We start from the raw sequence: 115,343 nt of genomic DNA, 5'->3' as shown, positions 1-115,343 counted from the left end.
CCGCTCGCTTTGCATAACAGGCCGATACGGCGTTTAACACCGCAAGACCGGCACCGTTCACTACTAGCCGGATCGCCATCTCCCCCAGCGAGACTGTCCATATTTTTTTGGGCGAAACGGCATGTTTCCTCAGTCGCTGAGTAATCCGACTACGGCTTTGCTCATTGGGCTCACCACAAATCAGCGTTTCATTGGCGAAATCTTCAATGTCGATAAGCGCTTTAGCTTCCAGCGGATGCCCTGGCGGAATAAGGCACATGCCAGGTAGAGAGTACTGAAAGCTCTGGTAGCGCGGATCGATTCGAGGATCGGTGGTAATGCCAAAATCGAAGCGCTGGGCCACCACTTCCTCCGCTATCTGGCTGGATCGGTAGGAGTAGAGACTAATTTCAAGGTCAGGGAACTTCTCGGCAAGCAGCGTAGCGGCATCTGGCACCAGACTCACCGCAAAAGCAGGCATGCTGACCACTCTTAACTGGCCTGCCACTCTCTCTTTCAGTCGTTCGGCAAACTGTCGCAAATGGTGTAAACCAATATAAACCCGCTCCACCTCGTCATAAAACAGCGTGCCACGCCGGGTCGGGAGCAGGCGATTATTGTGGCGTTCGAATAGATCAAACCCAAGCCGCGCCTCCAACTGTTTTATCAAACGGCTAATCGCCGGTTGTGAAATCAGCATCTTACTGGCGGCTTCCGTAGCGCTACTGGTTTTCATAATCCACATGAAGGCTTCTATCTGGCTGTCCGTAAATCCTCGATAAGCCATAACATTTCGTCATCCTTCAATAAGCAAAAATCAATATATCTGACTAAAAAAGCCAGTATACAGTTAAAGGTAGCTAAAAGACTTCGTCCCAAAACTCAAAGCATAATATTTAGCTATAGCTTAAGTGCTATCGTTTCAATAAACCTAAAGGGCTACCTATGATCGATGAAATTGCGGGTAACAACGCACAGTTCACTGCTTGGCGACAGGATATTCATCAGCACCCGGAGCTGGGCTTTGAGGAGCAGCGCACCGCTAAGTTAGTGGCGGACAAGCTCACAGAGTGGGGATTTGACGAGGTTCATACCGGCATCGCTAAAACCGGGGTCGTCGGCGTACTGCGCGGCAAAACGCTCGCCGCTCGTACCATCGGGCTGCGCGCCGATATGGATGCCCTCGCCATGACGGAAAACAATCAGTTCGCTCATGCGTCTCTTAACCAGGGAAAAATGCACGGCTGCGGCCACGACGGTCACACCACCATGCTGTTAGCCGCCGCATGGTATCTGGCTAAACATCGCGACTTTTCCGGCACCGTACACTTTATTTTCCAGCCCGCTGAAGAGGGCTTAGCCGGCGCTAAGGCAATGATGGATGATGGTTTGTTTGAGCGCTTCCCCTGTGATCGCGTTTACGGCATCCACAATATGCCGGGAATTCCTCAAGGCGAATTCTGGTTTCGCGAAGGCCCCCTGCTGGCCAGCTCAGACCGTTTCACCATTGACGTTCACGGCAAAGGCGGCCATGCGGCAATGCCGCAGCACGCCGTTGACCCGATGCTGATCGTGAGCGCGATTATCAGCGGCGCGCAGACTATCGTTAGCCGCAATACTGCCCCGCTCGATTCCGCCGTGCTGTCCTTTACCGACCTGCATGCTGGCTCGGGTACGTTCAACGTCATTCCCGATACTGCCAGCATGCGGGGCTGCATTCGCTCCTTTAACGACGCTGTACGTGAGCATGCAATTCAACGACTGGAACAACTGGTTGCCAGTACTGCCCATGCCTACGGCGCCACCGCAACGCTCACCATTCACCCCGGTAGCTACCCGGCCACGGTCAACGACCCGCAAGCCACCCAACTCGCCACCGATGTTGCCCGCGCAGTCGTTGGCGATGCAAAGGTCAACCCTGATTGCTTACCGATTTCTGGCAGCGAAGACTTCTCCTTCATGCTGCAAGCCGTTCCGGGTTGCTATGTGTTTCTGGGCAATGGTGTTGAAGGCGAAACCGGTGGCGTAAGTGTTCACAACCCCAGCTATGACTTTAACGACAACATTATCCCGGTGGGCGCTTCTTATTTTGTTCAGCTAATAAAGCGTGAACTCCCCTCTCGCTAAGCATTTCAAGAAAGCGCAGTTCAAGAAAGCACACTTCAAGAAACAGCACTTCCAGATATAAAGCGGAGAACAACATGGAAGCGAACAAACTCTCAACGTCCGGTGGCAACACCGGATTAATGCACCGGATTGCGCGAATAGCCGATGTCCTGCCCCACCCTTTTATTATGTTTTTTATACTTTTTGTCGCCACGCTAGGCCTGTCGGTTGTGATGAGCGTGTGGGTCGAGCCTGTGCGCCACCCTGCCACCGACGAGCTCGTTCAGGTTCGTTCGTTGCTTAGCTGGGATGGGCTAAGATTTATGGTGACCGGGGCAGTCACTAACTTCACTAGTTTCCGCCCGCTAGGGCTGGTACTGGTGATGGTATTAGCGCTGGGGCTGATCCAGAAAACTGGCCTCGCCGATGCCACCATCCGACGCATGTTGAGTAATGTGGCGCCGCGCTTTATTACCCCGGCGGTGGTCATCACTTCGATCATCGGCAATCTGGTTTCGGATGCGGCGGTTTTCCTGATTCCCCCTTTGGCCGCCATCATGTTTAAAACTGTTGGCCGGAACCCGATTGCCGGCATTATGGTGGCCTTTATCGCCGTTTTTGCCGGTTTTAGCGCCAATTTCTTTATTGCGGGCACGGATCTGCTGCTATCCGGCATCTCGACGGAAGTCGTTCAGAGCGTTCGCCCCGGCTACGAAGTCAGCGTGGTGTCCAACTGGTTCTTTATGTGTGCCTCGGTGCCGTTAATTACCCTGATTATCACCGTCATGAACGACAAGTATATCGAGCCCATGCTGGCGCGCTTTCAGGATCAGAGTGATGATGAAAACAAAAGCCACGGCGTACAGTTAACCGACACAGAACGGCGTGCGCTACGCTACACCGGCATAGCGGCACTGGCCTATATCGCGGTTATCCTGCTGCTGATTCTGCCAGCGGGTTCCGGTTTACGCAGCGCTGAAGGGGGTCTGTTACCTTCGCCCTTTATGAGTGGTTTGGTGCCCATCATCGTGCTGTTCTTTAGCCTGTGCGGCATTGTGTACGGCGTTTCGGTAGGTCAGATCAAACAATCCAGCGATGTGCCGCGCTTAATGGAAGCGGCGATGCGCGATATGTGTGGGTTTATTGTCATCGTCTTTATGGTGGCGCAGTTTATTGCCATCTTTAACTGGTCAAACTTGGCGATTGTCAGCGCAGTGAATGGCGCTGACCTACTGCTGCAAATTAATATGCCTACGGCGCTGGCTTTAGTGTGCTTCATTTTACTGGCCGCCGTCGTGAACCTATTTCTTTACAGTGGCTCTGCGCAGTGGGCGCTGATGGCGCCGATTTTTCTACCCATGCTGATGCTGTTGGGCCTTGAGCCAGAAGCCATCCAAGCGGCGTACAGGGTAGCCGACTCATCGACGAACGTGATTTCACCCATCAACCCCTATCTACCGTTAGTGCTGGCGGTCATTCACCTTTACAACAAGTCGTTTACTCTTGGCCATCTACTGACCATCGCCATGCCCTACTCCCTCGCCGTGTTAACCGGCTGGAGCAGCCTGTTCTTTATTTGGTACTGGCTGGGGTTACCGTTCGGGCTTTAATCGACCTTTATTGCCCCAGCATCGCCTCCGCCCACTCACGCACTTCTGGATAGGCGCGCTGCTCAAAAACCGCGAAGCCGTTCAGGCTGCGGGCTTTGAGCGGGGTAAACACCGGCATGGTCAAGCCACACAGAAAGTGCGCCAGCCGCTGGGCATTGGGCTGCTGACCGAATTGTTCGCTGTGCCGCTCAATCAGCGGTGTGGCGTAGCGCTGAAAATCGGCCGCCGTTAGCGGTGGCTCGGGGGGCGCATCCGGTAGTTTTACCGGGTGACCATAGCACACCGAACAATGCCCGCAACGTCCCTGCTCAGTATTGGATGGTGTAGCAAAGGTGCTATCACCAAAGGTACTATCACCAAAGTGCATGGCCAACCGACGAGTCAGACAGCTCTCCGACTCAAACAGTGACAACATAGCCTGCAGCCGCTCAATCTCGATTCGCTCTCGATTCAGGCAATCCTCAAACAACTGGCTCGCCAGCACCTCAATGGTAAAGTTCGGCTGGCAGATCTCGTAGACGTCGGTCATCCGCTTGCCTTCCAGGGTCAGCCAACCCTTATCTTGAAAATACTCAAGGGCGGTAATGACGCGAGCACGGGAAGCGTCAATCTGCTGCGCCTGCCCCGCCTGATGTAGGCGGTCAAAATCCACCGTTCCCCAGGTGCGGGCGATAGGAATATTATCGACTAAAAGCCGAACAAAGGCTGCCCGCTCGCCTTCAAAGCGGCTAACTAATTCACTAGGCTCAATGTGATAGCGCAGCCGGTACTCGGCTAGAAATGCGAATCGCGGGGCGATAATGCCGTGCATTTCCAACCTCACCAGCAGCGTTTTCAGCGGCAGCGGGCGGGTATTGGTATCCCGGGAAAGCTTATTGAGCAGCACCTCCCACTGGCGATCCGGCGCTTGGCCTGCCGCAGCGATCTCTTCCAGCAGGCGATAGATGCCAGCATATTCAGGGGTATCGCCGTAAACGAAGTTTTCCAGCACCCGCAAGCCATCCCGCCCGGCCAGGGTCAGGCAGGTAGAAGGCAGGCCGTCGCGTCCCGCCCGGCCAATCTCCTGGCTATAGTTCTCGATGGATTTAGGCAGGTCATAATGCACCACGTTGCGAATATCGCCCTTATCGATGCCCATGCCAAAGGCGATAGTGGCCACGATGCAGGGCGACTCGCCGCTCATAAATTGCCGCTGAATCTCATCCCGTCGCTGGGAATCTAGCCCTGCATGGTAGGCCTGGGCAGCGATCCCCTGGGCCGCCAGCGCCTTAGCGACTCGCTCGGCAGTTTGTTGCAGGGTGACGTAAATAATCGTCGGCGCTTCGCTACCCGGCTGCATCTGCGGTTTTAGCCAGTTGATCAGCTGCTGCTGGCGACCTTCCATGGCCGGAGATACCAGCAGTTCAAGATTGGAACGGTAAAAGCCGGTAGTAATCACGTTCTCCGGCGCAATGGCAAACTTCTCACCCATATCGGCTATCACCGCTGGGGTCGCCGTGGCGGTGAGCAGCAGCACCTGAGGTATAGCAAAATCGCGCTGGTAGTCCGGCAGTTTGAGGTAGTCAGGGCGGAAGTTATGCCCCCACTCAGAGAGGCAGTGGGCTTCATCGACCACTAAAAGCGATATTTGAACCTGGCGTAGAAAGTGACGAAAGCGCTCATTCTTGAGCCGCTCCACCGAGATCATAAGGATTTTCAGCTTGCCGCTTTTAGCGCGCTCCATCACCTCCCGGGTAGCGTCACGATCTTGGGTGGAATCAATGCTTGCCGCTGCCACGCCGTGGCGGGCCAGAAACGCCAGTTGATCCTGCATCAGCGCCAGCAGCGGCGATACCACCAGGGTTAAGTGCGGCAAATGCAGCGCCGGGAGTTGATAGCAAAGCGACTTCCCCGCGCCGGTGGCAAAAATCGCCGCCGTGGAGTGCCCTTCCAGCACTCTTGACACCACCGCCTGTTGGCCGCCGCGAAAGTCGTCAAAACCGAATACTTCTTTCAGCGTCTGCTGGGGTGATGAGGGGGGCATGAGCACTCCTTGATAACGAAATTCCGCCTTAAAACGCCTTCTCCAGCGCAAAGCGCGGCTGGGTGTGGCCCTCTTTCGTCACTGTTTCCGTAAACATCTCAAGCGGGCGCACCCAGAGGCCGTAGTCACCGTAAAGGGCACGATACACCACCAGCGGCTCTTCGTTTTCGCTGTGCTGGGCGGTGCCAAGCACTTCGTAGAGGCTGCCTTTATAGTGGCGATAAATACCGGGAACGGGGGCGGTCATTGGCTCTCCTCTTGAGTGGCGTTTGTGGCACTTGGCTGGTTGGCTTTTTTGGCAAGGCGTTCGAGCACTTTTGACGCGGCGACAAAACCAAAGGTGCCGGTTAAAAAAGTCGCAGCACCAAAACCGGAAGCGCAGTCCAAGCGCGTGGCATCACCACTGCCAGGCTTTTGCAGGCACACTTCACCGTCGGCGCCGGGATACACCAACTGCTCGTCGGAGTAGACGCACTCTACCGAGAAGCGCCGTTTGGGGTTGCGTGAAAAACCGTAATCCCGACGCAGCCGCGAGCGCACTTTGGATAGCAGAGGGTCGTGCTCGGTACGGGTGAGATCCGCGACCTGAACACGCGTGGGATCGGTTTGCCCACCAGCCGCACCGGTCACCGTGATGGGAATTTTGCGTCGCTTGCACCAGGCGATCAGGGCGGCCTTGGCAATCACGCTGTCGATGGCATCTACCACGTGATCGGCGTCATCGGGAATCCGCTCGGCCAGGTTGGTGGGTGTCACGAAGGCAGTATCCGCCACAATCTCAATTTCCGGGGCAATCAAGCGGCAGCGCTCGGCCAGCACATCAACCTTGGGCTGACCGATAGTACCATCTAGCGCGTGGAGCTGGCGGTTGACGTTGGAAACGCAGACGTCGTCCAGGTCGATCAACGTCAGCTTGCCAATGCCCGAGCGTGCCAGCGCCTCTACCGTCCAACTGCCTACCCCGCCGACACCCACCACCACCACGTGGGCATGACGAAATGCCTCGGCTGCACGCTGGCCATAAAGACGGCGAATGCCGCCAAAGCGAAAATCATAATCTGCAGAAGGAGGTTTCACGTTAGCCGTAGGCACAGGCGAGGCGGACGGCATGCTCGATGGAGTAGCTGAGGACATCACAAACTCACTCATAACGCTTGAAGGGCGGAAGGCGTGGTGTGGGGCGGCGTGCGCACGCTATCCATCGGTAAATGCCCCGCCCAGCCAAGCTGGTTAAACAGCGCGATCATGGTGTCATCCAAGGCACAGCTCAATTGTACACGCTTGTCTAACAGCGGATGGTCAAAGGCCAAATAGGTCGCGGCGAGCAGTAAGCGCGGAGCCTTCATCTGCTCGGCAAAAAAGCGGTTGTGGACACTTTTACCGTGCTTGGCATCGCCAATAATCGGGTAGCCACGCCGGGAAAGATGGCGGCGAATTTGATGGCGGCGACCGGTCATCGGCCGCGCCTCTACCAGGGAGTAGCGCGCCACCGGGTAGCGGTCGACCTGCACGGGCAGCTCGACGCTATCCAGGCGGCGAATATCGGTCATCGCGGGCATAGCGGGCATTTCCGCCTTGGGGCGCGTACCGTCTTCTTCCCTTAGCGGGTAATCCAAACGTTCATTTTCCGGTGCTTTACCGCGCACCACTGCCAGGTAGCGCTTTTCCACCTGGCGCTCGCTAAACGCATCGCTGAGCAGGCCAGCCACTGCCGACGAGAGAGCAAATACCATTATCCCAGAGGTCGGCCGATCCAGCCGGTGAACGGGGTAAACCCGCTTGCCAAGCTGGTCGCGTAAGCGTTGAAGCAGAAATTCGGTTTCACCACGCGCCAACGCCGAGCGATGCACCAAAAGCCCTGACGGCTTATGTACCGCGACGAGATACTCATCCTGATAGAGGATGTTGAGTGGCGTCATAACGCTCCCCGGTTAAAGCTAACAATCTAAACAGGGCGCCATTGTCGCGGCTTGGCCGTGAGATGTCATCCGCGCAATACGCTATTCACGCCAGCGCTTACTAAGAAGGCAGGTGATCAGCAGTTAATTGTTGGTGGAGTAGGAAAGAGCGGCAGTTGCCCAGGCGGGATATGCTCTTTTAGAAACGCTAAAAATGCCTGCGTCGCCGTCGGCAATGTTCGCTTGGCAAGGGTCTGGACTTCGATAAAGCGGGAGTCCATGCCCTGGTCACGAATAGGAATGGCGACCACACGCTGTTGATGGATGCGATAACGAACGGATATTTCGCCAGCAAGCGCTACCCCTCCGCCAAGCATGGCAAAATTGATTAAAGCCTCGGTGTAATCGCTGCTAAAAATTGATTCAAACGCCAGGTTTTGACGGCTACAGCAGATATCAAACAGCTGGCGCAGGGTCGTGTCTGGCGAGGGTAACGCCAGCGGATAGTGCTGAAGCTGCGCCAGCGAAATATGTTTTTTAACGGCAAGCTCATGGTGTGGAGAAACCAGCGCCATAATCGGCGCGGGCTGCCTAAGGGCAACGGTAATATCTGCTTCGGGTTTGAGGCTAAAGGTAATGCCGATATCCGCATCGCCTTCCCTCACATGCCGGGTCGCCTGGGCGGGTGGCCCCACCATTAGGTGGAAATGAATACCGCTGTAACGCTTGCGAAAAGCCGCAATTGCCGCGGGTAAAAAATCGACCGCAAACCCTTCTGAACTGGCGAGACGCACCTTGCCCCGCTGCAACCCCCGCAGCGCCAGGATTTCACTGCCAATTCGGTCTGCCTCAAGCTGCATATGGCGGGCGTGCACTGCCAGCAGTTCCCCAGCGGCGCTGGGCACCATGCCCCGCGCTCGGCGTTCAAACAATAGCGTATCCAGCTCGCTTTCCAGCCGGGCAATCTGACGGCTGATGGCGGAGGGCGCCACATTTAGCTTCCCAGAGGCTTCACTAATAGAGCCACAGCGAACCACCTCGAGAAAGTAACGTAACGCTGTTTCTTGTAATACGCGTGGATTCATAGTGGCTCCCCTCACCAAAACATTGCCAAAACGGCAATGATAAATTCTAAACATTGCACTGGTAGCATGGCTAATTAATAGCTTAGTTTTAATTCAAGGTGACGGCTCATCTAAAAAACAACAAGCCTCGCTGGTACGCCAAACGCTCATAACCTTCCCTTATTAAAAAACGAGGTATGGCATGCAAACATCGAGAACTCTTTATTGCGTTACGTCACTTGCTTTACTCAGCATCGCGACACCCGCATTAGCTGGCAAGGCCAACGATACTCTGGTCTATGCCTCTGACAGCGAACCTGAAAACGTTAGCCCCTACCATAACAACCTGCGTGAAGGGGTTATTCTCGCCCATTTGGCCTGGGACACGCTGATTTACCGCAACCCGCAAACCAACGAGTACGAGCCGCGCTTGGCCACCGAATGGGAATGGGCCGATGATAAAACCCTGGATCTTGTGCTGCGCGAAGGCGTGACCTTTCACAACGGCGAAGCCTTCAACGCTGACGATGTGGCATTCACCTTCAACTACGCGGTATCCCCCGAATCGCGAGTGGTGACACGCCAAAATGTTGACTGGATTGAAAGCGTTGAGAAGCTTGATGAGTACGAAGTGCGCATTCACCTCAAAGAGCCTTTCCCGGCAGCCCTTGAGTACCTTTCCGGCCCAATGCCAATTTACCCCGATGAGTATTTCCAGGAAGTGGGTATCGAGGGTTTTAGTCGTGAGCCCGTAGGTACCGGCCCTTACCGGATTACCAACGTCCGCCCCGGGGATGGGGTTAGCCTGACACGCTTTGATGACTACTTTGCCGACAGTCCTATTGGTCAGCCGGAGATCGCTAATATCGAGTTCAAGGCCATTGCCGATGCGGACTCACGTATGGCGCAATTAATGTCCGGTCAAGTCGATTGGATCTGGCGCGTGCCGTCGGATCAAGCTGAGTCGTTAAGCGGTATGTCTCAGCTTAGCGTGCTTGGCGGCGAAACCATGCGGGTGGGTTATATCGGGCTGGATGCCGCAACACGGGAAGATTCACCGCTAAATGACCTTCGCGTACGCCAAGCCATCAATCATGCGATGAACAGAGAAGGCCTGGCTAACGATTTGGTGCGTGGCGGCAGCCAGCCTCTGTATGCCCCCTGCTTTCCCACCCAGTTCGGCTGTGAAACGCAGAACGTCATCGAGTATGAGTACGACCCTGACAAAGCCCGCGAACTACTCGCCGAGGCCGGTTACGCCGATGGCTTCGACATTGACCTTCACGCCTACCGTGAACGTGACTACGCCGAAGCGATGATTGGCGACCTGCGTGCAGTGGGCATCAATGCCAACCTGCGCTTTATGACCTCCCCCGCGTTGCTGGAGCTTCAGCGCAACGGTCAAACCGATATGTCGTTCAAAGCCTGGGGCTCCTTCTCTATTAACGATGTCTCGGCTTTCGTCAGCGTTTATTTCACAGGCGGCATTGACGATCTCTGGCAGGACACCCAGGTGCAGGAGTGGCTGCAAGTCGCCGATACTTCGGTAGATCCTGATGTGCGCTTAGAGCACTACCAAAAAGCGTTCGCCCGCATTTCCGAGCAAGCGTACTGGGCACCGTTGTTTTCCTACTCCACCTACTACGCCCACACCGCTGATCTCGACTTCACTGCCTACCCTGATGAACTCCCCCGCTTCTACGAAGCGAGCTGGAAGTAACGGCGCCTGATCGACTTGACGGCAGCCGTGGCAATCTCGCCACGGCTCGCTTTCCGCAGCGAGGGAGTAATGCTTTATGTGGGCATTTGTTTTCAAACGCACGCTGATAGCCCTTAGCGTCGCGTTCACCATTTCGGTGCTCTGCTTTAGTCTGCTGCAGCTCTCAGGGGACTTGGCGCTTTCCATAGGCGGCCCCGAGGCCACCGCTGAACAGGTTGAGCAAATCCGCGTGGAGTACGGCCTGGATCGACCGGTGCTTGAGCAATTTACCACATGGCTATGGGGGGCAGTTCAGCTCGACTTTGGACGCTCTTACTACTACCAGAGCGAGGTCATGGATCTAGTCGTTGAACGACTACCGGTGACAATGACCCTGGGGATTTTCGCCTTGGCGATTGCCCTGGGCGTGTCTATTCCCCTCGGCGTGGTAGCTGCACTCAAGCGTGGCAGTTGGATAGACCGTATGGCCATGGCGATTGCGGTTACCGGCCAGGCAATGCCGAACTTCTGGTTTGGCTTAACGTTAATCATCGTATTTGCCGTCAACCTGCAATGGTTTCCGGCCGCGGGCAGCGATAGCTGGCAAGGCTTCATACTGCCCGCTATTGCGCTTGGCTATTACGCCACCCCCGCCATGATGCGGCTCACCCGTAGCGGCATGCTGGAAGTACTAGAAGCGGACTACATTCGCACCGCACGGGCCAAAGGGCTGCGCACCGGGTCGGTAATCTTCAAACATGCGTTACGCAATGCGGTGATTCCTGTGGTGGCGCTGGCCGCCGTGGAACTGGGTTTTATGCTCGGCGGCTCGGTGGTCATAGAGACTGTCTTTTCGCTACGCGGGCTGGGGCAACTGGCCTGGAACGCTATTTCCCGCAATGACTACCCAGTGGTTCAAGCCATTGTGTTGATCATTGCGCTGTTTTATATCGTGCTGACGCTACTTGCCGACATTCTCAACGCAGTACTCGACCCACGCCTACGCGCGCGCTAACGGAGAACACCATGGCACAAACCCTTTCCCCACCGGCGGCGGCCGCGCAACGCCCAGCGGATACTTGGTCTTCGCGGCTGGTTCGCAGCACGCTCAATAACCGCAACTTAACTATCGGGTTATTGATCATTACTTCACTCGGGAGTATTGCGCTTCTGGCGCCGTGGTTAGCTCCCCATGACCCCTATTTACAGGACACCGCCAATCGCATGGTGCCGCCGATTTGGCATGAAACCGGGAGCTGGACACACCCATTAGGCACCGACCGCCTCGGCCGCGACTACCTGAGCCGCCTAATTTATGGCTCCCGGATTTCACTCTTTATCGGGCTGGTGGTGGCGCTCATTTCAGGGCTAATTGGCACTACGCTAGGCGTGTTGGCAGGCTACTTTGGCGGTCGCGTCGATGCTGTGGTGAGCTACTTGCTCACCACCCGTCTTGCCATGCCTGTGGTGTTGGTAGCACTGGCCATGGCGTCGCTGATGGGTGGGTCGATGCTCTCGGTAACACTATTGCTAGGGCTGCTGCTGTGGGATCGTTTTGCCGTCGTTGCCCGCTCGGCTACTCAGCAATTGCGCGATGCTGAGTATGTGCAAGCCGCTCAGGCGCTAGGTTGCCCGTTACCTTACATTCTACTGCGTGAGGTGCTCCCCAATATTGCGGGCGCACTGATCGTGGTGGCTACTCTCGAAGTCGCCAACGCCATTTTGCTCGAAGCAACGCTGTCGTTTCTGGGCATGGGCGTACAGCCACCATCTCCCTCCTGGGGGCTGATGATCGCCGAAGGCAAAACCTATATGTTCTTTCAGCCCTGGGTGATTACGATCCCCGGCGGTGCGCTGTTTATGCTAGTGCTGGCGATTAACTTGCTGGGTGATGGACTGCGCGATCTCAGCGCACCGGGAGGCCGCAATGAGTAATCTATCAACCGCTGAGCATTCCGCGGCAACAAGCTCGCCTCTACTGACGGTTAAACAGCTGCGCGTCGACTTGCCCGTGGCAAAGGGCACCCTTCACGCGGTACGGGGTATCGACTTTCACGTTGAGCGTGGAGAAATGCTCTGTCTTGTAGGTGAATCAGGCTGTGGTAAATCCATGACCTCGCTGGCATTAATGGGCCTACTGCCGCGCAAGGCGCAGGTAAACGCCGACTGCCTCAACTTTGACGGCGTTGATCTCCTTACGGTGCCTGAACGCGGGCGCAGCAATCTTCGCGGTGCACGCATGGCGATGATTTTTCAAGAGCCCATGACCGCCCTCAACCCCGCCTACACCCTGGGCAATCAGCTCTGCGAAGCCCTGCGCCGCCACCAGCGGGTATCGCGTCAAGCGGCCCACGATCGCGCCCTCTATTTGCTTAAACGAGTCGGCATTAGCGCTGCAGAAGAGCGAATGCGCCAATATCCCCACCAGCTTTCGGGCGGGTTGCGCCAGCGGGTGATGATCGCCATGGCACTAATGTGTGAGCCCGATTTGATCATCGCCGATGAACCCACCACTGCATTAGATGTGACGATTCAGGCGCAAATCCTGCATCTGCTACGCGACTTACAGCAGGAGTTTGGCACGGCGATCATTTTCATCACCCACGACTTGGGTGTCGTTGCGCGTATCGCCGACCGGGTCGCCGTGATGTATGCCGGCGAAGTGATTGAAACCGCCTCTGCACAGGCCCTCTTTAAAGCCCCCAGCCATCCCTATACCCAAGGTTTGTTGCGCTGCATACCGACGCCCGGCAAGACACTGCCAGGCAGTCGTTTGCAGGCGATCCCAGGCATAGTGCCCAGCTTGGTAGGCAAAATCGAGGGCTGCGCCTTTTGCAATCGCTGCGATCAAGCGGATGAGCGGTGCCGAACCACGCCCCCCTTACAGGCAGTGGCAGGCGAGCACTTTTCACGCTGCCACTTTGCCCATCAGCTAGCCAGCCCAGCGCCACTAAACGATCAGGAGGTAACGTCATGACAAACACCACCTCTCCTGCAAACAGTATGGATCCTCTTGCCCTCGAACTCTGCGCGCTGTCTAAAACGTTCAAACTGGGCGGTGGCATGCTACATAAGCCTCAAACCCTAAAAGCAGTCAATGAGGTATCGCTACGCGTTCCGCGCGGCCAGGTGATGGGGCTGGTGGGCGAATCAGGCTGTGGCAAGAGCACCTTGGCCAAGATGCTGCTGGGGCTGACACCCCCTAGTTCAGGCGATGTGCTGATCAATGGCAAAGCGATTGTTAACGCTAACCAAAAGGCACTGGCCCGGCATATACAGCCGATATTCCAAGACCCTTATTCGTCGCTTAACCCACGCCAGCGGATTGCTCAGATCGTTGGTTTACCGCTACGTATTCACGCGCTAGGCACGCCCCGTGAACAGGCAGCGAAGGTCGATCAGATGCTTGACCTGGTCGGCCTACCCAAACGCGCCGCCCAGCAATACCCTGGGCAAATGTCAGGGGGGCAGCGCCAGCGGGTGGCGATTGCCAGAGCGCTAATTATGCGCCCTGATCTGGTGATTTGTGACGAACCCACTTCCGCGCTGGATGTATCGATCCAGGCGCAGATCCTCAATCTACTGCTCGACCTTAAAGATGAGTTTGGCCTTACCTACCTGTTTATTAGCCACGACCTCGCCGTGGTCGAACATCTCGCGGACCGGCTCGCGGTCATGTATCTAGGCCAGATTGTCGAAGAGGGTACCCGTGAGCAAATCTTCACCTCACCACGCCACCCATATACCCAAGCGCTACTCGCTTCCGCGTTGACCCCGGAGCCAGGTCTAGGCGTGCCCGACATAGGCCTGGGGGCAGGCCAGCCCGACCCCACTCAGCCACCTTCAGGCTGCGCTTTTCACCCCCGCTGCCCAATCGCTCAACCGCAATGCTCAGAGCAGACACCCAAGCTGAGCGCTATTACGCATGCTTCCGGTCAAGCTTTTGGCAAGGGCAGCCAGGCGCGTGTCGCCTGCCACCTTGCCTAAACATATTTAATCAATATTTAACGTTAAAAGGAGTGCCTATGACGCGCCAACACGCCTTAGATCATGCCAAAGCTTACTTTGACAGCGGCGATTTTTATGACCAGCTTGCCCCGCGCATTGCCATCCGCAGCGAAAGCCAGGAATCGAATAGACAGGAAGAGCTTCACCGCTACCTTACTGAACAGATCATTCCGGATATTGAGCAGCTCGGTTTTAGCTGGGACATTGTTGATAACCCGGCTGAAGGGTTTGGGCCGTTTCTGCTTGCTGAACGCCTTGAGCCAGAAGCCTCGTTCAGCGTATTAACTTACGGTCATGGCGATGTCATCCGCGGCTATGACGACCAATGGGCTGAAGGGCTTTCGCCCTGGAAAATCACCCAGCAAGGGGATCGCTGGTACGGACGTGGCACGGCGGATAACAAAGGCCAGCACACCATCAATTTAGCCGCGCTGGGCTGCGTGCTGAAAGCAAGCAATGGGCGCCTGGGCTATAACGTTAAGCTGGTGCTGGAAATGGGCGAGGAGACGGGCTCCCCTGGCTTAAAAGAGATCTGCCACCGCTACCGTGACCGCCTCGCCGCCGATGTGTTTATTGGCTCAGATGGGCCGCGTTTGAATGCCGACGCTCCCACGCTGTTTTTAGGTTCACGGGGTTCCTTCAATTTCGACCTTAAACTCCAGGCCCGTGAAGGCGCTCACCACTCGGGCAACTGGGGTGGCGTATTAAAAAACCCTGCGGTGCGTCTGGCCAATGCACTCGCCACACTGGTGGATGCCAACGGCGTTATTCAAATCCAAGGCCTACGGCCTGATCCAATACCCGAAGCCGTGCGTAAAGCGCTCGCCGCATTGGAAGTCGGCGTCGGCGACAATGCCCCCACTATCGACACTGACTGGGGTGAGCCAGGACTATCGCCCGCTGAACGACTGTTTGGCTGGAACACCTTAGAAGTGCTCGCCATGAAGGCGGGCAACCCGGATGCCCCGGCCAATGCTATTCCGCCAACGGCCTATGCCCACTGCCAACTGCGTTATGTGGTGGGCAGCGACCAGGACAATTTTCTCGTCCATTTACGCCATCACCTGGATCAACACGGCTATCACGATATTGAGGTAAGCGCTGCGCGCATGTCGCAAATGGCGGCGACACGACTCGATCCTGAAGACCCCTGGGTGGGCTGGGCGTTGGCCTCTATGCAACGCTCCACCCATAAAACGCCGACGCTGCTACCCAACTTAGGCGGCTCGTTACCCAACGATGTGTTTGCCGAAACCCTGGGCTTACCCACGCTATGGGTTCCACACTCCTACCCCTCCTGCTCCCAGCACGCGCCTGACGAACACCTATTGGGGAGCATCGCTTCAGAGGCACTGATCTTAATGGCGGGGCTATTCTGGGATTTGAGTGACCAAGGATCAGACATCATGAGAGAGAAAGCCTTATGCAAGACGAACTAACCCAACAGGTTTGCGCGTGGCTGGAAGGCCAGCAGCAGGCGATGCAAGATTGCCTTGAGGCGCTGGTCAATATCGATTCCAACAGCTACGACAAAGCAGGCACGGATGCGGTTGCCGATCAGATTACTCAATGGCTTGAACAAGATGGCATCACCATCATACGCCACCAGCGCCCTGAGTCAGGCGATATTTTAGAAGCACAACTGGGAGGAACTGGCCAAGGCCATGTGCTCTTAATGGGCCATCGCGATACGGTTTTTCCTACCGGCACCGTGGCTAGCCGAGGTTATACCCAGCAAGACAACGTCGGCTTTGGCCCTGGCGTTGCCGATATGAAAAGCGGCCTGGTCATGAACTGCTTTGTACTGCGCGCATTAAGCCGCCTGCCCAACTGCCCATTGCCCGTTCGCGCCCTGTTTACCGCTGATGAGGAGATTGGCTCGCCAGATGGGCGGGCGTTCATCGAAGCCACCGCCCAGGGGGCACGTGCCGTCTTGAACGTCGAGCCAGGGCGGGTCAGCGGCAATGTGGTCACTGGTCGCAAAGGAGGTGCTGGTTTTTTGATCAACGTCACCGGCAAAGCCGCCCACTCCGGCGTGAGCCATGCCGATGGCGCCAGCGCCATCGAAACACTCGCCCGCAAGATCATCAAGCTGCATGCGTTGACCGATTACGAGGCAGGTATCACCACCAATGTGGGCACCATCACCGGTGGTGTATCACGCAATACCGTCGCGCCTTTCGCGTCGGCACAGTTGGACACTCGTTTTGTTACCACCGCCCAGCGTGATCAGCTGTATAAAGCCATTGAGGCGATTATCGCGGAATCCGACGTTCCCGACACTCTTGCGACCATAGAACAAACCTCTGAATTTTATCCTCTCGAAGCACGTATGAGCAGCGCGCTGTTTGAGCTTTATCAGGTTCAGGCTAAGGCGATCGGGTTTGCTGTTGACGGCGAATTCACTGGCGGCTGTTCTGATGCGGGCTGGACGGCCAGCCTGGGCATTCCCACTCTGTGCGGTCTTGGCCCTGTCGGCGCAAAAATGCACACTGACGAAGAGTACTGTTTGCTGGACACACTGGTGCCGCGCACTCAGGCACTCGCTTCTACGTTATTGAATTTGCACGATGTATCCTTTGCTTCGGCACGTTAAATTGGCAATGTAACTGCTAGCCAACTACCTTGAGTAAGCAACGCTGCTACAGCGTTTCCATGGATTCGGAAGGAGATCAACATGCGCTATTCAACTATACGTTTCTCAACACCGCTTACCGCTATTGCCGCCTCGCTGCTGCTCGCCACCTCAGCGGCACAAGCCAATGAAACTCTTGATGTCGAGATGCATAAAGTCAGCACCGAGGGTAATGAAGAGTCAATCGGTACCGTATCCCTTGAACATACGGATCACGGCTTACTGCTGACACCTTCATTGACGGGCCTTGAGCCTGGGGTCTACGGTTTTCATGTTCACCAGAATGCCAGCTGTGATCCCGCCGAGAATGACAGTGGCGAGATGACTGCAGCACTGTCGGCTGGCGGACACTATGACCCTGAAGAAACCGGCACTCACCAAGGCCCCTATGGAGAAGGTCATTTAGGCGATCTACCGGTGCTAACCGTTAATGAAGATGGCGAAGCCAATCTCCCCGTCTTGGCGCCGCGCTTGAGCATGGAAGATATGCCTGGCCGCAGCTTGATGATTCACGAAGGCGGCGACACCTACAAAGATGAACCCCACCTGGGCGGCGGCGGCACCCGAATGGCTTGCGGCGTCGTAGAGTCTTAAGCTTTACCGTTGTTGTTAATCGACAAAATGGGCAGCCTCTCGGCTGTCCTTTTTTTTGCTTACGGCCCACTAAAGTCTAGCTGTGATTTTATAGTGGTTATCTGTACATTCAGCTCTGCTAAAGAAGTGCCTGCTTGCATGCTCTCCGACATGCTCGCCCATCCCCCTCACTGCTCTAGGTACCTTAGATGATCACCTTTATCGTATCGATCCTGCTGCTGATAGCGGGCTACTTTACCTATGGGAAATTCGTTGAGCGTGTGTTTGTAACTGACCGCAAGCGTCAGACGCCCGCTTTCAGCATGCGCGACAACATCGACTATGTGCCGATGAACACTACGCGCAATTCACTCATTCAGTTATTAAACATTGCCGGTGTCGGCCCTATTTTTGGCCCGATTCTCGGCGCGCTGTATGGGCCAGTGGCGTTTGTGTGGATTGTGATTGGCTGTATCTTTGCCGGTGCTGTTCACGATTACCTGACCGGCATGATCTCGATCCGCAACCACGGCGCTCACCTGCCGCAACTGGCCGGCAAGTTCCTGGGTAAAGCGATGAAGCATGTGGTCAATGGTTTCGCGATTCTGCTGCTGCTTTTAGTCGGTACGGTATTCGTCACCTCGCCTGCGGCGCTGCTGGCCAATATGACCTCGCTGTCGTTAACGCTGATCATCGTCGCTATCTTTATTTATTACTTGATCGCCACCCTGCTGCCGATTGATAAGGTCATTGGCCGTATCTACCCCTATTTTGGCGCCCTGCTGCTGTTCAGCGCGGCGGGTATCGGTATCGGCTTGATCATCACGGGCGCTCCGATCCCTGAGCTCTCGTTTCAGAACATGCACCCTGACGCCGCACCGATTTTCCCGCTGCTGTTTTTAACCATCTCCTGCGGCGCGCTTTCAGGTTTTCACGCCACCCAAACGCCGATTATTTCGCGCACCACCCAAAACGAAACCAATGGTCGCAAAATTTTCTACGGCATGATGATCACCGAAGGCATTATCGCAATGATATGGGCGGCCGCCGCCATGAGCCTGTTCTATGGCGACCAGTCGCTTTCCGATGTGCTGGCAGCCGGTGGCCCTGCTGCGGTGGTAAGCGAAGTTTCTACCACCATGCTCGGCGCTATAGGCGGCACCCTGGCCGTGCTCGGCGTTATTGTGCTGCCGATCACCTCGGGCGATACCGCCTTTCGCAGCGCACGGATGATCATCGCCGACTACATCAAGATCGATCAAAAGCCGATTATGAAGCGCGTCATGGTCGCTCTACCGCTGTTTGTGGTGTCTTACGCGCTAACCCATATGGACTTCACACTGCTATGGCGCTACTTCTCCTGGGCGAACCAGACCACCGCCGTGATCGCGCTGTGGGTAGGCACCATGTACTTGGTGCTGTCGCGTAAGCCTCACTGGATCACCTCGATCCCAGCCACCTTCATGACCATGGCCACGTTTACCTACTTAGCCTACGCGCCGATCGGTTTTGGTCTACCGCTGCAGCTAAGCTATGTGGTCGCGGCGCTAGGTACGCTCCTTTGCATCGCGCTGTTTATGAAGCGTGTCCGTCGTCTAAGCCGGGCAACTTTTGCCGTTGATGAGCCGGCGGTACCGAGCCAGTTTGTGGACAGCGGTGAGGCGATTGCCGCTAAATAGTTAGGCGCTCCATAACGTTACCGCCACACTTTCTTCACAGGACGCTCTTCACAAGACACTCTCCACACAAGAGTCACGCCACAAAAAAGGGCACACATCAGCCACATAACCGTGTTTGATGCGTGCCCTCGCTTTTTCTCCTATCTCTTTTATCCTACCTTTTCTCCCCTACTCCTCATGTTTATCGCTTCCATGCTGCTGCGGTATAGACGAATACAGGCAGGGACTACTCTAGCGGTATCGACCAGAAGTAGGTCTCGCCGGAACTATCGTCCACACCGTCGTTGTCGCTGACCAGCCAGGCGTTGCCATTATCGTTGATCGCCATTCCTTCAATCTTGTCCACCACAAAGCCGTTGTAGCTGGCCAGGTCGGGAATCAGGTCGCGCACTAGCTGTTTCTCGACCACCGGCAGCTCACCGCCCAGCGGGGCGGGTTCCAGGCCGTCCAGGGCAACGCGGGTCACTTGCTTAACCTTCGCCTCGGCGCCGATCTGGTTGTCGCGCTCGATCAAATAAAGCCAATCGCCATGGGCGGTGATTTCGGAGAGGCCAATCCAACCCTGTTCCACGTTATCCAGCGGGTAATGAACAGCGGCCCACTCGCCACTGTCGATATCAAAACGCAGCAGCTTGACCATGCCCTCGGGGTCATCCTGCCAAGGGCGCTGCACCGCCAGCCACAGTTGATCATCAATGCGCGTGACGCCTTCTAATCCCCACTTCAATGCCTGTTGAGCGAGCGCCTCGGGCAGTGCAATTCCTTGGATAATCTCGCCGTCGGAACCCACATGATAAAGGGTGTTGGCAAGGCCTTTGTCGTTACCTTCGGAAGCGACCCAGAAGCCACCTTCACCATCGGTGGTAATGCCTTCCATATCCAGCCCTAGCGCAGGCTCACCGTTGCGGGTCACGTCCAGTGCTGCCGTAATCCGCGCCGGGGAGGCTGAGGGGTCGATGGTAAAGATGCGCGGCTGGGCGCTGTAGAAGCTGTCGTTGACCGCGTAGAGCATGTCATCAGCGGCGACCAAACCGGAAAGTGCGCCCCAGCCGATCAGTTCATCAGCGCCCGCCGAGGTCAGGGTGGGATAGACCGCTGGCGCATCCTGGTATTGATAAATCATGACATGGGCGCGGGGGCCGCCGTCTTCGCCCAGATCTCCTTCATTGGCGGTGGCTAACAGGCCACGGCTGGGAATCGCCACGGCGCCTTCGGGAGACAGGCCCGAGGGCAGTAGCTGGGTGAGCTGCGGTTCGGCCAGGTTGCTAACGTCATAAACGCCCACCAGCGAGCCGCGCTCGGAAAGCAGGAAGACATAGGGCGTACCTTCGAACACCGCAAACTCCATCCCCTCCGGCTCGCTGCCTTTGGCATCCGAACGCTTATCGGGGTAGTGACCCGCTTCAATCACCGCGCGCTCGAATGAAGTACCTGACTCGTATACCACCTCGCCACGCTTGTTGAAGATCGTCCAGCCGCGCGCGCCGCCATCCATATCGCCTTCGTTGGCAATAGCGAAGTGGTCGTTGTCGATCCACTGCAGCGCATCCGGCTCGCGCAGACGCTCGGCTTGCTGCTCGTTGAAGATCAGTGCACCGTCATCGCTGGCGTCAATGCCGTCCAGGTCGACAGTCCCGGCGCTGAAATCCGCCACCACCTTACCGGCGTAGTCGAGCACCACCAGGTGGTTGTTCTCCTGCACGGTCACGACGGTCTCACCCAGGGTGTTGATATCGACAAACTCCGGCTCGGGATCCTCGGGGGCGATCTCGGCGAGCCCGGTTACGTCGGCGTAGAGCAGGCTGTCACAGTTAACCAGCCCTTCCGCATTGATCTTCACCAGTGCCACGGAACCGCCGGGCATCTGCGGTACACGTCCATCGCCCGCCTCTTCGTCGCGTTCGTTCTCAATGGCGACAGCGACAAAGCGCCCATCGGGGGCCGCAGCGGAAGCTACACTATCGGGCTGTCCGTCCAGCGGGCAGGAGGCGAGTATCTCGCCACTGGCTAAATCGACCGTGCGCAGCTCCCCGGAAGGTTCGCTGTAGGAAACCGATGTATTCACTCCGACATAGGCCATATTGCCGAGCACCGATACGGCCGTAGGCTCGCCGTCCATAACGATATTACCCAGCGGTTGCGGATTAGCCGGGTCGCTGATATCGATGCGCCCAATCACGCCCAGCGGGCTATCGGTATACACCAGCGTCATGCCATCACCGGAAGCAGCAATGACTTCAGGCGCGGTCTCGCGTGTACGATCCTCGCCCTCGGCCATGTTATCGGGAACCGCGAAACTGGCGATGCGGTTGAAATGTTGATCTGCCGCGCCTGCCGCTTGCGTGGCGGCCAGCACAGCAGCCAGCGCCAACAGGGTTGGTCTGCGTTTGAGTATCATGATGGAGTTAATCCCTTGCCTAAGCTTAAGAAACGACTGATTAAGTTATTAAACTTGCTATGTCCGATTAACCATCCAACATCATAACGATGTCAGGCTTATGACACTCACTGGCTAAGTTAGCGCCGTTGGCTATCGGCACACCTCAGCGCGAAATCCAAGTTGCCGCAAAAATGTTAGATGGGTAAGTAGTGAAGGAACGCATAGGGGAAAAGGGAAGCAGGAAAATCGATAGGTTAAAGGAGACCTTAGAACGAAAGCAGCCAGTCAGTTAGCCCTGACTGGCTGCTTTTTAGCTAGTTTTGGTTGCTAGCTTACTTCTATACATACGCGACATACGCGCGATAGCGTTTTACTCGTCGCCTGCCATCTGCATTTGGCGTTGCATGTAATTCTGAATACCCACCTTGTCGATCAAACCAAGTTCCGTTTCGATGTGATCGATATGGTCTTCTTCGTCGGCGAGCAGATCGCGGAGCATGTCGCGGGTAACGTAATCTTTAACGCTTTCACAATAGGTGATGGCTTCGATGTAGTCGTTGCGGCCATCGTGCTCAATTTTTAGATCGCTTTCGAGCATTTCTTTGACGTTTTCGCCAATGTGCAGCTTGCCCAGGTCTTGCAGGTTGGGAATACCTTCCAGGAATAGGATACGCTCGATGATCTTGTCAGCGTGCTGCATCTCTTCGATGGACTCATCGTATTCCCACTTGGCGAGTGCTTTTAGGCCCCAGTCTTTGTACATCTTGGCATGCAAAAAGTACTGATTGATCGCAACCAGTTCGTTGCCGAGCGCCTTATTGAGATGCTCAATAACTTTCGTATCACCTTTCATGACGTCACCTTTTCTACTGTAATGCTGATGTTTAATCTAGTTTAGACAATACGATCAAGCAGTTACGTTTGGAGAAGAGTATAGGCGCAAATAGCTATACCCCCAGCGTTTCTGAGAGTATAGATAAGATGATTAAAAGTTCAAGCAAATCAGTTATTTGCTAAAGATAACCCTAACAATAGTGATTCGCGTCACACGGCGTAGGCAAGGCCCATATCGGCTTCTTGACGTGCTTCCTGAACGGCATCGCGGGTAATTGATTTAGCGTAGCACGCGCACTTACCGCACTGCGTTGCGCAGCCGGTTGCCTCGCGTACTTCTCGCCAGCTGCGCGCTCCGTCGCTAACGTGCTGGCGAATCTGATGATCGGTTACTCCCTTGCACACGCAAACGTACATGGCGACACCTCATAAAAATCATGAGATGAATGTAAATGATTCGCATACATCTTATCAAGTAGAAATGACTGCTTTTTGCTATCCATTCGTCTTAATAAGCAAGAGCAGCAAAATAACGTACTGGCGTAAAAGCACTTTTTGCCCCATACCAGCTGAAATTATTTTTTCGGCAAAACCACCGTTTGCGTGTTGGAAGCAATATCCGGCCAGCTACGCCGCTGTTTATCGAACAGCACCCATAAGTAGCCCAAACCAAACGCCAGCAGCGAGAGCCACGCCACCGCGCAGCGGATGAGGCATTGCTTCAAGTTCAGTGAATACCCGTCTACCGTTTGCACCCGTAATCGCCATGCCTGCATACCCAAGGTCATACCACCGCGCGACCAGGAGAAAACAAAAAACAGCGTGACAAAAAACACCAGCAAGAGCTGCAAACTCAAAACATCGCTGGCCGTAGTGCCAATCTCTTCGGGCTGTTGACCCAGCACATAGCGGAAAAACAGCATATGCACGACGGTCACCGCAATCCAAATCGCGGTGACCAAAAAGCCGTCATACAGCATGGCGCCCAGTCGTCGGCCAAGACCGGCTGGCCATACGCTGTCCAACTGAGTAAAGCGTCGTGTTTGCATAGTTCTCTTCGTGGTTGCTGGCTGTTTCTGGACGATACGAGGCTGTGATGGCTACTATTGCGGCATTAACCATTGCGACGTAGAAAGTAGATCCCGACCCCAGCGCAGGCCAGAGTCGGCACCAGTACGGCCCAGACGGGTGAAAAGCCAAATATCGTCGAGGCGGGCGCCAGTAGATCCTGAACGTACTTAAAGCTCAGCCCAGTGACAACGCCATAAAACACCCGAGTACCAGCGGCCACGGTGCGCAGCGGGCCAAATACAAAGGAGGCGGCAATCAGCACCAGCGACCCCATGGTGAGCGGCATCAGCATCTTCTGCCAAAAATACAGCAGTGCCTGATCATTCTGCAGGTTCTGCTCTTCAAGGAACTGGGCATAGGCCCAAAGCTCGCTGGGCGCCTGACTCTCAATATCGCGCAGCAGCCTCTCTAGCTGGGTGGGGGTGAAAGAGGTGTCCCAACCCATGCTTGCCATCTGCTCAGACTCGGTGTGATCGTCAAAAATACGCGTGGTAGCGACGTTTTCCAAACGCCAGGCATCGTTTTCCCAGTGTGCGCGCTGAGCGTAAGTGGCTTCGACCAGTTGGCGGTCATCAAAGCGATAGCGGGTTAAATCGAGCACGACGTTATCCGCGCGAATTGCCCCAAAACGGTAGACGCTGTCACCCTCTATCTGCCAGCCGCTGCGACTGGTCAACACAGCGCCTTCACCCTGGAGTTTTTCCAGCCGCCACGCCTCGGCATACTGCTCGGTGCGTGGGCTAACGTATTCGGCAACTAACAGCACCACGACCACGACCACCAGCACGGGTTTCATCACCCCCCATACAATGCGCGCCAGAGAACGCCCAGCGGCGCGCATAACGGTAAGCTCATTGCTGGAAGCCATGCTGCCTAAGCCAATCAGCGCGCCAATTAATACGGCTACCGGGGCGTACTGATAGAATCGCCAAGGCGTGCGCATTAGCAGGTAAAGCAGCGCATCGAAGGCGGTATAGCCCGCCTGCACATCGCCTAAATCATCGATATAAGCGATGGTAATATCCAACCCCAGCAGCACGAACTGAACGACGATAATGGCCGCCAGCACGTTGCGGGCGATATAACGATCAAGACGGTCAAGCACCATTATCGCATCCCCTTGCGTTGCGAGCGCCATAGCAATAATAGGCCCAGCCCTAAAAACAGCCCATGGACTGGCCACACGCCCAGCGTGGTGGACCAAGTGCCACTGCCAATCGCATCGACAACCGCGAGCAGCAGACTAAGATAGGCGACGTATAAAAATACCGCGGGCAGCAGTTTGCCAAAGCGCCCCTGGCGGGGATTAACCCGGGAAAGCGGCTGCGCCATCAAGGCCAGCACAAACACCATAAGCGGGAGCCCTGCCCGCCACTGCCACTGGGCTTGGGCACGGGGGCTTGGATTACTCCATAGCGCAGGCGTAGTGGCGTACTCCAGTGAATCCAGTTCCTGCCGGTCGCGATTCAGCCCTAGTCGCAATGTATAACGCTCAAACGTTAGCCGCTCGGCGCTCTTATCGCCCGGCGTCACCCCGTAGCGCTCACCGTCATCCAACACCAGAAAACGGCTACCCGTTTCGAGGCGGGTTTCCTGATAGCCCGATGCCGCCCGGGTAACGTAGTCGTGAGTACCTTCGTCGCCTTGTTGGTTCTGCTCGTGCACCAGCACATCCTGCATTTCCGTTCCGTCGCTTGAGAAGCTGCCGATGTAAGCGGTACGGCCACCGCCGAACTCTTGAAAGCGCCCCGGCGCCAACACGGAAACATCCAGGCGACTGCGCTGTTCTTCCAGCGCGGTCTCGGTTTGCAGCGCCCCAAAAGGCGTTAGCCACAGGCTGCAGACACCGACCAGTACCGCGACGACGCTGGCGGGCAGCAAAGTCACTTTCAACAATCGCGTGGGACTCATCCCACAGGCGACCATCACGGTGATTTCGCTGTTCATATAGAGCTGCCCGTAGGCGAGCAGGATGCCTAGAAAAAACGACAGCGGTAGAATCAGTTCCATAAAGCCAGGCAGGTGAAACATCATCAGGCTACCTAGCATGGTGACGGGAATATCGCCCTCCGCCGCGTCCGAAAAATAGCGGATAAAGCGGCTGCCCATAATCACCAGCAGTAGAATGCCAGCGACTGCCGACATGGTGAGTAACACTTCGCGAGTTAGATATCGAAATAAAATCAACGCGCTCTCCGGCTAGTCGTGCAGGATGCCATGCAATAAGCGTATGGCTTGGGTACACTAATCAAACTATTTTCAGTCCCTTTTCAAAATCAAAAGCAACGGGGCATTATCCCGAATCCCTCGATGCTTGTCTTGTTGGAGACGTCATGGAATTTTCCGTTCAGACCGCGAACCCAGCCAAAGCTGAAACACCCTGCCTTTTGGTGCCGGTTTATAAAGGTGGTGACTTCCTGCCCACCGTTGCCAAACTGGACGACGCCAGCGAGCGCCTGATTGGCCAATTGCTCGAACGCGGCGACTTTGACGCAGCACTGGGCAACGTGCAACTGGTACCCTTTGCGCCAGGCCTGGGGGCCGAACGCATTTTGCTGGTGGGCTTGGGAGAGCGCGAAAAATGCCAGGAAGCGGCCTTCATCAAGGCGCTGGATGCGGCCATGACAGCGCTAGTGAAACTGCCTATCGACGAAGCCAGCGTAGTATTTGGCGATGTTCCGTTGACTGACCGCGATGCGGCCTGGAAAGCGCGCAAGGTAATGGAAGCTGCGGAGCGGGCTATCTATCGCTTTGATCAGTTCAAATCCTCGCCCGCGCCAGCCCCCAGCCTTGCCAAGCTGACGTTAATTATCACCGATGCCGACTCTGTCCCGCAGGTTAAGCAGGGTGCGTTAGTGGGCAACGCTATTGGCCAAGGCATCAACTACACCCGCACGCTGGGCAACCTGCCCGGCAACGCCTGTACGCCCAGCTATTTAGCCGAGCAGGCAGAGCAGTTGGGTCGCGACTCACAAGGCGCGCTCGAGGTCGATATTCTCGATGAAGAAGCGCTGGAAGCCCTGGGTGCAGGCTCGCTACTATCCGTAGGCCGCGGCAGCAAAGAGCCGACACGCCTGATCGTTATGAAGTACCAGGGCGCCGAAGAAAGCGAAGAAGCACCCCATGTATTGGTAGGCAAAGGCATTACTTTTGATACCGGCGGTATTTCGCTCAAGCCCGGCGAAAGCATGGACGAAATGAAGTTCGATATGTGCGGCGCCGCCAGCGTGTTCGGCACCGTCAAAGCGGTATTGGCGATTAAACCCAAGCTCAACCTGGTATTTATTGTTGCCGCCGCGGAAAACATGCCAGATGGCAATGCCACCAAGCCCGGCGACATCATCAAAACCCTCAAAGGTTTGACCGTCGAAGTGCTTAACACCGACGCGGAAGGCCGCCTGGTGCTGTGCGATGCACTCACCTACGCCGAGCGCTTTACTCCCGCCAGTGTAGTGGATATCGCCACTCTCACCGGCGCCGTGATTATTGGCCTGGGCCACCACGCCACCGGCCTGCTCTCCAACGACGATGACTTGGCACTGGATCTGCTGGATGCGGGCGAAGCCGCCTGGGATCGCGCCTGGCACTTGCCGCTGTGGGATGAGTATCAAGAGCAGCTCGAGTCCAACTTTGCCGACCTGGCCAATATTGGTGGCCGCCCCGCGGGCACGATTACCGCTGCGTGCTTCTTGTCACGCTTTGCCGACCACTTCCCCTGGGCGCACCTGGATATCGCCGGCACCGCCTGGCACTCTGGCAAGCAGAAAGGCGCCACCGGTCGGCCCGTTGGGCTGTTAACTCAGTACCTGCTTGACCGTGAAGCAGACGCCCAAGTAGAAAATAGCGACGTCTAACAACACAATCAGGCAATCAACGGTTGCCTTTATTTGACGCAACCGTTACACCTAAACCCATTAGCGTGTGCCTTATCTCAAGGCACACGCTACGCCCACTTTAACGCTTATATTACGACGCCTATATTTGCCCTTCAGGGCTTGGATCAAGTAGAGAGAACATGCCGTGCCCACTAACTTTGAGATTTTGCCATCCAACCAGCCGATAGCCGATGAGATCCGTGACAGCATTCTCAAAAACCCCGGCTTTGGCAAACACTTTACCGATCACATGGCCCATGTGCGCTGGACCGTCGACGCCGACTGGCACGGCCACCAAGTGCGCCCTTACGGCCCGCTAACCCTCGACCCGGCTGCTTCTGTACTGCATTACGGTCAGGAGATTTTTGAGGGCATCAAAGCTTATCGCCACGCCGACGGCTCTATCTGGACATTCCGCCCAGAGAAAAACGCCGAGCGCTTCCGCCGCAGTGCCCGTCGTTTAGCGCTGCCGGAGCTGTCCGATGAAGACTTTATCGGCTCGCTGAAAGCGCTATTAGCGCAAGATCACGCCTGGGTGCCCACGCCTGCCAGCGCATCTGACGAGTGCAGCCTCTACCTGCGTCCGTTTATGATCGCCTCGGAAGCCTTCTTGGGCGTACGCCCCGCCCACGAGGTCGACTACTACGTCATCGCCTCCCCCGCGGCGGCGTACTTTAAAGGCGGCGTTGCGCCGGTGTCGATCTGGCTCTCCTCGAACTACAAGCGCGCTGCCGCAGGCGGTACTGGCTTTGCCAAGTGCGGCGGTAACTACGCCGCCTCATTAGCCGCGCAGAAAGAGGCCGAAGCCCACCAGTGTGGCCAGGTCGCATTTCTTGATGCTGCTGAAAACAAGTGGGTGGAAGAGTTGGGCGGCATGAACCTGTTCTTTGTCTTCAAAGATGGCCGTTTGGTGACGCCGCGCCTGACCGACACCATTTTGGAAGGCGTCACGCGCAACTCGGTGCTCACGCTGGCCAAAGATGAAGGCCTAACGCCGGAAGAGCGCGCTATCAGCATTGACGAGTGGCGTGAAGGCGCGGCGTCTGGCGAGATCACCGAGGTATTTGCCTGCGGTACCGCCGCGGTCATCACCCCGGTGGGCGAGCTGGTCACCGAGAACGAGCGTATCAAGCTAGCTGCCGGTGGCAATAATGAGATTGCCATGCGCATTCGTATCAAGCTGCTCGACCTGCAGTATGGCCGCAGCGAAGATAAGTACGGCTGGCTAACCCAGCTGGTTTAAGCGGTTTTAAAACCAGCGCTTATCCTTTCAGCACCGCCGCATTCTTGCGGCGGTGCTGTTTGCAATCGACGTATCTGAAATCGTTTTACCTGGAACCGCTATGGCGCGCATTGATTTCTACATTCTGCCCGATACCACCTTGGAGGCGCGCTTGCAGTTCGCCTGCAAACTGGCCGAGACCATCTGGCGCAAAGGCTACCGCCTGCATCTCCACTGTGAAGACAAAGCCCTCGCCGAGCAGGCCGATAACGCGCTATGGAATTTCCGCCCGGACGCCTATTTACCCCATGCTCTAGAAGATAGCGAGATGGCTGCCAGCGTGCCGATTACGCTAGGTTGGCAGCAGTTGCCGGTGCCCACGGAAGAAACCGCGCTGCTTAATCTACACCCGGAAATACCCGAAGGCGTAGAGCGCTACGCGCGAATTGCCGAGATTATTAATCAGCACCAACAGGTGCTGGTCGCCAAACGCGCCTGCTGGCAGCGCTATAAAGAGATGGGCCATGAGGTCGTGCCGCATAAATTGGGGTAGGCACAATGCATCCAGCGCGAAGAGGCTTGACCAGACGCTGAAATTGACGCCTTTCTCCATCGCGAGCTGAAGCGAAGTAAGCCATGACGATAAGTGAACTTCTTGATATGGTCGCACGCGGCGAAGACAGCCGCCACCAGTTCAAACGCGATGCCACCAACGCGGATGGCCTTGCCGCTGAGATGGCCGCCTTTGCCAACAGTGGCGGCGGGTGGTTGTTGCTGGGCGTCAATGATGACGGCTCAATTGCAGGGCTGGATGGCGCGGCGGTACGGCGGTTGAACCAGCTACTTGGCAACGCTGCCTCCCAGCATGTACGTCCTCCCGTGCATCCGCTGACCGAGAATGTGCAGACAGATCAGGGCATTGTAATAGTGATGGAGGTGCCCGATGGGCTGGCCAAACCGTATCTTGATAATCAAGGCCGCATTTGGGTCAAGCAGGGGTCGGACAAACGGCATGTGACCTCCCGCGAAGAACTGCAGCGCATGTTCCAGCGTTCTGGGCTGGTTTACGCTGATGTAGTACCAGTAGCGGGTACTTCGGTGGAGGATATCGATGACAAGGCGTTTACTGGCTACTTCAATCGCCGCTATGGTGAGAGCAGCGAGTTCTCCGGTCTGACACGGGAGCAGTTGCTGCAGAACTTGGGCCTGGGCGATGGGCAGGAGTTGAATCTGGCGGGGCTGATGCTGTTTGGTCGCAATCCTCAGCGCTGGCGTCCGGCCTTTGAAGTGAAGGCAGTGGCCTTCCCCGGCACCGCGCTGCACGATACTCGCTACCTGGATAGCGAAGATATCAAGGGCACCCTACTGGAGCAGTTCCGTGGCGCTTTTGCCTTTATCAAGCGCAATTTGCACCATGTGCAGCACGGGCGTAGTTTCAACACCCTGGGCGAGTTGGAGATTCCCGAAACGGCGCTGGAAGAGTTGTTGGTCAATGCCTTGATTCACCGAGACTACTTCACCAGCGCTTCCGTCCGCTTGATGGTCTTTGCCGATCGTGTGGAGATTGTCAGCCCTGGCCACCTGCCGGATAGCCTGAGCGCTGAGGACATTCGCCGGGGTAAGACCATCCGCCGTAATCCTACGCTCACCGAACATGCCAGCCATATCTTACCCTATCGCGGTATGGGCAGTGGCATTCCACGAGCGCTTGAGGCATGGCCAAAGATTGACTTGCTTAATGACCCTTCAGGCAATCAATTCAGTGCAATCGCTTGGCGGCCAGAGGCGGAGTGGACGGATGATACCCCACCAGTCACCGGGGAAGTCACCGGGGAAGTCACCGGGGAAGTCACCGGGGAAGTCACACGACTACTCGCGGTCTTGCAAGGCGAAATGAAGCGCTCAGATATACAAGCAGCGCTTGGGTTGAAGCATGAAGACCACTTTCGGGAATCCTATCTGCGTCCGGCATTAAAGGTCGGCGCTATTGAAATGACAATTCCAGACAAGCCACGCAGCAGCCGTCAGAAGTACCGTCTGACAGCAGCCGGGCAGAAATGGGTAGCCACTCAAGGAAGACAACATTGATATGGGCAAACCAACCTGAAAAGAGGGAAGACTGGTCAAGGTCAATGCCCTGAGAATTGATTGATTCGATCCGTCAAGGTGCCAGCGAAGGCGAGCTCCCCTCGGCAGCGTGAGTTCTGCTCTGAGCGTGCCGTCTGGAGCGGTGGCCGCTAACCAACTTCAGCAACGCATCCAGTCAATGCTGTTCGAACATACCAACATCTCGAAGAAGCCCGAGAAAATCATCAGCCACAAACACGTGACCCCGCACTTGGCGGGGTCATCAACGGAAGTCGGCAATCGCTGTCAGTGCGTCCCAGGCGTCTTTGCCTTAGCCCCCCTGTTGCTGCATCTGCTCCTGCATCTGTTGTTGCATTTGCTGCTGCTGTTGAGCCACGGCCTCATCCAGTTGATCGCGCTGCTCCTGAGTGAAAACGCCTTCGATCTGAGACTGTATGATAATGCTATCCGCGGTCATCTCGGCCGTTAGGTCACCAAGACGCTCTGCATCTGCCCGAATGGCGGCTTCGTCATAATCAGTCTGAACGTGCTCACTGAGTTGCTGTTGCAACTGCTGGGCTTCCTGCTCATTGGCACCAACGTCGTCTTGCATCTGGGTCAAAAGGTTGCTGAGTTCTTCCTTCTGCCCATCATTCAGATCGACCATTTCGTCAAGTTGATCAACTTGGTCATCGACACTGGGAGTGCTACCAGCCATTTGCTGGGCCATGGCGGGAACACTGAATGCCAGTGCTGCAACGGCTGGAAGGAAAAGCTTGGCTACGTGCATAAAAACTCCAATTGCGAACAAATTTGTACTTCCTGCCCGACGAATCCTGACGGGTCTTGTGATCCGACACTGCTGTTTTTAAAAAATTCGTCGTAACGGTAAATTGTTGATTACCATTAGCGGGCTCTGGCCGCGCCCTTTGCCCTCATGGAGACGTAAACGTGTTCACGCGCTACCCGCTTGTTACGATTGTCATCGCCCAGCTGTTCGGCACCTCGCTATGGTTTAGCGTTAATGGCGTTGGCTTGGCGCTTCAGGAGGCCGTCGGCCTCAGCGAAAGCGATTTGGGTCTGCTCACCATCGCCGTTCAGGCAGGGTTTATTACCGGCACGCTGCTGATCGCAACCACTGGTCTTGCCGACCGAATTCGTGCCAGCCACCTGTTTGCGATTTCTGCCGTTCTCGGCGCACTGATCAACGCCGCCTTTATCGGCGCGGCTGAGAGCGTGACGCTCGCCGCTGTTGCGCGCTTTGCGACCGGGCTTTCCCTGGCGGGGATTTATCCGCTAGGCATGAAGCTGGTGGTGAGCTGGACACCCAGCCACGCCGGCGCCGCGCTGGGTTGGCTGGTGGGCATGCTGACCCTGGGCATTGCCTCGCCGCACCTGCTGCGCGGTTTAACGCTGCATTTACCCTGGCAGTGGCCGCTGCTGCTGGCGTCACTGCTGGCGCTGGCCGCTGCGCTAATGATTTTCAAGCTGGGCGTTGGCCCCCACCTGCCAGCCACCGCCAAAAGCGGCCGCCCCTGGGCAGGCCTGGCCGCTTTCAAACAGCCCCGCTTTCGTGCCGCCGCACTGGGTTATTTCGGCCACTGCTGGGAGCTTTACGCCCTTTGGGCGCTGGTGCCGTTTCTGGTCGCCCGGGAGCTGGAGCGCTTGGGTGCTGCAAACAGCGCTCAACCGTGGCTAAGTTTTGCGGTGATCGCGTTGGGCTTACCGGGCTGCGTGCTGGCAGGCAAATGGAGCCGACAGATTGGCAGTGCCCGAGTGGCCTGCGTGGCATTGGCTACCTCCGGTGCGCTCTGTTTGGTTTATCCCCTGTTGGGCAGCGCCTCGCCCTGGCTGCTGCTGGTGCTTCTCGGCGTATGGGGCGTTAGCGTTATTGCCGACTCCGCGCAGTTCTCTGCGCTGGCCAGCGCCACGGCTCCACCCGAGCGGCTAGGAGCAGCGCTGGCGATGATGAATGCGATCGGCTTTGGGCTGACCATTCCTTCCATTGCACTGGTCACAGCGCTGTGGTCGAGCCAGTCGCTGGCTGTCATTTGGTGGCTATTGCCGGGCCCCATCCTCGGGCTAATCGCCATGCGCGGATTTTCTGCCCATAAACAGCTCTCATAAACACATCACATACGTACTGTGCACCCACAATAGAGCGTGAGTAGCCCCTGACGACCACTGCCCTTACGCGGTATACTCACGCCCATTAAATTATGCATTTATGCATTTGCGCATTTATGCGTTTATACATTTTTGCACATTTCTCGCCAGCCGTGAGCCAACTCTCCATGGAAAAGACCTACCAACCCGAACAGATCGAAACCCGCTGGTACGAGCGCTGGGAAGCCGACAACCGTTTCGCCCCCTCCGGCCAGGGCACGCCTTTTTCGATCATGATTCCACCGCCCAATGTGACCGGCAGCCTGCACATGGGCCACGCGTTCCAGGACACCATTATGGATACCCTGACGCGCTGGAAACGGATGCAGGGCAATAACACCCTGTGGCAGGTAGGCACCGACCACGCCGGTATCGCGACGCAGATGCTGGTGGAGCGCAAGATTGCGGCTGAAGAGGGCAAGACCCGACACGACCTTGGTCGCGATGCGTTTATCGACAAAGTGTGGGAGTGGAAACACGAGTCCGGCGGCCATATTACCCGCCAGCTGCGCCGCATGGGCGCTAGCGTCGACTGGTCTCGCGAACGCTTCACCATGGACGACGGCTTCTACAAGGCGGTACAAGAAGTGTTTGTGCGCCTGCACGAAGAGAAGTTGATCTATCGTGGCAAGCGCCTGGTCAACTGGGATCCGACACTGCACACCGCCATTTCTGACCTGGAAGTGGAGAACAAAGAGCAGCAGGGCAGCTTCTGGCATTTCCGCTACCCGCTGGCGGACGGCGTCAAAACCAACGATGGCAAGGATTACCTCGTAGTCGCCACCACCCGCCCGGAGACCCTGCTGGGCGATACCGGTGTGGCGGTGAATCCAGACGATGAGCGCTACGCCTCTCTGGTCGGCAAGTTCATTGAGCTACCGCTGGTCGGTCGCCGTATTCCGGTGGTTGCTGACGAGCACGCCGATATGGAGAAAGGTTCGGGCTGCGTCAAGATCACCCCCGCCCACGACTTCAACGACTACGAAGTCGGCAAGCGCCAGAACCACCTGCTGATAAACGTCTTCTCCAAAGACGCGGCGATCCTTGAACAGGCCGAGATCTTCGACCTGAAAGGACAGCCCCAGCCCGATGTAGACGCCACTCTGCCTGCCAAGTACGCAGGTCTCGACCGCTTTGAAGCGCGCAAGCAGATCGTTGCCGACATGGACGCCCTGGGCCTGCTAGAGCAAGTCGAAGCCGTTAACAACACCCTGCCTTATGGTGACCGTTCGGGCGATGTCATTGAGCCGCTGCTCACCGACCAGTGGTTTGTAGCCGTGGAGTCCCTCGCCAAGCCCGCCATCGAAGCGGTGGAAAATGGCGATATCCAGTTCGTGCCCAAGAACTACGAGAACATGTACTTCGCCTGGATGCGCGACCTGCAGGATTGGTGTATCTCCCGCCAGCTGTGGTGGGGCCACCGCATCCCGGCCTGGTACGACGAGGAAGGCAATGTCTACGTTGCTCGTAGCGAAGCCGAAGCTCGCGAGAAGCATGAGCTCGGCCCCGACGTAACCTTGACGCAAGATGAAGACGTACTCGATACCTGGTTCAGCTCGGGCCTGTGGACGTTCGGCACCCTCGGCTGGCCGGAACAAACCCCGGAGCTGGAGACCTTCCACCCTTCCAGCGTTCTAGTGACCGGCTTTGACATCATATTCTTCTGGGTTGCCCGGATGATCATGATGACCCTGAAGTTCACCAAGCAGGTACCGTTTAAGACGGTTTACGTACACGGTTTGGTGCGCGACGGCCAAGGGCAGAAGATGTCCAAATCCAAGGGCAACGTACTCGACCCCATCGACCTGATCGACGGCATCACGCTGGATGAACTGCTCGAAAAGCGCACCGGCAATATGATGCAGCCGAAACAGGCCAAGGCGATTGCCAAAGCGACCAAGGACGAGTTCAAAGACGGTATTGAAGCCCACGGCACCGATGCGCTGCGCTTTACGTTCCTCTCCCAAGCCACCACCGGGCGTGATATCAAGTTTGATATGAGCCGCCTGGACGGCTACCGCAACTTCTGCAACAAGCTGTGGAACGCCTCGCGCTACGTGCTGATGAACGCCGAAGGCGAAGATTGCGGCACTGGTGGTGAAGAGGTTGAGCTTTCACTGGCCGACCGCTGGATTATCTCGCAGCTGCAGAAAACCGAAGCCCAGGTCACCAAGGCGATGGACGAGTACCGTTTCGACCACGCCTCCCAGGCGCTGTATGAGTTCGTCTGGAACGAGTACTGCGACTGGTACCTGGAGCTTTCCAAGCCTGTTTTGTGGGATGAAAATGCCACGGCAGAAGCCAAGCGCGGTACCCGCCGCACGCTGGTACGCGTACTCGAAGCGATTCTGCGCCTTGCTCACCCGATGATGCCTTATATTACCGAAGAGATCTGGCAGCGCGTGTCGCCGCTGGCAGGTGTGTATATGGGTGACGATGCGTCGATCATGCTGCAAGCCTGGCCAGAAGCCGACGAAAGCAAAATCGACGACCAGGCCAGCCTGGATATCGAGTGGTTGAAAGGCGTCATCATCGCCGTGCGTAACATCCGCGCCGAAATGAACATCGCCCCCGGCAAACCGCTTGACGTGCTGCTCACCAAAGGCAAGCCCGAAGACGCCGAGCGCCTGGAGAGCAACCGTCGCTTCCTTTCCAAACTCGCCAAGCTGGAAAGCGTTACCTGGCTTGAAAACCCAGACGATGCCCCGCTCTCAGCCACGCAATTGGTGGGCGATATGGAAGTGCTGGTACCGATGGCGGATCTGATCGACAAAGACGCCGAAATCGCCCGCTTAAGCAAAGAGATTGAGAAGCAGGACAAGCTGATCGGCGGCATCGAGAAGAAGCTTAGCAACGACGGCTTTATCGCCAAAGCCCCGGTAGCGGTGGTGGATAAAGAGCGCGGCAAGCTGGCCGAATTCCAAGCCACCAAGCAGTTGCTGGAAGAACAGCGCGCTAAAATCTCAGCGCTGTAAGTCCTCCCCCGGCGCCAGGCAGCTCTGACGGCATGGCGCCGGCGCGCCGCTTGCCCGCTGATCGGATAGCGCCTATAACGGGTAAATGGACTCCCCCAGCACAGACAGCGTTTCGCCCCGACACCCCCTGGCAGTCTTGCGTTTCCTTGGCTTGGTACTCTTGGGCAGTGTCGTCGGCGGAGTGGCGGCTCTTGTAGCCGTTGGCTTCGTCAATGCGGTGGTATGGCTCAACGACCTGCTGTTGATCTCCCCCCGAGGCCAGATGATGGCTGCAGACACCTCTCTGGTGATACTGGCTACCCTGCTGGTGCCAACCCTTGGGGGGCTGCTCGTTAGTCAACTGCACCGCGGCCTGCCTGGGGGCCGCTCCCATACCCCTGCCGACGCCATCGCTGCCGTCCAGACCCGCCGAGGTCGCCTACCCGCCAAGGCTGGTGCTCTCTCAGCGTTAAGCGGTTTGGTGTCGTTAGGCGCAGGCGCCTCGGTGGGTCAGTACGGCCCCCTGGTACATCTCGGCGCGACTCTCGGCTCCCTAATCACACGCTTGCTGCGCCTGGGGCGCTCAGAGGACAATATCACTATCGCTTGCGGGGTAGCGGCAGCCATCGCTGCGGCCTTTAATGCACCACTGGCGGGCATTGTCTTCGCCCACGAAGTCGTGCTACGCCACTATGCCCTGCGCGCCTTCGCGCCAGTGGCTGCCGCCGCCATCGTCGGCTATGTGCTGGCCACTCAGTTGCTTGCTCAGGGGACGCTGTTCCATATCACTGAGCCTGGCGTGCCTCAACCTTGGGAATTCGCCCTTTTCCTAGCCTTGGGTGGCCTAGGCGCCTTGGTGGCTGGAGGCTATATGCATGCCATTCTTGCCATGGGCCAGCTGGCCAAGCGGCTACCGCTGCCCACCAGCCTTCATCCCGCACTAGCCGGGGCTTTGCTCGGCCTAACGGCTCTTTGGGTACCCGATATTCTCGGCATGGGCCAAGAAACCCTGCGCTTCGCCACCTTGCCCGGGGCCTATAGCGGCGGCGAGCTGCTGATGGTACTGCTACTAAAGCTGGCCGCGACCGCTTTGTGCCTGGGGCTGGGTTTCGCTGGTGGTGTCTTCAGCCCAGCGCTGGTGATCGGCACCCTCTTCGGTGCCCTAGCCGGCACCCTGGTAGCGGAGCTGGGCGGTGGCCAGGAGACGTTTATCTTCTATGCGGTGTGCGGCATGGTCGCGGTCACCGCACCGGTTCTCGGCGCGCCTCTTACCACCCTGCTGATCGTCTTCGAACTTACCGGCAGTTATGCGTTGACCACCGCCGCCCTGGCCAGCGTCACGCTAGCCAATCCTCTGGCCGCCCAACTGTTCGGCCGCTCGCTATTCGATATTCAATTAGCCCGCCGTGGTTTGGATCTCTCCGCTGGCCGCAGCCGCGCCGTGCTCCAGGAGGCGCGGTTGACCGAGTTGATTAGTCATGATGCCGTCACCCTGGCCCCCGCGACCCCACTGAAAGCGGCCATCTCGCGCCTTAGTCAAGCGGGCCATGGCGAAGCTTATCTGGTGGACGGCCGAGGGCGCTACCAAGGCTGCGTGACCCTGGCGAGCCTGGAGACCTTCCGCGAAGGCAGCGAGGCCACAACCCTGGCCGACTGTCCCGAAACGCCCCGCCCAGTGCTAGATCCGCACGCCTCACTTTGGGAGGCAATGCAGCAGCTACAAAAGGTCACCGGCGAGGCCATCGCCGTCGTGGATGACGAACGGCGCTTCTTGGGGGTGGCCTATGAGTCGAGCATTGCTCGAGCCTTCTTGCATCACAGCGACGCCCTACGACGGGAGGAACACGGTGCTGGCTAGACGATTGATCCCAGGACTTCTGGCCGGGCTGCTCGTCCTGGCAACCCCCATCAGGGCGAAAGTGCCCGACACTGCCGACTCTCTGACAGTATTGAGCTGGGGCGGTGCCTACGAGCACGCCCAGCGCAGTGCCCTCTTCACACCCTTCACCGAGGCCCATGATGTACCGGTGGCAGTGGACAGCTATAACGGCGGCCTGACGGAACTGCGCCAGGCCGTGGCGGAGAACGATGTCCCCTGGGACGTACTCGATATGACCCGCAGCGAGGCCATGGCAGCCTGCGAAGAGGGCCTACTGGAGCCACTCCCCCCCGAGCTAGCCGCCCCAGCGCCGGACGGCACTCCGGCATCCCAAGATTTCCTTCCTGGCGCCCTGGGTCGCTGTTTTATCAGCCATTCGATCTTTGCCACCGTCGTGGCCTATCGCCGTGATGCTTTCCCCGGGGAGCGCCCCACTCGCATCGCCGATCTCTTCGATCAACAGCGTTTCCCTGGCCCCCGGGCCTTACAGCGCACCCCCGCGGCTAATCTGGAGTGGGCGCTGCTCTCCTACCGGGTCCCCCGGGAAGAACTCTACCGCCTGCTCAGTACCCGCCGTGGCCTGGACCTGGCCTTCGCCCGGCTGCAAGGCATCGACAAACTCCACTGGTGGGAGGCCGGTGAAACCCCGGTGCGCCTGCTGGAGGAGGGCCAGGTGGTCATGGCTTCCGGCTACAATGGCCGCTTCTTCGCCGCCATGGTGGAGCGCGACCTGCCCATCGAGATCCTCTGGGACGGCCAGCTCCAGGAACATGAGACCTGGGCGATCCCCCGCGGTGCCCCGAACCCCGAGGCGGCCCAAACATTTATCCGCTTCGCCACCACCAGCGAGCGCCAAGTGGAGTTGGCCCGGCATATCCCCTATGGCCCAACGCGACGCTCTGCTGCTATGCAGGTTACCACCCACCGCGACAGTGGCCTGGACATGCGCCTGCATATTCCCACCCACCCCATCAACGCCCAGGGTGCGGTGACCAAGGACGAGACTTGGTATGCCCGTACCCAGGAACGCATTGAGGCCCTCTTTCGCGAGACCCTATTTCGTGAAGCCCTGACGACACAAGAATGAATGCGCAGTGCGGTTTCAAAAAATGGGCGGTTACAGTTAACGTGGCAATGCTGATAACCGTACTACGACATTGGGAACGAGGTGATCGCACTCCCCATGGCCCAGCGCTGGCATTACTGCATAGCGTTGCCAAGAAACCAAAGGCTGTACTGAGAGCATTGGGCTAACAGAAATGCTCTTTTAAATTAAATTCGATATTTTTGAATTTGAAGCTGTCGGCTACTATGTCGGTTCACTCAGACTGAGTGTTATTGCGTATTACCCAACCGTTTAACCATTGGCTGCACCATAAGCGCGGAACCAACCCTCAGCGCTTCAAGCGGCCCCGTTGGAAGATATCCAGACGAGGTATAAAAACCAACTGCAGCTTCGTTGCTTGTTGTTACTGCGAGCTTTATACACTCACACCCTTTATTTACAGCCCAGGTACTAATTTCACCTAGAAGCGACTTGGCGATCCCCTTCCCTCGCAGCGCAGGTGAAACCCACATTTGGTAGATATGCGCCATTTTCGTATCGGGCTCATGTATTACCCCCCAGGCTAGGCCAACCGCTTGGCCCTCCAACTCAGCAATTAAGGGCAGAGCGTCCAGGCCTCGCCATTTCAGATCCAAGCGTGTCTGCCATTCAGTGTCTGAGAGCGTTACTTCCTGCTCGTAAGTTGAGCCAAAAGAGTCAGGCGCATCCTCAAGAGAGTTCAACCGCGCCAACTTATAAAGCTGCCAATCTTGCGGGGTTAATACTCTGCTCTTTACGTCACTCATGATCGAGATCTTCCTGCATGATGATGAGGGCCCCTGAGGTGCTAAATATCTTGTGCGTAACGCGCAAGCATCTCTTCCTGTGACTCGGGGGAGCCGCTACGACCTATTTGCTCGTGAATCATCTGCCCCATCGTCGGCAATACGGAACGCTCGCGACGGCTCTCATCTGCCCATAGTTTGGAGCGCATAAAGGCTTTAGCGCAGTGAAGGTAAGCCTCCTCAACCGTCACCTCAATAACCACTTTTGGTGCTCGCTTCTCTGATGCAAAAAGCTGCAGCTTTTCTTCATCCACCGAGACATGCGCCGCGCCATTTATGCGTAGCGTCTCATCGATCCCTGGGATTAAAAACAGCAATCCAGCCTGACCGCTCTCGACAATATTTTTAAGTGAATCCAATCGGTTATTACCTGGAGAATCTGGAATTACCAAAGTAAGGTCATCAACCACCTTGATAAAACCTGGCTCTCCTCCACGTGGCGACGCATCAAAGCCCGACGCGTTTCCAGTGGCGATGACCACAAAGGGAGAAAGCTCGATAAATCGCTGACAGTGCCGGTCAAGTCGCGATAGCTGCTTCTTCAGCGCTCTCTCCTTTGGCTCAGGATATAGCTGGTATAGCTCTTCGGTGGTGCGAATCATAATTCCCCCGATACAAAAACTGCCGTCTCAATAATAATGAACCAGGCACCCGCTATTGCTCGCGCGTAAATGGCGATGGCTGTTAACGGTAAGCAATCCCGACAACGCCAGCTCTAATCCCACAAAATCTACTTAACCACAACGCTAGCAGAAAATACTCCGAAGATAATTAACTTATTAGTTATGACTCATAATATCTATGCAGCGCTAGCGCATGACATATTGGTCCCCTTACCACTCACTTTAACCACATTTTCTTACGAAACGTGTAAGGTTGGTACAAGAACGGCCACTAAGTGGCATCGCTGATTCAGCAACGACACGGACTGCTCTATGCCGACACCAACCGAAGCGCGTTTACAGGCTCTGGCAAGCGAATTAAAGCGGGCCGGGATTGCATACCATGAGCTTACGCCGATGGCGGATACCGGGCTGGCCCATGATCATGTGTGGATCCATCGCAGCGTGGGCGATGACTGGGTGGCGCGACTGCCGAAGCAGAGTCAGATGAATCTGCCGCCTGAAGAGAACCTTGCCTATCAGACTGCCTGCTACCAGCGCTCTAGTCCTGGCGGACACACGCCAGCACTTTACGGCACTCTGCCGCCGAGCGAGGCACTGCCCCGGGGTGGGTTACTGGTTGAGGCTATCCGTGGCCGCTTGGCCAAGTTGCCGGAAGACCTGCCTGCCATCGCGGATGCTCTAGCCAGCTTGCATAGCCAACCGCTGCCCAGTGTCGCAGAGCAGGCACCACTGCTTGCCCCCGAAGACCCATGGCAAGCGATGATAGATGAAGTGCGTCAGCAGGCTAACTGGTTGAGCGACGCGCAACTTTCGAGCAAGGTCACCCAGCGCATTAAGCAGGAGCTGGACTTACTGCCACCTCACTTAAGCGATGCCGCGCCGACACTGATTAGCTTTGACACCCACCCTGGCAACTTCTTAATCCACGACGATGGCCGCGCGGTGTTGGTGGATTTAGAGAAGTGCCGCTACGGCCTGCCGGGTATCGACCTCGCCCACACCAGCCTCTACACCTCGACCACCTGGGACGTAAGCAGCCAAGCGGTGCTATCGCTAAGTGACGTGATTAGCTTTTATCGCCGCTGGCAAGCCACCATGGGTGAAACGCCGGACATCGACACCCTCATTGCCTGTCGCCGCGCTACCTGGCTCTGGTCGTTAACCTGGTGTGCCAAGTGGCGCGCCCAGCACTTAAACGCCGTAGATGCCCAGCAGCGCGGGGAAGACTGGTCCGCTGAACTCACGGATCCCGCCGTGATCGACCACGTGCGCGACCGCGTTGAGCACTACTTATCGTTAAACATTATTGATCACGTGCACAGCGAGCTACAGTGTTTGCAGGTTTCCCTATAACATCTAATTTTACTAATATTTCTTAGCTGTGCTTACGCTTCTAACAAAAGGGATATTCGATGCCTACTCGCCACCCTCTTCGCCTCGCTATTGTCACCACGATGCTTGCCTTCACGGTTCCGGCATCAGCCAACCCCGACCCTAGTGATTGGCAAAGTGTCGTGGCACAGGCCGAAGGCCAAACCGTTTACTGGAATGCCTGGGGCGGTGATACGCGCACCAATCGCTACATCGACTGGGTGGCGGAGCAAATGCAGGCACAGTACGGCGTCGATGTGGAACACGTAAAGCTGGACGATACCGGCAGCGCGGTAGCTCGGGTACTGGCAGAAAAGCAGGCGGGCAACCACACCGAGGGCAGTATCGACCTGATTTGGATCAACGGCGAGAACTTCGCTGCGATGCGCGAAAGCGACCTGCTGTTTGGCCCCTTCGCTGAGTCGCTGCCCCATTTTGCGCTCACCAATGCCGCCGATAACCCTGAGGTGGTGACCGACTTCACGTTACCTACAGAAGGCTATGAATCGCCCTGGGGTAAAGCGCAGATCACCTTTTTTTACGATAGCGCTCAAACCGAGACACCACCCCAGAATATGCAGGCACTACTCGCCTGGGCCAAAGCCAATCCCGGCCAGTTCAGCTATCCGCGTATTCCCGACTTCACCGGCAGCACCTTTTTAAAGCAGGCGCTGATCGAGCTCACCGGTCAGGAGGAGGCGCTTTACCAGCCAGTTTCAGAAAGCGACTTTGAGGCTGTCACCAAACCTCTGTGGGCCTATTTAGATGCGCTGCACCCGCACCTGTGGCGCAGTGGTCGTACCTTTCCCGACTCCGGCCCCAACCTGCGCACGTTGATGAGCGACGGCGAGCTAAGTTTGGCTTTTTCGTTCTACCCCACCGATGCCGCCGTGGCAGTCATGGAGTATGAGCTGCCCGAAAGCGTGCGCAGCTACGTGCTGGAAGGCGGCACTTTGGGTAACGTTCACTTTGTGGCGATCCCCTATAACTCGCCGCATAAAGCCGGGGCCATGGTGCTCGCCAATTTCCTGCTTTCACCGGAAGCTCAGGCGCAAAAGCAGTCGCTAGCGATGTGGGGAGACCGCAGCGTACTGGATATCGATCAGCTAGACGCCGAGAATCAGGCGCTGTTCGAGCAGGGTGATCGCCATCCTTCCGAGCTACCGGCGGACGCGCTGTCCAACACCCTACCCGAACCACACCCCAGTTGGATGACCGCCCTGCAAAATGCCTGGCTTGAGCGTTACGGCGTTAACTAACGATGCTGCGACTGGCCCCAGCACTCATCATTGCCCTGCTAGTACTCCCCGTTGGGGCGGGTCTGATGATGGTGCTGCTGCCTGCGTTTGGCTACTTACCAACGCTAGGCGGCCATGGCGCTAGTTTAGCCCCCTGGCAAATGCTGTTCGACCAGCCGGGGCTAGGACGTTCAGTGATGGTTAGCTTTGCCAGCGGGTTAGTCAGCACAGCCGTAGCGCTGGTAATTGTGGTGCTGTTTTTGGCCGCCAGTCGGGGCACTTGGTTAGATCGCGGCATACGACGGTTGGTATCACCGCTGCTCGCCATCCCTCACGCCGCTATCGCCTTTGGGTTTGCCTTTTTGATTGCCCCTTCGGGTTTGGTGGCGCGGCTGATATCGCCGTCGCTAACAGGATGGGAGCGCCCCCTGGACATGCTGATCATCAACGATCCCTGGGGATTCTCCCTAATGGCGGGGTTGGTACTAAAAGAAGTACCGTTTTTGCTGCTGATGAGCCTGGCGGCACTGCCGCAGTTAGCGCCGGAGAAGCGCTTGATGCTGGCAAGATCGCTAGGTTACTCGCCTACCATCGGCTGGTTAAAAACGGTGCTTCCCTCGCTCTACCCACTGATTCGCCTGCCGGTTTATGCAGTGATCGCCTATGCCACTTCGGTCGTCGATATGGCACTGATTCTTGGCCCGAAGCTGCCCCCCACGCTGAGCGTATCTATCTTGGGTTGGTTCAACGACCCGGATATCAGCCAGCGTTTTATGGCCTCGGCGGCGGCGGTACTGCAACTGGGCGTCACTGTCGCTGCACTGCTGTGTTGGTGGTTGTTAGAACAGCTGATCCGCAGCCTGACGCGGTACTGGCTGATCAATGGCAGCCGCCAGCGTGGCGAAATCATCCTGCGCCTCGTTGGCCGCTCGGCATTACTGTTTTCGAGTATCACAGCGCTGGCAGCCTTGGTTGGGTTGGGGCTATTTTCACTGGCCGGTTTTTGGCGCTTTCCAGAAGTGTTGCCACAGATGCTAACGCTGGATCACTGGCAACGCAGCGGCCATATGCTGGCTACACCGCTCATTAATACGGCATTGATTGGACTTGTTTCTACCGCCTTGGCTACGGCGCTAGTGCTAGCAACGCTGGAAAATGAACACCGTCAGCACATTCAACCCAAGCGCGCGTTATGGTTACTCTATTTACCCCTATTAGTGCCGCAAATTGCGTTTCTATTTGGGCTAATCGTGGCCGCTGAAAGCCTGGGCATTCGCCCTCAACTTGGCTTGGTTATCGCTGGTCACCTGCTGTTTGTACTGCCCTATGTGTACCTCTCCTTGGCTGAGACCTATCGCCGCTTGGATCCGCGTTGGCTCAAAGTAGCGCGTTCACTGGGGGTGTCACGCAGTGCCGCTTTTTGGCGGGTTCGCCTGCCGCTGTTGCTCGCGCCGCTGTTAACAGCGTTTGCCGTAGGCTTGGCAGTGAGTATTGGCCAATACTTACCCACCCAGTTACTCGGTGCGGGCCGCGTGACCACCGTGACGACCGAGGCAGTCGCGCTTGCCTCTGGCAGTAATCGACGTTTAATCGGCGTCTGGGCATTAGTGCAGGCTGGGTTACCGTTGATTGGCTTTATGCTTGCGCTAGGGCTGCCCCGTTTATTGGGTACCCACCGCCGTGATTTAGCTACTTAAGAGGGACAATGTGACAGCTTCTTTTTGCGCGCCGCTACGCCTTGAGCAAGTTAGCATCGCCCTGGCAGGCCGTGAGTTACTGGCAGTGGATGCCACGATTAGCTCCGGTGAAGTACTCACGGTAATGGGGCCTTCGGGGTCGGGAAAATCCACTTTATTGGCGTATATTGCAGGCTTCCTTGATCGCGAATTCACCGCCAGCGGCGGCGTATGGCTGGGCGAGCGCAATTTGCTCAGCCTTCCCGCCGAACAGCGCAACATCGGGCTTCTGTTTCAGGATCCGCTGCTATTTCCGCACTTAAGCGTGGGCGGCAACTTGCGCTTCGGACTGCCTCGCCATCTAAAAGACAAGCGCCAGCAGGTTACTCAGGCACTTGAACAGGTTGGGCTAGCAGGCTTTGAGTCCCGCGACCCCGCCACCCTTTCCGGCGGCCAGCAATCACGCGTGGCGTTGATGCGCCTGCTGCTCTCCAAGCCGCGAGCGGTGCTGCTGGACGAGCCGTTTTCCAAGCTGGATACGGCGCTGCGCCAGGAGATGCGCACACTGGTGTTTAGCCAATTGCACACAGCAGGCCTACCTGCGCTCCTGGTCACCCACGACCACGAGGACGCCAATGCAGCAGGAGGGCCGGTTATTGAGCTCGGCTGACCAACCACCTCGGCTGAGCATCGTGATACCGGTGCTTAACGAGGCCACGGGAATTGAGGCGTCACTGACACCGCTACAAGCGCTGCGCGACCAGCGCATTGCGATACCCGTTGAGATCATTGTCGTGGATGGCGGGAGCAGTGATGCCAGCGCTCACATTGCCAAACCACTAGCAGATCGAGTGCTCAGCAGCCCAGCCGGACGAGCATTGCAAATGAACCTGGGCGCTCAGCATGCCACTGCGCCCGCACTGCTGTTCCTGCACGCGGATACTCACTTGCCCAAGAACGCCGTTGAGCAGATAACCCAAGCGCTTAACGGCCACGCCTGGGGGCGCTTTGATATTGAGCTTGCAGGCCGCAGCGGCTGGCTGCCCGTGGTGAGCTGGATGATGAACCAACGCTCACGGCTCACCGGCATCGCCACCGGCGACCAGGGCATGTTTATGCGTGCGAGCACTTTCAAAGCAGCCGGTGGTTTTCCCGAACAGCCACTGATGGAAGACATTGAACTGTCTAAACGACTCAAACGGGTGTCTCGGCCCGCCTGTTTGCAGGCGAAAGTGGTAAGCTCGGGCAGGCGCTGGGATGAGGTCGGCGCTTGGAAAACGATCCGCCTGATGTGGCGGCTGCGCTACCGCTACTGGCGCGGCGTTAGCGCAACCCAACTCGCCAAGGAGTATCGCGATGCCCGCTGAAACGCCCCACCTGCACCTGCTAGCCAAAGCGCCGCTGGCGGGGCAAGCTAAAACGCGCCTGTCGCCCCTACTCGGTTTGGAAGGTGCGGCCAACGCCCACGCGGAGCTGGTACGCCACTGCGTCGCAAATGCCTGCAAAGCGCTGCCTGCCGCCAATGTCACACTATGGACAGCGCTTGATCACGCCCACCCGCTGTTTATCGAGCTTCGCGAGGCATTTGGTGTGACGCTAAGCGCCCAGCCAGAGGGTGACTTAGGCGCAAGGGTTCGCCATGCCCTGAACAGTACTCCAGGGCCCGCTATGCTAATGGGCAGTGATTGCCCAAGCATCACCAGCGCGCTAATCACCACCTGCGCACAGCAGCTAGCCAGCTTTGAGGTGGTGATGTTGCCCGCCGAAGATGGCGGCTACGGCTTTGTGGGTACCCGGCAAGACTACCCTGCGTTGTTTGAAGATATCCCCTGGGGTACCCAAAGCGTGCTGACCACCACGCAGCAGCGTATTGAAGCATTAGGCCTCCAGGTCGCCTACCCCGCGACTATTTGGGACGTGGATCGCCCTGAAGACTGGCAGCGCTGGAAGGAGCTAGAGAATCTCTAATTAGCCGTTTCAGTGTAAGGAAACGGGCACTCTCCTCACTCAGTGACAACCGATACTTCCCTTATTAGCGCTGGAGTTTTTATTGTGACCCGACAACGTTTGATTATTGCAGCGCTACTGATCACAGCCATTGGCGTGTTTTTCATTAGCGGTGCCCATCAATGGTTCACCCTGGAAACCATCAAAGCATACCAAAGCGACTTCCAAACGGCATTTACTCAAAATCCTTGGCAGGTAGCGGGGATCTTTTTTGCTGTTTATGTGGTGATAACGGCGCTCTCACTGCCGGGCGCCACGCTGATGACCTTACTTGGCGGTGCGCTATTTGGGCTCGGCTGGGGGCTACTGATTGTCTCCTTCGCTAGCACCATGGGGGCCACGCTGGCCTTTCTACTTTCACGGTTTCTTTTCCGTGGCCCTATCGAAAAGCGCTTTCCACGCCAGTTTGCCTCGGTGAATCGCGGCGTGGAGCGCGATGGCGCTCTTTATCTATTTACCCTGCGTTTAGTGCCGGTATTTCCGTTCTTTATGATCAACCTGGTCATGGGTCTAACGCGCATAAAAACCGTCACTTTTTATTGGGTAAGCCAGCTCGCGATGCTGCCCGGCACCGCCATCTATGTGAATGCGGGTGGGCAGTTGGGCGAGCTAGAGAGCCTTGGGGGTATTCTTTCACCGACGCTTATCGCCTCGTTTTTACTGCTGGCCATCTTCCCCTGGATAGCTCGACGCATTGTACAGCTGGTTCAGAAGCGCAAAGCTTATAAAGGTTTTACCCGGCCAGCGGGCTTTGACTACGACATTGTGGTGATCGGCGGCGGCTCAGCCGGGCTGGTTACCAGCTATATCGCCAGCGCCGTGAACGCCAAAGTGGCGTTGGTGGAAAAACACAAGATGGGCGGCGATTGCCTGAATACCGGCTGCGTTCCGTCTAAAGCGTTAATTCGTGCCGCCCGCGCCGCCCATGAGGTTCGCACCGCACACCGGTTCGGAGTGACTGCCAGCGAGCCGCAGGTCGACTTTGCCAAGGTGATGGGCCATGTGCATCAGTCGATTAGCGATATCGAACCCCACGACAGTATAGAGCGCTATAACGGCTTGGGCGTTGAGGTGTACCAAGAGCACGCCAGGCTGATCTCGCCCTGGGAAATACAGGTCGGCGATAAAATCCTCACCGCCCGGCATATCGTGCTGGCCACCGGCGCACGTCCCCGGGTGCCGTCGCTACCGGGTATTAAGAGCGCCCCCGTTTTAACTTCCGAGAACCTCTGGTCGCTTACTGAATTGCCCAAGCGTTTAGTGGTGCTGGGCGGCGGTGCCATTGGTTGTGAGCTAAGTCAGAGCTTCGCTCGCCTGGGTAGCCAGGTCACCCTGGTGGAAGGCGTTTCCCAACTGCTGGGCCGTGAAGATCCAGAGGTCGGTGAGCTAATCGAAAGCACCCTGGCGGGCGAAGGCGTGTCGGTGATGACCGATGCCAGGGCGTTGGAAGTTCTCAACGGAGAGACAGGCTATCAGCTAGTGGTGGAGCATGACGGCGACCGCAAAATACTACCGTTGGACTACCTGCTGGTGAGTGCCGGTCGCCAGGCCAATGTGGAAGGCTTAGGGCTCGAAGCGCTAGGCATCACGACCACCCAAGCGGGCCCCCTTGAACTTAACGAGCGTCTGCAAACCCGCCTACCCAATATCTGGGCCTGCGGTGATTTGGCAGGGCCTTATCAGCTTACCCACGCTGCTGCTCACCAGGCGTGGCATGCGGCCGTCAATGCGCTGTTCGGCGAGCTGAAAAGCTTTGCGGTGGATTACCGCTATATGCCCGCCGTCACCTATGTACAGCCGGAAGTGGCAAGGGTGGGATTAAACGAAAAAGAGGCTAACGCACAGAGCATTGCCTTTGAAGTTACCCGCTACGCCATGGGCGAAAGCGACCGCGCCATCGCCGAAGGTGCCACTCAAGGCTTTATCAAAGTGCTTACCGTGCCTGGCAGAGACAAGATTCTCGGTGCAACCATCGTGGCGGAAAACGCCGGTGAATGGCTGGGTGAATTTACCCTCGCCATGAAGCACGGTCTGGGCCTCAACAAACTACTGGGTACCATCCACCCCTACCCCACGCTGGGCGAGGCGGCAAAGGCCACTGCCGGGGTGTGGAAAAACGCCCACAAGCCCGAACGAGTGCTGGCACTATTGAAGCACTACTTCAATTGGCGACGCGGTGACAGTTCAGCTAAGAAAATTGACACCTAGCACATCGAATTGAAAGATAATTAGAAAAAATAAGTCGACCTAATCGTTACGCCCGTTAGCAGGCGGGTGCACTTTAGCGAATGTTTCAATAATTTCGCGCACTACTTTACGCTGGGCAGCGGGAAGCTCCCGGTAGAGTGCCAGCAATTGGCGCTCTTCACTGGTGGATGAAACGTCCCAACTTGCGGAAGGTTCGCTGACCGTATAAGCGGTGCTAACGCCGTAGCGCAAGTGGTGCGGGTCTACTAACAGCCAGCGAGCCAAAACCTGGAGCTTATCCTGACTGGGGATCGAATCACCACGCAGCCAGCGCCTAACGGCCTGAAACGTGATCGGCTTTCCCCAATAGCGCAGATTAAATTCCCGCTCAAGCACTGACGGCCGCGCTTCGTAACCCGCTGCTTCCAGTGCCGCTTTTAGACGCTCGGCGAACATGATTTTTTCATTCATGCCGCCAATGTGAAGCGATTGTTCAATAATAGTTGAATAACGGTTCACCTTTTGATTGAATCATTAATTCAATTTCGAGTTTTCGCTTAGCAGTATTAGGCGAGTTGCTATGCTAAGCGCTGAAATGCGGCGCTTGAGGAGTCATTCAGAATGAGTGGCACACTATCTCCATCGGTGCAAAATCTCGACGACCTGTGTCATAAGCTGGCGCTACTATGCCGCTCGGCAACCCCTCTCGAGCTTTTTGAACTGCTGACCAAAACGCTGCATGCGCTTACCCAGGGTCAACCAGTGGCACTTTATCGCCGCTTAAGCACAGGAAACCTTCGTTTGGCGTACTACTATCCGTTGGAAAGTACCCTCGCCTCTCACCACGCGCTGCTCGCTATTCATTGTTACGACGATCTAGCCGCCTCAGAGCTGCAACTGTATGAACTAAAGGGCGAGCATGAAGTGTGGGGGTATATTGGGCATCCACCTGCGGTTCACGCTGGGCCTGGCAAGTGGATCCAGCTACTCGTCGATCTTGCATCCCAACGCTTACGCTTGTTAAAAGCAGAGCGTATGGTCACTCGCCAATCAGGTTTAAAGTCTCGCCGCAGATTGCTGTCCAGAGATATTAAAAAACTGACTTCCATTGATGATATTTTGCAGCATCATGGCGCTAGCTGGTGCGATATTTTTCAGGCCGAAGGCATTGCGCTGGCTTATCAGGGCGATCTTCACTGCTTTGGCGAGTGTCCCTCGAAGCACCAGTTATTTCATCATTTACAGCAGTTGAATCAACACAATCCCCATGACGAAATCACCGAGCTGAATGGCAGCTGCCAAGGAGGTTTAGCGGCCCCGCTAAGCGTCGCCAATGCTTCCTTGGGTTGGTTACTACTATTTCGCCAACAGCCGCTACTCCCCGCTCTGGTTGCTGATACGATGCTTCAAGACGTCTTGAGTTATTGGATGCCGCAGGAAGCCTCCATGATGATTGAACTGGCCGACGATTTAGCCGTGGCCATAACGGCCCAGGAGGTCGTTCATCTCAACCGCCAGTTAACCAAAACCAATCAACGCCTTGAGGGCTTGGCCCACACCGACCCCTTAACAAAATGCTGGAACCGCTACTATACAGAGCTGGTGATTGAGGATTTGATCAATTCGTCAGTCAGTTTTGCCATGTTGATGTTTGATATTGATGATTTTAAAAATATTAACGATACCTATGGGCATGCAACCGGCGATGATATCTTGCGTAATATGGCTCAGTTAGTGCAGGAAACGTTGAGACATGAGGATCACTTTGGGCGTTGGGGAGGTGAAGAGTTCGTCATTATATCCAAGGGGCTTGACCAAGACGCTAGTCTAAAGCTGGCTAACCGGCTCTGCCGCAACGTGGAGCAACACATCTTCGACATCGCTGGCCAATTAACAATCAGTATCGGCCTGACCCTCGCCCAGCCCGGCGACCGGCCTCGCCAGCTATTTGAGCGGGCGGATCAAGGCATGTATCTGGCTAAATTGGCGGGTAAAAACCAAGTCTTTGTCTGTTAATCCCCAACAGCACCTTGCTTCTTCTATAGGCGATGTCCATGCAGCAATTATTACTCATGGGTGCGGGCCATGCCCACGCCTTTGTACTCGAAGCCTTTGCCAAACAGCCTGAACCAAGCATCGCGATTACCGTGGTGAGTGATAGTCCTTTAGCAGCTTACTCCGGCAGCGTACCCGCATGGCTAGCGGGGGAGTGTACGCTGCGCAAGACACAGATCGACGTGGAAGCATTGTGCCAAAGAGCCAATGCTCAGCTAATTCTTTCCCCAGCGAACACGATCAACACCCAGGAGCGTTACGTAGTGCTGGCAAATGGCGAGCGCGTTAACTTTGACGTGGCCTCCGTCAACATCGGTTCGACCCTGACGTCTCCTCAGCAGCATGGGGAGAACCTCCCCAAGCTACTCGCCATGCGCCCATTGAGTAGTCTGCACCAGCGCTGGCAGGCACTGGAAAATGACATTAGCCACTTACCCAGCGGCGGTGCCCAACGGGTGGTGGGCGTTGGCGGTGGCGCTGCGGGCTGTGAAACACTAATGAGCGTGCTGGCCCAGTTGCGCAAACAGCGTCCGGATATTGATTGGCAGGGGCATTTGCTCAGCGCCTCTAACGCACTCTTGCCCGATGCCGGGCGCGTGCCACGCTGGCTAATGCGACGCGCGCTGTCACAGGCAGGGATTACCGTTCACGTTGAACAACGCGGCGAAATGCTGATTGAAGGCGGAGTAACCACCCAGAACGGTAAACGCATCGATGCGGACATCGTCCTGTGGGCAACGGGGGCTGTCGGCCACCCTTGGCTGGCGGGGACTGATCTGCCGTTGGATCAACACGGCTTTATCCGCGTTGACCATTCACTGAAGGTTAGCGACCAGCCGAATATGTTTGCCGCTGGCGACTGTGCAGCGTTTACCCCAGCGCTGCCTAACGCAGGGGTTTATGCGGTGCGCATGGGGCCACACTTAGCGGATAACCTTCGCCGTGCCTGCTACGGCGAACCGTTGCTCCCCTGGCAGCCACCCAAACGGGTGTTGGCACTCATTGGCACTGGCGACGGCCGCGCGATTGCCAGCCGCGGTGGCTTTGGAGTTTCCGGCAAGTGGGTATGGCAATGGAAAAAGCGGATTGATGCGCGCTTTATCGCCCGCTTCAATCCGCCTTTTAAAGGCTAACTGGCTGAATCAGTTGCCTTCGCGCCAGCCGCCTAGCACCCGGCTATCCGGGCCAAAGAAGACCAATCGATCATGGTCAATCAAATACCGATAGGCGGTCTCCAGCATATCCGTGACCCGCTTGGCATCGCCCATTTGCGGGCACGCCATGCGGGTGGTGGCTAACGGGCTAAACTCAATGCGCTGGTTCTCACCGAGTGTTGCTTCGCCAGTAAAGCGATTACAGCCGTCGTAACCGCTAACTTTGCCCTCTTTTGAAATCTCGAAAAATGGCGTTTCCGGCATAGAGAGCCGCTCATCAGTCCCCACCAACAGTAGGTTCCAACGCTGCTCAACAATAGCGCCCTCAAGCGAGGCATCGTTGGCGCCCCGTTGTGGTGTAGAACTTGGCCCCGGCGAACTGCTACAAGCACTTAACAGTAGCGCAGCGGAAGCCAACAGTGGTAATAAGCGCCAACCTTTCATGGTGATCGTTCCTTTTGTCATTGTTACCAGCTACCGGTGTTTTCCATAGAAGCCCATGGCTCTTGTGGTGCCAGGGCATCGCCTTTTTGCAGCAGCTCCACAGAGATTCCGTCCGGTGATTTAACAAACGCCATATGGCCATCACGAGGTGGGCGGTTAATCGTCACGCCGTTGTCCTGAAGGTGTTGGCAGAGCGCATAAATGTCATCCACCCGATAGGCTAGGTGGCCGAAATTACGCCCACCGGTGTACTCTTCGGGATCCCAGTTATACGTCAGCTCAAGCTCCGGAGCCGTCAGCCGCTCTGAGCGTGGCTCATCTTCTGGTGCGGCCAGAAACACTAGCGTGAAGCGTCCTTTCTCGTTCTCTTTTCGGCGAACTTCTTTAAGACCCAGCAGATCGCAGTAAAAATGCAGCGAAGCATTCAGGTCACTGACACGCACCATGGTATGTAGATATTGCATATCGACTCCTGTTAAAAACGGCCTTGGTCATACTTTACAAAAACGTGACAACAGAAATAAATCGCTGCAACGCTGTATAATTAAATTATAACGTTTATCTTAGCTGGGTTTACCCGTCGGAGAAACCTGTGGATTCAGTCACTCAAGCCGCGCTTGGCGCAGCCATTGGCGGGGCCGTACTGGGCCGCCGCCTTGGCCGCAAGGCCATCCTTATCGGTGCCGTACTCGGCACCCTGCCCGATTTTGATGTAGCGCTGGATTATGGCGACGCCGTCGCCAATGTCACCGAGCATCGCGGTTTTAGCCATTCGCTTTTTGTACTAACAGGGTTAGCCACCCTGTTGGCGCTGCTATGCACACGATTTGCTCCTGCAAAAGATATTAGCCTACCCCGCTGGTGGTGCTTTTTTGCTCTTATTCTGATTACCCATCCTTTGCTTGATGCACTAACTACTTACGGCACCCAGTTGCTTTGGCCTCTTGATCTCGCTCCCACCGCGTGGCCGATTATTTTTATTATCGATCCGCTCTATACACTGCCGCTGCTATTTACCTTGGGCGTTGCCTTGGTCTCTCAGCGGGTACGTAAAGCCTGCACATGGGGACTGGTCATCACAAGTGTTTACCTAATGATGGCAGCAGGGGCGAAATTAGTGGTAGAGCAACGTCTTGCCCCTGCCCTGGCAGAACAGGGTCTTGAAGAGGCTCCGCTACTGATACAGCCAACGCCGTTTAACATTGTGCTATGGCGCGCCACGGTGATCGACGGGGATCGCTACCATGAAAGCCTGATTAGTGTGTTTGACGGCGACCGTCAACCGCGTTTCGAACCATTAATTCGTAACGCTGGGCTAGAGACGTTCGCCCTGGCCAGCCAACAGGGAGAGCGTTTAATGTGGTTTGCGGGTTCTTTTTTACGCTATGAAACGCGGCTGCTAGAAGGAAAAGAGACGCTGATCGCCACCGATATTCGGCTCGGCTTCCCAGGCTTCCATCCGTTTAGCTTTACCCTGGCAACGTTAGAGGAAGAACACTGGGTACCGCTTGCGGTAAGCGAACAGTTGGAGAGTACCCGCGGTATTCAGATGCAAACGCTATCGCGCCTCGCCGCTCGTGCCGCAGGTAACACCTCGGCCCTGTGCGCCAGCGATTTCGAGGCGCATGAGTGGCGGGCCGAGCGTGTGGTTTATCGCTGCTGAGCTAGCGCTTCATCAAGGACGTCTAGGGAGCAATACCTTGGCCACAGCCGCTATACTGCTCCCCACCATAGGTCAGCGTAACGCGCGCGGGAAAAGGCTTGCCGCTCATATTATCGAAACAGGCCCCAGCATCGATACGCACGCGGAAAAAGGGCTCCACGTCAGCGTTTTCAATCACGACTCGACCAGCTTCATTGTCCATCACACTAACCATATAAGGTAGCTGGAGACGCTCTTCCCCGTAGTTCGTTTCCATCGTCAGTGTCGGCGTGTCATTTGCTAACGCAACCGTCCAGCCCGGTTCGTTACCCTGACCAAAGAACATCACGCCGGGCTTTTCAGCTCGGGTTAAGGCGTCACGCTGCTCGGCCAACGAGCACTGCAGCTGCCCTCGTGGCGTTTCCACTAGCGCCTCGTCACCCCGGTTCCAGAAGCTGATCTCACCATCTTGGTAACGGGCGCCGCTGGCCACGACGGCTTGGGGCAACCGCCATGCGCCGTGCAGCGACCATAGGCGCAAATCGTTGGCGTTGGTGGCAGCCACTAAGTGCTGCTGAGCGGGTTCGCAGTGCCACGCATCAAAACGCTGGGCAGAGCCGGGAAAAAGCGCCGAGGGCAGAAAGGGTGCCCGGTTATCCAGCGTTGCTTGGTTAGCGGCTTTAGTTTCTGTGGAGGGCGTGGCTGCACACCCCCCGAGTACCACCATCATACCGACTGCGGCGATGGCCCCACCCCATGCTTTTAACGTATTCATATGTCATGCTCCCTATATAACTAATTCTATTGCTTGCTGAACTTCTTACCCGCGTTTGAACGCCTGCAGATCGTGCGTATCGATACTTTCCACCTGCGGGGGCAACCCCAGCTCTTCGCGCTTGATTTTAACCTGCATTTTTTCCGCTAGCCGTTCGGCGTCGTCATCGGTGGTGCGCCCATTGAGCTCCGCCAACTGCGCCATGCCCTGGTGATAGAAAGTGAGCAGATCCAGCGCCGTGCGGTTGCTCTCTTCCACCGCTTTGCGCAGTTGCGAAAGATAGCCACTGACTTGCGACAAATGATGTTTGAGTTGCCAGACATAGCGCACCTCCGTCATCCATGGGCGCTCACGCAACACGGCAAATAGCGCGCTGGTGGCCAATAGCCCAAGTAGCACGCCTAGGGCATTGAGCCATAGGCTGCTGCCAAAGGTGGAGGTAAGGAGCATTGAGAACAGGAGGCCAAAAATAATCAGTTGCCCCGCCATGGCAAAGCTGATCATGCGGGCTTTGCGGCGGTAGGTCTCGGGGTCGTGATGTTCTAGGGTAAATACCATGGCCAGCCTCATTATCGCTGCAAATGTCCTATGATACGGGGCTGGCCAGGGCAAACAAGTAATAGCGTTTTACAAATGCAATTACGCCAAACGCTCTGCAGCCGTTTTAAGTAAGTGTTCGGTCGTTTCCCAGCCCACGCAGGCGTCGGTGACCGATACGCCGTAGCGCATGGCGCCAGGCTTGAGCGGCTGCTTGCCTTCGAACAGGTGACTTTCCAGCATCAGCGCGACCAGGTTGGCTTCGCCTGCCTGACGCTGCGCCAATACATCCAGCATCACTTCACTCTGGCGGCGATGGTCTTTACGCGCATTGGCATGGCTGCAATCCACCATTAGCCGTGGGTTTTGCCCGGCATTACGCAGCGCGGTGGTTGCCGCGCGTACATGTTGCGCCTGATAGTTCGGCTCGCCGTGCCCGCCACGCAGCACCACGTGGGTGTGCGGGTTGCCTGCAGTTTGCTGGACGATCGGGTAGCCTTGCGGGTCTACCGCGAAACGCTGGTGCGGGTGGGCCGCCGCACTCATGGCATCGATAGCCACTTGTACATCGCCACTGGTGGCATTTTTGAACCCCACCGCCGCTGACAAATCACTGGCCAGCTCACGGTGCAACTGCGACTCGGTGGTGCGTGCGCCAATCGCTACCCAGCTTAGTAAATCGTCTACGTAGTGTGCCAGCATCGGTTGTAAAAGCTCGGTAGCCACCGGCAAGCCGCGAGCGGCTACGGCATGCATCAGTTCACGAGAAAGCGCCAAACCGCGCGGCATATCACCGCTGCCATCCAAGCCTGGGTCGTAGGCCAGCCCTTTCCAGCCCACAGTGGTGCGCGGCTTTTCAACGTAGACGCGCATGACCGGCAAAATACGTTCGCTGATCTCTTCGCTTAATGCAGCCAGGCGGTCGGCGTATTCCAGCGCTGCATCTGGGTCGTGAACGGAGCAAGGGCCAACGACAACGAGCAGGCGGTCATCGTGACCACTCAAAATTTGCTGTACGGCGTGTCGCTGGCGGGCAATTTGCTCACTTAGCGGGGCGCTTAACGAGATACGTTGTCTGAGTTCGGCGGGGGTAGGCAGCCGCTTTGCACTGGGCTCAGGCGCTGAAGGCGTTAGCCGGGAAGTAGCATGGGCAGTGGATACAACGGTTTTATTAATAACAGGGCTGACAGGCGCATTCATGATTAATTCTCCGCAATCGTGTGACATCGTATGGTTGTGTGACCACCCAAGTGAACACGGTCGGAGGTGGCAGCTAGCACCGACCGCGCGTCGCTAAATCGCCAGCTATAGCCATAACCCACAAAGCTGGTAGCGAAAGCGTTAGTCAGTGCGCGATAAATCATGATGCTGCTCCTTGATGAAATAATGGTGAATAACTATTGCCGAAAATCGCTCAGTCTATAAATCGCTGGGGCCCCAAAACGCCAGAAGCCCCGACGGGGTTACCGACCGGGGCTTCTGTGCTTGCGGCAGGCAACCGAGTGGTGTGCCTGGTGGCGCGACGTTAGGCGTCGGCCAGGGGCACACCGTGGCTAAACCAATACCCATAAAACGCAAAACCACCAACCAATTCTGGTTGTGGGTTCACTGTATGTGGTGTGGTTAGTCGTTGCATGCCCATATTCCGCTAGATTCTGTTAGTTACGCTGGCAATAACTAGCCCCAGTGAATCGTTTGACAGGGCTGCCGCCATGGCGTTGTCGTTTTATCCTGCCTGCAAGCGCTGCAAATGGCAACACTCAACCGCTAAAAGCTTGTACCCAACCAATAGTAGCGGGCAGCGCGCTCATGCTAACCAGCACCACCAAGCCTAGAAAGATGGACAGGAAACCAGAATCGTCTTTAAAGTTTTCGTCGTGTTGGGCCATGTTAGCCTCCTTTTTTGACAACGCTATATCAGGGGGAGCGTTACAACGCTGCGGTCATATTAAGTAGAACGGGGTGCGTAGGCAAACACATCCGAAAACACCCGCTCAAGCTTTATGCCTTTTGTGTCGAGCACATCCAGGCAGGCGTAGACCATGTTGGGCGAACCCGAGATATAAACATCATGGGTTTCTGGCGTGATATCTGCGGTTTTCAACACCTGATCAATACGACCCAGGTGATGGGCAATCCGCTCGCCCGCTGCTAACGGCTCTTCCAAGGGCGATTCGGTTACCGCATGAAAGCAGACATTGGCGTGGGTTTGCGCCCACTGGCTGGCCAGTTGCTCTAAATAGAGGTCGCGGTGTTCGCGGGCGGCCCACCACAGCGAAATTTCTCGTTCGGGCTGTTCATGCAGTACCGCTTCGACAATGGCTTTCATCTGGGAGAAACCGGTTCCTGCTGCAATCAGCAGCAGCGGTCTTTCGCTCTCACGATCAAGCACGCACTCACCGCCGGGCAAACGCAGCGTGAGCTGATTGGCTACCTGCAGCAGTTCCCGCAGCCGCGCTGAGTTATCCCGCTCCGGCCAGTGTTGAATATGCAGCTCGATAACACCATCGCTGCGATCGGCACTGGCGATCGAAAACGGCACCCAGGTGGTGTCATCCAGCTTAAGCTCTAAATATTGCCCCGGCGCATGCTGCATGGCTTCGGCGCGCCCAGTTAGCGTCACGCCAAACACATCGGGGCTTAAGTTCTCAACCTCGGTGACTTGGCAAGTCAACGTCCTTGCACTCATGAAAGCCTCTTTTTACAAATTTGGTCAGCGATACATCGCATTCAGCGGCGAGAGGGCGGCAATTCAAGACCAATCCCCAGCGCTTCCCAGCGTTCATCCACGCGCGCTTTAACGGCATCGTCCATCACAATCGGGGTGCCCCATTCACGGTCAGTTTCTCCTGGCCACTTATTGGTGGCATCAAGCCCCATTTTCGAGCCAAGACCTGAGACCGGCGAAGCGAAATCGAGATAATCAATGGGGGTATTTTCGACCATTACAGTATCCCGCGCGGGATCCATCCGGGTGGTGATCGCCCAGATAACATCTTCCCAATTGCGTGCGTCCACGTCGTCATCCAGCACAATCACAAACTTGGTGTACATAAACTGACGCAGAAAGCTCCATACCCCCATCATCACGCGCTTGGCGTGGCCGGGGTACTGCTTCTTCATGGTGACCACTGCCATACGGTAAGAGCAGCCTTCCGGTGGCAGGTAGAAGTCGACGATTTCGGGAAACTGCTTACACAGAATGGGCACAAAGACTTCATTCAGCGCCACACCGAGAATCGCCGGCTCATCCGGCGGACGTCCCGTATAGGTCGAGTGATAGATCGCATCACGGCGCATGGTCATCCGCGTGATGGTAAACACCGGGAAGTGGTCGACCTCATTGTAGTAACCGGTGTGGTCACCAAAGGGGCCTTCCGCCGCCATATCATCGGGATAGATAAAGCCTTCGAGGATAATCTCGCTGGACGCGGGCACATCAAGATCCGCATGACCGCACTTCACCAGCTCGGTACGCGAACCGCGCAGTAGGCCCGCAAAGGCGTATTCTGAAAGCGAATCCGGCACGGGGGTGACGGCGCCCAAAATCGTCGCCGGGTCAGCGCCAAGCGCCACCGCAACCGGGAAAGGCTCGCCTGGGTGGGCTTTCTGGAACTCCAGAAAATCCAGCGCGCCGCCACGATGGGAGAGCCAGCGCATGATCAGGCGGTTCTTGCCAATCTTCTGCTGACGGTAAATCCCTAGGTTCTGGCGCTTCTTGTGCGGCCCTTTGGTAATCACCAGTGGCCAGGTGACCAGTGGCCCCGCATCGCCAGGCCAGCAGTGCTGAATCGGCAGCAGGCCGAGATCGACCTCGTCGTCTTCATACACCACTTCCTGTACCGGCGCATGCTTGACGTTTTTCGGCCCCATGCTGAGTACTTGCTTGAAGATCGGCAGCTTGTCCCAGGCGTCTTTCAAGCCTTTCGGCGGATCAGGCTCTTTGAGAAACGCCAACAGCTTACCCACTTCTCTGAGCGCTTCTACCGATTCTTGGCCCATGCCTAGCGCAACCCGTTTAGGGGTGCCAAACAGGTTGCCCAACAGCGGCATGTCGTGGCCTTTGACGTTTTCAAACAGCAACGCCGGGCCACCGACACGCAGCGTGCGGTCGCAAATTTCGGTGATTTCCAGGTAAGGATCGACTTCGACATGAATACGCTTGAGTTCACCCTGGGCTTCAAGCGCCGCGATGAACTCACGCAAGTCTTTGTACTTCAAGGCACGCTCCCTGGCTGGCGAATGCGCCGCGTTAGCGGCGCTCTTTTTTACACCACAAGCTAGCGGCGCTTCATCGCTTCAAAGAACTCAAGATTGGTCTTGGTATCTTTCAGACGGTCAATCAGGAATTCAGTGGCGGCGGTGTCTTCCATCGGATTGAGCAGCTTGCGCAAAATCCACATGCGCTGCATTTCATCCTCAGAAGCCAGCAGGTCTTCACGACGGGTGCCACTGCGACGGATATTGATCGCCGGGAATACACGACGCTCAGCCAGCTTGCGATCCAGGTGGGCTTCCATGTTACCGGTACCCTTGAACTCTTCGAAGATGACTTCGTCCATTTTGGAGCCAGTATCGACCAGCGCCGTGGCGATAATCGTCAGGCTGCCGCCCTCTTCGATATTACGCGCCGCACCAAAGAAGCGTTTTGGCTTCTCAAGGGCGTGGGCATCGACACCACCGGTGAGCACTTTGCCAGAGCTGGGCACCACGGTGTTGTAAGCACGCGCCAAGCGAGTAATCGAGTCGAGCAGAATGACCACGTCTTTCTTGTGCTCAACCAAACGCTTGGCTTTCTCGATAACCATTTCAGCGACTTGCACGTGACGCGCTGGCGGCTCATCGAAGGTTGACGCCACGACTTCGCCACGCACGGTGCGCGACATTTCGGTGACTTCCTCAGGGCGCTCATCGATCAGCAGTACGATCAGATGACACTCTGGGTTGTTGCGCGTGATGGAGGTCGCGATGTTTTGCAACATCAGCGTTTTACCCGCCTTGGGCGGCGATACCAGCAAACCACGTTGGCCTTTACCGATCGGCGCGGTTAGATCGATGATCCGCGCGGTAAGGTCTTCCGTGGAGCCGTTACCGATCTCCATACGCATGCGATCGTCTGGGAACAGCGGCGTTAAGTTCTCAAACAGGATCTTGTGCTTGGCATTTTCCGGACGGTCAAAGTTGATTTGACTGACCTTCAGCAGGGCGAAGTAGCGTTCACCCTCCTTCGGCGGACGGATTTTGCCGGAAATGGAGTCACCCTTGCGCAGATTGAAACGGCGGATCTGCGAAGGCGATATGTAGATATCGTCGGGACCGGCGAGATAGGAGCTGTCAGCGCTACGCAGGAAGCCGAAGCCATCCTGAAGAATTTCCAGCACACCGTCGCCATAGATATCCTCGCCACTTTTGGCGTGTTTCTTGAGGATGGCGAAAATGATGTCCTGCTTGCGCGAACGGGCCAAGTTATCAATACCCATTTCACGGGCGATATCGAGGAGCTCGGGAACGGTTTTTTGCTTGAGTTCAGTGAGATTCATCGGTGTGTTAGAAAGTTGCTCATGGAAGCTGGGCGCCAGGCGCCGGGAATAAGACAGGAGGCGTGAAAGTGACGCCGTGTGATGCGTTCAGACCCCGGTAAAGGCACGCGCTCGAAGATGAAAGGAACGGCGTTGGACTTAACTAACAACGCTGCTGCTTGTTGTTATTAAGACTCAACTCGAGGGTGCTAACACTTGTTTAATCTGGCTACCCCAGGAAAGTGGTTGAACCAGTGGGCTATCTGACGACTTGGAATTCTGGCTGACGCTAACGGGATAAACAGTGAATAACGTCTGGGGCGACCAAGGTGCCGTACTTGCACGACGCATGCAAGATGATTTATCTAAACAGCGACTCATCTCAGCTGCGAAGTACTTGTGGACACGCTAACTAACCAGGTCAGATCAGGCCAGTAGCTCGATGGTAGTCAAGCGCCGCGACAAACGCAAGCCTTTAGGTGTCTAGCAATTGACAATAGATAAAGGTCGCCGCAACCTTGGCACAGCCAACACGAAGGAAAGCTCATGCCCAAGGACATTTCGCTCCCCATTGCCACCGCTCCCGCTGAGGTAGACAGCGGTGCGCCGCAGCGCTTCGCCGCTATAGACCTGGGTTCCAACAGCTTTCATCTACTGGTGGCCAATTACCAGCATGAACGCCTCCAGGTGGTGGCCCGATTGGGCGAAAAGGTGCAGCTCGCCGCGGGTTTAGACGATGATGGCCTGCTCAGCGAAGAGGCAATGCAACGCGCACTAGACTGCCTGGGCCGCTTCGCGCCGTTTTTAAGCGATATCACCAACGCCAATTTGCGCATTGTCGGCACTAATGCGCTACGCGATGCCGATAATAGCCAAACATTTATCGAACGCGCCGAAGCACAATTAGGCCACGCCATCGAAATTATCGCCGGCCGCGAAGAGGCTCGGCTGATTTATTTAGGCGCCGCCCACGCGCTGGCCGAAAATGGCCGCCGATTAATCGTCGATATTGGCGGCGGCTCGACCGAATTCATTATTGGTGAAGCTTTTGAGCCCAAAGCGCTGGAGAGCCTGCGCATGGGCTGCGTGACATTTTCCCGACGCTTCTTCTCCGACGGCGAGTTGAACGAAAAACGTATGCGCCGCGCCGAGCTCGCCGCTCTTTCAGAGCTCGCCAACATTCAGCGCCCCTATCAACGCCTGGGCTGGGACGACCCAGTCGGCTCCAGCGGCACGATCAAGGCCGCCGCCAGCGTGTTGCATGCCTATGGCGATACGCCCCACGAGGGTGTTATCACTCGCGCCGGTTTAAAGAAGCTGCGCGAACGGCTGCTGAAGTGCAAGCAACTGGATAAAGTCGCGCTGGAGGGCCTCAAGGCTGACCGTGCCAAAGTTTTCCCGGCGGGGATTGCCATTCTTGGGGCGATTTTTGAAGCCTTTGATTTAACCCAAATGCGTTTTGCCGATGGGGCGCTGCGTGAAGGCGTGCTCTACGATATGGCCGGGCGCAATACCGCCGAAGACTCGCGCTCGAAAAGCCTGGAGTCGCTACAGCGCACTTACGATGTTGATACCCGCCAAGGGCTTAACGTCGCCGACACTGCCGAGCGGCTGTTTCAGCAGGTACGCCATGCGTGGTCGCTAAACCTTGACCAAGGGCGCTATTTGCAGTGGGCTAGCCACGTGCATGAAATCGGCCTGGCGATCTCTCACAGCCAGTTTCATCGCCACGGCGCCTACCTGCTGGAGCATTCGGATCTCGCGGGTTTTTCACGCCCTGAACAGCGCCAACTGGCGTTTTTAGTGCGCGCGCACCGGCGTAAATTTCCGCTCAAGGAGTGGCAGGCCCTGCCGGAAGCGCAACAGGAGACGACCCAGAAGCTCGCCCGACTGCTGCGTTTAGCCGTTTTGCTCAACCATTCCCGCCCGGAAACCGCGCCCTCGCTACCGGAAATAAGCGCTGACAGCGATAGCTTGACGATCACGCTGCCTGCCAGCGATGAACCCACCCTGCTGAGTACCGACCTGGAACAGGAGCAGGCGTTTATGGAAGCCGCCGGTTTTAAGCTGATCGTTAAGCAGGCGAAGTCAGACGTGTAAAGCAAACGCCCTCTGCCTGCCATAACAGCTGAGCAGGGGGACAAACCACCCCGATACACGCCTCACCCTGCATGATAACCACCAGCCGCTGGCGCTCCCAGGGCGGCATATCCGCCTCTTGTAGCAACCGCTTTAGGTCGCGCCGCCCTCGTTTAGGCAGTTGAATAACCTCCCCACCTTGTCGCCAGGTCGCTCTCAGCGGTTGAGACGGCTCTTGTAATGAGGCCACCTGCCACCCTAGCGGCCCGATAGGCGTTTCCAGTGGCGTTTGACCATCCCAGCTAACCTCCCACGACGATAACGCTTCAAAAGGCACCATCAGATAGAGCCGCTGGCGCCATAGGCGCGCCTGAGCACCCGGCCACTCAACGCACACCGCGGCACCCGCCTTGGCATTCAATTGATCCAGCAGGCTCTCTAAACGCTTCTGGGGCGGTGTTGGCAAGCCTTGCTGTTGGCAAAGAGTACGCACCAGCAGCCGCTGGCGGGGACGGGAGCGCTGACTAAGTGCGCTCGCATCTATCTGCCCTTCTCCGGTGACGAGCTCGTTTAGCTCGGCTGCTAAATACTCGCTAAGCACCGCATCTGCGTCACCGGCGTTGGTTGCGCTATTGGCTAAAGCAGCGACGGCTGTGGGCCAGCGCTCGCGCAATGCTGGCAATATTCGATGGCGCAGGCGGTTGCGATCAAAGCGAATATCTTGATTGGTGGGATCTTCGCACCAGCGCAACTCAAGCAGCCCAGCCGCAGCTTCAAGTTCAGCTCGGCGCACGGAGAGCCAGGGACGCACCAAGGTGGTACTTTGGGCCTCCCGGCGATAGGGCATACCGGCCAGGCCGCGTAGCCCGCTGCCGCGCAGAGCGGCGAGCAGAAAGGTTTCCGCCTGATCATCCTGGTGCTGGGCCAGCCAGAGCGTATCGCCAGTGGGAATGGTGGCCAAAAAAGCCTCATAGCGGGCGTTGCGAGCGGCGCCTTCGATGCCTTCACCTTGTGCATCTACCGTCACATTGACCACGGTCAGCGGCACGTTCAAACGCACACACATATCCCGGCAGTGCGCCTCGAACGTCTGCGCTGCTGCCTGTAGGCCGTGGTTAATGTGGATAGCCCGCAAATGGCGGTCTGCTTGTTCGCAGGCCCGTGCGGCTAACGCGAGCAGCAGGCAGGAGTCCAAACCACCTGAGAGTGCCACCCAAATAGAGCGCCCCGGCGGGGTTTCCGCCAGGGCGTCGTTGAGCAAGCGTTGCAGCGTATTAAGCGGCTGGGGCGCCATAGCTCATTAAACGCTTGTAGCGACGCTCCAGCAGAGCGTCAGTGTCCATTGACTGCAGACGCCCCAAGCTCGCGGTAAGCGCCTCTTTGACCCGCTCAGCAGTGGTTAGCGGGTGACGGTGGGAACCACCGAGCGGCTCTTTGATCAGCGAATCGACGAAACCCAGCTCTTTCAGTCGCTCGGCGGTAATGCCCATAGCCTGAGCGGCGTCAGAGGCTTTTTCAGCGCTTTTCCATAAGATCGATGCGCAGCCTTCCGGTGAGATCACCGAGTAGGTCGAATACTGCAGCATTTGCAGTTCGTCGCAGACGCCAATTGCCAGCGCGCCGCCGGAGCCGCCCTCGCCCACCACGGTGGAGATAATCGGTGTTTTCAGTCGCGACATAACGGCCAGATTATAGGCGATAGCCTCTGACTGACCGCGCTCTTCGGCGTCGATACCGGGATAGGCACCGGGGGTATCGATAAAGGTCAGGATCGGCATTTTAAAGCGCTCGGCCATCTCCATCAGACGGCACGCTTTGCGGTAGCCTTCTGGGCGCGGCATACCGAAGTTGCGGCGCACTTTCTCTTTTACATCGCGGCCTTTTTGATGGCCAATCACCATCACTGGTGCATCATTCAACCGCGCAATGCCACCTACCAGCGCGGCATCATCGGCGAAGTTGCGATCACCGTGCAGCTCGTCAAAGTCGGTGAAGATGTGTTCGAGGTAGTCCAACGTGTAGGGACGCTGAGGGTGCCGTGATAGCTGAGAAACCTGCCAGGGAGTCAAATCCTTGAAGATCGATTCCGTCAGCTTGCGGCTCTTCTCTTCCAGCCGAGCGATCTCGTCGGAAAGGTTGACTTGGCTATCGGAGCTGACTAGACGCAGCTCCTCAATTTTTGCCTGAAGTTCGGCAATCGGCTGTTCAAAATCGAGATAATTAGGATTCATCGGCTCTGCCTGTAAGCTGCCTGTCAAAAACAAGCCTGATCAAAATAAGTATTATCGCACCCTGACCCTGCCACGCAAGGTGGGCTCACTTATGCACAGAGTGCAATCTCACGAGGGCAGGTCTCCGCGAGGGCGCTGTGAACCCATCCTTGGGCGCTACTTTCGCCATCTGACCGCCATGGATGGCGGAAATGCCGGAATTGTCAGGAACATTTTCCGGCCCTGGCCGAAAGACCCTCGCTTCAACCTGCCCTCTTCCGATAGTTTAGTGACGTATCGTCAGCTATCGATAGCGTAGCTGTACGCCTGTCTGACCCTGGACATCCTGCAGCGCCAGCAGTAAGTCGTCGCTCGGTGCGACTTTCCACTCATCGGCAAGTTCCAGCCAAGCCACTGCCGCTGGGTGGCGGTACTGCAGGCGCACCGGCAACCCCTCTTGATCGCGATACGGCGTCAGGCTGTCGCGCAGGGTTTCAATTAAGCGGCCATTGATCTGCCCCGCGTCCAATGCCAGTTCCACGGCTTGGCCGTAGCGAATGCGCGCCGTCACCATTGGTGTAACGTCTTTACCGCGTAGGCGCAGGCCACCAGAGTATTCGTCGCTGGAGACTTCGCCCTCAACGATGAGTACCTGATCAGCCTCAATCTGACCGCGTAGTTGCTCGAATAGCTCCCCAAACAGCGAAGCTTCAATACGCCCGGTGCGGTCATCCAGGGTGATAAACGCCATGGTATCACCACGCTTGGACTTCATAGTGCGCACGCCGACCACTAGCCCAGCAACGCGCTGGGGGTCACGAGAAGGTTTTAAATCGCTGATCCGCGTGGAGACAAAACGTTTTAGCTCCCGCTCGTACTCGTCGATCGGGTGCCCTGTCAGGTAAAGCCCCAGGGTATCTTTCTCCCCTGAGAGCCGTTCGCGATCGGTCCACTCACGGGCGTTGATGTATTCGGCGTAAACGTTGCTGTCATCGTCACTTTCATCGGCCGCGGCGAACGCATCACCAAACATATCCAGCATGCCCAGATTCTGATTGGCGTGGTTTTGGGCAGCGGCTTTTAGCGCGTCCTCCATCGCTGCAAACAGCACCGCACGATTGGGGCCTAAAGTATCCAGCGCGCCGGAGCGAATCAGCGCCTCCAGGGTGCGCTTATTCATCCGCTTGGGATCAATGCGGCGGCAGAAATCAAAGATATCTTTGAAAGGGCCATCTGCCTCGCGGGCTTCGACAATGGCGCCAATGGGCCCTTCGCCCACGCCGCGAATGGCGCCTAGCCCATAGACCACACGCGCATCGGTATCGACGGTGAACTTGTAACCACCGACGTTGACGTTCGGCGGCGTTACGGTGAGCTTGAGGTTCCGACACTCCTCGATCAGCGGCACCACTTTATCCAGGTTGTCCATTTCCGTGGACATAACGGCGGCCATAAAGGGCCCCGGATAGTGGGCTTTCAGCCACGCGGTTTGGTAAGAGACCAGCGCGTAGGCAGCCGAGTGAGACTTGTTAAAGCCGTAACCGGCGAATTTCTCTACCAGGTCAAAGATGTTACCGGCCAGGTCTTTATCGATACCGTTGGCGGCACACCCCTCCATAAAGCCGTCACGCTGCTTGGCCATCTCTTCGGGCTTTTTCTTACCCATGGCACGGCGCAGCATATCGGCCTGGCCGAGGCTGTAGCCTGCCATTACCTGAGCGATCTGCATGACCTGCTCTTGGTAGAGGATGATGCCGTAGGTGGGCGCCAAGACAGGTTTCAACAGCTCGTGCTGGTAATCCGGGTGTGGATAAGAGACTTCGGCCCGGCCGTGCTTACGGTTGATAAAGTCGTCGACCATGCCCGACTGCAGTGGGCCGGGGCGGAACAGTGCCACCAGGGCGATCATATCGTCCAGGGAGTCAGGCAGCAGGCGCTTGATCAGCTCCTTCATGCCGCGGGATTCGAGCTGGAAGACCGCCGTGGTTTCAGCGCGCTTGAGCATCTCGAAGGTTGGCGCGTCGTCCAGCGGGATGCTGTCGATGTTGAGCGGATCCTGGCCGTTAACGCTGCGCACCTTGTCGACCATCTCTAGTGCCCAGTCGATAATCGTCAGCGTCCGCAGGCCCAGGAAGTCGAACTTGACCAGCCCCGCCTCTTCAATATCGTTTTTATCGAACTGTACCACCAAGCCGGAGCCATCTTCATCGCAGAGCAGCGGTGAGAAATCGGTCAGTTTGGTGGGGGCGATGACCACGCCACCGGCGTGCTTGCCGGTGCCCCGGGTGGTGCCCTCAAGCTTGAGCGCCATTTCCCAGATCTCTTCGGCCTCTTCATCGTTGCCGATAAACTCTTTGAGCGCGGGTTCCTGCTCAATCGCCTTGGCCAGGGTCATGCCTACTTCAAAGGGAATCAGCTTGGAGAGCTTATCCCCCAGCGAGTACGGACGGCCTTGGGCACGGGCGACGTCGCGCACCACGGCCTTCGCCGCCATGGTGCCAAAAGTAACAATCTGGGAGACCGCATTGCGCCCGTAGCGCTCGGCTACGTACTCGATCACCTTGTCGCGTTTTTCCATGCAGAAGTCGACGTCAAAGTCGGGCATGGAGACACGTTCGGGGTTAAGAAAGCGCTCGAACAGCAGGTCGTAGCCAATCGGGTCTAAGTCAGTGATCTTTTGCGCGTAGGCCACTAGCGAACCAGCACCGGAACCACGCCCCGGGCCTACCGGTACGCGGTTGTCCTTGGCCCACTGGATGAAGTCCATCACGATCAGGAAGTAGCCAGGGAACCCCATCTGGATAATAACGTTGAGCTCGAACTCCAGCCGGTCGCGGTAGCGCTGGTCGATCGCCTGGTACTCTTCGCTGTCGCGGGGGTAGCGTTCAGCGGGAAACAAAAAATCCAACCGCTCGGTTAAACCGTCATGGGATACTTTGCGGAAGAACTCATCCTGGGTCATCCCTTCGGGAATGCCGAACTCGGGCAGGAAAATCTCGCCCAGGCGCACATCCACGCTGCAGCGCTCGGCGATCATCACGCTGTTTTCCAGCGCTTCGGGGATATCGGCAAACAGCGCCGCCATCTCGTCGGGGCTTTTTAAGTACTGCTCTTCAGTGTAGCGGCGTTCGCGGCGTGGGTCGTCCAGCGCTTTACCTTCACCGATGGCGACGCGGGTCTCGTGGGCCCAATAATCTTCGCGCTCAAGAAAGCGCACGTCATTGGTCGCCACCACTGGCGTGCCTGTTTCAATGGCCAGCTTGACGCTGGCGTGAACGCAGGCCTCTTCCAGCGGGCGCCCGGTGCGAATCAACTCTAGATAAAAGCGCTCGGGAAAGGCCGCCTGCCACTCTTCGAGCAGCACCCGCGCATCCTGTTCGTGATCAGATAGCAGGTGGCGGCCAATCTCACCCTCCCGCGCGCCGGAAAGCGCAATCAAGCCTTCGCTCTGCTCCAGCACCCACTGTTTATCGAGAATGGCGCGCCCCTGCCATTGACCATGCGTCCAACCTTTCGAGATCAACTCGGTCAGGTTGCGATAGCCAATATCGTTCATCGCCAGCAGCGTTAGCCGGTAAGGGTGGGACTCGTCATGGGGATTATGGAGCCATAAGTCGCTGCCAATAATCGGCTTCAACCCCGCCCCCTGGGCGGCTTTGTAGAACTTCACCAGGCCGAACAGGTTGGTTTCATCGGTCAAGGCCAGCGCTGGCATCGCCCGTTCAGCCGTGGTGCTAACCAGCGACTTTAGCTTCACTAAGCCATCGACCAGGGAATATTCACTGTGCAAACGTAAATGAACGAACGGAACCGTCATGAGACTCTCAGCAAAACGCTAGGTGAAGAAAAATACGTTAAAGCAGCGCCAACTGACGCTGCACAGGCGCGAAGCTACGACGATGTTCGGCCAGTGGCCCGTGAGCTGCAAGCGCCGTCAGGTGCTCTTTGGTCGGGTAGCCTTTATGGCGCGCAAAACCATACTCAGGATAGCACTCATCCAAGGCGACCATCTGCGCATCGCGAGCGACCTTGGCCAAAATCGACGCCGCGGCAATCGCACAGTGGCGTGAATCGCCCTTTACCACGGCCTGGCCAGGCAACAGATGGCCAGGTAATTTGTTGCCATCCACGAGTAGATATTCCGCCGCCGGTGCCAGCGCATCAATGGCTCGACGCATGGCCAAGTGGGTGGCGTGGTAAATATTCAGCGCATCCACTTCTGCTGCGCTGGCTTCTGCCACGGCAAAGGCCAGCGCCCGCTCGCGAATTTGTGTATCCAGTGCTTCACGCCTGCGCGCCGTCAACTTTTTAGAGTCGGTAAGACCGTCAATCGGCTGAGCGGGGTCGAGAATCACCGCCGCGGCCACCACGCTGCCGATCAGCGGCCCTCGGCCTACTTCATCGACCCCCGCCAGCCGCTCGCCGCTGTAGGCAATTTCCAGCGTTGGAAAATCCTTGTGCTCGATCAACCAGTGCTCAATGGCCATCAACACTCTCCAGCGGCTGACCCGCGGCCAACAGGTTAATCGCCTCGGCGGCGCGACGGCTGGCGTTACGCTGGAGCGTAGCGTGCATCTCGGCAAAGCGTGTTTCCAAAGCATGTCGACTTGCCTCGTCGGCCAACATAGCGCTGAGCTGGTCGGCAATCGCCTCTGGAGAGGCGGCGTCTTGAATCAGCTCGGGTACCAGCGTCTCCTGGGCAATCAAATTGGGTAGCGATACCCACTGGGTTTTCACCATTCGTTTAGCCAGCCAGTGGGTGGCTGGGGCCATTTTGTAGGCCACTAGCATGGTGCGGTGGCACAACATGGCTTCCAGCGCGGCGGTACCCGAGGCCAGCAGTACCACATCGCTCGCCACCATGGCTTCGCGGGCCTGACCATCCAAAAGCGCAGTACGCTCAACCAACAGCGGGTAACTAGCCAGCAGTGCGCTGATTTCCCGGCGGCGATCAGCGGTGGCTGCAGGAATCACCACTTGCAGCGTGGGGTGGCGCTGGCAGAGCTGTTCGGCAGCGTTAAGAAAGGTGTCACCCAAAAAGCGAATTTCATTGGCCCGGGAGCCGGGCAGCAGCGCTAACACCTGACTATCCGGCGCCAGCTTCAGCGCCTGACGGGTGGCAATACGGTCATTTTCCAGCGGCATTTCGTCGGCCAGAGGGTGACCCACAAAGGCAACGGGAACACGGTGTTTGCGATAGAAGGCGGCTTCAAAAGGCAGCAGTGTCAGCATGCCGTCCACCGATTTAGAGATGCCTTTTACCCGCCCCTGACGCCACGCCCATACGGAAGGGCTTACGTAATGGGCAGTGGTAATACCCGTTTCGCGGAGCTGGCGCTCCAGGCCTAAATTGAAATCAGGCGCATCGATGCCGAGCATAATATCCGGCTGCCAGGCCAGCGCTTCGGCTTTTAGGGTGCGCCGCACACGGATCAGTTCGGGGAGATGCTTAAGCACTTCAACCAGCCCCATTACCGCGAGGGTCTCTAAAGGGAAGCGGCTCTCCATGCCTTCCGCCTGCATGCGCGGCCCGCCGATGCCACGAAACTCGACGCCAGGGTAGCGTGCTTTAAGCTCGCGCATCAGCCCAGCGCCGAGGATATCGCCGGAGAGTTCCCCAGCCACGAGATAGACACGTTGCAGGGTCATAAAATGATTAGCATGGGTTAACGGGTGATGCCGCGGGTAGAACGCTCAATGGAGGCGGCGAAATGCTCGATCTCGGGCAAATCAAAGCGGCTACGCATTTCGACAAGCGCCTGCTCTGTAGTCAGCCCCTGGCGATAAACCATTTTATAGGCGGTGGTTAAGGCGCTAACTGCTTCGCGGCTAAAGCCGCGGCGCTTTAAGCCCACTAGGTTGAGTCCACGCGCTTCGGCAGGGTTGCCATTAATCATGATATAGGCGGGTGTGTCCTTGGTGATAATCGAGCCACCACCGGCCATGGCGTGATCGCCAAAGTGACAGAACTGATGCACTGCCGCCAACCCACCCAGAATGGCATGATCACCGACGGTGACATGGCCCGCCAAGGTAACCTGATTGGCTAAAATGCAGTCGTTACCAATCACGCAGTCATGGCCGACATGCACGTAGGCCATAAACAGGTTGCGCGAACCAATGGTGGTTTCGCTGCGATCCTGAACGGTGCCTCGATGAATCGTGGCGCCTTCACGGACCACATTATCGTCGCCCATCACTAACCGCGTGGGTTCGCCTGCGTATTTTTTGTCCTGACAGTCTTCACCTACCGAGGCAAACTGAAAGATACGCGTACGTTCGCCTAGCGAGGTGGGGCCTTTAACCACCACATGAGGGCCTATCACGGAGCCCGCGCCGATCGTGACGTCGGGGCCAATGATGCTAAAGGGGCCAACCTCAACGTCGTCGGCAAGGCGCGCCGCCGGGTCGACCAGTGCAGTCGGATGTATCAAGCCACCTTCCTCTCGGCACAAATAATTTCTGCTTCGCAGGCCAGCTCACCGTCAACCGTGGCACGGCATGCAAATTTCCAGATACCCCGTTTACCTCTAATCACGTCGGCCTCTAAGGTGAGCTTGTCGCCCGGCATTACCGGGCGTTTAAAGCGCACTTTATCGCTGCCCACGAGATAGTACACATAACCATCGGCAGGCAGTTTATTGACCGTTTTAAAACCGAGAATGCCGCATACCTGGGCCAGGGCTTCAATCACCAGTACGCCGGGCATAATCGGGTGATGCGGAAAGTGGCCGTTAAAAAATGGCTCATTAATGCTGACATTTTTGTACGCAACGATGGATTCGCCGGTGGTTAATTGCGTTACTCGATCCACCAGCAAAAAGGGGTAACGGTGGGGCAAGTACTCGCGAATTTCATTGATATCCATAACCATCGTAGCGACCTCTAAAATAACAAAAACCTGCAGCTCCTGAAGAGTGTCAGGCAAATACCAGCACGTGCACTGGTTAAAAGGCTGTGGATTATACCCCGCTGTTATCTAGTCTCAAACCAGCAGCGGGTAAAAGTCATGCAGCCGTTACTATTCACGTTGCTTTTTTTCCAATCGAGCCAGGCGCTTAGCGATGTCATCAAGCTGTTTAAAACGCACCGCGTTTTTACGCCACTGGGCATTAGCCATGGCGCCAGTACCGGATGAGTAGACCCCCGGTTCATGGATTGAGTTCGTGACAAGGCTCATACCTGTCACCTGAACGCCGTCGCAAATGGTTAGGTGACCGGATAAACCGACCCCACCACCCAGCATGCAGTGCTTACCGACCTTGGTCGAACCAGCAATGCCCACACAGCCTGCTAAGGCGCTGTGGTCACCGATAATGACGTTATGGGCGATTTGTACCTGACTATCAATTTTGACGTCATCACCAATCACCGTATCTCCCAAAGCGCCACGATCGATGCTGGAGCAACTGCCTACTTCAACGTCGTCGCCAAGCACTACGCCCCCCAATTGGGCGATTTTATGCCAGCCAGCGCCATCGTGGGCAAACCCGAAGCCGTCGCCGCCAATCACACAGCCGCTTTGCAAGATGCCCCGTTTACCGATAACCACGCCATGGCAGAGGGTGACATTGGCGTGCAGACGCGTTGCTTCGCCGATAATTGTATCGGCTCCCACCACGCTGCCCGCCCCAATGACCACACGGTCGCCCAGCACCACGCCTGATTCAATCACTGCATGAGCTTGAATGCAGACATCGGCGCCTAGCTGAGCATCTTCCGCCACGACGGCGGTGGGGTGAATACCGACGATATCGCGGGCAGGCAGTGGGTCAAACAACTGCGATAGCTTGGCATAGCCCAAGTAAGGGTTATCGATTTCCAGACGCGCTACCGGGCAGTGCTTGCCATGCTCAGGGTGCAGCAATACCGCGGCCGCCTTGGTCGTCGCCAAATCTTTCAGGTAGGCACGATTGGCCAGAAAAGCCACTTGATCCGGCTGCGCTTCTTTTAGCGTCGCCAAGCCGCGTATCGGCTGCTGGGCATTACCGCTGACGGCAATGCCCAATTGGCGCGCAATGTCTGCGAGGGTAAAGTGATGAGAAGCGTGCGTCATGGGAGCCCAGGGAAGCGTTGGTGTGGCCTGACCACACCAATTAGCGTTTAAATTTAGTTCAAGGTATCAAAAATCTGGGTGACTTCATCGGTCACATTGGGCAGATCCACACCTGAGTGCAGTACGCCCTGGGGTTCAACCAGCACATCAATACCATGGCGTTCCAGCACTTCTGCTACCGCTTGTTCCAGCTTAGGCTCGGCGCCTTCTAAAAACTGCTGCTCGGAACGCTGCTGTGCCTGCATTACTTCCTGGCGAAGCTGTTCAAAACGGCTGCCTTTCTGCTGAAGCTCGCTAATCAGCGACTCCCGCTGGGACTGAGCCATCGTTTCGCCTTCGTTCTGCAAACGCTGCTGAAGCTGCTGCAACTCATTACCCAGGTTTTGCGCTTCACGCTGCTGATTGCCAATTTGCCCTTCCAGAGTACTCATTGACGCCTGTGCGGACTGGGTATTCATCAATGCTGCTCGCCAATCCAACACTGCTACTTCTGCAGCGTGAGCGGGCAAAATCATCGCGCCCAACAGGCATACCACCGCTGTCAGTTTACGCATCATGTTATCTCCTTAGGTCACGCTAGCGCGCGCCACCATGGCACGCGGTCTAGCAAAATTAGAACGTTTGCCCTTTAGAACGTTTGTCCTAATGAGAACTGGAAGAACTGAGTGTCGTCACCGCTCTTATCGTTCAATGGCTCAGCAATGCTAAAGGTCAGCGGGCCTACCGGTGTCAGCCAAGAGAGGCCAATACCGGCGCTGTAGCGCAAATCGCCTAGATCAACGCCGGAGTTACACTGCTGACGCCCTGCGTCTTCTGCAAGCACATCGTAGCAAGAGGTCAGGAAGGTATTACCGCCATCCAAGAATAGCGATGTTTGCAGCGCGCGCTGATCTTCAACAAAGGGCAGCGGGAAAATGATCTCGGCGCTACCTTCTACTGAAACGTTACCGCCCAGCGTGCGGTCACGGCCGCCTTCGGTTGCTGGCGTGGTGCGCTGCCCAAGCGTATTCGACGTGAAGCCACGCACCGAGCCAAGACCACCCGCGTAGAAGTTTTCATAGAAGGGGAAGGGATCGTTGCCGCCCAGCGTATCGGCATAGCCGACATTGCCGGTAAATTTGAACGCCCAGGACTCGTCATCGTTAATCGGGAAGAGCTGTTGAGCACGGGCGCGCAGCTTGTAGTACTCCGAATCACTGCCCGGCACGCCGGTTTCCAGCGACAGTCGCTGATAGTTGCCATCGGTCGGCATAATACCGCGGTTGAGATTGTTGCGTGTCCAACTAGCGGTCAGCTTCAGGCTTTGCGCATCTTCGCCCTGATCTTCCACATAGCGACGAATTTCTGAGGCCGTGTCGAAGTAGGTTTTCACCGTTAGGTCTTCAACGCTGGCACCGAAGTTAAGACGCGACAGTTCGCTTACGGGGTAACCAAAGTTGATACCGGCACCATAGGCATCCGTCGAGAACGTCGAAATATCCGAATCGGCGTAATCTGTTTCGCGGTAAAAAACATTGTAGCCGCGAGAAATGCCATCCAACGTCCAGTAGGGATCAGTGAAGCCAAAGTTCACACTGGTAAAGGTGTCGCTGCGCTGAGCCCCTACATTGACCCGGTTACCCGTACCCAAGAAGTTATTTTGTGACAAGCCGACACCGTAAATAACCCCGGCACTCTGGGAGAAACCAACGCTGGCAGAGACCGACCCCGAGGGCTGCTCTTCGACATTATAAGTAACGTCGAGTAAATCCGGCTCACCAGGTACAGGCTGGGTATCCACTTCTACTTGGCTAAAAAAGCCCAGGCGTTCAAGGCGCTGACGCGATTGTGTAATGGCTTCGGTGGAAGCGGGTGCGCCCTCCAACTGAATCATTTCACGCCGCAGTACTTCATCCTGAGTAGTCGTATTACCGTAGAACTCGATACGACGCACGTAGGCGCGTTCACCGGGATTGACAGCAATCACCAGATCGACCGTTTCACCGTCCCCTGCCATTTCAGGCACGCCTTGAATATCAGCAAAGGCGAAGCCTTCGGCACCCAAACGCTGGCGCAGGGCTTCGGTGGAGGCATTCACATCGCCGCGGGAGAAAATCTCTCCCTCTTTAACGGTGAGTAACTGGCGAGCTTCGTTTTCGCTGATCTGTAGATCACCCGCGAAACGAATATCACCTACCCGGTACTGGGCGCCTTCATCGACGTTTAGTGTAATAAAGATTTCGGATTTTTCCGGACCAATCGACACCTGAGTCGAGGTGACATCGAAGTTGACGTAGCCACGATCTAGGTAGAACGAGCGCAGCCGCTCAATATCACCGGAAAGCGCTTCACGGGAGTACTCGTCGCTAGAGAACCAGCCGAAAAAGCGTCCTGGCCGATCATTTAACTCAAACACGCCACGCAGCGTTTCATCATCAAAGGCTTCGTTACCAACGATATTGATTTGGCGAATCTTGGCCACTTCGCCTTCGTTGATATTGATATTGACCTGTACCCGGCCCTCATCAACCTCTTCCACTTCGGTATCGATGCTGGCGCTGTAGCGACCTTGAGACTGGTAGACGCCTTCCAGCTCGCGCTGTATCTCTTCCAGCGTAGAGAGCTCCAGTACCTGACCTTCCGAGAGCCCCGATTCACGCAAACCATTGCGCAAGTCCTCTTCGGAGATCTGATCGTTGCCGCTGATCTGTAGCCGCGCAATAGTCGGACGCTCGACGACCTGAATAACCAGTACATCGCCTTCGCGTGCCAGGGAGACATCGTCAAATAGCCCTGTGGCAAATAAGTCACGGGCAGCAGCAGCTAATTGCTCTTCGCTGACGCGCTCATTGGCACTCACCGGAAATGCATTGAAGACCGAGGCGGCGGATACCCGCTGCAGTCCTTCCACTCGAATGTCTGAAACATCAAAGGATTGTGCTTGGGCGCCGCTGGCGCCTGCCAGCAAGAGTGCCGCCATTCCAAGGGTCTTGATTTTCATGCAGTCAATTCGCTCGCGTTGGTCTGCCTATCATTCCAGAAAGGCACCATATACATTTGTGCAGGCAGATGACAAGGCATCCTGCGCGCTACACGCGTCATTACCACAGGCGCATCAGATCAAAATAGAGGGCCATCAACATCAGGGTGCCGACCATGGCAAGCCCAATGCGCAGTCCTACGGCTTGGGTTCTTTCGGATACTGGCCGTCCACGCACGACCTCCATAAAATAATAGAGCAAGTGGCCACCATCGAGCACCGGGATAGGTAGTAAGTTTAGTACCCCAAGGCTGATAGAAAGATACGCTAGAAAGCCAATAAACGCTTCCATCCCTGCACGGGCCGAATCACCAGAGATCTGTGCAATGGTGATTGGCCCGGACAAATTGGAAGGCGAGATAAGCCCGACAAACATTTTGCGTATGGCATCTAAGGTTAAGAGCGTCATCTCTCCAGTGCGCGAAACAGCCTGGCCTACCGCTTCGATAGGGCCGTAACGGATTTCACGCTGAAACGCTGCTGGCCACTCGACCTGCTCGGCGCCTGCACCGATATAACCAATTTCAACCCCAGTGTCCAAGCGGTTACGCCCGGGGGTTAAATCAACACTCGACTGCTCGCCATTACGTTCATAGGTGAGCTGCAGCGTTTCACCTGGATTACCTCGCACCATATTAACGAAGTGCATCCAATCATCCACTGGTTCGCCATTAATCGCCACCATCCTATCGCCCGCCTCAAGGCCTGCTTGCTCGGCGGCCTCTCCGCTCACTACTTGGCCTAAAACGGCCGGAAATTCCGGCTGCCAAGGAGTAATACCCAGCGATTGCAGCGGCTGTGGCGGATCTTGGCGAACCAAATAATCAGTCACCGATAAGCCAAAACGTTGAGGGTCGCTCGCGCCTTCGGGGCGGGCGTCTATATCCAGCTCACCGCTGAAACCAATAATCGATACCAGTTTGAGGTTAACATCTTCCCAAGAGCGCATCTCATCGCCCTGAATGGCGACAATTTCATCGCCATTGGCAAGTCCGGCTTCGGCGGCGGGCGAGTCAGGCGCAACGCTACCTACCATTGGCGACACCACCGTGGTACCCGCCACGAACAGTGCCCAGTAAGCCACAATCGCTAACAAGAAGTTGGCGATTGGCCCTGCCGCCACAATCGCAATGCGCTGCCACACGGTTTTGCGGTTAAATGCCTGATCAAGCTGCTCTTCCGGAACCGGCGCCTCACGCTCATCGAGCATTTTGACATAGCCACCCAGCGGAATGGCGGCTATCGCGAACTCGGTGCCGTGGCGGTCAACCCGCGACCATAGCGGCTTACCAAAGCCTACAGAAAACCGTAGCACTTTGACCCCACAGCGCCTCGCCACCCAAAAATGGCCAAACTCGTGGAAGGTCACTAACAGGCCCAACACCACAATGACCGCTAAAATATTCTGTATAAGGCCCACACTGAACTCCTTAATGCCCCGCTCTAACGACCAGCCCAGCGAATGCTTAAGCGTATCATTTTGTTACCAGTTCCAGCGCCTGCTGTCGCGCCCACTGATCCGTTGCTAATACGCTATCAAGGCTATCAACACGGCCTTGATAGGGGCGCGACAAGACGTCGGCGACCAGTTGCCCAATGGCTGTAAAGCCGATTCGACGCTGTAGGAATGCTTCAACTGCAACCTCATTGGCAGCGTTGAGCACAACGGGTGCCATGCCACCTTGCCGCATCGCTTCACGGGCAAGCCCTAAACAGGGGAAGCGAGTTTCATCGGGGGCTTCAAAATCAAGCCGCGCCACCTGAAAAAGATCCAGTGTCTCAACCCCGGCATCAATGCGCTCCGGCCACGCTAGCCCGTAGGCGATGGGGATGCGCATATCAGGATTACCCAACTGTGCAATCACCGAACCATCTTGATACGCCGCCATGGAGTGAATCACGCTTTGAGGGTGCACCACCACCTGGATTTGTTCGGGCGTGGCATCAAACAGCCAGCAGGCTTCAATAAGCTCTAGCCCTTTATTCATCAGTGTGGCGCTATCCACCGATATTTTACGTCCCATTGACCAGTTCGGGTGAGCGCAGGCCTGTTCGGGAGTGACATTATTGATTTCCGCCTGGCTCCAGGTACGAAACGGCCCGCCAGAGGCCGTTAGCAGCAGTTGACGAACGCCGTGCTTGGCAAGTCCGCCGCGGTGCTCCGCAGGTAGACACTGGTAAATGGCATTATGTTCGGAATCAATCGGTAGTAATGTTGCGCCAGAGCGGGAAACGGCCTCCATAAACAGCGCGCCGCTCATCACCAGCGCCTCCTTATTGGCCAGTAACACGCGCTTGCCTGCTTCCGCAGCGGCTAGGGCAGGCAGTAAGCCCGCCGAGCCGACAATGGCCGCCATTACGCAGTCGACGCTGGCGTCCCGGGCAACATCGCACAGCGCCTCTGGGCCTGCGCTCACGTCAGTTGACTGCCCAGCCCGCTTAAGCTCTTGGCGCAGCCAAGCGGCATCGGCCTCATTATCCAACACGGCGACCGCAGGGCGATGCGCCAAGCACTGCGCTAGCAGAGCCTCTTTTGAGGTGTGCGCGGTCAGGGCATGCACGCAATAGCGGTCTGGGTGGCGACTAATCACATCCAGCGTGCTAGTGCCCACAGAGCCTGTCGAGCCAAGCACGGTCACACGTTGCCTATTAGCGAGTTGGCTCATAGCGGCGGCACCCGAGCAAACACCTCAACCAGTACTTCCACATAGAACAGTGCAAACAGCGGTATCGCCGCGGTGAGGCTATCAATGCGATCCAGCACACCGCCATGGCCGGGCAGCAACTGGCTCGAATCTTTGATATTACGATGGCGCTTGAGCATGCTTTCCAGTAGATCCCCTAGCACAGAGGCCAAAGTGACCACGGCGGTGATCAGTATCAGGGTAATTCCACCCACCAGGCCCAGCGGCAACCACAGCGCAAAGAGAATAGCCAGAATAGTGGTCGCCGCTAAGCCGCCGTATACGCCCTCCCATGATTTGCCAGGGCTCACGTGGGGAGCCAATTTGCGCTTGCCCCAGTGTCGCCCCACAAAGTAGGCGCCGATATCCGCGCACCAAACCAGCAGCAGCACAAACAGCAGCCAAGCCATACCGATGTCACGCAGAACGTTAAAGCCCACCCAGCAGGGCAATAGCACCCACAGGCCCATCGCCAGGCGCCGCACGGTGGACTGCCACTGCTCACCCGCCGCAGGGTAGCGGGTTACCCAGTAGAGATTCACCAGCCAACCGGCAGCAGAGAACCAAAGCGGCCATATTGAGGTGGCGGCTCCGGCCAGCCACATGACCAGCATCAACACCGCCATCACGGCCACTAGCTGAGCACGCTGTGCCGTACGGGTAACGCCCGCCAGATTGGCCCACTCCCAAGTGGCGAGTAGCACCATCAACGCCGTAAATAGCGCAAAAGCGCCGCCGTCTAAACCAAACAGGCCAGCCAGCACCAGGGGTGCTAGCCAGGCTGCGGTGATAATCCGCTGTTTAAGCACCCTGCGCCTCTATTTGTTCGTCCGTCATGCCAAAGCGACGACGGCGCTGGCAGAAGTCGTTTAATGCCGCATCAAACGCATCCGCACCGAAATCGGGCCATAGCAGCGGGGAAAAGTGCAGCTCAGCATAGGCCAACTGCCAAAGCATAAAGTTGGATAGCCGCTGCTCACCACTGGTACGTATACACAGATCCACCGGCGGCACGTCATCAGTCCCCATTGCAGTGTCGAAGCACGCTTCATCGATTTGCTCAGGCGATAACTCCCCAGCCGCCACCTGCTCGGCTAAGGTGCGCGCCGCCCGTGCGATATCCCACTGCCCCCCATAGTTGGCGGCAATCACCAGATGCATCCCTGTATTGTCCGCGGTTAACGCTTCAGCACGCTGAATATGCTTTTGGATGGCGTGGGAAAAACCCCGCTGTTCGCCAATGATCGAGAGGCGCACATTACGCTCATTGAGCTTTTTGACTTCACGCTTAAGCGCCATCAAAAACAGCTCCATCAAGGCGTTGACCTCTGCGGCCGGACGCTTCCAGTTTTCGCTGGAGAAAGCAAACAGGCTGAGGGTTTGCACCTCGCGCTCGGCGGCTCGCTGAATCACCGCACGAACGGTTTCCACCCCAGCCCGGTGCCCACGCACCCCCGAAAGCCCGCGCGCGCGCGCCCAGCGGTTATTGCCATCCATAATGATGGCAACGTGAGACGGCGGGGCCTCCCCGGCCAGAGAAGACGCGCTGGCGTCGTCCGGCTGTTTTTCAGGAAGCTGCGGTGACGTCATGGATTCTCGCACCAAAGGTCAGTCATAAAAAAACCAGCCAGAGTGTGGCAAAACGGGCAGCCAAAGCTGCCCGCGGCTGAATAAAGCACAGGTTTATACCTGCATGAGATCCTGCTCTTTTGCAGTCAGCGCTTTATCGATCTCAGCAATATACTTGTCGGTCAGCTTTTGAATCGCATCTTCGCCTTCACGCTGATCGTCTTCGGTAATCTCTTTATCTTTTAACAACGACTTGAAATCACCGTTAGCATCACGACGTACGTTACGCACGGCAACGCGAGCGTTTTCAGCTTCGCTACGCGCCTGCTTGATATAACCTTTGCGGGTCTCTTCGGTGAGCATCGGCATTGGCACACGGATCACGTTGCCTGCACTGGCCGGGTTCAAGCCAAGATCAGAGGTCATGATGGCCTTTTCGATCTTCTGCACCATGCCCTGCTCCCACGGCGCAATCGTCAGCGTGCGAGCGTCCTCAACGTTGACCGATGCCACTTGGCTAAGCGGTACCTGGCTGCCGTAATAGTCCACGGTAACGGCGTCTAAAATGCTCGGGTGAGCACGACCGGTACGAATTTTATTGAAGTTGCTATGCAGCGCCTCAACGCTTTTTTGCATGCGCGAATCGGCATCTTTCTTAATATCGTTGATCACGTCATTACCCTCTGTATATCAGCGTGCCTTCCTTGCCCCCTACGACCATATTCAGTAGGGCGCCAGGCTTATTCATATCAAATACCCGCACCGGCATATTATGGTCACGTACCAGGCAGATAGCGGTCAAATCCATAACGCCCAATTTTTGATCCAGGGCGTCGTCGTAAGAGAGCTGGTCGTACTTCACCGCATCCGGATGTTTTACCGGGTCTTTATTGTAGACGCCATCGACTTTGGTCGCCTTGATCACTACGTCGGCGTCCACCTCAATGCCGCGCAAACAAGCTGCAGAATCGGTGGTGAAGAAGGGGTTGCCTGTGCCTGCAGAGAACAGCACTACGTCCCCGGAGGTTAAGTAGCGAATGGCCGTGCGACGGTCGTAGTGCTCTACAACGCCGCTCATTGGGATAGCCGACATCACGCGCGAGCGGATATTGGAGCGCTCTAGCGCATCACGCATTGCCAGCGCATTCATTACGGTCGCCAGCATGCCCATATGGTCACCGGTGACGCGATCCATGCCAGCCTCATTGAGCGCCGCACCGCGAAACAAGTTACCACCGCCAATCACGATGCCTACCTGTACCCCAATACCGACGAGCTGGCCGATCTCCAACGCCATCCGGTCAAGCACTTTAGGGTCAATACCAAAATCGTGTTCACCCATCAGCGCTTCGCCAGAAAGCTTGAGCAAAATACGTTTGTATTTTGACTTCGAACCCTCAGCCTTGCTGGGTGCTACATGGGGGGTAGGTTCTTGAACATCACGCGACATGGCATCTCTCCTGAGGCAGACCTGTAAACAGGCAGGCGGGGCAGCCCCGCTGTATAAACCCGTTATCAGGGTCGGCTAACTAACACCGGTTATACAGGGGCCGGATACGCGAAGGCGTGCGCTCACGCGCACGCCATCTTTTTTCTGAAACCTCTGACCTCAGCGACGGCCAGCCTGTTCCATAACTTCTTTAGCGAAGTCGACTTCTTCTTTCTCGATACCTTCACCAACTTCAAAGCGTGTGAAGCTTACCACTTCGCCGCCTGCGGCTTTCACGTACTCAGCCACAGTCTGGTTCGGGTCTTTAACAAACGGCTGCTCGGTCAGGCTGTTTTCTGCCAAGTACTTTTTCAAGCGGCCCTGAACCATTTTCTCTGCGATCTGCTCCGGCTTACCGGCCATATCCGGCTGCGCCAGAATAATCGCTTTTTCCTGATCCAACTGCTCTTGGGGCATATCGGCAGGATGCGCAACCGCAGGGTTGATCGCCGCCACGTGCATTGCAACGTCTTTCGCGACTTGCGAATTGCCGCCTGTTAGCACGGTCAGAACGCCAATGCGGCCACCGTGGACGTACTCGCCTACCAGACCACCGTCAACAGCGTTCACTACGATGGCACGACGCACACCGATATTCTCACCGATTTTCTGAACCAACTGCTCGCGGGCAGTTTCCAGTTCGCCAGCCATAACGGCGGCAACATCTTCGCTTTTCGCGGTGAAGAAAGCACCGGCGATTTTGTCAGCAAACGCGATGAAGTTGTCATCACGAGCAACAAAGTCAGTCTCGGAGTTGATTTCAACCATTACGCCGTAGCTGCCGTCTTCCGCTACACGCGTAACCACTACACCTTCTGCGGCGATACGATCGGCTTTCTTCGCTGCTTTTAGGCCGGAGCTTTTGCGCAGGTTTTCAATCGCAACTTCGATATCACCGTCGGCTTCGGTGAGTGCTTTTTTACACTCCATCATGCCGAGACCGGTACGTTCGCGAAGTTCCTTGACCTGAGAGGCGCTGATAGCTGCCATGAGAATTCACCTCTGAAATGGTTCTATGAGAGTTAGACGCAACACAGAGTATAGGCATGATAAATGACCATCATGTATCACGCTGCCCTATGTCTCTCTGTATTACGGGGCCGGTATTGAGTGCCGGCAAATTCGTCCGCTCAGACAGTTCATCTGTAGCGGGAAAAAGGGGGCAAAGCCCCCTTTATCTTGATGCGGCACACCTGCTCACCGCACCCACTGCTGCGATTACTCAGCGGCAGTGTTGTCTTCAGCTGCAGCGGCCTCTTCGGTCACTTCAACAAACTCTTGAGCGTTGGCTTCTTTGGCACGGCCACACGCATCCGCAATCGCTTTTACGTAGATCTGGATAGCGCGGATAGAGTCATCGTTGCCGGGAATTACGTAGTCAACGCCATCGGGGTTGGAGTTAGTATCCACCACGCCGATAACCGGGATGCCCAGCTTGTTGGCTTCGTTGATCGCGATGCGCTCGTGGTCAACGTCGATCACGAACAGTGCGTCCGGTAGGCCGCCCATGTTCTTGATACCGCCGATAGAACGCTCAAGTTTGTCCTGCTCGCGAGTCGCCATCAAGACTTCTTTCTTGGTCAGCTTCTCGAACGTGCCGTCTTCGCGCATGGTTTCAAGATCACGCAGACGCTTAATGGACTGACGGATGGTCTTGAAGTTAGTCAACATGCCGCCCAACCAGCGATGGTTGACGAAAGGCTGACCAGCACGGTTAGCTTCTTCTTTAATTACCTTGCTAGCGCTGCGCTTGGTGCCAACAAACAAAATTTTGTTGTTGGATGCCGCCATCTTCTCGACCACATCGATCGCTTCGTTCAGCGCCGGAAGGGTGTGCTCAAGGTTGATGATGTGAATCTTGTTGCGCGCGCCGAAGATAAATTTGCTCATCTTCGGGTTCCAGTACTTGGTCTGGTGGCCGAAGTGAGCACCTGCTTTAAGCAGGTCACGCATATTAACGTGAGACATGGTAGAACTCCTAAAACTCGGGTTAGGCCTCCACGCACCCCATGGATCCGACCGTTGACCACGTTAGACGCTGCCAGCGGCACCCGGGACCATGTGCCGGTGCATGTGTGTTTTTAAGGCTTGATAGTAAGCATTGCGCCCGTAAGTCGAGCACGCTGCGGATTCATCGCCCTGCCCTACTGCGTACTTCCCAGCCAAGAAGCTCGGAATCACGATTGCAGGAAAGCGCGCGGCTTTATACCATAGATCATTGCCAAGATGAAGTCGCACCCCGTTTGACGGTCTTAAATTGCGCCATTCAATTTTCCATTCTGCATTCATATCGAGCATTCATGAACGTTCCTATCAAGACGCCTTCTGAAATCGAACACATGCGCGAAGCCGGGCGCCAAGCGGCTAGCGTGATTGAAATGATCACCCCCCATATCCAGGCAGGCATTAGCACGGGGGAAATTGACCGTCTCTGCCATGAGTATATTGTTAACGAGCTGGGCTCGACCCCTGCACCGCTGAACTACCATGGTTTTCCCAAGGCGACCTGCACGTCGATCAACCATGTGGTGTGCCACGGCATCCCCGACGACGCCAAGAAGCTCAAAAATGGCGATATCATGAACCTGGATATCACCGTTAAGACCACCGACGGCTATCACGGCGACTCCAGCGTGATGTTCGTAGTGGGAGAGACGATTCAGGGCGAACGGCTGTGTCGCATTACTCAGGAGTGCCTGTATAAAAGCATCGAGCTGGTGAAGCCAGGCGTGCGTCTCTCAGAGCTTGCCCGCGTGATTCAAAAACATGCCGAAAGCAACGGCTACTCCGTCGTGCGCGACTTCTGCGGCCACGGCATCGGCGCCGAATTCCACGAAGAGCCGCAGTTTTTACACTACGACGGCTACGCACCGGATGCCGACATTAAGCTCGCCGCAGGCATGTGCTTTACCATCGAGCCGATGATTAACGTCGGCGGGTATAAAACCAAGGTGCTACGCGATGGCTGGACCGCCGTTACCAAAGATCGCAGCCTTTCAGCGCAGTGGGAACATACGCTGCTGGTGACCGAGGGCGGTGTAGAAGTACTGACCGCGCGTGGCGATGAAGACTTCAGTTTTCTACCCAACTGATGCTACTACACCACCACCGGTTTGAGCCGGACACCACGCTTTACGACCTGGATCTTTTCCGCACTGAGCTTGCCGGATCTCGCTCGCCAGTTGCTCCCTTCAAGGCCGCGCTGCGCGAGCTACAAGCGCGCCTGGACGACCAGTTTCGCGCCGGTGCAGACATTCGCGACCTTGTGCGCGGCCGCGCCTGGTACCTGGATCAGCTGCTGGCGATTGCCTGGGCGCAGCACGAGTGGCCCGATGATGGAATTGCGCTGGTGGCGGTAGGCGGTTATGGCCGTGGTGAGCTACACCCCCACTCGGATATCGATCTGCTGCTGCTATTGGAGCAGGACGATGACACCGCCTATCGTGAACCGCTGACCGCCTTTATCACCTTCTTGTGGGATATTGGCCTGGAAATTGGTCATAGCGTTCGCTCGCTTAGCGACTGCGAGCGGGAAGCCGAAGCGGATGTCACGGTGATTACCAACCTGCTCGAATCTCGCCTGATTGCGGGGCCAGAAAGCCTGCGCGAAGCGATGCGCGAACGCCTCAGCGCCGAGCATATTTGGCCCGCCGATCGCTTTTTTGAAGCCAAGTGGCAGGAGCAGATTTCGCGCCACTACCGCTACAACAACTCCGAGTACCACTTAGAACCGAACCTCAAAAGCTCCCCCGGCGGGCTGCGCGACATCCAGATGATCGGCTGGGTGGCCAAGCGCCACTTCGGTACCGAACAGTACACCGATATCGTCGCCAACGGCTTTATGAACGACGCCGAACTGCGCATTTTAAGCCAGGGGCAGGCGTTCTTGTGGCAGGTGCGCTATGCCCTGCATATGCTTACCGACCGCGCCGAAGACCGCCTGCTGTTTGACCACCAGCGCACCATCGCCGAAATGTTTGGCTTTCGCGATACGCCGGAACGTCTGGCGGTTGAGCAGTTCATGAAGCGCTATTACCGGCACGTCACCGCGCTGGCGGGACTCAACGATATGCTGCTGCAGCACTTTGACGAGGTCATCCTGCGCGGCAAAGAAGCGCTGGAAACCGTCAAACTCAACGAGCGCTTCGAGACCAAAGGCGGCTATATCCAGGTTCGCTCGCGGACACTTTTCCGTGAACGCCCCGCGGCGATGCTGGAGCTATTCCTACTGATGGCCAAGCACCCCGAAATCGAAGGAGTGCGTGCCGATACCATCCGACTAATTCGCGATCATCGCCACCAGATTGACGACCACTACCGGGAAGACCCGCGCCACCAGCGGCTCTTTATGGCTATTCTGCGCGCCCCCGGCAATGTGCCCCGCCAGTTGCGGCGCATGAACCGCTACGGGATTCTGGGCAAATACCTGCCCGAATTTGGCCGCGCCATAGGGCTGATGCAGCACGACCTTTTCCACATTTACACGGTCGATGCCCACACCCTGCTGCTGCTCAAATTTCTGCACAATTTTCGCAAACCGGAAGCGAAGGGTGACTTTCCAGTGGCGGTGGCATTGATGCAGCAGTTGCCCAAGCTCGACCTGTTGTGGATCGCCGGGCTGTTTCACGACATTGGCAAGGGCCGCGGCGGCGACCACTCGGAAATCGGCGCCCGGGACGTTGAGCATTTTTGTCAGCGCCACCACGTCTCGCCCCACGACACGAACCTGGTCAGTTGGCTGGTTGAGCACCATCTATTGATGTCGATGACGGCGCAAAAGCGCGATATCAGCGACCCCGATGTGATTCGTGATTTTGCCTTGATCGTGCGTAACGAAACGCGCCTGGACTACCTTTACGTGCTCACCGTGGCCGACATCAATGCCACCAACCCCACACTGTGGAACGGCTGGCGGGCGTCGCTGCTACGCCAGCTGTACGCCGAAACCAAGCGTGCCCTGCGCCGCGGCCTGAATAATCCGCCCGACCGCGACGACTGGGTGCGGGAAACGCGCACCGAAGCACGCTCTTTGCTGCAAACCATCGGCGTTAATCGTGAGCAAATCGATCATCTTTGGGAATCGCTAGGGGAAGACTACTTCCTGCAGTACGCCCCCAGCGAAATCGTTTGGCAGACCCAGGGCATTCTCAATCACAACCAGTCGCCGCTGCCGCTGGTGCTGATCAGCGCGCCTACTGCGGACATGTCCGAAGGCGGCACCAAAGTGTTTATCCACACCCGTTCGGTGGACGACCTTTTCGCTGCCACCGCCGCTGCCATGGAGCAGTTGGGCCTGTCGATTCACGATGCGCGCATTGCGACCTCCCACAACGATTGGACGCTCAACACCTTTATCGTGCTCGACAGCCATGGTCAGCCTATACGTGACCCAGGCCACATCGAAGAGATGCGCCGACACCTGGTGGAAGAGCTTGATGACCCTGATGACTACCCGGATATCGTCACCCGCCACACGCCGCGCCAGCTCAAGCATTTCAAGGTACCCACGGAGGTGCTGATTGAGCAGGATCCGGCCAATGAGCGCACGCTGCTGGAGCTAACGGCTCCCGACCGCCCCGGCCTGCTGGCCCGGGTGGGACGGATTTTTATGGAGCAGGATATCTCGCTTTCGGCGGCAAAAATCGCCACCCTGGGCGAGCGGGTAGAGGACGTCTTTTTCATCACCACCAAGGCAGGCGAACCGCTGACTGACCCCGAGCGCCAGCAGCAGCTGCGCGAACGTCTGATTGAAGTGTTGGGCGTTTAAAAGATAATTCACCGAACCCCGAGGCTGATGCAGAGATTGTAGTGCCAAGCCTGGAGGCGAGGGTAGGTTTCCGCGAGGACGCTGTGAACCCCTCCAGGGGCGCTACTTTCGCCATCTGACCGCCAGGGATGGCGGAAATGCCGGAATTGTCAGGAATTTTTTCCGGCCATGGCGAAAGACCCTCGCTCCAACCTACCCTCGCTCCCGTCTATCGAGTGTCTGTAAAAGTATTCATTGCAAAATCACACCCTCGTTAGGTTTGAGCCTGCACCGGGCCTTGCCTATAATCGACGGTTTACGCCGCCAGCCATCAACGGACACATCATGAACGCCGACCTCGACGCCCTGCATCCTTACCCGTTTGAAAAGCTGGCCGCGCTGAAGGCCGCATTAACGCCCCCAGCTGACTTGGCGCATATTCCGCTGACCATTGGCGAACCCCAGCACGCGCCCTTTCCTGCGGCGCTTGAAGCGCTGGTGGCGCACCAGCTGGAAATGGCCCGTTATCCCGCGACCAATGGCCTGCCAGCGCTCCGCCAAACCATCGCCAACTGGGCAAGCCAACGCTTTCAACTGCGCGAACTCGACAGCGAACGGCACGTGGTGCCCGTTAACGGCACTCGGGAAGCCATTTTTGCCTTTGTGCAGGCGGCGCTGGATCGCACCCGCCCGGCGAAAGTCGCGGTGCCCAATCCGTTTTATCAAATCTACGAAGGTGCGACGCTGCTGGCAGGCGGTGAGCCGCTCTATTTAGACTGTACCGCTGAGAACAATTTTCGACCTGACGTTAACGCCGTGCCCGCCGCGACGTGGCGCGACGTGCAAATCGTCTTTATCTGCTCGCCGGGCAACCCCACCGGCGCGGTCACGTCCCTTGATGAATTTAAGCAGCTGATTGCCCTCGCCGACGAACACGACTTTATTATCGCCTCGGACGAGTGTTACTCGGAGCTCTACCTTGACGAAACAGCCCCACCACCAGGGTTGCTGCAAGCCTGCGCCGAGCTGGGCCGTGATGATTACCGGCGCTGCGTGGTGTTTCACTCGCTCTCCAAGCGCTCCAACTTGCCGGGCCTGCGCTCGGGCTTTGTGGCGGGGGATGCGGCACTGCTCACACCGTTTAAGCGCTACCGCACTTACCATGGCTGTGCCATGTCGCTGCCGTTGCAGCACGCCTCTATCGCCGCCTGGCAGGATGAGCAGCACGTACGCGCCAACCGCGACGCCTACCGCGAAAAATTTAGCGCGGTCACCCAGGTGCTTGCCCCAGTCATGGATTTTCCCGCGCCACAAGCTAGCTTTTACCTATGGCCTGCGGTGCCCGGTGGCGACGATATCGCCTTCACGCAGAGGCTGTTTGCCGAACAGCACGTTAGCGTACTGCCCGGCAGCCTAATGGGACGCAGGGGTGAAAATGGCGTTAACCCCGGCGCAGGGCGTTTGCGCCTAGCGCTGGTGGCTGAGCTAGCGCCCACCCTTGAAGCCGCCCAACGAATTCGCCATCTCATCGAGCGCGGTTAACTTATTCCACATTCTCTGGTTCAACATTCTCAGGAGGTCGTATGCTGACGCTGTATATCATCGATAACTGCGATACCTGCCGCAAAGCGCGTAAAGCCTTGGATGAGAAAGCGCTGCTGTATAAAACCCACGATCTGCGCAAAGATGGTCTATCTGCTGCGCTACTAGAACACATTTTACATCGCGTGCCGCTTGTGGAAGTCATTAACAAACGCAGCAAAACCTGGCGCGAACTTTCCGATGAGGAAAAAGATTACGACGCCAACTCGGCCCGCCAGCTACTGATGAAATACCCCACACTGCTGAAGCGGCCGCTGCTCGAAGTAGACGACTCCACTATCTTAGTCGGCTACCGCGAGGGCGATTACGACAAGCTCGGCTAAGTACTCAAGTGGCTAAGTGCTTCAGCAACTAGATACTTGAGAAACTAAGCACTTAAGCAACTAGGCACCTTGGCTTTGCCTGCTTTTCTTCACTATTTATCACTACAGGACACCTTCTTATGCTGAGCTTTGCGCTTGGAATCGGCACCCAAAACACCCAGGGCGACTGGCTGGAAATCTACTACCCGGCGCCGCTGCTCAACCCACCCGCCAGCCTGGTGGAAGCCGCCAAACAAGCTCTGGATGCCCCCCAAGGCAACGCCGCCATCAGCTTTTTGCCCGAAGACTGCACACGCCTGGCTAAAGCGTTAGAAGCCGCGGGGCACTCCGCCCAGGCAGAGCTTGCCGAAGCGCTCTCTGCCAGCCAGCGCCCCCTGGTCGCGATGTTCCTGGAGAGCGACGAAGCGCCACAAACCGCGCCAGAGGTGTATTTAAAGCTGCATCTGCTGTCCCACCGCTTGGTCAAACCTCACGGTCTTGATCTCACCGGCATGTTTGGCCTTCTGCGCAATATTGCCTGGACCAACGAAGGCGCCATCGACATTGAAGAGCTGCCTACGCGCCGCTTGAAGGCACGTATGGCGGGCCGCGCGCTGTCCGTCGACTGTGTCGATAAATTCCCCAAAATGACTGACTACGTGGTGCCTACCGGTATCCGCATTGCCGACACCGCCCGCGTACGTCTGGGCGCTTACCTAGGCGAAGGCACTACCGTCATGCACGAAGGCTTTGTCAACTTCAATGCGGGCGCCGAAGGCCCCGGCATGATCGAAGGTCGCATCTCAGCCGGCGTGATGGTCGGCAAAGGCTCCGACTTGGGCGGCGGCTGCTCCACCATGGGCACTCTCTCTGGCGGTGGCAATATCGTCATTAAGGTCGGGGAAGGCTGCTTGATCGGCGCCAACGCAGGCATCGGCATTCCCCTGGGTGACCGCTGCACGGTAGAAGCAGGGCTGTATATCACCGCTGGCTCCAAAGTGACCTTACTGGATGATCAGGGCCAGGAAGTGAACACCGTTGCCGCCCGCGAGCTGGCCGGGCAAGACGATCAGCTATGGCGCCGCAACTCCCAGAATGGCCGCATTGAGTGCTTGACCAATAAAAGTGCTATCGCCCTGAACGAGGCGCTGCATGCCCACAACTGAATCTGAAGGACTGTCGCCGACGCTCACGCTCGCCTTTGAGCTGCTCAGCCGGGCCTCGGTAACGCCGGACGACGAGGGCTGCCAGGAACTCATGATCGAGCGCTTAGCAGCGCTCGGTTTTCATATTGAGCGGCTACCGTTTGGCGACGTAAAGAATTTCTGGGCGGTTCGCGGCCATCACGGCCCGGTGGTGGCCTTTGCCGGCCACACCGACGTGGTGCCCAGCGGCCCCTATACCAACTGGCAGTACCCACCGTTTGAGCCCTGCATTGATGATGAGGGTATGCTGTGCGGACGTGGCGCGGCGGATATGAAAGGCAGCTTGGCCTCAATGCTGACCGCCGTTGAGCGCTTTGTGGCCAACCACCCGAATCACGATGGCCGTATTGCCTTTCTGATTACCTCCGATGAAGAGGGCCCGGCAGTCGACGGCACTCGCGCGGTGGTCGAGCACCTGCGCGAGCGTAATGAACGGCTCGACTACTGCATTGTCGGCGAACCATCCTCGACCACGCGCCTGGGCGATGTGATCAAAAACGGTCGTCGCGGCTCACTGGGCGCCACGCTGCACATTAAAGGCGTGCAGGGTCACGTGGCCTATCCGCATTTAGCGCGCAATCCCATCCACCAGGCCATGCCAGCGCTGGATGCGCTGGTCAACGAGCACTGGGACGCGGGCAACGACTTTTTTCCCGCCACCAGCTTTCAGATTTCCAATCTGCGCGCAGGCACCGGGGCGACCAACGTGATCCCCGGCGACGTGGAAGTGGTGTTTAACTTTCGCTTCTCCACCGAGGTGACCTCTGATGAGCTCAAAGCGCGCACGGAAACCATTCTCGACCAGCATGGATTGGAATATCAGATAGACTGGACGCTCAACGGCGAGCCGTTTTTAACCGCGGAAGGCGCGCTGGTTGACGCCGCCATTAAAGGCGTTGAAGCGGTGACCGGCGAGCGCCCGGCGCTCTCTACCAGCGGCGGCACCTCGGATGGCCGCTTTATCGCCACCCTTGGCGCTCAAGTGGTCGAGCTAGGCCCGCTCAACGACACCATCCACAAGGTCAATGAGCGCGTTCGCGCCAGCGATCTGGACGACTTAAGCCGGATTTACGAAGCGACGCTGCAAGCGCTACTCTTCTCCGGTGAGGTAAACCTATGATGGAGCGTTACCCCGATATAGAGATTTACCTAGCCAGCGTGTCGCTTGATGCGCTCAATGAGTGGTTGAAAAGTGCACTAATCGCGCCACCGCTGAGCCCCGCAGGCAAAGGTAAATGGCAAACCCGCGGCCAATACCAGGGTGACTGCGTGCCGGTATTGCTGGTAGACAAAGCCGCTGATGGCTTTGCCAGCCTATGGTTTGATAGCAACCACACGCCGTGGATGACCGACCAAGAGTGTGCCCAACAGGCCGCGGAAGCGTTGCAAACCGAAATACGTTGCTCACTGGGTGGCTGGCACCCCGGTGATGACCCTGACCGCTTCTGGCAAGTGTTGCCCGGTGGCAAAGAAGGGGCAATAGAGTGGCCCGATTCAGGGCGTTAATCGAGCGCTTTAAACGTAAACGACCCCGCCGAAGCGGGGTCGTTACTATCCAACGATCAATTTAACTAGCCGTTGGGCTCACTCAATAATACTGACATCGTCGGCCTGCAAACCACGCTCATTTTTAATCACGTGATAACGCACGATTTGGCCTTCTGCCAACATACGCGGGCCACGACCACGAATGGCACGGAAGTGTACAAACACATCTTCGCCATTATCGCGGGTAATAAAACCGTAGCCTTTGTTGGTATTGAACCACTTTACTTCACCCTCTTCGCGGCCATCGTTAGGATCGATGATGTCTTCCTCCTCATCATCGTCCAACGGTGCAGCCGCTTGGGGTTGGCGCGTTGCTGGCTTGGGACGAACCACAGCATCGGACGCCACCACGATCGAGGGCGCAAAAGCGGCAGACGCTAATGTGCCAATACACAGAACAATAAAACTACCTATCGCAACGGCGATATAGACACCGCTAACTCCACTGATTGCCAACTCGGCCATCCACAGCTCGGCGAGGGCACTATCGGTTAAATGAACAATCCCCGCCAGCAAAAGTGGCGTGGGGGCGGCAAGTAATACACTGATTAAGAAACAGCGAAACACAACTTTTGGGTTCATAGAAAAAAAAAGCTCTCTTGTTGTATGGGTAACAGACGAAGGACAATACCCGCACTATCAGGCCCATTCCCAATAGCACCGGCATACTACTACATAAGGCTGCAATGTTATCATGACACATGAATTATCGCCTGTTGACCTAGCTCAACGTCTTGAATCTTTAGAGAGTCGCATAGCCCATCAAGAGCATTGGCTGGATACCCTGGATCAAGCGGTGGTACAACAGGAGCGCCGCCTGGAGAAACTGGAGCAGCTCAGCGGCCTAATGCGCGAACGCCTGCGTGAGCAGCACCAGGCACTCCAGGCAAGCGAACCCCAGGGCGGCCAGCGCCCCGAGGATGAACTTCCGCCCCACTACTGAACTAACGCCAGCCCCGGATGCGACTAATTAATTAGCCGCCGACAGCTAGCTTTCAACAGTTTAGCTGCCAACAACGCTCGCAGGGTCGATACTTTCCAGCCCAAAGGCATCCGCTACGGCCTGGTAGGTGACTTGCCCCGCGTGCACGTTAAGGCCCGGGAGAAAGTGTGGGTCGTCATGCAGCGCCTGCTGCCAGCCCTTATCTGCCAGGGCGAGTACAAAGGGCAGCGTGGCGTTGGTCAGCCCCTGGGTGGACGTACGTGCTACCGCGCCGGGCATATTGGCCACACAGTAGTGAACCACCCCATCGACGATATAGGTCGGTTCGGCATGGGTGGTGGGCTTGCTGGTTTCAAAACAGCCGCCCTGATCGATGGCAACATCGACCAGTACACTGCCAGGCTTCATATCAGCCAGCATACTGCGAGTGATTAGTTTTGGCGCAGCGGCGCCGGGCACCAGCACCGCGCCAATGATCATGTCAGACTCACGGGTGGCCGTTTCCAGCGCGTCTGCGGTGGAGTAAACGGTTTTAATGCGCCCCTGGTAACGGTCATCCAGCACTTCAAGCCGCGCTAACGACTTATCCAGAATGGTAACTTCCGCGCCTAACCCTAACGCCATGCGCGCAGCGTTTTCACCTACCACGCCACCCCCAATCACGGTTACCTTACCTGGCGCCACACCCGGCACACCGGGCAGCAGCACGCCCGCACCGCCCTGGGCCTTCTCCAGGCTATGGGCCCCAGCCTGCACCGCCATTCGTCCCGCTACGGTGCTCATAGGCGCCAGCAGCGGTAGGCCACCGCGGGCATCGGTAATGGTTTCGTAGGCGATACAGGTGGCACCGCTCTCCATCAGCCCACGGGTAAGGGGCTCTTCGGCGGCCAGGTGCAGATAGGTGAACAGTGTATGCTGTGGGGCGAGTCGCGCTACCTCGTCCGGCTGCGGCTCTTTCACCTTGAGGATTAACTCAGCGTTGCGCCACAAAGTGTCCACATCTGCTTCTATGTGCGCACCGGCGGCTTGGAAATCAGCATCGCTAAAGCCTGCACCTTCACCGGCTCCGGCCTGAATGCTCACCTGATGGCCGCGCCCGGCTAATTCCCGTGCGCCGGTAGGGGTTAAGGCCACGCGATACTCGTGATTTTTGATCTCTTTGGGGACAGCAATTTTCATTGGATTTTTCCTGTGCTTTTAAAGGTCAGTCATGTTGTTAAGCAAATTACAGCACAGCTAACGTTGACCACCACCCCAGAAACAAAAAACAAAAAAAACGCCGGTTAAGGCGTTTTTTAGGAGAAAAATCTAGCGATTGCCGGTTCTACACGAAAAAATCCACTTCGTTCTACGTCACTCCACAATAACTGCGCCGCCGTAGATACGCCGATACTCCTCGGGCAGGCGCTTGGGCCGCCCTGTTGAAAGCGCCACGCAGGCAAAGCGTGTACGGGCGTAAAGCAACGTTTTAGCGTCTTTGACTCGCACCAGCTGAAAACGGCGGGTCAAACTAAAGCGCTCGTCACAATCGACAATCCAGGTAGCCAGCTGTAGCTCATCACCTGCAAAGGCAGGCGCCAGGTAATCCAGCTCGTGGCGGTGAACCACCATGGCCCGATCAAGCTCTCGGTAACGCTCAAGAGAGAGGCCGAGCGCGACCGAGTGAGCCCAGCTAATCTGCTCAACCCAGCGCAGGTATTCACTGTTGTTGACGTGCTGATAAGCATCGATCGCCTCATCGGCCACGCGGATATCGATCACAAAAGGATCGGGCAGCGCCCACTCCATCGGCTAACTCCTGTGTACCTTTACTCCCCTACACGCTGACTTCTCTGAACTCTAGCTACCTGAACTAGTCGCGGAACACACGCACACCCAGCGCCTTCAGGTAAGACGTTTCAGGGATAGCCGGATGCACCGGGTGATCAGGCCCTTGGTGGCCTTGGAAAATCACCTGCCCGTGACGATCCTGGTGGCGAACCGCACCACGCACTACGTCCATTAGCCGCTCGGGCGCCAGGTGCATGGAGCAGGACGCAGACAACAGCAGACCATCGCGACCCAGCAGGCGCATGGCCTCGCGGTTCAAGCGGGCGTAGGCACGCTCACCGTTGGGAATGTCCTTGCGCTTTTTGATAAACGCTGGCGGGTCAAGAATGACCACGTCAAACTCCTCGCCCTCTGCCTTCAACGCTGCTAACGCTTCAAATGCATCTCCCTCACTAACCGCTACCTTCTCCTGCACGCCATTCAGCTCGGCGTTGCGCGCCACTTGAGCCAGCGCCGGGCCTGAAGAGTCCAGGCACATCACCTCTCTCGCGCCATGAACAGCCGCCTGCACGCCCCAACCGCCTACGTAGCTGAATACGTCCAGCACGCGCTTACCTTCCACATTGCGATTGATCCACTCGCGATTAACCCGGTGATCAAAGAACCAGCCGGTCTTCTGACCGTTCAGCACCGGCACCACAAAGTGAGCGCCGTTCTCTTCGAGCACCACTTCGTCAGGCAGCGTACCTTTGATGACGTCAACGTGGGCCTCAAGACCTTCCTGACGACGGCCGCCAGTATCGTTACGGAAGACGATCACCTCCGGTTTGATGACTTTTTCCAGCGCGTCGACAATTTCATCCGCCAGCGCCTGCATACCCGCGGTATTGAGCTGCACGACGAGGACATCACCAAAACGATCGATCACCAAACCTGGCAACAGGTCGCCTTCGCCGTGGATCAAGCGGTAGAACGGCTGCGCATAAAGGCGCTGACGCAGTGCCAACGCTTGATTAAAGCGGTGTACAAACAGCGAACGATCCAAGCGCATCTCGGGGTCACGAGACATTATCCGGGCAGCAATTAACGAATGAGGGTTTACATACGCGACGGCCATTACTTTGCCATTGGAGGCTTCTACCAGTGCGGTTTCGCCTGCCGCAAAGTTTTTCAGCGGCGTCTCTTTGATATCCACCTCATTGGAGTAGATCCAAAGATGGCCCGCTTTAAGACGGCGGTCGGCATTTTTATTCAGGCGCAGGCGTTGGGTCACAGCAATCTCCAAAAATTTTGTCTTTAAAACCTTGCCTTAAAAACCTGTGTCTTAAAACCTGGGCTTAAAAACCCGTGTTTTAAAAACTCAGACAAGGCAAAAGATGAGGCAAAGCAATACTTAAATAAAACAGTAGCACTGATAGGTAGCCATTAGCGCTGGCAGCCGGGGCAGAACACACTAGCACGCTGGCCAAGCGTAATGCGCCGAAGCTCAGCGCCACAGCGCAAACAGGGTTGGCCGTGGCGGCCATAAACATTAAGGCGTTGGGCAAAGTAGCCGGGCTCACCCTGGCCACTGACAAAGTCCCGCAGCGTGGTGCCACCTTGGGTAATTGCCGCCGCCAGCACGTCTTTCACGGCCAGGGCCAAGGCGTCATAGCGAGCACGGGAAACTCTCCCCGCCGCACGGCGGGGATCAATGCCGGCCATAAATAGCGCCTCTGCCGCGTAGATATTCCCGGCACCAACAACCACCTGGTTATCCATCAGAAACGGTTTTACTGCCACGCGCTTGTTGCGCGAGAGCGTGTAGAGCCATTTGCCGTTAAACGCATCAGACAGCGGCTCAGGGCCCAAGTGAGCAAGCCGTTTATCCTGCGCTGCGTCTGCGGCCTGCCAATCCACAAAGCCAAACCGACGGGGATCGTGATAGCGCAGCACATAGCCGCTGGCAGTCACCACGTCCACGTGGTCATGCTTTTTAGGCAAATCCCCCACCCGGGCAATCCGCAGACTGCCCGACATACCCAAGTGCCAGAGCAGCGTCGCGCTAGCGTCACCTTCAAGCGCGCCGCCAGCCTGGATAGGAATCTGCAGGTATTTTGCCCGCCGCATCAACCCCCCAATGCGCGCACCTACCAACCGCTCGGCCAGATCATCGGGCACAGGCACACGCAGCCGCGGCTGACGCACCAGCACTTCGGTGACTTCCTGGCCTTCAATATAGGGAGCAATCCCGCGTCGGGTGGTTTCAACTTCAGGAAGTTCGGGCATATTTAGACATCGTACCTGCCTGTAGTGACAGCCTAATGAAGGTGGTTTAGCGAAGCATGCGACACACGAAAGACATGCATGCAAAAACCCGGCTTGAGGCCGGGTTTTTGAACAGGCGCTCGCCTGCAGTGGAAGCCGATCAACATCGCAAAAGCGATTACTTGATCTTCGCTTCCTTGTAGATCACGTGCTTACGAATGACCGGGTCGAATTTCTTGAATTCGAATTTATCCGGAGTGTTCCGCTTGTTCTTATCAGTGGTGTAGAAGTGGCCTGTACCGGCACTGGACACCAACTTGATTTTATCGCGCATGGTTTAACTCTCCCAAAATGCTTGGCCCAAAATACCTGGCCCAAAGGGCTTTGTATAATAAAGCTGGCTTAGATAGCGTCGCCACGCTTACGAATAGCAACCAAAACTGTGTCGATACCTTTCTTGTCGATGATGCGCATTCCTTTAGTGGAAACGCGCAGCTTGACGAAGCGGTTCTCAGACTCAACCCAAAAACGATGGGTGTGCAGGTTCGGCAAGAAACGACGACGTGTCTTACGCTGGGAGTGTGAAACGTTATTTCCAGTTACCGGACGCTTGCCGGTAACCTGACATACTTTGGACATTAGAGCCTCCAACTGCTTGGCCAGGATATAATAACCTGAGTGTTCAAAACTGTCGGGCAAACCGGAGCAGGGAAGGTGTCGACGCCGTTAACCGCCAAGCTTTATCCAAATCCGTTATTCAACCCAAGTTTAAAGGTGGCACTTTATACCAGAGCACCCGACTTACAGCAAGCAAAACCCACAAAAAAGGCTGGAAAAGCACTTTTTTGCTCATTTTACTTAATCAAAACGGCATAGAACAGTGCATTCTTATACTGCTTATAGCCAGCCGCGCTCGGCAAAAGAGATCACTTCTCCATCCCCCACCACGAAATGATCCAGCACGCGCACGTCAAAAAGTACCAGCGCCTCTTTGAGGCGTTCCGTGATACGTCGATCAGCATCGCTTGGCTCTGCCACACCAGAAGGGTGGTTATGCGCCAGGATAACGGCGCCAGCGCTCAGCTCTAATGCGCGCTTGGCAACTTCGCGGGGGTAAACGGATGCGCTGTCTAGGGTACCGCGAAACAGCGATTCATAGCGAATAATTCGGTGCTGAGTATCCAAAAAAAGCACCGCAAACTCCTCATGCCCTAAATGGCGTAGCTGCGAACTCAGGTAGTGGCGCACCAAGGCAGGTGATGTCAGCGCATTGCCCCGCGCCAACTGGCTGGCTAAATGGCGCCGCGACAGCTCAAGCGTCGCCTGGAGCTGAGCGTACTTGGCGCTACCTAACCCACGGGCAGCACAGAAGCTTTCCTGATCGGCCTCTAGCAGTTGGCGCAAACCACCGAAACTGCTGAGTAAATCCCGCGCTAAATCGACCGCCGAACGACCCTGTACGCCAACACGCAAAAAAATTGCCAGCAACTCGGCATCTGAGAGCGCCTGGGCGCCAGTATTTAATAGCTTTTCCCGGGGCCGCTCACCTTCCGGCCAGTGATTAATTCCCATCGCACCTCACCCGCGCTGCCCATCTTTGTCGATCGAAGCCAGCCTCAACACGCATAGCTTTACAGCCATAAGCCTCATTAAACCTAGCTTAACCTTGTTTGTGCTCAATATGCCAAATTGTTGGTGCCAATGGTATGGTAAGCCTCCTTACGAACGCGGATATGGATCACTGACCATGGCCTCTGCTGTTAACTCGACAAGCGCGTCGACGCTCGCCGGCAAACGCGTACTGCTCGGCGTTAGTGCGGGTATCGCTGCCTACAAAAGCGCGTTGCTTGTGCGCCTGCTCAAGCAGGTGGGCTGCGAGGTGCGCGTGGTGATGACCGACGGGGCCCAGGCCTTTATTACCCCGCTCACGCTGCAGGCGCTCTCCGGCGAGCCTGTGCGCACCTCTTTACTCGACCCCGAAGCCGAGGCGGGCATGGGCCATATTGAGCTGGCCCGCTGGGCGGATATAGTGCTGATCGCTCCGGCGACTGCCGACCTTATCGCTCGTTTGGTGCACGGTATGGCCGACGACCTGCTCACTACGCTCTGCCTGGCCTCAGAAGCGCCCAAACTGATTGCCCCGGCGATGAACCAGGCTATGTGGCGCCACCCCGCCACCCAGCGTAACGTAGCGCAGCTTGAGCATGACGGTTGGCAGCTCATAGGCCCCGCCGCCGGTGACCAGGCCTGTGGCGATGTGGGGCCAGGCCGCATGAGCGAGCCTGAAGAGATTTTTAGCGCGGTTACGGCGCTGTTTGCTGCCCCTATCACCACAGCGCCTCACTCACATGCACCCCATATTGTGATCACCGCTGGCCCTACCCGTGAGCCACTGGATCCCGTGCGCTACATCTCCAATCACAGCTCGGGGAAAATGGGCTTTTCCCTGGCCGCAGCCGCGGTAGCTGAAGGGGCCAAGGTGACGCTGATCAGTGGGCCGGTTGACCTACCCACTCCCCAGGGCGTGACGCGAATTGACGTTGAGTCAGCCGAGCAGATGCACGCTGAAGCTCAGCGGCTAGCGCCTCAAGCGGCGCTGTTTATCGGCTGCGCGGCTGTCGCCGACTATCGCGCGGCAGCCTCTGCCGAGCATAAGCTCAAAAAGCAGGATGATAGCGACACACTCACCCTGACCCTGGTTAAAAATCCCGATATCATCGCCGGCGTCGCGGCACTGCCCGCCAAACAGCGCCCGCTGGTGATCGGCTTTGCCGCCGAAACCCAGGAGGTTGAGCGTTACGCACGGGATAAATTACAGCGCAAAGGGCTGGATATGATCGTCGCCAACGACGTCTCCCAGGCTGGCCTGGGCTTTGGCAGCGACCAGAACGCCGCCTGGATACTCTGGCGCACCCCTCAAGGCGTCGAGAGCCGCTCAGAAGTTGCACAGCCGAAGACACAGCTGGCCACCACCATCATCCGTCAAGCGCTCGCCCTACTACCCACAACAGCCGCTACGAAAACATCTGGAGAATCCCCATGAGTGCCCGCCCCCGCCTGCAGTGCAAAGTATTAGATGAGCGTTTGCACGACTACCTCCCTGCCTACGCGACAGCTGGCTCGGCGGGAATGGATCTGCGCGCCCTGCTGGATGAGCCGTTAATATTAGCGCCCGGCGATTGCCAGCTCGTACGCACCGGCATTGCCATCTATATTGAAGATCCGGGTTTGGCAGGCATGATCCTACCGCGCTCCGGTTTGGGGCATAAACATGGCATCGTGCTAGGCAATTTAGTGGGTTTAATCGACTCAGATTACCAGGGCGAACTAATGATTTCGGTCTGGAACCGTGGTCAGAGCTCGTTTACGCTAACCCCCTTCGATCGGCTGGCACAGTACGTGCTTGTGCCTGTGGTACAGGCCGAACTCTCCTTGGTGGACGCGTTTGAAGACTCCTCAAGGGGCGGCGCCGGGTTTGGCAGTACGGGCAGTCAGTAACGAGTGGTCGCGCCTGTTTAGGAACCCTTTTAAGGAAACGTCTATTTAGCTGGGAAGCCCTATGAACGCACAGTCTGTACCCGCTTCGATTTTTCGCGCCTACGATATTCGCGGTATCGTTGACGACACGCTCACTGAAGAGACGGTAGAAATGATCGGGCGTGCTGTCGGCTCTGAGGCCGCCGCGCGGGGCGAATCCAGCGTGGTAGTCGCCCGCGACGGTCGCCTTTCAGGCGCTCGGCTGCAGGCAGCGCTGATGCGTGGCCTGAACGCCGCAGGGCGCGATGTGATCGATATCGGCATGGTGCCCACCCCGGTGCTCTACTTCGCCACTCACATACTGGAAGGCACCCAATCAGGCGTAATGGTCACCGGTAGCCACAATCCGCCTGACTATAACGGCTTTAAAATTGTGCTGAGCGGCGAAACGCTCTCTGGTGATGCGATTACAGCCCTGTTTGAACGTATCCAGTCCGGCAACCTAGACAGTAGCTTAGACAATGCTCAAGGCAGTATCACCCAGCAGGATGTTCGTGAACGCTATTTAACGCGCATTCTAGGCGACGTTAAGATCAACCGACCGATAAAAGCCGTGGTCGACTGCGGCAACGGCGTTGCCGGGGAACTCGGTCCGCAGCTGCTGGCACGGTTAGGTATTGAGACCATCCCGCTGTTTGCGGAAATTGACGGCCATTTCCCCAATCACCACCCTGATCCGGGCAAGCCGGAAAATGTCCAGGATCTGATCCGCAAAGTGCACGAAACCGGGGCCGACATTGGCCTTGCTTTCGATGGTGATGGCGACCGTCTGGGCGTTGTCACACCCACTGGCAAGCTGATTTATCCCGACCACCTGCTGATGGTGTTTGCCACCGATATGCTCGCGCGCCAACCTGGGGCCAAGGTTATTTTCGATATTAAGTGCACTGGCAACTTGGTCAAAGTGATCAGCGAGGCCGGCGGCGAACCGGAAATGTGGCGTACCGGGCACTCGATGATCAAGGCGCGTATGCAGGAAACCGGCGCTCAGCTTGGTGGCGAGATGAGTGGGCATATTTTTTTCCAAGAGCACTGGTATGGTTTTGACGATGGCCTCTACGCCGCCGCTCGGCTGGTAGAGATTCTCGCCAATCAAGCCGACGACGCCGATACTTTTTTTGCCAACTTCCCTCAAGACGTTGCCACACCGGAAATTAATATAGCGGTTAGCGACGATAACAAATTTTCTCTGGTGGATAAGCTTGCTCGCGAGGGCGACTTCGGCGAAGGTATAAAAACAACTTTGGACGGCATTCGCGTTGACTACCAGGATGGCTGGGGGCTGTGCCGCCCCTCGAACACCACGCCTGCACTGGTCATGCGCTTTGAAGGGAAAGACGAGGCCGCGCTAGCACGCATCAAAGCAATTTTTAACGACGCGCTTCGGCGCGTCGCGCCAGACATTGAGCTCCCCCAGTAGACAGATAGCTCTTTAAATAGCTCGGGGCTGGAGGGATCGCGACCACCTAGAAAGCGCGACCCTCATCACTTAATCAGCATAAACGTTAGCAGCATAATAAACGTTCGCAAGGGACAACCTCATGAGTTCAGCCAGTCGCGATCCCCAGGTCGTTGTGGAGGTGCTTTCCGAAGCCCTCCCGTATATTCAGCAGTTCTCCGGCAAAACCGTGGTGGTCAAATATGGCGGTAACGCCATGACCGAAAGCACCCTGATCGACTCCTTTGCCCGCGATATCGTGTTAATGAAGGAAGTCGGCATCAACCCGGTGGTGGTGCATGGCGGCGGGCCGCAGATCGGAGACCTGCTCAAAAAGCTCAACATTGAATCTCGCTTCGTCAACGGCATGCGCGTTACCGACTCACAAACCATGGACGTGGTCGAGATGGTACTGGGCGGCTTGGTCAACAAAAGCATCGTCAACCTGATCAATCAAAGCGGCGGTAAAGCGATTGGCTTGACCGGTAAAGATGGCTCACAAATTCGTGCCCGCCAGCTCAAAGTTGAGCACCAAAGTCCCGAAATGACGGCGCCCGAGATCATCGATATTGGCCATGTGGGCGAAGTGGAGTCGATCTCAACCGAGCTTATCGAGATGCTGGCAGCGCGTGATTTTATTCCGGTGATTGCACCGATTGGCGTCGACGCCGCAGGCCACAGCTACAATATCAACGCTGACCTGGTAGCGGGAAAGATCGCCGAAGCGCTCAATGCAGAAAAGCTGATGCTACTCACCAATGTCGCCGGGTTAATGAATACCGAAGGTGAAGTGCTCACCGGTTTAAGCACCGCTCAGGTGGATGACCTGATCGCCGATGGCACGATTTATGGCGGCATGCTGCCCAAAATCCGCTGCGCGCTGGATGCAGTGAAGGGCGGCGTGAACAGCTCGCACATTATTGATGGCCGTGTCCCCCACGCGGTGTTACTGGAAATTTTCACCAATGCTGGGGTAGGTACTCAAATCAAGGACGCGAGCTAACCGCGACGGAGGCCACATTATGAGCGAAGATCAAAAACCTCGCCGCCGCGAGCAAATTCTCCAAGCCCTGGCATTGATGCTCGAGGAAGATAGCGGCAAGCGCATTACCACAGCCGCCCTCGCCCGCCAGGTAGGAGTTTCAGAAGCGGCGCTCTACCGCCACTTTCCCAGCAAAGCGCGTATGTTTGAGGGGCTGATTGACTTTATCGAAGAGAGTATTTTTGCCCGCATCACGCGTATTTTAGAAGACGTTCCCGACGCCACCTCCCGCTGCGGCACCATACTCGCGCTGCTGCTGGGCTTTGCTGAGAAAAATCCTGGCCTGGCACGAGTGATGGGCGGCGACGTACTCACCGGCGAAACCGCACGGCTACGCCAGCGGGTCAACCAGCTGTTTGAACGCCTGGAAATGCAGCTTAAGCAGATTCTGCGCGAAGCCGAACTGCGTGAAGGCCTACGCCCCACGATTCCTGCCTCTGCCGCTGCCAATTTGTTAGCGGCCCAGGCGGAGGGGCGAATTTCACAGTATGTGCGCAGCGACTTTAAGCGCTTGCCCACCGAACATTGGGAAGATCAGTGGTCGCTGCTATCGGCCCACTTACTGCGCGCCACGGCACAGCCTGCTTAGGCTCGCGTGCTGGCTGCACAAAAAGCCGGCTCCTTTAACGGGAGCCGGTTTTTTTAATGCTGAAAAGCCACAAATTGTGCATTCAGCGTGGTCTTAGGCGACCATTTCCTCACCCATTTTCTGACGCAGCTTTTTCATGGCATTTTTTTCGAGCTGGCGAATACGCTCCGCGCTGACGCCGTAGACGTCGGCCAGATCATGCAGCGTCTCTTTGCTATCGGCTAACCAGCGGCGCTGGAGAATATCCCGCGAGCGCTCATCAAGCCCTTCGAGGGCAAGCTGCAAACGGCGCGTCGAGTCTTCCTCGAAGTTGCTATCTTCCAACTGCGTGGCAGGGTCGGAAGCGGAATCATCCAGGAAGTGCACCGGCGCTTGATAGGTGCTCTCTTCATCATCGCCTGCCGGAGCATCATAGCCTGCATCGTAAGACGACAAGCGCCCTTCCATATCGCGCACGATCTCGGGCTTAACGTCGAGATCTTTGGCGATGGCGTCCACTTCGTCGTTGTTCAACCACGCCAAACGCTTCTTCGCACCGCGCAGGTTAAAGAACAGCTTGCGCTGGGCTTTGGTCGTGGCAATCTTAACGATCCGCCAGTTGCGCAGCACAAATTCGTGAATTTCTGCTTTAATCCAGTGCACGGCAAACGAAACCAGACGAACGCCCTGGTTCGGATCGAAGCGCTTGACGGCTTTCATCAAGCCAACGTTACCTTCTTGAATCAAATCCGCTTGGGGCAACCCATAGCCCGAATAGCTACGCGCGATATGCACCACAAAGCGCAAATGCGACAGTACCAAACGACGAGCGGCTTCCAGATCGCCTTCATCATAGAGGCGATAAGCGAGCTCACGCTCTTCATCGGCCGTTAATACCGAAATTCCATTGACTGCGCGGATGTAACCGCCCAGATCGCCGCCGGGCGAAAGCTGCCCCACCGGTAGAAGACTAGTGCTCATGTGCAGGTGGTCTCCCCTGTAACCCATCGTGGTTGACGTAGCACGTTATCAATAACCTATTACAAAACCGTGATACTAATTCAGTCATACACATTCAGTCATACGAATGTCTGCAATACTGAGACCTTAACGCAAGCATAAAGTTCGCAGGTTAAGCATTACCAGCAGTATCGCATTAGCTGCTTAGAATTCATCAATTATCTTGGCCGAATACTCGAAAGGTGACGAGTCACCGCCAACCAGGCACCCAACCAACCTAGTAGTGTACTGCAAGATAGCAGAATTGTAGAGCCTGTCACGTCGAGTTGAGGTAAAGAAAAACTCGCCCCGTAACTTGCCGCCAGAGCGGATACCGGCAGGGAAAGCCAGTGATTGCCCAGACCTAACAAACCCAGTGCCAACAGCCCACCGCCTAAGCCATACCAAGCACCGCTGTATAGGAAAGGCCGTCGCACAAAGGCATGCGTGGCGCCAATGAGCATCACGACTTCAATTTCCCGGCGACGACTCTCCACCGAGAGACGAATGGTATTACCGACCACCAGCAGCACGCCTAAACCAAACAGCACCCCTAGCGCCAGCGCTACACGGCGACCTAGCTCGGCTAAGTTTCTCAGCCGCTCTACCCAGGCCAGGTCAAGACGCACCTCATCCACCCCAGCGAGCGCTTCAAGACGGGCGGCCAACTGCTGCATGGCAACTGGATCAACGCTTTCTGGGCGTACCACCATACTGATAGGCAGCGGGTTACTCTCCAGCCCTGCCAAGGCATCATCGAGCCCCAGCGACTGCTGGAACTCCGCCATACCCTGCTCGGCGCTGATCAGCTGGGTTTCGAGCACGCCCGGTTCCGCGTTGACCGCCTCCTCGATACGCAGCGACTGGGCATCATCAGCACTCAACTCCAGGTAGACCGTTAGGGTGGCGCTCTCATCAAGCTCTGCATCCAGCAGGCGGGCACTATCCAGGGTTAGCCACAGCGCCGCAGGCAGTACCAGTGCAATAGCGATCGCCAGCATGGTCAGGAGATTACCCAGCGGATAGCGTATCAAGCGCTGAAAGCTATCCCACCCCATACTGCGGTGATGGCGCCCCCATGCCCGCAGGCGGCTGGAAAAGCGCGTTTGCTGCGACCTGGCGCCCCGCTGTGGCGCTTGGGCTTTCTCAACCGCTGGTTTAACAGCGGCTTTGCGCGGCGTTTTTAATGCTGCTCCCTGACGACGCTTGGGTGTCGCGGATGACCTCATACCGCCCCCTCATCGGCTACCAACCTGCCGTCGCTTAAGCGCAGGATGCGGTGGCGCAGTCGGGCAATTAGGGCCAAATCGTGACTGGCGATCATCACGGTGGTACCAATCCGATTAAAGTCCTCAAATAGCGCCATGATATCCGCCGAAAGCTGGGGATCCAGATTTCCCGTCGGTTCATCGGCAAGCAGTAGCGCGGGCTTATTAACCACCGCCCGGGCAATGCCGACCCGCTGCTGCTCGCCGCCGGAGAGCTCTATGGGCAACGCCTTTTCACGATGCAGCAGCCCCACTTTATCTAACGCGGCACGCACACGGCGGGCGGCTTCCCGAGGTTCAACCCCTTGAATCTCCAGCGGTAGAGAAACATTGTGAAAAATGCTGCGATCAAAGAGCAGCTGATGATCCTGGAAAACCACGCCAATTTGGCGCCGATAGAACGGCACTTGGCTGGCATGCAGCTGGGCAATGTCGTGCCCCGCTACGACGACGCGCCCACGGCTAGGTTTCTCAAGGCGCATGATTAAGCGTAGTAGCGAGCTTTTCCCCGCCCCGGAGTGACCGGTAAGAAACACCATTTCGCCCCGGGCAACCCGAAAGTTAAGATGTGCCAGCGCTTCAAAGCGTCCACCGTAGCGTTTTCCCACATGCTCAAAGGCGATCATGCGCTGGCATCGTCCCCTTGGCGGTCAAATAGCGCTTGGACAAAATCATTGGCCTCGAAGGGGCGCAGATCGTCGATACCCTCCCCCACACCAATAAAACGAATCGGCGTTTCCAGCTGTTTAGCCAGCGCGAAAATAATCCCGCCTTTGGCGGTGCCGTCCAGTTTGGTTAGCGTGATCCCGCTGACCGGCACGGCGTCGTTAAAGGTGCTGGCCTGGGAAATCGCGTTTTGCCCGGTGCCCGCATCCAGCACCAGCATCACTTCATGAGGCGCGGTGTCATCTAGCTTCTGCATCACCCGGTGGACTTTTTTCAGCTCTTCCATCAGGTGGCTTTTGTTATGTAGCCGTCCGGCGGTATCGGCGATCAGTACATCAACACCTCGCGCAGTGGCGGCCGCTACCGCGTCATAAATCACCGAGGCGCTGTCCGCGCCGGTGTGTTGGGCGATGACCGGCACCTTGTTGCGCTCGCCCCAGACTTTGAGCTGTTCGACAGCGGCGGCACGGAAAGTGTCACCGGCCGCCAACATAACGCTTTTGCCTTCGCGCTGAAAACGCTGGGTGAGCTTACCAATGGTGGTGGTTTTACCCACGCCATTAACACCCACCACTAAAATAACAAACGGCCCCTTGCCCGCCTTTTCCAGTACAAGCGGTTTGGCGACCGGCGCCAGCATGGCGGACAACTCTTCTTGCAGGCCACGGTAGAGGGCTTCTGGGTTGTTCAACTCTTTGCGCGAGACCCGCGCTTCCAGGCGACCAATAATCTCGGTCGTCGCATCAATGCCCACATCGGCCATTAACAGCTGCGTTTCCAGATCTTCCAGCAGTTCGTCATCAATCTGTTTTTTACCTAAAAACAGATCGGCGATGCCATCGGTTAAATTGGCACGGGTTTTCCCCAGGCCTGACTTGATACGCGCAAACCAGCCTTTCTGGTCGCTTTTGTCAGCCACCGGTTTCTCTTGCAAGGCGGGCGCGGGCGTCAGCTCTGGCTCTGGCTCTGGCTCTGGCTCTGGCTCTGGCTCTGGCTCTGGCTCTGGCTCTGGCTCTGGCTCTGGCTCTGGCTCTGGCTCTGGCTCTGGCTCTGGCTCTGGCTCTGGCTCTGGCTCTGGCTCTGGCTCTGGCTCTGGCTCTGGCTCTGGCTCTGGCTCTGGCTCTGGCTCTGGCAAAGTTTCCGGCGCTTCTGAGGTCTCTTCAACAACGTCAGTGGAAGTCTCGGGCGTTGCAATGTCCATCTCATCGGCTTGCTCTTGAGGCTGCTCCTTTAACTGCTCCTCCTGCGCCTGCTTGTCTTGAGGCGCCTGTTGCGGATCTTGCTTATTCTTGCGTTTAAAAAAACCAAACATGAGTGTTACCCGACATAAATAGTGGACATTAAGGTTATGCTAACACCGTAACCCAAGACTTTGGATAAACAGCCCGCTACAATCCGCTTTATGACACGACAACGCCCCCCTCGATCCTCTACATCCCGCCGCACACCTGCTCAGCGGGGTGGTCAACAACTTGGCAAACCCGTTGGTAAGCCACTTGGTAAGTTACGCATCATCGGCGGTGAGTTCCGCCGCCGTCAGTTGCCGGTGCTGGATAGCCCAGGCTTGCGTCCAACCCCAGACCGCGTGCGTGAAACGCTGTTCAATTGGCTCGGCCAACAGCTTTACGGCCAGCAGGTACTCGACCTGTTCGCAGGTACCGGTGCGCTAGGCATTGAAGCGGTGTCTCGCGGCGCCTCCTGGGTCGATTTTGTCGAGCGCGACCCGCGGGTAGCGGCGCAGCTGTCGACCAATCTGGCATCGCTCAATATTACCGCAAGCGCGGTGCATGTTAACGATGTTCAGACTTATCTGACGCGCCCAGCCAAGCCCTATACGCTGGTCTTTCTTGACCCGCCTTTCCATCAGCAGTTGGCCGCGCCCTGCTGTTCGACATTGGAAACTAGTGGCTGGCTGGATAACGAGGCAATGATTTACCTGGAAACCGAGACATCGCTGGCTCCCAAGGTGCCCGCCAACTGGCTATTGCACCGCGAAACCCAGGCGGGCGAAAGCACTGCGCGGCTCTATCAACGTCAAGCACCGTAAACAGCGCTTGCCGCCACGCGGCGGTGGCGTTACGCTCGCCTCATTCGTCCCTACTGACAAGCTTTGTGCTTGTTTATTTGGGTGCCTTTTTATGACCTATTTTGGGTTTTCGTTTTTACGCTAGGGAGAGATACATGAGTCTGGAGCTATTTAATCAACTTGAGCAGAAAGTCACCGACACTGTTGATGCACTGGAGATGATGAAACTGGAAAATGAAGAGCTGCGCGGCGAAAACGCCAAGCTGAAAGAGGAGCGCGAAGAGTGGGAGCGTCGCCTCAACAGCCTGCTCAGCAAGTTCGACAGCCTCGAAACCTCCAGCACGCCTTAGGCTCAGGATAAGTGCGCTGCTGCCCTAAAGCACCAGGGACATCAGCAGCGCATCCTCACGCCCGGCGGCGGCTTGCGACGATAGCGGTGGGTAGTAGCCTTTGCGCCGTCCGTCTTCGCTAAACCCGCAGCGCTGGTAGAGCCGGATAGCGCTAAGATTACTCACCCGCACCTCTAGCAGCAGCCGCTCGCTCAGCCAGCCGCGTGCGGTGGACAGCACGACCTCCATCAACGCCCGACCTGCTCCACTGCGTCGCTGCTCTGGGTGTACTCCAATGGCTTGTAGTTCCGCCTCAAACGGCAGTCGCGCCACAATGGCGTACCCTAACAACTGCTCATCCTGCCACCAGCCCAGTACACAGGTATCCTGGCTGCCCAACGCTGCCAGCATTTGCGTCTCAGAAGTACCGCTCTGCGCCCGGTACTCAAGCGCAATCAGTAGGGCTAGGTGCTCAACGTTGAGTTCAGTGATCATCCGTTGCCTGCTGAGCACTTTCTAACTGAGTGCCCACTGCCTGAGCGCCAGTCGCCTTATCGGCTTCCCACTGCTGGCCTAACGCCTGCAGCGCTGGCCAGAGGTCGCGCTTACTATGGCTACCGTCGAGGAGCGCCCCAAGTGAGGGGCCCTGCCATAAGGGCAGCGAAAGCGTTTGGCTGTGACCTTCAGCCACGTTCAGTATGCGCTCCAGCGGCGCTTGTTCAGCTCCAGATTCGGTATCAGGCTCGGCTTCCAACTCACCCCACCAGAGTAATCGCTCTAACCGCCACCCCTGTCGGCTCGCGCTTCCAGCGATAAACGCCGCCAAGCCCTCGCGGGCTTCGTCCAGGGGATCCTCCACCGCAAAGGCGTTGGCCATTTGCGGCCAGGTGAAGTGGCTCACTTCCGGCAACGCTCCACGCTGAATGCCCGCGGCCTGTAACAGGTTGGCCAGTAGCTGCTGCTCAAGCGGACTCATTTCCCCCGCCTGCAGCACCATCCAGCGGCCCTCAAGACAAACGCAGGAGAGCGCGAACTTAAGCGGTTTGGCTGGCACGGTTTCCGCGCTGGAAGTCGCCGTCTCCGGGTTGGCAATCGCCGGCTTATTTTGGCCCGACTTGTCCGCACGCTGCTTGTCTTGACCCAGCAGTGCCCGCACCGCCGAGGGTGAGGCAATGGCTTCGCCTGAGGCCTGGGGGTCGGAAGATTGAAGTTCGGACGGTTGAGGTTTGGACGTTTGCCGCTTGGGCGCAGGGGCGTCGTCCAGCAATGCCTGTAGCCGCTCCCGAGGTGGCGTAGGGGCAGGCGTCGAATCCTCCCACTCGCAGGCCTCGGTGGGCAGCGCATTAGGCAACTGGTACTTCGCGGCCCAGGCGGTAATACCCATGGCGTCCAGGTAGTGGCGCCGAGTAACTTCTTGATTCACTTCCCGCCGCCGCGACAGTTGGGTGAGCTCGGGCGTTCACCGCCGCGTGCCTGCCACTCGCTGGGGGTATAAAGATGCAGCGCTAAGGCGTGCACCGGTCCGGAAAGCTCATCGGCCAACAGCGCATAAATTTGCTGGTGACGCTTCACCGGCATCATGCCGTCGAAGGAGTCACTCACTAGCGTCACTTTGAAGTGGGTTTCAGAGTTCGCGGGCACGTTGTGCATGTGGCTTTCGTTTTCAACCTGCAGCACGTCCGGCGCAAGTGCCGTTAACTTCTGCTCAATCTGTGTCTGCAGCGTCATAAGGTTCTCCTTGAGAGATCACAAACCATTTTATTGTACGCGCTTACTGGCCCGCAGACGATGCCCGTCGAGCGTGTAACGCACGCCTTGCCAGCGGCATACGCGCCACGCTTGCCAAGAGCGCCAGCAGCGTGGTCGCCGCCCCCAGCCAGAGCGTTACCTGTACCGGCCAGCCTAGCGCCAATGCAGCACCGACTAAGGCCACGCCAAACGACTGCCCGACGGTACGCGTGGTGCTCATGACGCCAGAGACGTTGGAACTGCGCTCCGGTGGCAGACTACCCATCATTTCGCGATTGTTGGGTGGCTGGAACAGGCCAAAACCAATACCGCATAGCGCAGTGCGCCATAGACTTCCCGCCACGCCGGTCGACTCATCGACCAGCGCCAGCGCAATCAGGCCAATGATAAGTAGGCCAAGCCCCGCGCTGGAGAGAATACTGGGATTAATACGGTCGGCTAAGCGCCCCGCTACAGGGCCAACGAACATGATGGCCAGTGGCCAAGGAGTGAACAGCCAAGCGGTTTCCAGTGGCGAAAAACCCATCTGCTCCTGGTAGAAAAACGACAGCGCTACAAACGTAAGGCCCTGACCTATAAAGGCAAGCCCAGAGGCCGATACCGCCAGTGTAAAGCGCAGCTCGGCAAACACGCTAAGCGGCAACAGTGGATACGGCGCACGACGCTGACGCGCAATAAACCCAGCACAGGCCAATACTGCCAACAGTACCCAGCCGCCGCTTTGCCAAATCGGCGCGGCGTGGCTCACGGCGTCCATGGCAATAAAGAAGCTGGCCAGCATAACGATCGAGAGTAGCGCCCCAGCCACATCAAAACTGCCTTTGCGTGGCTCTTCTCGGGGCAACGCACGCTTGGCGAGCCACAACGAGCAGAGACCCAGCGGCACATTCAGCGCAAACAGCCAGGGCCAGTCGGCAAAGGACAGAATTACCCCACTCAGCGTGGGCCCTGCCGCGTAGCCACCGGCCACCACCAAGGCACTCAAGCCAAGGGCACTGCCTAATAGGCGTGAGGGGAAAATGGCTCGATAGAGCGATGGTCCAATCGATAGTGTGGCCGCAGCACCTAGCCCCTGAAAGGCACGAAACACCAGCAACGTTTCTAAATTGCGTGATAGTGCTGCCCCTAGCGCGGCAGCGACAAAGGTGGCCAGTCCAAACAGGTAGAGCCTGCGACGTGTGATCAATTCACTAATGCCCGCAAACACGAGCAAAAAAGCCGCACAAACAACCTGAAACAGGTTGGTAATCCATACCGCTCGGGATGCCGACACATTCAAGTCGGCGGCAATAGTGGGCAGCGCCAGGTTGATCATGGTGGTATCGACCACCGCCATCAAGGTACCGGTCACCAGCGCTAGCACAGCAAGGGCGCGTTCAGGCCCAGGCAGGCCATCGTCGCCGGGGCGGGTTTCAAACAGTCGCATGCAAGCGTTCCTAGGCAGGAGAGATCTTAAACGAAACGGCCAACGCGAAACGATTAAAGACACTGCGTCTAAAGACACAGCGTTAAAAACGATGAAACCGGCCTAAGCCGGTTTCGAAGTGCGCTATTTAACAGTGTGGCATTTCACAGTGCACTAGCGGGCTGTTACCAGCCAAACGCGCAGGCAAACACTGGGCTTACGTAGTACTAGGCTTGCCTAAATACTAGCACGCTAACGGCTAGTCCTGCTCACTATCGAGCAGTAACGCATCATCGACTTCTGAGATTTCCAGCGCCGTTTCGTCGTCTAGATCAATGGCCAGGTAGCTGTGCTCGACGCGCACAAACTCCTGGAACAATGCCCAGTCGAGTTTATCCGGCCACTGCCGTTCGTCCTCTTCCCAAGCGCGCAGCTCAGTCTCGAGAATTTCCACGTAGCGGTCGCGCACAAAAGTTTCCAGCGCTTCCGGGGTATCCATCTCTGGAATCAGGTAAATGGTACTTTCACGTTCGACGTCGTCCAGGGTCAGGTCGTCGTCTCCCATGGTGGGTTCCAGCGCGTTGATCCAGTCCACAAAGGGCTGGGTCGGCCTGACGCTCAGTGCGGAGCGGTTAAGCAGTTTCATGGGATTCTCCTCGCCGTCGAAACGTTGACCATTATGGGCGCTATAACGCGCCCTTACCAACTTTTCATCCGTTATCGTAGCGTGTTAGTCCACTTCAGGGCGCATCGCCGGGAACAGCAACACATCGCGAATCGATGCGCTGTCGGTGAACAGCATCACCAAGCGGTCAATACCGATGCCTTCGCCCGCGGTGGGCGGCATGCCGTACTCCAAAGCACGCACGTAATCTGCATCGTAGTACATTGCTTCCAGGTCACCGGCATCTTTTTCCGCGGACTGGGCACGGAAGCGCTCCGCCTGATCTTCTGCGTCGTTAAGCTCCGAGAAACCATTGGCGATTTCGCGACCACCGACAAAGAACTCAAAGCGGTCAGTAACGAAGGGATTGGCGTCATTACGCCGGGCAAGCGGACTCACTTCAGCCGGGTATTCGGTGATAAAGGTCGGCTGGTCGAGCTTATGCTCGGCAACCTCTTCGAATATCTCCGTTTGCACCTTGCCCAGGCCCCAGCTCTCTTTGACCTTGATGCCCAGTTTCTCGGCGGTTGCCCGCGCCGCTTCCAGCGAATCCAAATCGCTGTCGGCAATGCCGTCTCCATGATCAAGAATCGCCTGACGTAGCGTTAAGCGGGCAAAAGGTTTGCCGAAATCGTAGCTCGCGCCCTGATACTCAATCACTGAGTTACCGAGCACTTCTTCAGCGGCGGTGCGCAGCATCGCTTCGGTCATATCCAGCAGGTCGCGGTAATCCGCATAGGCCCAGTAGAACTCCACCATGGTGAACTCTGGGTTGTGGCGCGTTGATAACCCTTCGTTGCGGAAGTTGCGGTTAATCTCGAACACTTTCTCAAAACCGCCCACCACCAGACGCTTGAGGTAAAGCTCTGGCGCAATACGCAGATACATGTCGATATCCAGCGCATTGTGGTGGGTAATGAACGGCCGAGCCGCCGCTCCGCCGGGGATCGGCTGGAGCATCGGTGTCTCTACTTCCATAAAACCACGCGCTTCAAAGAAGCGGCGCATGGAGCTGATGACCGCTGCGCGGGTTTCAAACACCTTGCGCGACTGCGGATTCATGATCAGATCCACATAGCGCTGGCGATAGCGGGCTTCCATATCGGTGAGGCCGTGAAACTTGTCCGGCAGCGGGCGCAGGCTCTTGGTGAGCAGCTGCGCCTCTTTCATCATCACGTACAGATCGCCCTTGCCGGATTTATGCACCGGCCCGTGGGCAGCGACGATGTCACCGATATCCCAGCTTTTAACGTCTTCCAGCACGTCGGCGGGCAGGCCCTTTTTATCCACGTAGAGCTGGATTTGCCCGGCCACATCTTGAATGACGATGAAGGGGCCACGTTGACGCATCACACGACCCGCCACAGCGGCGTGGTGATCCAGCGCTTCAAGCTCGGCCTTGTCTTTATCGCCGAAGGCATTTTGCAGCTCGACGGTTAGGCTGTCGCGGCGAAAATCATTGGGAAACGCACTCTTTCCCTGCTCAGCGGCGCGCTCACGGCGAGCAGTCAACTTGGCACGGCGCTCGGCGATCAGGTGGTTTTCGTTGTCTGCAGGAGACGCGTCTTGGTTAGCCATGGGGCACCCTGTTCATGTTCAAACGCTAAAAAAATTACAAACCTTGCTTCAAGCTGGCGACGATAAATTGATCAATATCCCCGTCGAGCACTTTATCGCAGTTGCTGGACTGCACGCTGGTGCGCAAATCCTTGATGCGCTGATCATCCAGCACGTAAGAGCGAATCTGGCTTCCCCAGCCGATGTCAGCCTTGGAGTCCTCGGCCTCCTGCTTGGCGGCGTTGCGCTTTTGCATCTCGTGTTCCCACAACCGCGCTTTCAACTGCTTCATGGCAAAATCGCGGTTGGCGTGCTGGCTGCGTTGCCCCTGGCAGGCCACCACGATACCGGTCGGCTCGTGGGTAATCCGCACGGCCGAATCGGTGGTGTTTACGTGCTGACCGCCCGCGCCGCTGGAGCGGTAGGTATCGACGCGCAAGTCCGAGGGATTAATCTCTACCTCGAAACTGTCGTCAATTTCCGGGGACAGGAATACCGAGGCAAACGAAGTATGCCGACGACCACCGGAATCAAACGGGCTTTTACGCACTAGGCGGTGCACGCCGGTTTCAGTACGCAGCCAGCCGAAAGCGTAATCGCCTTGGATATGCACTGTGGCCGACTTAATGCCCGCCACTTCGCCAGCAGAGATTTCGGTGATATCGGCTTTGAAGCCGTGACTCTCCGCCCAGCGCAGATACATGCGCAGTAAAATATTGGCCCAATCCTGAGCTTCGGTGCCACCAGAGCCGGACTGAATTTCCAGGTAGGCGTTGTTCTGAT

Annotated in this window: 108 protein-coding genes (2 of these 108 only partly in view); 45 read left to right on the top strand and 63 right to left on the bottom strand. The window is 56.8% G+C overall.

Going from position 1 to position 115,343, the window contains the following annotated elements; all coding sequences use genetic code 11:
* Positions 1 to 766, bottom strand: partial view of a LysR substrate-binding domain-containing protein gene (locus LMS44_RS02730; protein WP_278370529.1) — the 5' portion only. 158 nt of this gene lie to the left of the window's left edge; the window shows 766 of its 924 coding nt (coding positions 1–766); the start codon lies at positions 764 to 766; its stop codon lies off the left edge, out of view.
* A gap of 158 nt (positions 767 to 924) precedes the next feature.
* On the opposite strand from LMS44_RS02730, the gene LMS44_RS02725 reads away from it, so the two are divergent.
* Together LMS44_RS02725 and LMS44_RS02720 are read left to right on the top strand one after the other, a co-directional pair.
* Entirely contained in the window at positions 925 to 2,106 is a 1,182-nt protein-coding gene (locus LMS44_RS02725) for a M20 aminoacylase family protein (RefSeq protein WP_278370528.1), read from the top strand.
* Positions 2,107 to 2,180: 74 nt separating this feature from the next.
* Positions 2,181 to 3,695, top strand: a complete 1,515-nt coding sequence (locus LMS44_RS02720; RefSeq protein WP_278370527.1) for an AbgT family transporter — start codon at positions 2,181 to 2,183, stop codon at positions 3,693 to 3,695.
* A gap of 7 nt (positions 3,696 to 3,702) precedes the next feature.
* Here LMS44_RS02720 and LMS44_RS02715 read toward each other — a convergent pair whose 3' ends face one another.
* The 5 genes from LMS44_RS02715 to LMS44_RS02695 all read right to left on the bottom strand — a co-directional run bounded on the left by LMS44_RS02715 (position 3,703) and on the right by LMS44_RS02695 (position 8,701).
* Positions 3,703 to 5,718 carry a RecQ family ATP-dependent DNA helicase gene (locus LMS44_RS02715; protein ID WP_278370526.1) on the bottom strand — a complete coding sequence of 672 codons (2,016 nt, stop codon included), beginning with the start codon at positions 5,716 to 5,718 and terminating at the stop codon, positions 3,703 to 3,705.
* 28 nt (positions 5,719 to 5,746) lie between these two features.
* Positions 5,747 to 5,965, bottom strand: a complete 219-nt coding sequence (locus LMS44_RS02710) for a DUF1653 domain-containing protein (RefSeq protein ID WP_022520136.1) — start codon at positions 5,963 to 5,965, stop codon at positions 5,747 to 5,749.
* A complete protein-coding gene (gene tcdA, locus LMS44_RS02705) occupies positions 5,962 to 6,828 on the bottom strand; it encodes a tRNA cyclic N6-threonylcarbamoyladenosine(37) synthase TcdA (protein WP_053856901.1) in 867 nt (288 codons plus the stop codon). Before tcdA ends, LMS44_RS02710 begins: the two co-directional genes overlap by 4 nt.
* Before the next feature lie 35 nt (positions 6,829 to 6,863).
* Positions 6,864 to 7,637 carry a pseudouridine synthase gene (locus LMS44_RS02700; RefSeq protein WP_278370525.1) on the bottom strand — a complete coding sequence of 258 codons (774 nt, stop codon included), beginning with the start codon at positions 7,635 to 7,637 and terminating at the stop codon, positions 6,864 to 6,866.
* Between the two features lie 116 nt (positions 7,638 to 7,753).
* Positions 7,754 to 8,701: a LysR family transcriptional regulator gene (locus tag LMS44_RS02695; RefSeq protein ID WP_022520139.1), complete on the bottom strand. Its 948-nt coding sequence runs from the start codon at positions 8,699 to 8,701 to the stop codon at positions 7,754 to 7,756.
* 181 nt (positions 8,702 to 8,882) lie between these two features.
* On the opposite strand from LMS44_RS02695, the gene LMS44_RS02690 reads away from it, so the two are divergent.
* From LMS44_RS02690 to LMS44_RS02650, 9 genes are all read left to right on the top strand, one after another.
* Positions 8,883 to 10,400, top strand: coding sequence for an ABC transporter substrate-binding protein (locus LMS44_RS02690; RefSeq protein ID WP_022520140.1), 1,518 nt, complete (start codon positions 8,883 to 8,885; stop codon positions 10,398 to 10,400).
* 76 nt (positions 10,401 to 10,476) lie between these two features.
* A complete protein-coding gene (locus LMS44_RS02685) occupies positions 10,477 to 11,394 on the top strand; it encodes an ABC transporter permease (protein ID WP_022520141.1) in 918 nt (305 codons plus the stop codon).
* Between the two features lie 11 nt (positions 11,395 to 11,405).
* Complete coding sequence (locus LMS44_RS02680; RefSeq protein WP_159176013.1) at positions 11,406 to 12,314, top strand: ABC transporter permease; 909 nt, start codon at positions 11,406 to 11,408, stop codon at positions 12,312 to 12,314.
* A complete protein-coding gene (locus LMS44_RS02675; protein WP_159176012.1) occupies positions 12,307 to 13,356 on the top strand; it encodes an ABC transporter ATP-binding protein in 1,050 nt (349 codons plus the stop codon). The genes LMS44_RS02680 and LMS44_RS02675 overlap by 8 nt, the downstream gene beginning before the upstream one ends.
* Positions 13,353 to 14,366: an ABC transporter ATP-binding protein gene (locus LMS44_RS02670; RefSeq protein ID WP_022520144.1), complete on the top strand. Its 1,014-nt coding sequence runs from the start codon at positions 13,353 to 13,355 to the stop codon at positions 14,364 to 14,366. Before LMS44_RS02675 ends, LMS44_RS02670 begins: the two co-directional genes overlap by 4 nt.
* 38 nt (positions 14,367 to 14,404) lie before the next feature.
* Entirely contained in the window at positions 14,405 to 15,826 is a 1,422-nt protein-coding gene (locus LMS44_RS02665; protein WP_022520145.1) for a M20 family metallopeptidase, read from the top strand.
* Positions 15,811 to 16,983 (top strand): M20 family metallopeptidase, encoded by a 1,173-nt coding sequence (locus LMS44_RS02660; protein ID WP_022520146.1) that lies wholly within the window; start codon positions 15,811 to 15,813, stop codon positions 16,981 to 16,983. Before LMS44_RS02665 ends, LMS44_RS02660 begins: the two co-directional genes overlap by 16 nt.
* An 81-nt stretch (positions 16,984 to 17,064) precedes the next feature.
* Positions 17,065 to 17,616, top strand: a complete 552-nt coding sequence (gene sodC / locus LMS44_RS02655) for a superoxide dismutase family protein (RefSeq protein ID WP_041157540.1) — start codon at positions 17,065 to 17,067, stop codon at positions 17,614 to 17,616.
* Between the two features lie 188 nt (positions 17,617 to 17,804).
* Positions 17,805 to 19,274 carry a carbon starvation CstA family protein gene (locus tag LMS44_RS02650; RefSeq protein WP_009288516.1) on the top strand — a complete coding sequence of 490 codons (1,470 nt, stop codon included), beginning with the start codon at positions 17,805 to 17,807 and terminating at the stop codon, positions 19,272 to 19,274.
* Between the two features lie 226 nt (positions 19,275 to 19,500).
* Here LMS44_RS02650 and LMS44_RS02645 read toward each other — a convergent pair whose 3' ends face one another.
* The 6 genes from LMS44_RS02645 to lptF form a co-directional block, all read right to left on the bottom strand.
* Complete coding sequence (locus LMS44_RS02645; protein WP_278370524.1) at positions 19,501 to 21,672, bottom strand: esterase-like activity of phytase family protein; 2,172 nt, start codon at positions 21,670 to 21,672, stop codon at positions 19,501 to 19,503.
* Between the two features lie 352 nt (positions 21,673 to 22,024).
* A complete protein-coding gene (gene bfr / locus LMS44_RS02640) occupies positions 22,025 to 22,507 on the bottom strand; it encodes a bacterioferritin (RefSeq protein ID WP_009288515.1) in 483 nt (160 codons plus the stop codon).
* Positions 22,508 to 22,698: 191 nt separating this feature from the next.
* Positions 22,699 to 22,905: a (2Fe-2S)-binding protein gene (locus LMS44_RS02635; RefSeq protein WP_008959830.1), complete on the bottom strand. Its 207-nt coding sequence runs from the start codon at positions 22,903 to 22,905 to the stop codon at positions 22,699 to 22,701.
* A gap of 158 nt (positions 22,906 to 23,063) precedes the next feature.
* Positions 23,064 to 23,537: an RDD family protein gene (locus tag LMS44_RS02630; RefSeq protein ID WP_022520149.1), complete on the bottom strand. Its 474-nt coding sequence runs from the start codon at positions 23,535 to 23,537 to the stop codon at positions 23,064 to 23,066.
* Between the two features lie 65 nt (positions 23,538 to 23,602).
* Positions 23,603 to 24,667, bottom strand: coding sequence for an LPS export ABC transporter permease LptG (lptG, locus tag LMS44_RS02625; RefSeq protein WP_053856902.1), 1,065 nt, complete (start codon positions 24,665 to 24,667; stop codon positions 23,603 to 23,605).
* Complete coding sequence (lptF, locus tag LMS44_RS02620) at positions 24,667 to 25,746, bottom strand: LPS export ABC transporter permease LptF (RefSeq protein WP_027957799.1); 1,080 nt, start codon at positions 25,744 to 25,746, stop codon at positions 24,667 to 24,669. Before lptF ends, lptG begins: the two co-directional genes overlap by 1 nt.
* Before the next feature lie 146 nt (positions 25,747 to 25,892).
* Here lptF and LMS44_RS02615 point away from each other — a divergent pair, with 146 nt between their 5' ends.
* From LMS44_RS02615 to LMS44_RS02600, 4 genes are all read left to right on the top strand, one after another.
* Positions 25,893 to 27,413, top strand: a complete 1,521-nt coding sequence (locus LMS44_RS02615) for a leucyl aminopeptidase (protein WP_278370523.1) — start codon at positions 25,893 to 25,895, stop codon at positions 27,411 to 27,413.
* A gap of 166 nt (positions 27,414 to 27,579) precedes the next feature.
* On the top strand, positions 27,580 to 28,677 hold the full coding sequence (locus LMS44_RS02610; RefSeq protein WP_498946752.1) for a branched-chain amino acid transaminase: 1,098 nt from the start codon (positions 27,580 to 27,582) through the stop codon (positions 28,675 to 28,677).
* 100 nt (positions 28,678 to 28,777) lie between these two features.
* Positions 28,778 to 29,209, top strand: coding sequence for a DNA polymerase III subunit chi (locus LMS44_RS02605; protein WP_022520155.1), 432 nt, complete (start codon positions 28,778 to 28,780; stop codon positions 29,207 to 29,209).
* 83 nt (positions 29,210 to 29,292) lie between these two features.
* Positions 29,293 to 30,744 (top strand): RNA/DNA-binding domain-containing protein, encoded by a 1,452-nt coding sequence (locus LMS44_RS02600; RefSeq protein WP_138800416.1) that lies wholly within the window; start codon positions 29,293 to 29,295, stop codon positions 30,742 to 30,744.
* A gap of 310 nt (positions 30,745 to 31,054) precedes the next feature.
* Here the strand turns inward: LMS44_RS02600 and LMS44_RS02595 are convergent, their stop codons facing one another.
* A complete protein-coding gene (locus tag LMS44_RS02595; protein ID WP_022520157.1) occupies positions 31,055 to 31,513 on the bottom strand; it encodes a Spy/CpxP family protein refolding chaperone in 459 nt (152 codons plus the stop codon).
* 161 nt (positions 31,514 to 31,674) lie between these two features.
* On the opposite strand from LMS44_RS02595, the gene LMS44_RS02590 reads away from it, so the two are divergent.
* The 4 genes from LMS44_RS02590 to LMS44_RS02575 all read left to right on the top strand — a co-directional run bounded on the left by LMS44_RS02590 (position 31,675) and on the right by LMS44_RS02575 (position 38,809).
* Positions 31,675 to 32,850, top strand: coding sequence for an MFS transporter (locus LMS44_RS02590; RefSeq protein ID WP_138800415.1), 1,176 nt, complete (start codon positions 31,675 to 31,677; stop codon positions 32,848 to 32,850).
* A gap of 167 nt (positions 32,851 to 33,017) precedes the next feature.
* Complete coding sequence (locus LMS44_RS02585) at positions 33,018 to 35,864, top strand: valine--tRNA ligase (protein ID WP_022520159.1); 2,847 nt, start codon at positions 33,018 to 33,020, stop codon at positions 35,862 to 35,864.
* Between the two features lie 85 nt (positions 35,865 to 35,949).
* Positions 35,950 to 37,701, top strand: coding sequence for a chloride channel protein (locus LMS44_RS02580; protein ID WP_230804183.1), 1,752 nt, complete (start codon positions 35,950 to 35,952; stop codon positions 37,699 to 37,701).
* Positions 37,691 to 38,809 (top strand): extracellular solute-binding protein, encoded by a 1,119-nt coding sequence (locus LMS44_RS02575; protein ID WP_022520161.1) that lies wholly within the window; start codon positions 37,691 to 37,693, stop codon positions 38,807 to 38,809. The genes LMS44_RS02580 and LMS44_RS02575 overlap by 11 nt, the downstream gene beginning before the upstream one ends.
* A gap of 248 nt (positions 38,810 to 39,057) precedes the next feature.
* Here the strand turns inward: LMS44_RS02575 and LMS44_RS02570 are convergent, their stop codons facing one another.
* Together LMS44_RS02570 and LMS44_RS02565 are read right to left on the bottom strand one after the other, a co-directional pair.
* A complete protein-coding gene (locus LMS44_RS02570) occupies positions 39,058 to 39,573 on the bottom strand; it encodes a GNAT family N-acetyltransferase (protein WP_022520162.1) in 516 nt (171 codons plus the stop codon).
* A 41-nt stretch (positions 39,574 to 39,614) separates the two neighbouring features.
* A complete protein-coding gene (locus tag LMS44_RS02565) occupies positions 39,615 to 40,214 on the bottom strand; it encodes a pyridoxamine 5'-phosphate oxidase family protein (RefSeq protein WP_138800410.1) in 600 nt (199 codons plus the stop codon).
* Between the two features lie 333 nt (positions 40,215 to 40,547).
* Here LMS44_RS02565 and LMS44_RS02560 point away from each other — a divergent pair, with 333 nt between their 5' ends.
* The 7 genes from LMS44_RS02560 to LMS44_RS02530 all read left to right on the top strand — a co-directional run bounded on the left by LMS44_RS02560 (position 40,548) and on the right by LMS44_RS02530 (position 48,738).
* Complete coding sequence (locus tag LMS44_RS02560; protein ID WP_009288508.1) at positions 40,548 to 41,591, top strand: aminoglycoside phosphotransferase family protein; 1,044 nt, start codon at positions 40,548 to 40,550, stop codon at positions 41,589 to 41,591.
* Positions 41,592 to 41,650: 59 nt separating this feature from the next.
* On the top strand, positions 41,651 to 42,868 hold the full coding sequence (locus LMS44_RS02555; RefSeq protein ID WP_022520164.1) for an ABC transporter substrate-binding protein: 1,218 nt from the start codon (positions 41,651 to 41,653) through the stop codon (positions 42,866 to 42,868).
* 2 nt (positions 42,869 to 42,870) lie between these two features.
* A complete protein-coding gene (locus LMS44_RS02550) occupies positions 42,871 to 44,544 on the top strand; it encodes an ABC transporter permease (RefSeq protein WP_278370521.1) in 1,674 nt (557 codons plus the stop codon).
* A gap of 10 nt (positions 44,545 to 44,554) precedes the next feature.
* Positions 44,555 to 45,193, top strand: a complete 639-nt coding sequence (locus tag LMS44_RS02545; protein ID WP_022520166.1) for an ATP-binding cassette domain-containing protein — start codon at positions 44,555 to 44,557, stop codon at positions 45,191 to 45,193.
* Positions 45,159 to 45,890: a TIGR04283 family arsenosugar biosynthesis glycosyltransferase gene (locus tag LMS44_RS02540; RefSeq protein ID WP_022520167.1), complete on the top strand. Its 732-nt coding sequence runs from the start codon at positions 45,159 to 45,161 to the stop codon at positions 45,888 to 45,890. Before LMS44_RS02545 ends, LMS44_RS02540 begins: the two co-directional genes overlap by 35 nt.
* Complete coding sequence (locus tag LMS44_RS02535) at positions 45,880 to 46,491, top strand: TIGR04282 family arsenosugar biosynthesis glycosyltransferase (RefSeq protein WP_022520168.1); 612 nt, start codon at positions 45,880 to 45,882, stop codon at positions 46,489 to 46,491. The genes LMS44_RS02540 and LMS44_RS02535 overlap by 11 nt, the downstream gene beginning before the upstream one ends.
* 84 nt (positions 46,492 to 46,575) lie before the next feature.
* Positions 46,576 to 48,738 (top strand): dihydrolipoyl dehydrogenase family protein, encoded by a 2,163-nt coding sequence (locus LMS44_RS02530; protein WP_022520169.1) that lies wholly within the window; start codon positions 46,576 to 46,578, stop codon positions 48,736 to 48,738.
* Positions 48,739 to 48,777: 39 nt separating this feature from the next.
* On the opposite strand, the gene LMS44_RS02525 is transcribed toward LMS44_RS02530, so the two are convergent.
* Positions 48,778 to 49,173 (bottom strand): transcriptional regulator, encoded by a 396-nt coding sequence (locus LMS44_RS02525; RefSeq protein WP_278370519.1) that lies wholly within the window; start codon positions 49,171 to 49,173, stop codon positions 48,778 to 48,780.
* 165 nt (positions 49,174 to 49,338) lie between these two features.
* Between LMS44_RS02525 and LMS44_RS02520 the strand changes: the two genes are divergently transcribed.
* Positions 49,339 to 50,733 (top strand): GGDEF domain-containing protein, encoded by a 1,395-nt coding sequence (locus LMS44_RS02520; protein WP_022520171.1) that lies wholly within the window; start codon positions 49,339 to 49,341, stop codon positions 50,731 to 50,733.
* A 32-nt stretch (positions 50,734 to 50,765) separates the two neighbouring features.
* Complete coding sequence (locus LMS44_RS02515; RefSeq protein WP_053856903.1) at positions 50,766 to 51,905, top strand: FAD-dependent oxidoreductase; 1,140 nt, start codon at positions 50,766 to 50,768, stop codon at positions 51,903 to 51,905.
* A gap of 9 nt (positions 51,906 to 51,914) precedes the next feature.
* Here the strand turns inward: LMS44_RS02515 and LMS44_RS02510 are convergent, their stop codons facing one another.
* Both LMS44_RS02510 and gloA read right to left on the bottom strand, forming a co-directional pair.
* Positions 51,915 to 52,370 (bottom strand): META domain-containing protein, encoded by a 456-nt coding sequence (locus LMS44_RS02510; protein WP_022520173.1) that lies wholly within the window; start codon positions 52,368 to 52,370, stop codon positions 51,915 to 51,917.
* Positions 52,371 to 52,393: 23 nt separating this feature from the next.
* Entirely contained in the window at positions 52,394 to 52,834 is a 441-nt protein-coding gene (gene gloA / locus LMS44_RS02505; RefSeq protein WP_022520174.1) for a lactoylglutathione lyase, read from the bottom strand.
* 128 nt (positions 52,835 to 52,962) lie between these two features.
* Between gloA and LMS44_RS02500 the strand changes: the two genes are divergently transcribed.
* Entirely contained in the window at positions 52,963 to 54,033 is a 1,071-nt protein-coding gene (locus LMS44_RS02500) for a metal-dependent hydrolase (protein WP_138800405.1), read from the top strand.
* 22 nt (positions 54,034 to 54,055) lie between these two features.
* Here the strand turns inward: LMS44_RS02500 and LMS44_RS02495 are convergent, their stop codons facing one another.
* The 7 genes from LMS44_RS02495 to rho form a co-directional block, all read right to left on the bottom strand.
* Positions 54,056 to 54,787 carry an MliC family protein gene (locus LMS44_RS02495; protein ID WP_009288499.1) on the bottom strand — a complete coding sequence of 244 codons (732 nt, stop codon included), beginning with the start codon at positions 54,785 to 54,787 and terminating at the stop codon, positions 54,056 to 54,058.
* 45 nt (positions 54,788 to 54,832) lie between these two features.
* Entirely contained in the window at positions 54,833 to 55,345 is a 513-nt protein-coding gene (locus LMS44_RS02490; RefSeq protein ID WP_022520177.1) for a DUF3087 family protein, read from the bottom strand.
* 81 nt (positions 55,346 to 55,426) lie between these two features.
* On the bottom strand, positions 55,427 to 56,524 hold the full coding sequence (locus tag LMS44_RS02485) for a 3-deoxy-7-phosphoheptulonate synthase (RefSeq protein WP_027957776.1): 1,098 nt from the start codon (positions 56,522 to 56,524) through the stop codon (positions 55,427 to 55,429).
* 560 nt (positions 56,525 to 57,084) lie between these two features.
* The gene (locus LMS44_RS02480; RefSeq protein ID WP_261377686.1) at positions 57,085 to 57,213 is read right to left on the bottom strand and encodes a hypothetical protein; all 129 of its coding nucleotides are present in this window, start codon (positions 57,211 to 57,213) and stop codon (positions 57,085 to 57,087) included.
* Between the two features lie 59 nt (positions 57,214 to 57,272).
* Positions 57,273 to 58,013: an FAD-binding oxidoreductase gene (locus LMS44_RS02475; protein WP_027957775.1), complete on the bottom strand. Its 741-nt coding sequence runs from the start codon at positions 58,011 to 58,013 to the stop codon at positions 57,273 to 57,275.
* A gap of 41 nt (positions 58,014 to 58,054) precedes the next feature.
* Positions 58,055 to 59,545, bottom strand: a complete 1,491-nt coding sequence (gene ubiD / locus LMS44_RS02470; protein WP_278370518.1) for a 4-hydroxy-3-polyprenylbenzoate decarboxylase — start codon at positions 59,543 to 59,545, stop codon at positions 58,055 to 58,057.
* Between the two features lie 59 nt (positions 59,546 to 59,604).
* Complete coding sequence (gene rho / locus LMS44_RS02465; RefSeq protein WP_007111700.1) at positions 59,605 to 60,864, bottom strand: transcription termination factor Rho; 1,260 nt, start codon at positions 60,862 to 60,864, stop codon at positions 59,605 to 59,607.
* Positions 60,865 to 61,389: 525 nt separating this feature from the next.
* Between rho and ppx the strand changes: the two genes are divergently transcribed.
* Positions 61,390 to 62,943, top strand: coding sequence for an exopolyphosphatase (gene ppx / locus LMS44_RS02460; RefSeq protein WP_141440057.1), 1,554 nt, complete (start codon positions 61,390 to 61,392; stop codon positions 62,941 to 62,943).
* Here ppx and tilS read toward each other — a convergent pair.
* The 19 genes from tilS to LMS44_RS02365 form a co-directional block, all read right to left on the bottom strand.
* Complete coding sequence (tilS, locus tag LMS44_RS02455; RefSeq protein WP_041157520.1) at positions 62,918 to 64,216, bottom strand: tRNA lysidine(34) synthetase TilS; 1,299 nt, start codon at positions 64,214 to 64,216, stop codon at positions 62,918 to 62,920. The genes ppx and tilS overlap by 26 nt on opposite strands.
* Positions 64,197 to 65,153 carry an acetyl-CoA carboxylase carboxyl transferase subunit alpha gene (gene accA, locus LMS44_RS02450; RefSeq protein ID WP_022520184.1) on the bottom strand — a complete coding sequence of 319 codons (957 nt, stop codon included), beginning with the start codon at positions 65,151 to 65,153 and terminating at the stop codon, positions 64,197 to 64,199. Before accA ends, tilS begins: the two co-directional genes overlap by 20 nt.
* A 283-nt stretch (positions 65,154 to 65,436) precedes the next feature.
* Positions 65,437 to 68,949 (bottom strand): DNA polymerase III subunit alpha, encoded by a 3,513-nt coding sequence (gene dnaE / locus LMS44_RS02445; RefSeq protein ID WP_498946740.1) that lies wholly within the window; start codon positions 68,947 to 68,949, stop codon positions 65,437 to 65,439.
* Positions 68,950 to 68,986: 37 nt separating this feature from the next.
* Positions 68,987 to 69,619 (bottom strand): ribonuclease HII, encoded by a 633-nt coding sequence (rnhB, locus tag LMS44_RS02440; protein ID WP_027957771.1) that lies wholly within the window; start codon positions 69,617 to 69,619, stop codon positions 68,987 to 68,989.
* Positions 69,609 to 70,781 carry a lipid-A-disaccharide synthase gene (gene lpxB / locus LMS44_RS02435; protein ID WP_159175996.1) on the bottom strand — a complete coding sequence of 391 codons (1,173 nt, stop codon included), beginning with the start codon at positions 70,779 to 70,781 and terminating at the stop codon, positions 69,609 to 69,611. The genes rnhB and lpxB overlap by 11 nt, the downstream gene beginning before the upstream one ends.
* Positions 70,782 to 70,798: 17 nt before the next feature.
* Positions 70,799 to 71,566 carry an acyl-ACP--UDP-N-acetylglucosamine O-acyltransferase gene (gene lpxA / locus LMS44_RS02430; RefSeq protein WP_022520188.1) on the bottom strand — a complete coding sequence of 256 codons (768 nt, stop codon included), beginning with the start codon at positions 71,564 to 71,566 and terminating at the stop codon, positions 70,799 to 70,801.
* Complete coding sequence (fabZ, locus tag LMS44_RS02425) at positions 71,563 to 72,006, bottom strand: 3-hydroxyacyl-ACP dehydratase FabZ (protein ID WP_022520189.1); 444 nt, start codon at positions 72,004 to 72,006, stop codon at positions 71,563 to 71,565. Before fabZ ends, lpxA begins: the two co-directional genes overlap by 4 nt.
* Positions 72,007 to 72,153: 147 nt before the next feature.
* On the bottom strand, positions 72,154 to 73,188 hold the full coding sequence (gene lpxD / locus LMS44_RS02420; protein ID WP_009288490.1) for a UDP-3-O-(3-hydroxymyristoyl)glucosamine N-acyltransferase: 1,035 nt from the start codon (positions 73,186 to 73,188) through the stop codon (positions 72,154 to 72,156).
* 53 nt (positions 73,189 to 73,241) lie between these two features.
* A complete protein-coding gene (locus LMS44_RS02415) occupies positions 73,242 to 73,742 on the bottom strand; it encodes an OmpH/Skp family outer membrane protein (RefSeq protein ID WP_027957768.1) in 501 nt (166 codons plus the stop codon).
* 74 nt (positions 73,743 to 73,816) lie between these two features.
* Entirely contained in the window at positions 73,817 to 76,168 is a 2,352-nt protein-coding gene (gene bamA / locus LMS44_RS02410) for an outer membrane protein assembly factor BamA (RefSeq protein WP_022520190.1), read from the bottom strand.
* A 100-nt stretch (positions 76,169 to 76,268) separates the two neighbouring features.
* Complete coding sequence (gene rseP, locus LMS44_RS02405) at positions 76,269 to 77,627, bottom strand: RIP metalloprotease RseP (RefSeq protein ID WP_022520191.1); 1,359 nt, start codon at positions 77,625 to 77,627, stop codon at positions 76,269 to 76,271.
* 55 nt (positions 77,628 to 77,682) lie between these two features.
* Complete coding sequence (ispC, locus tag LMS44_RS02400) at positions 77,683 to 78,873, bottom strand: 1-deoxy-D-xylulose-5-phosphate reductoisomerase (protein ID WP_022520192.1); 1,191 nt, start codon at positions 78,871 to 78,873, stop codon at positions 77,683 to 77,685.
* Positions 78,870 to 79,700, bottom strand: coding sequence for a phosphatidate cytidylyltransferase (locus LMS44_RS02395; RefSeq protein WP_009288631.1), 831 nt, complete (start codon positions 79,698 to 79,700; stop codon positions 78,870 to 78,872). Before LMS44_RS02395 ends, ispC begins: the two co-directional genes overlap by 4 nt.
* Positions 79,693 to 80,481: a polyprenyl diphosphate synthase gene (gene uppS / locus LMS44_RS02390; RefSeq protein ID WP_022520193.1), complete on the bottom strand. Its 789-nt coding sequence runs from the start codon at positions 80,479 to 80,481 to the stop codon at positions 79,693 to 79,695. Before uppS ends, LMS44_RS02395 begins: the two co-directional genes overlap by 8 nt.
* 93 nt (positions 80,482 to 80,574) lie before the next feature.
* Positions 80,575 to 81,132 carry a ribosome recycling factor gene (gene frr / locus LMS44_RS02385; RefSeq protein ID WP_009288629.1) on the bottom strand — a complete coding sequence of 186 codons (558 nt, stop codon included), beginning with the start codon at positions 81,130 to 81,132 and terminating at the stop codon, positions 80,575 to 80,577.
* Positions 81,133 to 81,136: 4 nt separating this feature from the next.
* Positions 81,137 to 81,910 carry a UMP kinase gene (gene pyrH, locus LMS44_RS02380; RefSeq protein WP_007111718.1) on the bottom strand — a complete coding sequence of 258 codons (774 nt, stop codon included), beginning with the start codon at positions 81,908 to 81,910 and terminating at the stop codon, positions 81,137 to 81,139.
* Between the two features lie 159 nt (positions 81,911 to 82,069).
* Positions 82,070 to 82,939 (bottom strand): translation elongation factor Ts, encoded by an 870-nt coding sequence (gene tsf / locus LMS44_RS02375; RefSeq protein ID WP_009288628.1) that lies wholly within the window; start codon positions 82,937 to 82,939, stop codon positions 82,070 to 82,072.
* 228 nt (positions 82,940 to 83,167) lie between these two features.
* Complete coding sequence (rpsB, locus tag LMS44_RS02370; protein ID WP_009288627.1) at positions 83,168 to 83,917, bottom strand: 30S ribosomal protein S2; 750 nt, start codon at positions 83,915 to 83,917, stop codon at positions 83,168 to 83,170.
* A gap of 63 nt (positions 83,918 to 83,980) precedes the next feature.
* The gene (locus tag LMS44_RS02365; protein WP_138800399.1) at positions 83,981 to 84,247 is read right to left on the bottom strand and encodes a hypothetical protein; all 267 of its coding nucleotides are present in this window, start codon (positions 84,245 to 84,247) and stop codon (positions 83,981 to 83,983) included.
* Positions 84,248 to 84,249: 2 nt separating this feature from the next.
* On the opposite strand from LMS44_RS02365, the gene map reads away from it, so the two are divergent.
* The 7 genes from map (at position 84,250) to LMS44_RS02330 (ending at position 92,310) form a co-directional block, all read left to right on the top strand.
* On the top strand, positions 84,250 to 85,041 hold the full coding sequence (gene map / locus LMS44_RS02360; protein WP_138800398.1) for a type I methionyl aminopeptidase: 792 nt from the start codon (positions 84,250 to 84,252) through the stop codon (positions 85,039 to 85,041).
* Positions 85,041 to 87,716 (top strand): [protein-PII] uridylyltransferase, encoded by a 2,676-nt coding sequence (locus tag LMS44_RS02355; protein ID WP_022520195.1) that lies wholly within the window; start codon positions 85,041 to 85,043, stop codon positions 87,714 to 87,716. Before map ends, LMS44_RS02355 begins: the two co-directional genes overlap by 1 nt.
* A gap of 324 nt (positions 87,717 to 88,040) precedes the next feature.
* Entirely contained in the window at positions 88,041 to 89,237 is a 1,197-nt protein-coding gene (dapC, locus tag LMS44_RS02350; RefSeq protein ID WP_159175995.1) for a succinyldiaminopimelate transaminase, read from the top strand.
* Positions 89,238 to 89,278: 41 nt separating this feature from the next.
* Positions 89,279 to 89,620, top strand: coding sequence for a Spx/MgsR family RNA polymerase-binding regulatory protein (locus LMS44_RS02345; protein WP_022520197.1), 342 nt, complete (start codon positions 89,279 to 89,281; stop codon positions 89,618 to 89,620).
* Between the two features lie 119 nt (positions 89,621 to 89,739).
* Positions 89,740 to 90,765 carry a 2,3,4,5-tetrahydropyridine-2,6-dicarboxylate N-succinyltransferase gene (dapD, locus tag LMS44_RS02340; protein ID WP_009288624.1) on the top strand — a complete coding sequence of 342 codons (1,026 nt, stop codon included), beginning with the start codon at positions 89,740 to 89,742 and terminating at the stop codon, positions 90,763 to 90,765.
* A complete protein-coding gene (dapE, locus tag LMS44_RS02335) occupies positions 90,752 to 91,924 on the top strand; it encodes a succinyl-diaminopimelate desuccinylase (RefSeq protein ID WP_022520198.1) in 1,173 nt (390 codons plus the stop codon). Before dapD ends, dapE begins: the two co-directional genes overlap by 14 nt.
* On the top strand, positions 91,921 to 92,310 hold the full coding sequence (locus LMS44_RS02330; RefSeq protein WP_009288622.1) for a hypothetical protein: 390 nt from the start codon (positions 91,921 to 91,923) through the stop codon (positions 92,308 to 92,310). The genes dapE and LMS44_RS02330 overlap by 4 nt, the downstream gene beginning before the upstream one ends.
* A gap of 78 nt (positions 92,311 to 92,388) precedes the next feature.
* Here LMS44_RS02330 and LMS44_RS02325 read toward each other — a convergent pair whose 3' ends face one another.
* Positions 92,389 to 92,934 carry a cold-shock protein gene (locus LMS44_RS02325; RefSeq protein WP_022520199.1) on the bottom strand — a complete coding sequence of 182 codons (546 nt, stop codon included), beginning with the start codon at positions 92,932 to 92,934 and terminating at the stop codon, positions 92,389 to 92,391.
* A 112-nt stretch (positions 92,935 to 93,046) separates the two neighbouring features.
* Here LMS44_RS02325 and LMS44_RS02320 point away from each other — a divergent pair, with 112 nt between their 5' ends.
* Complete coding sequence (locus LMS44_RS02320) at positions 93,047 to 93,295, top strand: SlyX family protein (protein ID WP_022520200.1); 249 nt, start codon at positions 93,047 to 93,049, stop codon at positions 93,293 to 93,295.
* Positions 93,296 to 93,355: 60 nt separating this feature from the next.
* Here the strand turns inward: LMS44_RS02320 and ald are convergent, their stop codons facing one another.
* From ald to radC, 7 genes are all read right to left on the bottom strand, one after another.
* Entirely contained in the window at positions 93,356 to 94,474 is a 1,119-nt protein-coding gene (gene ald / locus LMS44_RS02315; protein ID WP_009288621.1) for an alanine dehydrogenase, read from the bottom strand.
* Between the two features lie 174 nt (positions 94,475 to 94,648).
* A complete protein-coding gene (locus LMS44_RS02310; protein ID WP_009288620.1) occupies positions 94,649 to 95,083 on the bottom strand; it encodes an acyl-CoA thioesterase in 435 nt (144 codons plus the stop codon).
* 64 nt (positions 95,084 to 95,147) lie between these two features.
* Positions 95,148 to 96,338 (bottom strand): class I SAM-dependent rRNA methyltransferase, encoded by a 1,191-nt coding sequence (locus LMS44_RS02305; protein ID WP_159175994.1) that lies wholly within the window; start codon positions 96,336 to 96,338, stop codon positions 95,148 to 95,150.
* Positions 96,339 to 96,490: 152 nt separating this feature from the next.
* Positions 96,491 to 97,333 (bottom strand): bifunctional DNA-formamidopyrimidine glycosylase/DNA-(apurinic or apyrimidinic site) lyase, encoded by an 843-nt coding sequence (gene mutM / locus LMS44_RS02300; protein WP_022520203.1) that lies wholly within the window; start codon positions 97,331 to 97,333, stop codon positions 96,491 to 96,493.
* A gap of 157 nt (positions 97,334 to 97,490) precedes the next feature.
* Complete coding sequence (rpmG, locus tag LMS44_RS02295; protein WP_022520204.1) at positions 97,491 to 97,646, bottom strand: 50S ribosomal protein L33; 156 nt, start codon at positions 97,644 to 97,646, stop codon at positions 97,491 to 97,493.
* 68 nt (positions 97,647 to 97,714) lie between these two features.
* Complete coding sequence (gene rpmB, locus LMS44_RS02290) at positions 97,715 to 97,951, bottom strand: 50S ribosomal protein L28 (RefSeq protein WP_022520205.1); 237 nt, start codon at positions 97,949 to 97,951, stop codon at positions 97,715 to 97,717.
* Positions 97,952 to 98,209: 258 nt separating this feature from the next.
* Entirely contained in the window at positions 98,210 to 98,884 is a 675-nt protein-coding gene (gene radC, locus LMS44_RS02285) for a RadC family protein (protein WP_009288617.1), read from the bottom strand.
* A 175-nt stretch (positions 98,885 to 99,059) separates the two neighbouring features.
* On the opposite strand from radC, the gene coaBC reads away from it, so the two are divergent.
* The 5 genes from coaBC (at position 99,060) to slmA (ending at position 103,918) form a co-directional block, all read left to right on the top strand.
* On the top strand, positions 99,060 to 100,355 hold the full coding sequence (gene coaBC, locus LMS44_RS02280; RefSeq protein WP_278370516.1) for a bifunctional phosphopantothenoylcysteine decarboxylase/phosphopantothenate--cysteine ligase CoaBC: 1,296 nt from the start codon (positions 99,060 to 99,062) through the stop codon (positions 100,353 to 100,355).
* Positions 100,352 to 100,810 (top strand): dUTP diphosphatase, encoded by a 459-nt coding sequence (gene dut, locus LMS44_RS02275; protein WP_022520207.1) that lies wholly within the window; start codon positions 100,352 to 100,354, stop codon positions 100,808 to 100,810. Before coaBC ends, dut begins: the two co-directional genes overlap by 4 nt.
* Positions 100,811 to 100,871: 61 nt before the next feature.
* A complete protein-coding gene (locus LMS44_RS02270) occupies positions 100,872 to 102,269 on the top strand; it encodes a phosphomannomutase/phosphoglucomutase (protein WP_159175993.1) in 1,398 nt (465 codons plus the stop codon).
* A gap of 121 nt (positions 102,270 to 102,390) precedes the next feature.
* Positions 102,391 to 103,290 carry an acetylglutamate kinase gene (gene argB / locus LMS44_RS02265; RefSeq protein ID WP_007111740.1) on the top strand — a complete coding sequence of 300 codons (900 nt, stop codon included), beginning with the start codon at positions 102,391 to 102,393 and terminating at the stop codon, positions 103,288 to 103,290.
* A 19-nt stretch (positions 103,291 to 103,309) separates the two neighbouring features.
* A complete protein-coding gene (gene slmA, locus LMS44_RS02260) occupies positions 103,310 to 103,918 on the top strand; it encodes a nucleoid occlusion factor SlmA (RefSeq protein ID WP_022520209.1) in 609 nt (202 codons plus the stop codon).
* Between the two features lie 93 nt (positions 103,919 to 104,011).
* On the opposite strand, the gene rpoH is transcribed toward slmA, so the two are convergent.
* From rpoH to ftsY, 4 genes are all read right to left on the bottom strand, one after another.
* On the bottom strand, positions 104,012 to 104,878 hold the full coding sequence (gene rpoH / locus LMS44_RS02255; RefSeq protein WP_022520210.1) for an RNA polymerase sigma factor RpoH: 867 nt from the start codon (positions 104,876 to 104,878) through the stop codon (positions 104,012 to 104,014).
* A 197-nt stretch (positions 104,879 to 105,075) separates the two neighbouring features.
* Positions 105,076 to 106,125, bottom strand: a complete 1,050-nt coding sequence (ftsX, locus tag LMS44_RS02250; RefSeq protein ID WP_022520211.1) for a permease-like cell division protein FtsX — start codon at positions 106,123 to 106,125, stop codon at positions 105,076 to 105,078.
* Positions 106,122 to 106,790, bottom strand: coding sequence for a cell division ATP-binding protein FtsE (ftsE, locus tag LMS44_RS02245; protein WP_022520212.1), 669 nt, complete (start codon positions 106,788 to 106,790; stop codon positions 106,122 to 106,124). The genes ftsX and ftsE overlap by 4 nt, the downstream gene beginning before the upstream one ends.
* Positions 106,787 to 108,142 carry a signal recognition particle-docking protein FtsY gene (gene ftsY / locus LMS44_RS02240; protein ID WP_498946726.1) on the bottom strand — a complete coding sequence of 452 codons (1,356 nt, stop codon included), beginning with the start codon at positions 108,140 to 108,142 and terminating at the stop codon, positions 106,787 to 106,789. Before ftsY ends, ftsE begins: the two co-directional genes overlap by 4 nt.
* Before the next feature lie 90 nt (positions 108,143 to 108,232).
* On the opposite strand from ftsY, the gene rsmD reads away from it, so the two are divergent.
* Both rsmD and zapB read left to right on the top strand, forming a co-directional pair.
* Positions 108,233 to 108,877, top strand: a complete 645-nt coding sequence (rsmD, locus tag LMS44_RS02235) for a 16S rRNA (guanine(966)-N(2))-methyltransferase RsmD (RefSeq protein ID WP_022520214.1) — start codon at positions 108,233 to 108,235, stop codon at positions 108,875 to 108,877.
* A 134-nt stretch (positions 108,878 to 109,011) separates the two neighbouring features.
* Complete coding sequence (gene zapB, locus LMS44_RS02230; RefSeq protein ID WP_022520215.1) at positions 109,012 to 109,206, top strand: cell division protein ZapB; 195 nt, start codon at positions 109,012 to 109,014, stop codon at positions 109,204 to 109,206.
* Between the two features lie 24 nt (positions 109,207 to 109,230).
* Here the strand turns inward: zapB and rimI are convergent, their stop codons facing one another.
* The 7 genes from rimI to prfB form a co-directional block, all read right to left on the bottom strand.
* Entirely contained in the window at positions 109,231 to 109,680 is a 450-nt protein-coding gene (rimI, locus tag LMS44_RS02225; RefSeq protein WP_022520216.1) for a ribosomal protein S18-alanine N-acetyltransferase, read from the bottom strand.
* The gene (locus LMS44_RS02220; RefSeq protein WP_159175991.1) at positions 109,670 to 110,608 is read right to left on the bottom strand and encodes a hypothetical protein; all 939 of its coding nucleotides are present in this window, start codon (positions 110,606 to 110,608) and stop codon (positions 109,670 to 109,672) included. The genes rimI and LMS44_RS02220 overlap by 11 nt, the downstream gene beginning before the upstream one ends.
* Positions 110,605 to 110,913 carry a BolA family protein gene (locus LMS44_RS02215; protein WP_039860389.1) on the bottom strand — a complete coding sequence of 103 codons (309 nt, stop codon included), beginning with the start codon at positions 110,911 to 110,913 and terminating at the stop codon, positions 110,605 to 110,607. Before LMS44_RS02215 ends, LMS44_RS02220 begins: the two co-directional genes overlap by 4 nt.
* 43 nt (positions 110,914 to 110,956) lie before the next feature.
* Positions 110,957 to 112,360, bottom strand: coding sequence for an MFS transporter (locus LMS44_RS02210; protein WP_022520219.1), 1,404 nt, complete (start codon positions 112,358 to 112,360; stop codon positions 110,957 to 110,959).
* Positions 112,361 to 112,598: 238 nt separating this feature from the next.
* The gene (locus LMS44_RS02205; RefSeq protein WP_022520220.1) at positions 112,599 to 112,985 is read right to left on the bottom strand and encodes a hypothetical protein; all 387 of its coding nucleotides are present in this window, start codon (positions 112,983 to 112,985) and stop codon (positions 112,599 to 112,601) included.
* 84 nt (positions 112,986 to 113,069) lie between these two features.
* Positions 113,070 to 114,581: a lysine--tRNA ligase gene (gene lysS / locus LMS44_RS02200; RefSeq protein ID WP_022520221.1), complete on the bottom strand. Its 1,512-nt coding sequence runs from the start codon at positions 114,579 to 114,581 to the stop codon at positions 113,070 to 113,072.
* 34 nt (positions 114,582 to 114,615) lie between these two features.
* The gene (gene prfB, locus LMS44_RS02195; RefSeq protein ID WP_138800386.1) for a peptide chain release factor 2 occupies positions 114,616 to 115,343 on the bottom strand (it continues 371 nt past the right edge of the window). Within the gene, positions 114,616 to 115,343 belong to an annotated coding region that runs on past the window's edge; the region does not span the whole gene.

The organism is Halomonas profundus (assembly GCF_020865425.1).
In the GTDB taxonomy this organism is placed as follows: domain Bacteria; phylum Pseudomonadota; class Gammaproteobacteria; order Pseudomonadales; family Halomonadaceae; genus Vreelandella; species Vreelandella titanicae.
The sequence above is the reverse complement of the archived record's forward strand: the minus strand, read 5'-3'. Positions and strand labels throughout refer to the sequence as shown.

Excerpts from the sequence above, each read along its gene's own strand:
- LMS44_RS02725 (WP_278370528.1), top strand. The coding sequence starts at position 925 with ATGATCGATGAAATTGCGGGTAACAACGCACAGTTCACTGCTTGGCGA.
- LMS44_RS02720 (WP_278370527.1), top strand. The coding sequence starts at position 2,181 with ATGGAAGCGAACAAACTCTCAACGTCCGGTGGCAACACCGGATTAATG.
- LMS44_RS02715 (WP_278370526.1), bottom strand. The coding sequence starts at position 5,718 with ATGCCCCCCTCATCACCCCAGCAGACGCTGAAAGAAGTATTCGGTTTT.
- LMS44_RS02710 (WP_022520136.1), bottom strand. The coding sequence starts at position 5,965 with ATGACCGCCCCCGTTCCCGGTATTTATCGCCACTATAAAGGCAGCCTC.
- tcdA (WP_053856901.1), bottom strand. The coding sequence starts at position 6,828 with ATGCCGTCCGCCTCGCCTGTGCCTACGGCTAACGTGAAACCTCCTTCT.
- LMS44_RS02700 (WP_278370525.1), bottom strand. The coding sequence starts at position 7,637 with ATGACGCCACTCAACATCCTCTATCAGGATGAGTATCTCGTCGCGGTA.
- LMS44_RS02695 (WP_022520139.1), bottom strand. The coding sequence starts at position 8,701 with ATGAATCCACGCGTATTACAAGAAACAGCGTTACGTTACTTTCTCGAG.
- LMS44_RS02690 (WP_022520140.1), top strand. The coding sequence starts at position 8,883 with ATGCAAACATCGAGAACTCTTTATTGCGTTACGTCACTTGCTTTACTC.
- LMS44_RS02685 (WP_022520141.1), top strand. The coding sequence starts at position 10,477 with ATGTGGGCATTTGTTTTCAAACGCACGCTGATAGCCCTTAGCGTCGCG.
- LMS44_RS02680 (WP_159176013.1), top strand. The coding sequence starts at position 11,406 with ATGGCACAAACCCTTTCCCCACCGGCGGCGGCCGCGCAACGCCCAGCG.
- LMS44_RS02675 (WP_159176012.1), top strand. The coding sequence starts at position 12,307 with ATGAGTAATCTATCAACCGCTGAGCATTCCGCGGCAACAAGCTCGCCT.
- LMS44_RS02670 (WP_022520144.1), top strand. The coding sequence starts at position 13,353 with ATGACAAACACCACCTCTCCTGCAAACAGTATGGATCCTCTTGCCCTC.
- LMS44_RS02665 (WP_022520145.1), top strand. The coding sequence starts at position 14,405 with ATGACGCGCCAACACGCCTTAGATCATGCCAAAGCTTACTTTGACAGC.
- LMS44_RS02660 (WP_022520146.1), top strand. The coding sequence starts at position 15,811 with ATGCAAGACGAACTAACCCAACAGGTTTGCGCGTGGCTGGAAGGCCAG.
- sodC (WP_041157540.1), top strand. The coding sequence starts at position 17,065 with ATGCGCTATTCAACTATACGTTTCTCAACACCGCTTACCGCTATTGCC.
- LMS44_RS02650 (WP_009288516.1), top strand. The coding sequence starts at position 17,805 with ATGATCACCTTTATCGTATCGATCCTGCTGCTGATAGCGGGCTACTTT.
- LMS44_RS02645 (WP_278370524.1), bottom strand. The coding sequence starts at position 21,672 with ATGATACTCAAACGCAGACCAACCCTGTTGGCGCTGGCTGCTGTGCTG.
- bfr (WP_009288515.1), bottom strand. The coding sequence starts at position 22,507 with ATGAAAGGTGATACGAAAGTTATTGAGCATCTCAATAAGGCGCTCGGC.
- LMS44_RS02635 (WP_008959830.1), bottom strand. The coding sequence starts at position 22,905 with ATGTACGTTTGCGTGTGCAAGGGAGTAACCGATCATCAGATTCGCCAG.
- LMS44_RS02630 (WP_022520149.1), bottom strand. The coding sequence starts at position 23,537 with ATGCAAACACGACGCTTTACTCAGTTGGACAGCGTATGGCCAGCCGGT.
- lptG (WP_053856902.1), bottom strand. The coding sequence starts at position 24,667 with ATGGTGCTTGACCGTCTTGATCGTTATATCGCCCGCAACGTGCTGGCG.
- LMS44_RS02615 (WP_278370523.1), top strand. The coding sequence starts at position 25,893 with ATGGAATTTTCCGTTCAGACCGCGAACCCAGCCAAAGCTGAAACACCC.
- LMS44_RS02605 (WP_022520155.1), top strand. The coding sequence starts at position 28,778 with ATGGCGCGCATTGATTTCTACATTCTGCCCGATACCACCTTGGAGGCG.
- LMS44_RS02600 (WP_138800416.1), top strand. The coding sequence starts at position 29,293 with ATGACGATAAGTGAACTTCTTGATATGGTCGCACGCGGCGAAGACAGC.
- LMS44_RS02595 (WP_022520157.1), bottom strand. The coding sequence starts at position 31,513 with ATGCACGTAGCCAAGCTTTTCCTTCCAGCCGTTGCAGCACTGGCATTC.
- LMS44_RS02585 (WP_022520159.1), top strand. The coding sequence starts at position 33,018 with ATGGAAAAGACCTACCAACCCGAACAGATCGAAACCCGCTGGTACGAG.
- LMS44_RS02580 (WP_230804183.1), top strand. The coding sequence starts at position 35,950 with ATGGACTCCCCCAGCACAGACAGCGTTTCGCCCCGACACCCCCTGGCA.
- LMS44_RS02570 (WP_022520162.1), bottom strand. The coding sequence starts at position 39,573 with ATGAGTGACGTAAAGAGCAGAGTATTAACCCCGCAAGATTGGCAGCTT.
- LMS44_RS02565 (WP_138800410.1), bottom strand. The coding sequence starts at position 40,214 with ATGATTCGCACCACCGAAGAGCTATACCAGCTATATCCTGAGCCAAAG.
- LMS44_RS02560 (WP_009288508.1), top strand. The coding sequence starts at position 40,548 with ATGCCGACACCAACCGAAGCGCGTTTACAGGCTCTGGCAAGCGAATTA.
- LMS44_RS02555 (WP_022520164.1), top strand. The coding sequence starts at position 41,651 with ATGCCTACTCGCCACCCTCTTCGCCTCGCTATTGTCACCACGATGCTT.
- LMS44_RS02550 (WP_278370521.1), top strand. The coding sequence starts at position 42,871 with ATGCTGCGACTGGCCCCAGCACTCATCATTGCCCTGCTAGTACTCCCC.
- LMS44_RS02540 (WP_022520167.1), top strand. The coding sequence starts at position 45,159 with ATGCAGCAGGAGGGCCGGTTATTGAGCTCGGCTGACCAACCACCTCGG.
- LMS44_RS02535 (WP_022520168.1), top strand. The coding sequence starts at position 45,880 with ATGCCCGCTGAAACGCCCCACCTGCACCTGCTAGCCAAAGCGCCGCTG.
- LMS44_RS02525 (WP_278370519.1), bottom strand. The coding sequence starts at position 49,173 with ATGTTCGCCGAGCGTCTAAAAGCGGCACTGGAAGCAGCGGGTTACGAA.
- LMS44_RS02520 (WP_022520171.1), top strand. The coding sequence starts at position 49,339 with ATGAGTGGCACACTATCTCCATCGGTGCAAAATCTCGACGACCTGTGT.
- LMS44_RS02515 (WP_053856903.1), top strand. The coding sequence starts at position 50,766 with ATGTCCATGCAGCAATTATTACTCATGGGTGCGGGCCATGCCCACGCC.
- LMS44_RS02510 (WP_022520173.1), bottom strand. The coding sequence starts at position 52,370 with ATGAAAGGTTGGCGCTTATTACCACTGTTGGCTTCCGCTGCGCTACTG.
- gloA (WP_022520174.1), bottom strand. The coding sequence starts at position 52,834 with ATGCAATATCTACATACCATGGTGCGTGTCAGTGACCTGAATGCTTCG.
- LMS44_RS02495 (WP_009288499.1), bottom strand. The coding sequence starts at position 54,787 with ATGAATACGTTAAAAGCATGGGGTGGGGCCATCGCCGCAGTCGGTATG.
- LMS44_RS02490 (WP_022520177.1), bottom strand. The coding sequence starts at position 55,345 with ATGGTATTTACCCTAGAACATCACGACCCCGAGACCTACCGCCGCAAA.
- LMS44_RS02485 (WP_027957776.1), bottom strand. The coding sequence starts at position 56,524 with ATGAATGCGCCTGTCAGCCCTGTTATTAATAAAACCGTTGTATCCACT.
- LMS44_RS02480 (WP_261377686.1), bottom strand. The coding sequence starts at position 57,213 with ATGGCCCAACACGACGAAAACTTTAAAGACGATTCTGGTTTCCTGTCC.
- LMS44_RS02475 (WP_027957775.1), bottom strand. The coding sequence starts at position 58,013 with ATGAGTGCAAGGACGTTGACTTGCCAAGTCACCGAGGTTGAGAACTTA.
- rho (WP_007111700.1), bottom strand. The coding sequence starts at position 60,864 with ATGAATCTCACTGAACTCAAGCAAAAAACCGTTCCCGAGCTCCTCGAT.
- ppx (WP_141440057.1), top strand. The coding sequence starts at position 61,390 with ATGCCCAAGGACATTTCGCTCCCCATTGCCACCGCTCCCGCTGAGGTA.
- tilS (WP_041157520.1), bottom strand. The coding sequence starts at position 64,216 with ATGGCGCCCCAGCCGCTTAATACGCTGCAACGCTTGCTCAACGACGCC.
- accA (WP_022520184.1), bottom strand. The coding sequence starts at position 65,153 with ATGAATCCTAATTATCTCGATTTTGAACAGCCGATTGCCGAACTTCAG.
- dnaE (WP_498946740.1), bottom strand. The coding sequence starts at position 68,949 with ATGACGGTTCCGTTCGTTCATTTACGTTTGCACAGTGAATATTCCCTG.
- rnhB (WP_027957771.1), bottom strand. The coding sequence starts at position 69,619 with ATGGCCATTGAGCACTGGTTGATCGAGCACAAGGATTTTCCAACGCTG.
- lpxB (WP_159175996.1), bottom strand. The coding sequence starts at position 70,781 with ATGACCCTGCAACGTGTCTATCTCGTGGCTGGGGAACTCTCCGGCGAT.
- fabZ (WP_022520189.1), bottom strand. The coding sequence starts at position 72,006 with ATGGTTATGGATATCAATGAAATTCGCGAGTACTTGCCCCACCGTTAC.
- lpxD (WP_009288490.1), bottom strand. The coding sequence starts at position 73,188 with ATGACGCACGCTTCTCATCACTTTACCCTCGCAGACATTGCGCGCCAA.
- LMS44_RS02415 (WP_027957768.1), bottom strand. The coding sequence starts at position 73,742 with ATGCGTAAACTGACAGCGGTGGTATGCCTGTTGGGCGCGATGATTTTG.
- bamA (WP_022520190.1), bottom strand. The coding sequence starts at position 76,168 with ATGAAAATCAAGACCCTTGGAATGGCGGCACTCTTGCTGGCAGGCGCC.
- ispC (WP_022520192.1), bottom strand. The coding sequence starts at position 78,873 with ATGAGCCAACTCGCTAATAGGCAACGTGTGACCGTGCTTGGCTCGACA.
- uppS (WP_022520193.1), bottom strand. The coding sequence starts at position 80,481 with ATGACGTCACCGCAGCTTCCTGAAAAACAGCCGGACGACGCCAGCGCG.
- pyrH (WP_007111718.1), bottom strand. The coding sequence starts at position 81,910 with ATGTCGCGTGATGTTCAAGAACCTACCCCCCATGTAGCACCCAGCAAG.
- tsf (WP_009288628.1), bottom strand. The coding sequence starts at position 82,939 with ATGGCAGCTATCAGCGCCTCTCAGGTCAAGGAACTTCGCGAACGTACC.
- rpsB (WP_009288627.1), bottom strand. The coding sequence starts at position 83,917 with ATGTCTCACGTTAATATGCGTGACCTGCTTAAAGCAGGTGCTCACTTC.
- LMS44_RS02365 (WP_138800399.1), bottom strand. The coding sequence starts at position 84,247 with ATGCTCGATATGAATGCAGAATGGAAAATTGAATGGCGCAATTTAAGA.
- map (WP_138800398.1), top strand. The coding sequence starts at position 84,250 with ATGAACGTTCCTATCAAGACGCCTTCTGAAATCGAACACATGCGCGAA.
- LMS44_RS02355 (WP_022520195.1), top strand. The coding sequence starts at position 85,041 with ATGCTACTACACCACCACCGGTTTGAGCCGGACACCACGCTTTACGAC.
- dapC (WP_159175995.1), top strand. The coding sequence starts at position 88,041 with ATGAACGCCGACCTCGACGCCCTGCATCCTTACCCGTTTGAAAAGCTG.
- LMS44_RS02345 (WP_022520197.1), top strand. The coding sequence starts at position 89,279 with ATGCTGACGCTGTATATCATCGATAACTGCGATACCTGCCGCAAAGCG.
- dapD (WP_009288624.1), top strand. The coding sequence starts at position 89,740 with ATGCTGAGCTTTGCGCTTGGAATCGGCACCCAAAACACCCAGGGCGAC.
- dapE (WP_022520198.1), top strand. The coding sequence starts at position 90,752 with ATGCCCACAACTGAATCTGAAGGACTGTCGCCGACGCTCACGCTCGCC.
- LMS44_RS02330 (WP_009288622.1), top strand. The coding sequence starts at position 91,921 with ATGATGGAGCGTTACCCCGATATAGAGATTTACCTAGCCAGCGTGTCG.
- LMS44_RS02325 (WP_022520199.1), bottom strand. The coding sequence starts at position 92,934 with ATGAACCCAAAAGTTGTGTTTCGCTGTTTCTTAATCAGTGTATTACTT.
- LMS44_RS02320 (WP_022520200.1), top strand. The coding sequence starts at position 93,047 with ATGACACATGAATTATCGCCTGTTGACCTAGCTCAACGTCTTGAATCT.
- ald (WP_009288621.1), bottom strand. The coding sequence starts at position 94,474 with ATGAAAATTGCTGTCCCCAAAGAGATCAAAAATCACGAGTATCGCGTG.
- LMS44_RS02310 (WP_009288620.1), bottom strand. The coding sequence starts at position 95,083 with ATGGAGTGGGCGCTGCCCGATCCTTTTGTGATCGATATCCGCGTGGCC.
- mutM (WP_022520203.1), bottom strand. The coding sequence starts at position 97,333 with ATGCCCGAACTTCCTGAAGTTGAAACCACCCGACGCGGGATTGCTCCC.
- rpmG (WP_022520204.1), bottom strand. The coding sequence starts at position 97,646 with ATGCGCGATAAAATCAAGTTGGTGTCCAGTGCCGGTACAGGCCACTTC.
- rpmB (WP_022520205.1), bottom strand. The coding sequence starts at position 97,951 with ATGTCCAAAGTATGTCAGGTTACCGGCAAGCGTCCGGTAACTGGAAAT.
- radC (WP_009288617.1), bottom strand. The coding sequence starts at position 98,884 with ATGGGAATTAATCACTGGCCGGAAGGTGAGCGGCCCCGGGAAAAGCTA.
- coaBC (WP_278370516.1), top strand. The coding sequence starts at position 99,060 with ATGGCCTCTGCTGTTAACTCGACAAGCGCGTCGACGCTCGCCGGCAAA.
- dut (WP_022520207.1), top strand. The coding sequence starts at position 100,352 with ATGAGTGCCCGCCCCCGCCTGCAGTGCAAAGTATTAGATGAGCGTTTG.
- LMS44_RS02270 (WP_159175993.1), top strand. The coding sequence starts at position 100,872 with ATGAACGCACAGTCTGTACCCGCTTCGATTTTTCGCGCCTACGATATT.
- argB (WP_007111740.1), top strand. The coding sequence starts at position 102,391 with ATGAGTTCAGCCAGTCGCGATCCCCAGGTCGTTGTGGAGGTGCTTTCC.
- slmA (WP_022520209.1), top strand. The coding sequence starts at position 103,310 with ATGAGCGAAGATCAAAAACCTCGCCGCCGCGAGCAAATTCTCCAAGCC.
- rpoH (WP_022520210.1), bottom strand. The coding sequence starts at position 104,878 with ATGAGCACTAGTCTTCTACCGGTGGGGCAGCTTTCGCCCGGCGGCGAT.
- ftsX (WP_022520211.1), bottom strand. The coding sequence starts at position 106,125 with ATGAGGTCATCCGCGACACCCAAGCGTCGTCAGGGAGCAGCATTAAAA.
- ftsE (WP_022520212.1), bottom strand. The coding sequence starts at position 106,790 with ATGATCGCCTTTGAGCATGTGGGAAAACGCTACGGTGGACGCTTTGAA.
- ftsY (WP_498946726.1), bottom strand. The coding sequence starts at position 108,142 with ATGTTTGGTTTTTTTAAACGCAAGAATAAGCAAGATCCGCAACAGGCG.
- rsmD (WP_022520214.1), top strand. The coding sequence starts at position 108,233 with ATGACACGACAACGCCCCCCTCGATCCTCTACATCCCGCCGCACACCT.
- zapB (WP_022520215.1), top strand. The coding sequence starts at position 109,012 with ATGAGTCTGGAGCTATTTAATCAACTTGAGCAGAAAGTCACCGACACT.
- rimI (WP_022520216.1), bottom strand. The coding sequence starts at position 109,680 with ATGATCACTGAACTCAACGTTGAGCACCTAGCCCTACTGATTGCGCTT.
- LMS44_RS02215 (WP_039860389.1), bottom strand. The coding sequence starts at position 110,913 with ATGACGCTGCAGACACAGATTGAGCAGAAGTTAACGGCACTTGCGCCG.
- LMS44_RS02210 (WP_022520219.1), bottom strand. The coding sequence starts at position 112,360 with ATGCGACTGTTTGAAACCCGCCCCGGCGACGATGGCCTGCCTGGGCCT.
- LMS44_RS02205 (WP_022520220.1), bottom strand. The coding sequence starts at position 112,985 with ATGAAACTGCTTAACCGCTCCGCACTGAGCGTCAGGCCGACCCAGCCC.
- lysS (WP_022520221.1), bottom strand. The coding sequence starts at position 114,581 with ATGGCTAACCAAGACGCGTCTCCTGCAGACAACGAAAACCACCTGATC.